Origin of the sequence: Rugamonas brunnea (genome assembly GCF_014042345.1) — a bacterium.
In the GTDB taxonomy this organism is placed as follows: domain Bacteria; phylum Pseudomonadota; class Gammaproteobacteria; order Burkholderiales; family Burkholderiaceae_D; genus Rugamonas; species Rugamonas brunnea.
Genome location: NZ_JACEZT010000012.1, coordinates 1 through 113049, shown reverse-complemented (window position 1 = coordinate 113049; position 113049 = coordinate 1). Strand labels below are relative to the sequence as shown.

The window sequence follows — 113049 nt, the reverse complement described above, 5'->3', positions numbered from 1 at the left end:
TGGCTGTAAGGAGTGCCATAATCCATGCAAACGCACGCGTCTCCAGGAGGTTCCATGCATAACGCAGAACACTTCGTACCGGCCCGCTATTTCGCCCAGCTCATCGACTACCTGGAGGCGCATGGCACACCCTGCCGCGACGCGCTCAGCGCGGCCCAGATCCGCTCCCTCAACGACCTGCAGGCCAAGCTCACGCGCGGCCAGATCGACACCCTCCTGACGGAGGTGGCGCGCCTGACGGGGCGGGGCGACCTCGGTTTCGAACTGGGGCGCCAGATCAAGCTCAATTCGCACGACGTGGTGGGTTATGGCCTGATCAGCAGCGCCACCATCGACCAGGCGCTGCACTTCGCGGCGCGCTACTACCGCCTGATCATGCCGCTGTTCACGCTGCGCTACCAGCGCCGCGAGCACGTGGCCGAAGTGCTGTTCCAGCCCGTGACGGCGCTGGCGCGCGGCACCGTCAACTTCTACCTGGAGATGCTTGCCGTGTCGGCCCACGTGCAGCTGATGGCGCTATGCCAGGGCCGCATCGGCCCCTACGACATCCACCTCGCCATGGCCGAACCGGAGCACGTGCAGCGCTACCGCGGCCTGCAGCCGGCCCGGCTCCACTTCCACGAGGAAGGCGTGCCCACCGTGCGCATCCTCATGCCCACCGATATCCTGGACCAGCCCCTGCCCATGCACGACCAGCGCGCGTTCCGCCAGGCCGAGGCGCGCTGCAAGCAGATGATCCAGGAGTGCCGCACGCCGGGCGAATACCGGGGCTGGATCGAAATGATGCTGCGCGAAGCCCACGACTGCCAGCCCACGCTGGACGACATGGCGCGCCAGCTCAACGTGTCGGCCCGCACCCTGGACCGCTACCTGGAACAGGAAGGGGCCAGCTACCGCGAGCTGGCCACCCGCACCCGCAACGAGCGGGCCAAGCGCCTGCTCGATTGCGGCAAGTACGCCGTGTCCGAGATCGCCTACCAGCTCGGTTATTCGGACGTGGCCAATTTCAGCCGCAGCTTCAAGCGCCTGAACGGCGTGCCGCCCAGCGCCTACCGCCGCTGCGCCACGACCACGGGCGCGGCGCAGGCGCTGGGCGGCTGACGCGCCGGCCCGCATCGCCAGCATCCGCCCGCAATCGCGCAATCGCCAGTAACACCCCAACCGCCATGCCTTTGGAGCTTTACATGAGAATTCCGCCGTCCCCGCTTCCCACCCGCACCTCGCTGTCGCTGGGCCTGATGGCCCTGGGCGGCCTGCTGCCGGCGCACGCCCAGCAAGCGGCCGCGCCCGCGCACACCGGGGCCGGCGCCAGCGCGCCGCGCCCGGCCACGGCGCGGCCGGCCCAGCCGCCCAACATCGTCGTCATCATGCTCGACGATGCCGGCTTCGCCCAGGCCGACACGGTGGGCGGCGAGATCCACACGCCCACCCTGAGCCGCATCGCCCGCACCGGCATCGAATACAACGCCTTCCACACCACGGCCATCAGCTCGGCCACCCGCGCCGCCCTGCTCACGGGCCGCAACCACCACCACGTGGGCAGCGGCACCATCACCGAGGCGGCCACCGACAGCGACGGCTACACCGGCATCATCCCGGCCACCACGGCCACCATCCCGCAAGTGCTGCGCGCGCACCACTACGCCAGCGCCGCCTTCGGCAAATGGCACAACACGCCGGCCCACGAGGCGGGCGCACAGGGTCCGTTCAAGCACTGGCCGACCGGCTATGGCTTCGACCACTTCTACGGCTTCCTGGCCGGCGAATCGGACCAGTACAGCCCCAACCTGGTGAACGACACCACGCTGGTCGAGTCGCCGCACGATCCCAAGTACCACTTCACGGAGGACATCGCGCGCAAGGCGGTCGAGTGGATCGACCAGCAGCACGCCAGCCACCCGGACCAGCCCTTCTTCCTGTACTGGACGCCGGGCGCCGTGCACGCACCGCACCAGGTGTTCCAGCAATGGAGCGACAAGTACAAGGGTAAGTTCGACAGCGGCTGGGACGCCTACCGGGCTCGCGCGTTCGAACGCCAGAAGGCGATCGGCTGGATCCCGGCCAACACGGTCAACACCCCGCGCCCGGCCGAGATGCCGGCCTGGGACAGCCTGAGCGCGGAGGAGCAGAAATTCCAGGCGCGCCTGATGGAAGTGTACGCGGGCTACCTGGAGCACACGGACACGCAGGCCGGCAAGATCGTCGATGAACTGGAGCGCCTGGGCCTGCGCGAGAACACCCTGATCTTCTACATCTTCTCCGACAACGGCGCCTCGTCCGAAGGCATGCAGGGCTCGATCGCCTCGCTCACGGGCCTGAACGGCATCATCACCACGCCGCAGCAGCAGATGCAGGCCCTGAACGACAACTACGGCGGCCTGGCCGCGCTGGGCGGGCCGAAGATCGAAGGCCACTACCACGCCGCCTGGGCCTGGGCCGGCGAAAGCCCGTTCGTCGGCACCAAGCTGGTGGCCGGCTACCTGGGCGGCACGCGCACCCCGATGGCCGTCTCGTGGCCGGCCCGCATCAAGCCCGACACGGCGCTGCGCAGCCAATTCCTGCACGTGGACGACATCGCGCCCACCATCTACGACGTGGCCGGCATCACGCCGCCGGCCGAACTCAATGGCCAGAAGCAAGAGGCGCTGGACGGTATCAGCCTGGCCGACACCTTCGACAACGCCAAGGCGCCCGAGCACAAGCGCCAACAGTATTTCGAGGTGATGGGCAGCCGCGGCGAATATTCCGCCGGCTGGATGGCCTCCGCCATGGGCCCGCGCAAGCCGTGGGTGGCCGACCAGAGTTTCCTCGTGTCGCTGGCCGGCAAGCTGTCGATCATCACCAACACCAGCTGGCTGGGCGACCACTTCGGCTGGCTCAAATGGAAGCCTGAGGATGACCAGTGGGGCCTGTTCAACCTGAACGAGGATTACAGCGAAGCGCACGACCTGGCAGCCCAGTACCCGGAGAAGCTGGCGGAACTCAAGCGCAAGTTCGACGAGGACGCCAGGGCCAACAAGGTGTATCCGATCGGCGCCAGCTTCGACATGATCGTGCGGCCCCGCAAATACGACAACACGGCCCAGTGGCACCTGAACCAGGCCTCGACCCGGATTCCGGAATTCGCCGCGCCCAACATCAAGTCCCACAACAACCGCGTGACGGTGGACGTGGACTTGCCGGAGAACGCCAACGGCGTGCTGTACGCGCTCGGCGGCGCCGGCGGCGGCCTGTCGCTGTACATGAAGGAGGGGGTGCTGACCTATGAATACAACAGCTTCAACCTGGCCCGCACCAAGCTGCGCACACCGGGCAAGCTGGCGGCCGGCCATACCGTGATCACGGTCGACACGAAGATGACGTCGTGGCGCCGCGGCGGCCCGGCCGACCTGACGCTGTCGGTCAATGGCGAAAAGGTGGCCACGGGCACGGCGCCCTACACGGCGGCCCTCGCCTTCAGCGCCGCGGAGACGCTGGACGTGGGCACCGACCGGGGCTCGCCCGTCTCGCTCGACTACTTCGAGCAGGCGCCGTTCACCTTCAAAGGCACAATCAACGACGTGCACATCGAATATCGGCCATGAACCGGTAATATAGCGGGCCGGCGATCCCGGCCCGCCGAGGAAGTTGCTTCCTAGTGGGGGATCATCCCTGCCAGCACATAGGCTTGCAGCGTGGTGATCACCCCCACCACCGTCGCGAACAACAGGCTATGCTTGAGCGTGAAGCGGAACAGTTCCGACTCCTTGCCCACCAGGCCCGTCGCCGCGCACGCCACCGCGATCGACTGCGGCGAAATCATCTTGCCCGTCACACCACCGGTCGTATTGGCCGACACCAGCAGCGTATCCGACACGCCGATCTGGTGCGCCGTCGTGTTCTGCAGGGAGCAGAACAGGGCGTTGGACGACGTGTCCGAACCGGTCAGGAACACACCCAGCCAGCCCAGGAACGGCGAGAAGAACGGGAACGCGGCGCCCGTGCCGGCCAGCACCAGGGCCAGCGTGGACGACATGCCCGAGTAGTTGGCCACGAAGGCGAACGCCAGCACCAGGCCGATCGACAGGATGGGGCGGCGCAGTTCCAGCACCGTCTGGCCGAAGGCGGCGACGGCGTCGCGCGGCTTCATGCGCAGCAGCACGGCCGAGATGATGGCCGTCAGCAGGATGGCCGTGCCCACGGCCGACAACAGGTCCAGCTTGAACAGCGCTTCATACGCCTTGGGCGCCGTCACGATAGGCGTGGTCTTGATCACCAGCTGGTCCAGGAATGGCACGTGGACCTTGATGATGGTGGACGCCAGCGCGCCCTTGGGGCCGAACATGGCCTTGAACTGCGGCAGGCTCCACACGGTCACGATGGCCGTCAGGATCAGGAACGGGGCCCAGGCACGCACGGTCTGGCCCATGGTGTATGGCGAGGCGGTACGGCTGGTCTGTTTGACGCCGCCCGTGGCCACGCCACCAAAGCCGGTCATCGCGGCGGCGCCGCCGCCCACGCGCACGGTGGCCTTGGCGCTGGCTGGCTGCCATACTTTCAGGAACACGGTCAGCGAAATCAGGCACACCAGGGCCGAGGTGATATCGGGCAGTTCAGGGCCGATGAAGTTGGAGGTGAAGTACTGGGTGAAGGCGAAGCTGCCGCCCGTGACCAGCGCGGCCGGCCACACTTCGCGGATGCCGCGCACGCCGTCCATCATGAACACCAGCCAGAATGGCACCAGCAGCGACAGCAGCGGCAGCTGGCGGCCGGCCATGGCGCCGATCAGCATCGGGTCGATGCCCGTCACCTGGCCGGCCACGATGATGGGGATACCCATGGCGCCGAAGGCCACCGGCGCCGTGTTGGCGATCAGGCACATGCCGGCCGCGTACAGCGGGTTGAAGCCCAGGCCCACCAGCAGCGCGGCCGTGATGGCCACCGGCGCGCCGAAGCCGGCCGCCCCTTCCAGGAAGGCGCCGAAGGCGAAGCCGATCAGCAGCATCTGCAGGCGCTGGTCGTCCGTGATGGACAGCACCGAGGCGCGGATGATGTCGAGCTGGCCCGTCTTGTCGACGATCTTGTAAAGGAACACGGCCGTGATGATGATCCACGCCACCGGCCACAGGCCGTAGGCGAAGCCGAAGCCGGCGGCGGCCAGTGCCTGCTGCACCGGCATACCGTAGGCGAAAATGGCGACGGCCAGCGCCAGCAACAGCGTGACGGCGGCCGCGATATGGCCCTTGATGCGCAGAACAGCCAGCGCGACAAAGAAGAAAATGATGGGGACCGCGGCGACCAGGGCCGACAGGCCCAAGCTGCCTAGCGGCGTGTAGATCTGATTCCAGGCTTGCATGGTGACTCCTCCAAGGTGGTACTCGTTAAAATCTTTTTATGGGTGCTGCGCTGGTGGCCGGCCGTTTCATGCCTTTGCATGCCGGCCCTTGCTGCCCTGCCCTGCTCTGTTCTGCCCTACTCCGGCTGGCCCTTCGCCTTCAACAAATCGGCCAGGCTGCGCGGGGCCGGCTTGAGCGGGGCGCGGTGCTGGGTCCAGCCCATCTGCTGCGCCGGCGTGAACGCCCGCAAGCGCGTGGCGGCCCAGCGGAAGGCGCGGTAGGCCGTGGGGCTGGCGTAAGCGCCGCTCCAGAAGCGCCACACCATCTTGTCGGTGCGGCTGTACTGGGCGCCCTGGCCGCGCAGCGGGTTGTCCACCTGCTGTGCCGGATCGCGGTTCGCTTCCGTGCGCAGCCGGATCAGCAGCTGCGGAATGGGGATGCGCACCGGGCACACTTCGCCGCAGGCGCCGCACAGGCTGGACGCCGTGGCCAGGTCGGCCGTCGCCTCCAGGCCCAGCAGGTGGGGCGAGATGATCTTGCCGATCGGGCCCGGATAGGTGGTGCCGTAGGCGTGGCCGCCCACGCGCGCATACACGGGGCAGTGGTTCATGCAGGCGCCGCAGCGGATGCATTGCAGGGTGGCGCGCAGTTGTTCGTCCGCGTAAGCCTGGGTGCGGCCGTTGTCGAGCAGGACCAGGTGCACGGCGCGCGGGCCGTCCATTTCGCCGGGCCGGCGCGGGCCGGAAATCAAGTTGAAGTAGGTGGTGATGGCCTGGCCCGTGGCCGAGCGCGTGAGCAGGCTGGCCAGCGGCACGATGTGCTCCAGCTTGGCCACCACTTTTTCCATGCCCATGATGGCGATGTGCACGTCCGGCACCGTGGTGCTCAGGCGGCCGTTGCCCTCGTTCTCCACCAGCCACAGGGTGCCCGTGTCGGCCGCCGCGAAGTTCACGCCGGACAGGCCGATGTCGGCCTCCACGAAGGCCTGGCGCATGGCGCGCCGGCCGGTCTGGATCAACTGGTCCACGTCCTCGGTGTACGGCGTGCCGGGGATGTGCTGCTCGAACAGGGTGGCGATATCGGCCTTGGTCTTGTGCACGGCCGGCATGACGATGTGGGACGGCTTCTCGCCGGCCAGCTGGACGATGTATTCGCCCATGTCCGACTCCAGGCAGTTCACGCCCCGCTCTTCGAGGTAGTGATTGAGCTCGATCTCCTCGCTCGCCATCGACTTGCCCTTGATGACGCGCTTTGCCTGGTGCGACTGGGCGATGCGGTGGATGATGGCGTTGGCCTCGTCGGCCGTGGCGGCCCAGTGCACCTGCACGCCGGCCGCCGTCAATTTATCCTCCAGCTGCACCAGCAGGTCAGGCAGCCTGGCCAGCGCGTGCTGGCGGATCGCCTCGCCCAGGTCGCGCAGGTGCTCCAGCTCGTCGCCGTCGGGGAACTGGACGCTGCGCTTGGTCTGCAGGAAGTCCATGGCGCCGCGGAAGCTCTTGCGCAGCTTGGGGTCGTCCAGCGCGGCGCGCGCGCGGGCGCGGAAGTCGGCCGACGGCATGAATTGCAGTGGGGCGGTGGTGCTCATGGCTTTTTACTCCTGCGCGGGGCGGTCGGTGACGATGATGACCCACATCCAGCGCGGACCGTGGGCGCCGTAGGCCAGCGTCTGCTGGATGTCGGAAGTCTTGGACGGGCCGGAGGCCAGCACCACGTTGGTGGGCATGCCGTCGCCCCAGCGCTCGGCCTGGGCTGCCGCCTGCAGGTCCACGTGCAGCGTGTCCGCATACACCAGCGCCACGTGCAGCGGCGGCACCAGCGACACGGTGCGCGGCGTGCCGGCGTCCGGCGCCAGCACCAGCGTGCCGGTGGCGGCGATGCCGGAGCGGGCCACGGTGAAACCGGCGTCCACGCTGTCGAACAACTCGGCCTTCCACGCTTCCAGCGGGCGCGCGAACGGCAGCGCCTCCACGGCGGCCGGCAAGGATCGCTTCAAGGCCGCGCCTTCGGCGGCGGCCGGGTCCAGCAGCAACCGCCGCACGCCCTGGGTGGCCAGGCGGCTGGCCAGTTGGGCCGGCCATTCGGCGCTGGTGGCGCACCACACGTCGGCGTGGGACGCCGTCATCGCGGCCTGCATGGCGGCCACGCGTTCGGCCTGGGTTTGTCCGGCGCGGCGCTGTTCATAATGGGCGCGGATGCGTTGATCGAGTTCGTCGGCGTGCAGCTGCGCGGTGGCGGGAGCGGCCGCCCGCAGGCGGCCCAGCATCAGTTCGCGGGCGTTCATGGTGCTCATGGGGGACTCCTCAGGATTGTTTCTGCGTCGGTTCCGACGTCGCCGCCTGGTCGCCGCCGGTGCGGCGCCACAGGAAGCTGGCCAGGTGTTCGACCGGCAGCGGCGCGTCCATATGGCGGGCGGCGTGGCCGATGTTGAGCAGGCAGCCGCAGTCGGCCGACACCAGCCGGTCGCAGCCGGTGGCGCAGGCGGCTGCCACCTTGTCGCGCACCATGGCGCCGGAAATGTCGGGATGCTTGAGCGAGAAGGTGCCGCCGAAACCGCAGCACTCCGACTCGTGTTCATGTTCGGCGCGGGTCACGCCGGGCAGCGCGTCCACCATGGCCACGCCGTGGGCGCGGGTGCCCATCTCGCGGCGCGCGCCGCAGGAGGTATGGAGCACCACGCGCTCCGGCGCCTGGCCTGCCGGGGCCTGGTCCGGAATGGACAGCTTCAGCACCAGCAGCAGGAATTCGGTCAGTTCGTAGACGCGGTTGGACAGGTCCAGCGCCTTGGCGTGGGCCACCGGGTCGTCCTCGAACAGGGCCGGCCAGTGGTGGCGCATCATGCCGGCGCAGGAACCGGACGGCACGATCACGGGCCAGGGCTGGGCGAACAGGTCGAGCTGGGCCAGCGCCACGGCGCGCGCCTGTTCCGGGTTGCCGCTGCTGTAGGCGGGCTGGCCGCAGCAGCTCTGGCCACGGGGGAAGTGGACGGTCAAACCTTCGCGTTCAAGGAGGCGCACCGCATCGAGCCCGGCTTCGGGCATGAACAGGTCGATCACGCAGGTGCCGAACAGGTACACCTGCTCCGGTTTGGCGGGGTAGTCGCGGTCCTTCATGATGTCTCCTCGTTGGCGGCGCGGTTTGCGGTTTGGTTTTATAGCGCCCATAATCCCAGCGACGGCGGGGTCGCACAAATTGGTTGGGCCAGTGCCTGTTTTACGTGCAGAGGAGGCAAACATGCGGGAAAAGCAAACCGGCGGACGGGTGGAAACGGTGCTGCGCAAGCTGGAACAGGCGCTGCTCGACGGCAGCCTGCCGGCCAACGCGCGCCTGCCGGCCGAGCGCGTGCTGGCAGAGCGCTACGACGTGTCGCGCAACACGATACGGGAAGCCATCCAGCGCCTGAGCGCGCGGGGGCTGGTGCGCAGCCGGCCCGGGGCCGGGGTCTATGTGACGGACCAGCTGCGCACGGGCATGTCGTCCTCGCCGTGGGGTCAGCTGGTGGCCGACCATCCGGCCGTGCGCGACGACATCCTGGAATTTCGCCGGGTGCTGGAGGGCGCCACCGCCTATTTCGCCGCCCTGCGGGCCGACCCGGAGGAGCGGGCCCGCATCGCCGAGCTGATGGCGCAGCTGGAGCAGGCCCGCGCCGTGGACGACAAGGTGGCCGAGGCGGCCGTGGACGCGCAACTGCACGAGCAGATCGCGCTGGCCTCGCACAACTCCATGTTCCTGCATTTGCACACCAGCATCATCAGCATGCTGCGCGAGCACATCACGCTCAACGGCACGGGCCTGCGCGAGATCAGCCCGGCCACCTCGGACCAGCTGCTGCAACAGCACCGCAGCGTGTGCCTGGCCATCTGCGCCAGCCAGCCGGAGGAAGCCCGCACGGCCATGCAGACCCATATCGACTTTGTGCGCGTGCACGTGGCGCAGGGGGCGATCTGAGGGGCGAAATTGGTCGGACCAGCGGCCCGCGAGGCGGCTGGGGCGGCGGCCGCTGACGCGCCGTTACAACAAAATTTTTTACGCCGGATTTGATGCGGCGTGGGTCCGGCTCAGGCCCGCAGCATGTGCCGGTACTGGCTGGGGGTGACGCCCACCGTGGCCTTGAACTGGCGCGTAAAGGCGCTGTGGTCGCCGTAGCCGCAGGCCTGGGCGATGTCGGCCACGCTGTCCGGACCGGCCAGCAGGCGCGAGGCGGCGTCGAGCCGGGTCTTGATGATCATCTGGCGCGGCGTCAGGTGGAAGATGCGTAAAAAATAACGTTCGATCTGGGCCACCGACATGTGGGCCGTGCGCGCCAGCGCCGGCAGGTGCAGCGGCTGGTCGTAATGCTCGTGGATCAGGCGCACGGCCTCGGCCACCTTGCCGTAGGCGGGATTCTTCTGGTCGGCCATGGCCAAGTCGCGTGACACCCCCGTCAGGCCGACGATGGCGCCGTCTGCGTCACGCAGCGCCGTCTTGCGGGTCAGGCACCAGCCGGGATCGCGCGTGGGGTACAGGTGCAGCTCCAGCTGGTCCTCGATCTGGCCGCCGCCGGCCAGCACCGCCAAGTCCTGGGCCAGGTAGGTCTGGCCGAACGGATGGGCGAACACCTCGGCCGGGGTGCGTCCGATCAGCGCCGCCTTGTGCTTCACGCCGCAGCGCTGGACCAGCGTCTGGTTGACCACCACGTAGCGGCCCGCCGCGTCCTTGACGAAGAACACCACGTCCGGCAGCGCATCGAACAGCGGTTCGGCGAAGAACACGTCGGCGATGCGCGCGCCCAGCGCTGCCCGCATGCCATCGTCCGCGCCGTGCGCGACTACTCCCGCCTGCGCTCCCTGTACTCCGTTCATCCACCGCCTCCCGCGCCGCTGCCCATATCGCTTCCTGCACTGCTTCCCCCGCCGCTCCCCATGCGGCCCAGCCCCGATTGTCGCACAGGCGCACGCCCGGCGCCGGCCGGATAATTGTGCAGATTTCGTCATCTCCGATGCGCAGCTTGTGCAAGACAGGCGCGCGCCCCGGGCATAAGATTCTGTCCATGAAAACCATCTCCATCATCGATTCCCACACGGGCGGCGAACCGACCCGGCTGGTGACGGCCGGCGGCCCCGAACTGGGCGGCGGCCCGCTCAGCGAGCGGCTCGCCATCCTGCGCCGCGAGCACGACAACTTCCGTTCCGCCGTCGTCTGCGAACCGCGCGGCTCGGACGTGCTGGTGGGCGCGCTGCTGTGCGCGCCGCACGCCCCCGATTGTGCGGCGGGCGTCATCTTCTTCAACAATGTCGGCTACCTCGGCATGTGCGGCCACGGCACCATCGGGCTGGTGGCATCGCTGGCCTACATGGGCCGCATCGGCGCCGGCCGCCACCGCATCGACACGCCCGTCGGCGTGGTGGAGGCGCAGTTGCATGAAGACGGCAGCGTCACCGTCGACAACGTGCCGGCCTACCGCAGCCGCCACGCCGTGACGGTCGAAGTGCCCGGTCACGGCCCCGTGACGGGCGACGTGGCCTGGGGCGGCAACTGGTTCTTCCTGGTGGCCGACCACGGCCAGTCACTGCGCGTGGACAACGTGGACCAGTTGACGGCCTACACCGTGGCCGTGCGCGCCGCGCTGGCGCAAGCCGGCGTGACGGGCGACGACGGCGCCGAGATCGACCACATCGAACTGTTCGCGCCATCGCGCGCCGGCGCCGACAGCCAGAACTTTGTGCTCTGCCCCGGCAAGGCCTACGACCGCTCGCCCTGCGGCACCGGCACCAGCGCCAAGCTGGCCTGCCTGGCGGCCGATGGCAAGCTGGCCGAAGGCGCGCTGTGGCGCCAGGAGAGCATCGTCGGCAGCGTGTTCGAAGGCAGCTATCGCCGCTCGGCGGATGGCCGCGTGCTGCCCAGCATCCGGGGCCAGGCCTGGGTCAACGCCCAGTCCACCCTGATCCTCGATCCCAGCGATCCGCTGGTGTGGGGCATCCGCTGATGTCCACCCCGTCCTGCGCAACGGCCATCGTGATCGGCGCCGGCATCGTCGGCGCGGCCTGCGCCGACGCGCTGGCCGCCCGTGGCCTGCGCGTGACGGTGATCGAGCAGGACGCCATCGGCAGCGGCGCCACCGCCGCCGGCATGGGCCACCTGGTGGTCATGGACGACAACGAGGCCGAACTGGCGCTCACGGCATGGTCGCTGGCGCTGTGGAAGGAACTGGCCGCCGGCCAGCCGCAACGCCACGAATACAGCAACTGCGGCACCATCTGGATCGCGGCCGACGAGGAGGAACTGGCCGCCGCGCGCGCCAAGGCGCACACGCTGGCCAGCCATGGCGTGGCCTGCGACCTGCTGGACCCGGCCGCCCTCTACGCCCGCGAACCCGAACTGCGCCCCGGCCTGGCCGGCGGCCTGCTGGTGGCCGGCGATGGCCTGGTCTATCCGCCCAAGAGCGCCCGCATCCTGCTCGACCGCGCCCGCGCCAATGGCGCAACGCTGGTGGCCGGCGCCGTGGTGCGCATCGAGGACAACGGCGTGCTGCTGGCCGATGGCAGCCGCCACCAGGCCGACATCGTGGTGCTGGCGGCCGGATCGCGCTCCACCACGCTGCTGCCGGAACTGCCGGTGCAGCCCAAGAAAGGCCATGTGGCCGTGACCGACCGCTACCCCGGCTTCATCCGCCACCAGCTGGTGGAACTCGGCTATATCAAGAGCGCCCACGCCGCCAGCGGCGAATCGGTGGCGTTCAACCTGCAACCCCGTCCAACAGGACAAATCCTGATCGGCTCCTCGCGCCAGTTCGACACCATCGACCTGGCCGTGGAACCACGCATGATGCGGCGTATGCTGCGCCATGCCGCCAGCTTTACCCCCGGGCTGGCCCAACTGAATCTGCTGCGCTGCTGGACCGGCCTGCGCGCCGCCAGCAGCGACGGCTTACCCCTGATCGGGCCTGACGAAGCGCGGCGCGGCCTGTGGCTGGCCACCGGCCACGAAGGGCTGGGCATCACCACCTCGCTGGCCACGGCGCAACTGCTGGCCGACCAGATCACCGGCGCGCGCAGCGCCATTCCCTGCCAACCCTACCTGCCCAGCCGCTTCAAGCGGCCCGCCCGCGCCCATGCATGACGCCAGCTCCCGCCCCCACAATGGCGCCAGCACCGACAATGGCGCCAGCGCCAGTGCCAGCGGCGGCGCCATCACGCTCACCATCGACGGCCAGCCCGTCAGCGTGGCGCCCGGCACCAGCGTGGCGGCTGCGGTGGCCATGGCCGGCAGCATGGTCACGCGCCGCTCCGTCAGCGGCATGGCGCGCGCGCCCCTGTGCGGCATGGGCATCTGCCAGGAATGCCGGGTGACGATAGACGGCCGTCCGCACCAGCTGTCATGCCAGACCCCGTGCGCGCCCGGCATGCAGGTGCGCACCGCGCGCGACGGAGTGCAACCATGAAGCGCGCCTTCGACGTGTTGGTGATCGGCGCCGGCCCGGCCGGCCTGGCGGCGGCGCACGCGGCAGCGGCCCACGGCATCAGCGTGGGCGTGGTGGACGATAACCCGCAGGCGGGCGGACAGATCTGGCGCGGCGGCCCCGCGCAGCAGGCGGACGCACGCGCGCGCGACCTGTGGCATACGCTGGCCAACGCCCCCAATGTCACCTTGCTGCACCAGTGCCGCGTGGTCTGTCCGCTGGACGGCAAGCTGCTGCTGGCGCAAACGCCCGCCGGCGCCATCGAACTACGCTACGAAAAACTGGTCATCGCCACCGGCGCGCGCGAACTGCTGCTGCCCTTCCCCGGCTGGACCCTGCCGGGCGTGACGGGTGCGGGCGGCTTGCAGGCGCTGGCCAAGGGCGGCTATCCGGTGGCCGGCAAGCGCGTAATCGTGGCCGGCTCCGGCCCGCTGCTGCTGGCTTCCGCCGCCACGCTGCAACAACAAGGCGCGCAGATTGCCGCCATCATCGAACAAGCGGCGTGGCCACGCCTGGCCCGGTTCGCGCTGGGCCTGCTGGCCACGCCGTCCAAGGTCACACAGGCGCTGCAACTGGCTTGCCGGTTGCGCGATGTGCCCTATCTGCGCGACAGCTACGTGCTGTCCGCGCACGGCGGCGACACGCTGCAATCGGTCCGGTTGCAGCGCGGCGGCCGCACCGAACAATGGGACTGCGACTTGCTGGCCTGCGGCTACGGACTGCTGCCCAACGTGGAACTGGCGCTGGCCCTGGGCTGCGCCGTGGATGGCCAGGGCATGGAACCGCCCACCGTGCAAGTGGACCCGTGGCAGCGCACCAGCGTGCCGGATGTGCTGTGCGCCGGCGAAGGCACGGGCGTGGGCGGCGTGGACCTGGCGCTGGCCGAAGGCCGCATCGCCGGCCTGGCCGCCGCCGGCCACACGCGCGAGGCGCCGGCGCTGTTCGCCGAACGGGCCCGCTGGCGCAAATTCGCCGCGCGCCTGGCGCGCGCCTTCGCGCCACGTCCCGAGCTGGCCCGGCTGGCCGACGACGACACCGTCGTGTGCCGCTGCGAAGACGTGCGGCACGGCGAATTGAGACCACACACCAGCTGGCGCAGCGCCAAGCTGCATACGCGCTGCGGCATGGGCCCGTGCCAGGGCCGCGTGTGCGGCGGCGCCACGGGCCTGCTGTATGGCTGGCGGCCGGACGCGGTACGCGTGCCCTTGTCGCCGGCCCGGATCAGCAGCTTCATCGAAGAATAAAGGGACACGTCGTCCGTTTTTAACCAAGGAGATCAGCATGGCCGCAGCAAAATGGGAAGGGGTATTCCCCGCCGTCACCACCAAGTTCAAACCGAACGAGGACCTGGACCACGCCGCAATGGAGCGCCACTTCGCGTTCCAGATCGACAGCGGCGTGAACGCCCTGCTTACCTGCGGCTCGCTGGGCGAGGCCAGCACGCTGTCGTTCGAGGAAAAGCTGGACGTAACCCGCACCGCGCTGCGGGTGGCCGACGGTCGCGTACCGGTACTGGTCAACGTGAGCGAAACGCGCACGCTGACGGCCTGCCGCTTCGCAGAACAGGCGCATGCGCTGGGCGTGCAGGGACTGATGGTGATGCCGTCCGTGCTGTACGCGGCCGACGCGCGCGAGGCGCGCGACAACCTGCGCACCATCTCCCAGGCGGCCCAGCTACCCATCATGGTCTACAACAATCCCGTGTCGTACAAGGTGGACCTGACGCCGGACGACTTCAAGGAACTGGCCGACTGCGAATGGATCGTGGCGATCAAGGAATCGACCGACAACGTGCGCCGCATCACCGACCTGCGCAACGCCGTCGGCCACCGCTACCAGTTGTTCATGGGTGTGGACGACCTGTCGTTCGAGGGCCTGGCGGTGGGTGCGGACGGCCTGCTGGCCGGCCTGGTGGTGGCGTTCCCGAAAGAGACGGTGGCCCTGTACAAGCTGATGAAGGCCAAGCGCTGGGATGAGGCGCTGACCCTGTACCAGTGGTTCATGCCGCTGATGCACCTGGACGTGTCGAACAAGCTGGTGCAGAACCTCAAGCTGGTGGAGACGCTGGCCGGCGTGGGCAACGAGAACGTGCGCCGCCCGCGCCAGCCGCTGCAAGGGGCCGAACGCGAGCGCGTGACGGCCATCGTGCAACGCGCGCTGGCCAACCGGCCCGACGTCAGCGCCCTGTTCTGACCGGATGGGCCGGCGCCGTTACCGTTCTCAGGCCTTGGTGCTGACGACGTTGCCGGAACTGGCCGCCCCCTGCAAATTCTGCGACAGCGACTGCAGGAATTGCGACAGCGTTGCGCCGGAGCCGGAGCCGGACTGGCCGTTGGCGGCGAGCAGGTTGTCGAAACTGGTCTGCAGGTCGCTCAGCGCCTGCGAGCCGCCACTGCCGGACGTGCCCGGGGTGGACGAGGAGGACGTGGAGGACGACAGCTGCTGCGCGAGGCTTTGCAGGCCGGCCGCCAGCCGGCCGCCACCGCCGCCGTGGTGGTGATGTTCCCCGCCTTGCCCGGTGCCCGGTGCGTTGCCCGTGCCGGCCGATTGCGCGTGCAAAGCCGCGAACAGGCTTTGGGCGAATGCCGACTCGGCCTGCTTGATGTCGCTGCTGGAGCCGGCGGTCCCGGCGGCGCTGGTGGTTCCCGTCGCATCCGTGGCGCTCGTGCCGCTGGTGGACGAAGTGCCGCCCAGTTGCGACAGCGCCTGCGCGATCGCGTTGGCGATGCGGCCGCCGCCCACGCCGCCGCCCACACCACGGCTCCTGCCGGTGCTGCCGTCGTTATCGCCGTCGCTGTCCTGGCCACGCGGCGCCACGGCGCCGGTGCTGGAAAATTGGGTGTAGCTGGCCGCCACACTGCCGCTTACGCTATCGATTGCCATGCCGTTCTCCTCGCAAAATGGGTGGTGTAGTGTGATTAACGGCGCAGTTTCCCATTTCCGTTGGGTGGCAACGGACTGATTTGTAACGCACTGTGTTGCATGTAACGCACGCGGCGGCGCCGGCCGTCCGGCATGGCCGCCGTTACGTTCGCTTACAACTTCATGGCGGCGGCGCCTCGATGCGGGCCAGCGCGTCCGCGATCGGCGCGGCCGCCAGCGGCCGCACCAGCCGCTCCACCTCCTGGCCGTCGCGCAGGAAGATCAGGGTGGGCCACAGCTTGACCCGGAACGAGCGGCCCAGCGGCCGGCCCGGTCCATCCTCGACCTTGATATGCGTCACCGCGCCATGGCCGGCAAACGCTTCCGCCAGTGGCGGCTGTGCCGCCATGCAGTGACCGCACCAGTTGGCGCCAAATTCAAGCAATACCGCCCCTGGCAGCGCGTCGATTTCGGCCCGCGTGGGCGCATCCGTCCGATACAGTGTTTCCATTCTTCCCCCTCGCTCCGCCCCTGCATAGCCATCGCCGCAGGGTGGACACTGTTGCATAGAAAAAATATATGGTGTTTTTTTGCAATTTTCAGTGTTATTCTGAAACTGCTTGTGCTTTAATAGTAAACAGAAAAGCACATTTGCGTTTCACATTTGCAGCGGGCCATGCAAGCCATGCGGAGCTGGCCCCGCAATCAGGAGTTAACATGAAGATCCACCTGCCCATCCTGCTCGCCACGTTGCTGACTGGCGCTGGCGGCGCCGCACAGGCGGCCGCCGTGCCGGTGGTGACGATCGCCCCCCCACAATGCCACGTGGCTGCCCTGACGACCGTGCCATGCCGCGTCAGCAGCCTGTCGCCGGCGGCCAGCCATCCCGGCGACGCGCCCGATGCCGCGTTCCAGCAGCCCGGCGACGACCTGCAGGCGCTGGACGACTACGCCCCCACGCCCGCCTCGGTGCACACCCCGGCCACCGACGCCGCCCCCGTCCCCGAGCCCGCGCAGTTCCTGATGCTGCTGGCCGGCGTGATCCTGCTCGGACTGAGTTCGACCCGCCAGGAAAAGTACGACAAATTCTCTGACTGAGAACCCAGCCAGCACATCGCATCCCGCCTCGCGCGGGATTTTTTTTGGGCGGGCGAAGCCGCCGGTTGCTAGAGGCCGCAGACGGAGTGGATGTTGGTCAGCGAGACGCCATGCCAGATGGCCCGGCCCATGCAGCTGAGCTTCTGGACGCCGTCTTCCGTGGCGGCCGTGGCGAAGATGGCCAGCGCCAGCACGACGCCAACGAGGATCAGGATGCCTTTGATCAGGTCTTTGTTCATGGAGCGGGCCAGGCCAGGTGGTTGAGGGAGGCCATTCTAGCGTGTGCCCGCAGGCGCGCGCAATGGCCGCCGCCACCGTCCGGTCAAGCGTGCAACTGGCCGTCCGGATGGGCCGGCGCGGCCGGATGGGCCTCGTCCACCGGCGTGACCATCGGGATGCGCAGCACGAAGCTGGCGCCGTGGCCCAGCGTGCTGCTGACCGTGATGTTGCCGCCGAACTGCTTGGCGATCAGGTTGAACACGATGTTCAGGCCCAGCCCCGTGCCGCCCTGCCCGCGCCGCGTGGTGACGAAGGGGTCGAACACCTTGTCGATCATGTCCGGCGCGATGCCCTTGCCGTTGTCGACCACCTGCATCTCGATCCATTCCCCGTCCTGCACCACGTTGATGGCGATGGTGCCTTCGGCATCCGGCTCGAAGGCATGCTCCACACAGTTGAGCGTGAGGTTGGTGATGACCTGGGCCAGCGCGCCCGGATAACTGTCGAGCACAATGTCGGGCGGACAGGCGATGGTGACGTGGATGTGGGTCTTCTTGAGCTTGGGCTGCAGGCTGGCCACCACTTCCGTGATGTAGTCGCGCAGCTCGAAGCGGCGCCGCGCCTCGCTCACCTGGTCCACCGCGATCTGCTTGAAGCTGTGGATCAGGTGCGCGGCGCGGTAGGCGTTGTTCATGATCAGGCGCGTGCTCTCGCCGGCCGTCTCCACGTAGCGCATGATGTCGGACTTCTTGATGTTGCCGCCCTCGATGGCCTGGTGCACCTTCTCGGTGGCCTCCAGCAGCACCGAGGCGCTGGTGAGCGCGATGCCGACCGGCGTGTTGATCTCGTGCGCGACGCCGGCCACCAGGCCGCCCAGCGACGCCAGCCGCTCGGCCTGCAGCAGCGATTCCTGGGTGCGCCGCAGGTCGTCGAGCGCCCGTGCCGTTTCCTGCGCCGACTTGCGGGCCTCGTCCTCGGCCTCGCGGATGCGGGCGATAATGGATTTCACGCGGCGCTGGATGGCGTTGAAGCCACGGATCACTTCACCCAGTTCGTCGTGGCGGTTGTCGGCCAGTTCCTCCACCTCGTCGCTGCCGCGCGTGGCCAGGTCGAACAGACCGTCGCGCAGCTGCTTGAGCGGTTCGAACACGATGCGCAGCGACAGCGCCAGCGCCGCCACCAGGATCAGGTCCAGCAGCAGCACTTCCGTCACCTTGCGCCGCACTTCGGCCGCCAGCGTGGCGTCGATCTGGGCCCGGCTGAAGTTGACCACCACCCGCCCCACGATGACGGGCTTGAGCGAAGCGCCGGCCGCGCCCGAATCGCGGTAGGCCAGGTCGGCCACCACGGGTGCGCCGCCAACGGGCGCGTCGTTTTCGATCGAAACCACACCGCCGCCGTCGTTGCGCAGCTTGCCCGAGAACAGGCCGACCGAGGTGTCGTAGACGCGGATCGCCACCAGTTCCGGCGGCAGCATCTCAGCCGCCACGATGTTGTCGACCTTGGCCTTGTCCAGGTCCCACAGCGCCGATGGCAGGCTGGTCTGCAAGCGCGTCAGCACGCCCTGACGCAGGCGCTGGTTGCTCACTTCCAGTTCATGACCAAGGCTGTATTGGGCATAGGTGCCGGAAATCGCCAGCACCAGCGTGACGATGACCACGAACAGCGCCGTCAGCCGACCTTGGATACCAAACATCTACACACCTCCCCGGAACACCGGGCTCCGCGCGGAACGGAACCGGAAACTGGATTTGACGGCAACGCCCCAATGTACGGTATGACATGCGTCTTGGCAAGAACTGCCCGGCGCCGGTCCCGTCCAGCCCCCCGTTTGGTTCCGTTTTTGCCTCGTTTTGCACCGTTTTACCCCGGTTTTCGCGTTGCCGGCGCGCTCCTGGCGCCCGCGGCGGGCCCGGCGGGCCGGCGGGGCCGCGTCACACCGCGCGCCACGACGATGGTAAGATCAGGACTACAGAATGCCGGAGGCGCCATGACTGCCACTTACCACCACATCCCGCTGGCCCAGGCCGAACCCGGCATGGTGCTGTCGGACGAACTGCTCGATGTGCAGGGCCATGTGCTGCTGCCGCAGGGGACCGTGCTGACCGAAGCCATGCTCGACCTGATGCCGCGCCACGGCATCGCCGTGCTGCCCATCGCCACGCCGCCGGTCTCGCCGGACGAACTGGCCGCCACCCGCCAGCATTACCAGCAACGCATAGCCCACCTGTTCCGCAAGCACGATCCGGACAATGACCGCGACTGGGCCACCGGCCTGCTGCGTCATTACGTGACGGACTTCCGGTTGGGTATGGAGGACACCCCTGAATGAGCACGCCCCTGACCTACGACGACATCGTCAAGAACCTGGACGACCTGCCCTCGCTGCCGGCCGTCGTGATGGAACTGCTCAACAGCATAGACCAGGAGGAAGTCGACATCTCGGTGCTGGCCAAGAAGGTGTCGCACGACTCGGCGCTCACGGCCAAGACGCTGCGGCTGGCCAATTCCTCGCTGTATGGCCTGCAGGTCAAGGTGACGACCATCCAGCAGGCCATCACCTTCCTCGGTTTCCAGACCACGCGCAACCTGATCACGGCGGCGGCCGTCACCGGCTGCTTCGCCGAGGGCCGCTGCGAAGGCTTCGACCACAAGCGCTTCTGGCGCCATTCGATTGCCACGGCCGCCTGCGCCAAGGTGCTGGCGCGCCAGATGCGCTTCAACCAGGATTACGCGTTCACGGCCGGCCTGCTGCACGACATCGGCCGGCTGGTGCTGGTGGCCTGCTTCCCGCAGCAGTACGCGCAGGCGATCGCCCACCGCGACGCCCACGACTGCTCAATGCTGGAGGCGGAACGGGCGGTGCTGGGCATCGACCACGTGGACGCCGGCATGGCGCTGGCCGAGCACTGGAATTTTTCCGACACCATGCGGCTGGCCATCGGTGGCCACCACGACCCGGAAACGCCGGGCGCCGGCTTCCTGGCCGCCATCATCCATGTGGCCGACGCCATGGTGCATGCGCTGGACCTGGCGCAGATGCCGGACGGCCTGGTGCCGCCGGTGTCGACCGTGGCCTGGACGGCGCTGGCCCTGAATGAGGAAACGTGCTTGCAGCTGTTCCGCGAGACGGAGCTGCAGTTCGGCGAAATCGCGATGGTGCTGCTGTCCTGACCCGCGCAGGCCCGGTCCGCCGGGTGGCGGCGTGCGCGCGTTGGACGCCATGAGGCGATAAGGCGCAGAGCCGGCAAGGCGCTGAGCCTGTGAGGCGATGGGCGTCGCCGTGCCGGGTCGGCGCGGCCAGCCCGCCTCAGGCCCGCCGGCGCCGGTCAGGCGCGGCAGACCGGTGCGGCGCCATCAGTGGCGCGCATAACCGCTGGCTTCGGGGCGGTCGGCGCGGTCCTCTGGCTTGGGGCGGCCCTGGGCATCGGACAAACGGTACTTGGTGCGGCGGTCGCCCATCAAGTCGCGCAGGTCGCGGATGCTCATGCCCGTCACTTCATGCATGCGGATCAGCAGCGAGGCGCCCACCGGCAAGCGGTGGTGGCGGATCTTGCTGATGACGGGCGGCGCCACTTCCAGCAGGCGCGACAATGCGGCATCGTTCTTCAGCTGCATTTTGCCCAGCAGGATGTCGAGCAAATGGTTGGGGTTGTAGCTTTCCTGGGAAGCGAGAGCGTGGTGTGCCATGATGTTCCTCGTCTGTGGTGATGATGAAATGGTGCTGCTACGAACTTAAGGCACGCTTAGCGCACCGCCAGTTCCAAAGGCCTCAGACTGCTTGCCTTTCATGCAATATCTTATGCCTAAATCCCAATGTTTCAGCCGCCCTGGGGCTGCGAAGATTGTTTGACCTCAACCATCGGCGGGAAAACTTAGCAACATGGCCATTTCATCACACAAAGCAAAATTGCGGCGCACGCAAGTCGGACGCAGGGCCAGGCCCGCCCGCGCCGATTTACGGTAAACTACGGCCTGAAGGCCCCGCGCCGCCCGGCCCGGTCCGCAACCGCGCAACACGACCACAGCACCCCATTGAAAACCAAGACCCCCGTCCAGCCGTACTACTTCATCCCCGAGCCGCTCGATAACACCCGGCTGGCCCACCTGTGCGGCCCGCTCGACGAGAACCTGCGCCAGATCTCGGCCGCGCTGGACGTCACCATCTTCCGCCGCGGCGAGAAGTTCATCGTCAGCGGCAGCAACGCCGAACGGGCGGTGCAGATCCTGGAACAGTTCTACGCCGTGGCCAACAAGGTGGTGCCGATCGAGGAAGTGCAACTGGCGCTGGTAGAGCAACGGGCCGGCTTGGCCGGCGTGGTGGAGGAACACCCGGAAGCACCGTTCGTGGAACCGGACATCGCCAGCCCCGTGCTCAAGACCCGCCGCAGCGACCTGCGCGGGCGCACGCCGCACCAGATCCGCTACCTGCGCAACGTGCTTGAACACGACATCAGCTTCGGCATCGGCCCGGCCGGCACCGGCAAGACCTACCTGGCCGTGGCCTGCGCGGTGGACGCGCTCGAACGCGACGCCGTCAAGCGCATCATCCTGACCCGTCCGGCCGTGGAAGCGGGCGAGCGGCTGGGCTTCCTGCCGGGCGACCTGGCGCAGAAGGTCGATCCCTACCTGCGCCCGCTGTACGACGCGCTGTACGACCTGCTGGGTTTTGACCGCACGCAAAAGATGTTCGAGAAACAGGTGATCGAGATCGCCCCGCTGGCCTACATGCGCGGCCGCACCCTCAACCACGCGTTCGTGATCCTGGACGAGGCCCAGAACACGACGGTGGAACAGATGAAGATGTTCCTGACCCGCATCGGCTTCGGCAGCAAGGCCGTGGTCACGGGCGACGTGACCCAGGTCGACCTGCACAAGACCATGAAGAGCGGTCTGGTGGACGCCGTCCAGGTGCTCAAGGACGTGCGCGGCATCGCCTTCACCCAGTTCACCAGCGAGGACGTGGTGCGCCATCCACTGGTGGCGCGCATCGTCGACGCCTACGAGACGGCCCACGCGCACCACGCCGAAATCGCCCCTTTACTCAAAGCCACCGCCATTAAAAATGTCCGAAAAAAATAAACTGAGCCTGTCGGTGCAATATCCCGATCCCCGTCTGCAAGAAAGCATCACCCGTCCCAAAGTGCGGCGCTGGGTCCAGGCCGCGCTGCTGGCGCCGGCCGAACTGACCATCCGCTTCGTCGATGCCGAGGAAGGCCGCGCCCTGAACCGCGACTACCGGGGCAAGGATTACGCCACCAACGTGCTGACCTTCGCCTACAACGAGGGCGAGGAGGAATTGCCGGATGACGCGCCGACCCAGGCCGACATCATCCTGTGCACGGACGTGCTGGAGCGCGAGGCGGCCGAACAGAAGAAGACGGTGGAGCAGCACACGGCCCACCTGATCGTGCACGGCGTGCTGCACGCCCAGGGTTACGACCACCTGGACGACGAGGAAGCGGCCGAGATGGAAGGCCTGGAAACGGAGATCCTGGCCAAGCTGGGCGTGGCCGATCCCTACGCCGAATAAGCCGGCGCGGGCCGTGCCAAAATGGCAAAATCGGCCCCGCCAGTCCGTTTGGTGTATCCTATATCCCTTCGAAACAACGGCTCACGCCTCCTATGCAAGAGCACTCTAGTGGCGTCAAGTCTGACGCCAAGCCCCACCGGTCACTGTTTGAACGCCTGACCGCCCTCATCTCCCCCGAGCCCGAGAACCGCGCGGAACTGCTCGACGTCCTGCACGACGCCCACGAACGCAACCTGATCGACGCCGACGCCCTGTCGATGATCGAAGGCGTGTTCCAGGTGTCGGACCTGTCGGCGCGCGACATCATGATCCCCCGTTCCCAGATGGACGTGATCGACATCTCCAAACCCATCGAGGAATGGATGCCGGCCGTGCTGCAGACGGCCCACTCGCGCTTCCCCGCCATCGAGGGCGAGCGCGACAAGGTGATCGGCATCCTGCTGGCCAAGGACCTGCTGCGCTACTACGCCGAGGAATCGTTCGACGTGCGCGACATGCTGCGCCCGGCCATCTTCATCCCCGAATCGAAGCGCCTCAATGTGCTGCTGCGCGATTTCCGCGCCAACCACAACCACATGGCCATCGTGGTGGACGAATACAGCGGCGTGGCCGGTCTGATCACCATCGAGGACGTGCTGGAGCAGATCGTCGGCGACATCGAGGACGAATACGATTTCGACGAGGAAGAGGACAACATCCTGTCCATCAAGGAAGGCCAGTTCGGCCCCCGCTGGCGCATCAAGGCGCTGACGGAAATCACCCAGTTCAACGAGGAACTCGACACCGCCCTGCCCGACGACGACGTCGACACCATCGGCGGCCTGGTGGCCAAGCACCTGGCCCGCATGCCGCACAAGGGCGACGTGTTCGACCTGGACGGCCTGCGCTTCGAAGTGCTGCGCGCCGACGCCCGCCAGGTGCACGTGCTGCTGGTGGAAAAACTGCCGGCCACGCCGGAGCAAGACGCGTAACATGCGTTTTCGCCGCACCGATCCCAACGCCCCGCCCAAACCCCAGCGCAGCACCCGCGGCCGGATGACCATCACGGCCGCCGCCGGCGCGGCCGCCGTGTTCGCGTTCGCCCCGTTCGGCTGGTGGCCGCTCGAATTTGTCAGCCTCGCCATCCTGTTCTACCAGGTGCTGCGCAGCTCCAGCGTCAAGGGCGGCGCCCTGATCGGCTGGGCCTACGGCTTCGGCTGGACCGCGGCCGGGGTCTGGTGGATCTACGTTTCCCTGCACACCTACGGCGACATGCCGGCGCCGCTGGCCGCCGCCGCCGTGGCGCTGCTGGCCTGGGGCATGGGCGCCTACGTGGCACTGGCCATGGCCGGCGCCTCATGGCTGCGCCAGCGCTGGGCGCTGCCGCTGCCCGCCTCCAACCTGCTGCTGCTGCCCACCATGTGGTCGCTGTGCGAATGGGTGCGCGGCTGGCTGTTCACGGGCTTCCCGTGGCTGTCGGCCGGCTACGCCCACAACCACGGCCCGCTGGCCGGCTACGCGCCCGTGGTCGGCGTGTACGGCCTGGGCTGGCTGGCCGCCATGTGCGCGGGCGCCCTGTTGCTGCTGATGCACCGCAGCCGCTGGCGCGCGCTGGCCCTGGTGGCGGCCGTGCTGGCCGGCGGCGGCGCGCTCGCGCAACTGCACTGGACCTACGCGGAAGGCAAACCGATCTCCGTGCGCCTGATCCAGGGCAACGTGCCGCAGGACGAGAAATTCAACGGCGCCCACGTGCTGGCCGCGCTCAAACAATACCGCGACGCCATCATGGCCGCCCCGGCGGACCTGATCGCCACGCCGGAAACGGCGGTCGTGATGCTGCCGCAGCAGCTGCCGCCCGACTACCTGCCCGCCATCAGCCTGTTCCTGCAACGCACCGGCAGCAGCCTGGCGCTGGGCATCCCCATGGCCGACAGCCAGACCGCCTACTTCAACAGCGTGCTGGGCATGACGCCCGTGCCCAACGCCGCCTACTACCGCTACGACAAGCACCACCTGGTGCCGTACGGCGAATTCATCCCGCTCGGCTTCCGCTGGTTCGTCGACCTGATGAACATCCCGCTCGGCGACCAGACCCGCGGCCCGGCCATCCAGCCGGCGTTCGCCGTCAAGGACCAGCGCGTGCTGCCCAACATCTGCTACGAGGACTTGTTCGGCGAGGAGATCGCGGCCCAGCTCAACCATCCGGCCGGCGGCCAGAAGCCGGCCACGGTGCTGCTCAACGCGTCCAACCTGGCCTGGTTCGGCGACACCATCGCCATCCCCCAGCACTTGCAGATCTCGCAAATGCGGGCGCTGGAGACGGGCCGCCCCATGCTGCGCGCCACCAACACGGGCGCCACGGCCGTCATCGACGGACGCGGCGACGTGGTGGCGCGGCTGGCCGCCAACACGAACGGCACGCTGGCCGCCACCGTGCAGGGCATGGCCGGCAGCACGCCCTATATCCTGTGGGGCAACAAGCTGGTGCTGGCGCTGTGGACGCTGGCCCTGGCGGGCGCCTGGCTGTGGGGGCGGCACGTGACAAATTCGGCAAAAAATCAGTCTAAAGTAAGCCAACAAGCGCCCTAATCTCTACAGCTGCCCCCAAAACCCGCTAAAATTAGCCGCTTTAGCGAAACTGCAACCGTTGCGCCCCGCTGCGCGCCACCGACCAAACACGATGCTCACATTTCAACAAATTATCCTGACCTTGCAAACCTACTGGGACAAGCAAGGCTGCGCCCTGCTCCAGCCCTACGACATGGAAGTGGGTGCCGGCACCTTCCACACCGGGACGTTCCTGCGCGCGATCGGCCCCGAGCCTTGGCGCGCGGCCTATGTGCAGCCATCGCGCCGTCCCAAGGATGGCCGCTACGGCGAGAACCCGAACCGCCTGCAGCACTACTACCAGTACCAGGTGGTGCTCAAGCCTGCGCCGGAAAACATCCTGGACCTGTACCTCGGTTCGCTCGAAGCGCTGGGCCTGGACCTGAAGCAGAACGACGTGCGTTTCGTCGAGGATGACTGGGAAAGCCCGACCCTGGGCGCCTGGGGCCTGGGCTGGGAAGTGTGGCTGAACGGCATGGAAGTGACCCAGTTCACCTACTTCCAGCAAGTGGGCGGCCTCGATTGCAAGCCCGTGCTGGGCGAGATCACCTACGGCATCGAACGCCTGGCCATGTATCTGCAGGGCGTGGAAAACGTCTACGACCTGGTCTGGACCGAGTGGGAAGAGAACGGCGTGACCAAGAAGCTCACCTACGGCGACGTGTTCCACCAGAACGAGGTCGAACAATCGACCTACAACTTCGAGCACGCCAACACGGAGCTGCTGTTCGCCCAGTTCGCCAACCACGAATCGGAAGCCAAGCGCCTGATCGAACTGCAACTGACGCTGCCGGCCTACGAGCAGATCATGAAAGCGTCGCACAGCTTCAACATGCTGGACGCGCGCGGCGCCATTTCCGTGACCGAGCGCGCCGCCTACATCGGCCGCGTGCGCACGCTGTCGCGCCTGGTGGCGCAAGCGTATTACGACTCGCGTGAGCGCCTGGGCTTCCCCATGCTGCCCGCCTCCGCCACCGCCGCCTGAGCCGAAAAAGAATAGAAACGATATGAACCAGACTCTCTTAATCGAACTGCTGACCGAAGAACTGCCGCCCAAGGCGCTGGCCAAGCTGGGCGCCGCCTTCGCCGCCGGCATCGTCAACGGCCTCAAATCGCGCGACTTCCTGGAAGCCGACAGCGTCGCCACCACCTACGCCACGCCGCGCCGGCTGGCCGTCTCCATCACCGGCGTGCGCGCCACCTCGCCCGATAAATCGATCCGCGAAAAAGTGCTGCCCGTGAGCGTGGCGCTGGACGCCAACGGCAACGGCACGCCGCCGCTGGCCAAGAAACTGGCCGCGCTGGGCTTCCCCGACCTGACCGTGGACCAGCTGGAGCGGGCCCAGGACGGCAAGGCGGAAAGCTTCTTCTACACCTACACGGCCACCGGCAGCGCGCTGCAGGCCGGCCTGCAGGCCGCGCTGGAGGAATCGGCCGCCAAGCTGCCGATTCCCAAGCTGATGAGCTACCAGCGCCCGGACGGCGCCACCGTCAACTTCGTGCGCCCGGCCCACAGCCTGATCGCGCTGCACGGCGCCACCGTACTGCCACTGACCCTGCTGGGCCTGACGGCCTCCAACACCACCGAAGGCCACCGCTTCCTGATGACGGGCGCCAGCCGCACCTTCACCGTGGCCAACGCCGACAGCTACGCCGCCACCCTGGCCGAACAGGGCAAGGTAATCGCCGGCTTCGACGCGCGCAAGGAACAGATCCGCGCCGCCCTGCTGGCAAAAGCCGGCGCCGACCAGGTGCTGATGCCCGAGGCGCTGCTCGATGAAGTGACGGCGCTGGTCGAATGGCCGGTGGTCTACGAGTGCCACTTCGAGGAACAGTTCCTGGCCGTGCCGCAGGAATGCCTGATCCTGACCATGCAGACCAACCAGAAATACTTCGCGCTGACGGACGCGCAAGGCAAGCTGCGTTCGCGCTTCCTGATCGTCTCCAACATCGCCACCGCCACGCCGGACGCCATCGTCGGCGGCAACGAGCGCGTGGTGCGCCCGCGCCTGTCGGACGCCAAGTTCTTCTTCGAGCAGGACAAGAAGAAGACCCTCGGTTCGCGCCTGCCGCTGCTGAAGAACGTCGTCTACCACAACAAGCTGGGCACCCAGGCCGAGCGCAGCGAGCGCGTCACCGCGCTGGCCGCCGCCATCGCCCGCGCGCTGGGCACGGACGTGTCGCTGGCCACCCGCGGCGCCCTGCTGTCCAAGGCCGACCTGCTGACCGACATGGTGGGCGAGTTCCCTGAGCTGCAAGGCATCATGGGCACCTACTACGCGCGCCACGACGGCGAGCACGAGGAAGTGGCGCTGGCCGCCTCCGAGCACTACCAGCCGCGCTTCGCCGGCGACGCCCTGCCCACCACCGCCACCGGCACCGCCGTGGCGCTGGCCGACAAGCTCGAAACCCTGGTCGGCATCTGGGCCATCGGCCTGCAGCCGACCGGCGACAAGGACCCGTTCGCGCTGCGCCGCCACGCCCTGGGCGTGCTGCGCATGCTGGTGGAAAAACGCCTGCCGCTGGCCATCAGCGCCGTGCTGGCCGACGCCGCCGCCAAATTCGCGGCCATCCCCGGCTTCAAGAACCCGGCCGCCGAAGTCACGGCCTTCATGCTCGACCGCCTGCGCGGCATGCTGCGCGAGCGCGGCTTCTCGCCCAACGAGATCGAAGCCGTGGTGGCCCAGAATCCGGACCGCCTGGACGACATCGTGCAGCGCCTGGAAGCCGTGCAAGCCTTCGCCGCCCTGCCGGAAAGCGCCTCGCTGGCCGCCGCCAACAAGCGCATCACCAACATCCTGAAGAAGAATGAGGAAGCGCTGGCGCAAAGCGGCAACGCGGGCGTCAACCCCGCCCTGCTGCAGGACACGGCCGAGAAGAACCTGGCCGCCGCCGTCACCCGCGTGCAGCCGGAAGTGGACGCGGCGTTCGCGCGCGGCGACTTCGCCGGCACGCTCAAGACGCTGGCCCAGCTGCGCGACGACGTGGACGCCTTCTTCAACGACGTGATGGTGATGGCCGACGATGTAGCCCTGCGCAACAACCGCCTGGCCCTGCTGTCGTCGCTGCACGGCATGATGAACCGCGTGGCCGACATTTCCAAGCTGGCGGCCTAAATGGGAAGTCCGGCACTCAAACTGATCATCCTCGACCGCGACGGCGTGATCAACCATGACTCGCCGGACTTCATCAAGTCACCGGCCGAGTGGCACGCCATCCCCGGTTCGCTGGAAGCGATCGCCCGCCTGAACCAGGCCGGCTACCGGGTGGTGGTGGCGTCGAACCAGTCGGGCATCGCGCGCGAGTACTTCGACATGACGGTGCTCAACGCCATCCACCAGAAGATGCACATGCTGGCGCAGCAGGTGGGCGCCACCATCGACGCCGTGTTCTTCTGCCCGCACGCGGCGGCCGACAGCTGCGACTGCCGCAAGCCCAAGCCCGGCATGTTCGACGAAATCGCCAAGCGCTACCAGGTGAGCCTGAAGGGCGTGCCCACCGTGGGCGATTCGCTGCGCGACCTGCAGGCCGGCTACGAACGTGGCTGCGTGCCGTTCCTGGTCCTGACCGGCAAGGGCGAGAAGACCCACAGCACCGGCGGCCTGCCGCCCGGTACCATGGTGTTCCCCGATCTGGCGACCACCGTCAGCCACCTGCTCAAGACGGCATCGGCCAGTGCGCCGCAAGCCGCCAATCCATAATCACATCAAGAAATCGAGTCCTGGAGACCGCATTGCGTAATACCGTTTTGTTCCTGCGTTCCTTGCTGTTCATGATCATCATGATCATTTCGACCGTCGTCTGGGCCTGCGTCTGCTTCCTGGTCGCGCCCCTGCCTTACAACAAGCGCTTCTGGGTCACCGCGCGCTGGAACGTCTTCATGATCTGGTGCGCCAAGGTGATCTGCGGCATCCGCTATCAGGTCAAGGGCGCCGAGAACTATCCCGACGCGCCGGCCGTGGTGCTGTCGAAGCACCAGTCGGCATGGGAGACCATCTTCCTGCTGCCGAACATGCCGCGCCCGCTGGTGTTCGTGTTCAAGAAGGAGATCCTGTACATTCCCTTCTTCGGCTGGGCCATGGCGCTGCTGCGCATGATCCCCATCGACCGCAACAAAGGCAAGAACGCGTTCAAGGATGTGGTCCGGCATGGCAAACGTCGCCTGAAGGACGGCCAATGGATTATCATGTTCCCCGAAGGGACCCGCATCCCGGTCGGCCAGGCAGGCAAGTACAAGAGCGGCGGCACCCGCCTGGCCATCGCGACCGGCGCCGTGGTGGTGCCGATCGCGCACAACTCCGGTGAATGCTGGCCCAAGAACTCGTTTATCAAACGTCCGGGCCTGATCACGGTATCGATCGGCAAGCCGATCTCGCCGGAAGGCCAGACGCCGGACAGCATGATGCAACAGGTGGAAAATTGGATAGAATCAGAAATGCGCGTCATTTCGCCCCACGCCTACAGCGCTGGCTAGACGACCTGGCCACCGCCGTCAAACCGGCGCCGCAGGACGCGGCGTCGGACGCGGCGCGCCGGCAGTTGGACCTGTTCGGGTCGGAGGCCGCCGCACCGGCCACCACGCCGGCCGCCACGCCCCACTCGGCCAACCTGCTGCGCACGCCGGAGACGGCCAGCCCGCCCGTGCGTCCCGGCGCACCGCCCTGGACGCCACCTGTCACCATCACCCCCGCCGCACCTCCCACCGCCACACCCGTCCGGCCGTCCGCGCCGCCTCCACCCGAACTGCCTCCCAAGCGCCAGCTGCTGGTCGGGCAGTTCGTGCTCGAATACACGCTGCGCCGCTCGACCCGCCGCTCGATCGGCTTCATGATCGACGACGACGGGCTGCGCGTGACGGCGCCCAAGCGCGTCAGCATCACCGAGATCGACAACGCCATCCGCACCAAGCAGCACTGGATACTGAGCAAGCTGCACGAGCGGCGCGAACGGCGCGCGGCGCGGCTGGAAAAGCCGCCCATCGAGTGGGTGGACGGCGCCCAGCTGCCCTACCTCGGTGGCGACATCACACTGCGCCTGCTGGTGGGGGGACGCAACCGCAGCACCTACAACCCGGCCACGCGCGAACTGTCGATGGTGCTGATCCCCGGCGCCACGGAACTGCTGCTCAAGGAACGCGTGAAGGCCTGGATGCAGCAGGAAGCCAAGCTACTGTTCGAGCAGCGGCTGGACCTGTATGCGGGCCGGCTGGGCGTGCGCTACCACTCGTTCGCGCTGTCCTCGGCCGGCACGCGCTGGGGCTCGTGCACGGTGGAGCGCAAGATACGGCTGAACTGGAAGCTGATCCATTTCTCGCTGCCGCTGATCGACTACGTGGTGGCGCACGAACTGTCGCACCTGCTGGAAATGAACCACAGCGCGCAGTTCTGGAACACGGTGGGGCTGATCTACCCGGAATACGAGGAAGCACGCAACTTGCTGCGCAAGCGGGCGCAGGAATTGCCGGTGTTGTTCGGATAGGCGAACGGCGAACGACAGGGGCGGACTCTGGAACCTGCCCCTGCTGCGCACAGCGTGGGCGCTGCCGGCTTACTGCAATGCCGGCAACAACGCCAGCGTGCGGGCCGTGGCGCCGCGATGCTGGTTGGCGAAAGTCAACGCGTGGGCGCCCATGGTGTCGCGGGCGGCGTGGTCGGCCAGCAGGCGGGCCGCCTGCGCCATGAGATCCGCCGCATCGGCCACGCGCAGGGCGCCGCCGGCGGCCAGCGCGTCTTCCGTCACCAGCGCGAAATTGAAGGTGTGGGGACCGATCAGCACGGGCTTGCCCAGCGCGGCCGGTTCGATCAGGTTCTGGCCGCCCAGCGGCAGCAGGCTGCCGCCCACGAACGCGCAGTCGCAGGCCGCGTAGTAGGCGAACATCTCACCCATCGAATCACCCAGCAACACGTCCACCTGGGCCTGCAGCGCAGCGCCGCCATCCAGTTGCAGACGGCTGCGGCGTTGTACTTGCAGGCCGCGCTCGGCGACCAGCTTTTCCACTTCATCGAAACGCTGCGGATGGCGCGGCACCAGCAGCAGCAGCAAGTCGGCCGGCAGCGCGGCGCGCGCCTGCCGGAACGCGTCGAGAATCAGCACTTCCTCGCCCTCGCGCGTGCTGGCGCACAGCAGCACGGGACGCGCGCCGATGTGGGCACGCAGGGCGGCGCCCGTATCCAGCGCCGCCTGCGGCACCACCACGTCGAACTTGATGCTGCCGGTGACGGCCACGTTGGCCACGCCCAGCGCGCGCACGCGCTCCGCGTCGGCCTCGGTCTGCGCCGCCACCAGCGAAATGCCGCGCGCCGCGTCCACCAGCAGGCTGCCGAAGCGCGACGCCTTGCGCAGCGAGCGTTCCGACAGGCGGGCATTGGCCAGCACCACCGGCACCTGCGCGCGCACGCACTGGCCGATCAGGTTGGGCCACACCTCCGTCTCCATCAGGATGCAGACGCGGGGCTCGAAATGGCGGATGAAACGGCGCACCATGGCGGCCGTATCGTAGGGCAGATAGGATTGCACCAAGCGCGCGCCATGTTTGGCGAACAGCGCCTTGCCGGTGGCGCGGCCGGTCGGCGTCATGTGGGTCAGCACGATGCGGCTAGCCGGATACTGTGCCAGCAGCGCGTCGACCAGCGGTTCGGCGGCGCGGGTTTCGCCGACCGAGACGGCATGCACCCAGATCGACAACGGCGCCTTGCCCTGCCGGGCGCCGTAGAAGCCCAGCCGCTCGCCCCAGTGCTGGCGGTAGCCCGGTTCCTTGCGCCCGCGCAGCCACAGGCGCAGCAGCACCAGCGGCAGCGCCAGCGTCCACATCACGGCATAGAAAATACGCATGGTCAGCCCAGCAGCGTGCGGGCGGCGGCCAGTACTTCAGCCACGGAGGGCGGCGCGCCACGGTCGCCCAGGTTGATGATCTTGGGCGACCAGTTGCCCTCGGTCTTCCAGCGCGGCGAGTCGGCGTAGATTTCCACCGTCGGCACCGTGAAGGCGGCGGCGATGTGGGTCAGGCCCGTATCGACGCCGATGGCCAGCGCCGCGTGACGCGCCAGCAGCGTGGCGTCGGCCATCGGCAGCTTGGGCAGCACGCGCGCGTTGGGCAGGCCGGCGGCCAGGTGTTCCGCCTCCGCCTTTTCCTTGTCCGAGCCCCACGGCAGCAGGATGGGCATGGGCGCCAGCTGGCGGCCCAGTTCTATCCAGTTCTGCGGCGCCCATTTCTTGGCGTCGCGCGCCGTGCCATGGAAGTAGACGGCGTAGGGCGTGGCCGGCATCCAGTCCGGCTTGGGTTCGTCGGGCGACACGGCCGGCAGGCCGAAATCGGCCGGCGTATCGACCGGGTAGCCGAGCGCCGCGCCGGCCACGATGCGGCCACGGGCCACGGCATGGGTGCGCGGGTCGGTCGGTATGCTGTCGGTGTGGAACCAGCGCGAGATGCCTTCATAGCCCGAGCCTTCGCTGCCATTGGCCAGGCCCACCTTGTGGCCGCCTTTGACGATGCGGGCCGCGCCCATGATGATGCCGGTCTTGAGCAAGCCTTGGGTATCGAACACGTAGTCGTACTGCTGCTGGCGCAGGGTGCGGAAGAAGGCGCGGATCTCGGCCCGCGTCTCGGGCTTGCCCAGGCTCTTGCGCCAGCGCCGCAGCGCGAACGGGATGATGGTGCGCACGCGGGCGTTGAGCCGCACCAGGCTCACATAGCCCTCCTCCACCACCCAGTCGATATTGGCGTCCGGGTAGTGGCGCGCGATGTCGGCCACCATCGGCAGGTTGTGCAGCACGTCGCCCAGCGACGAAACGCGCACCAGCAGGATGTTCAGCGGCCGCTTGCCGCCCGCTTGCGCGCCCACCACGTCAGAACGGCAGGACCGCGTCCGGCTTGGCGGCCAGGATCACGCGCTTGAACTGGCCCTGGATGCGCACCAGCGCGTCCGGGGTCTCCGCTTCGAAGCGCATCACGATCACCGGCGTGGTGTTGGACGAGCGGGCCAGGCCGAAGCCGTCCGCGTATTCCACCCGCAGGCCGTCAATGGTGATGATCTGCTCGTGGCCGGGGAATTCGGCGTCGCTGCGCAGCTTGTCCATCAGCGCCACGTTCTCGCCTTCCTTCAGCTCCAGGTGCAGTTCCGGCGTGCTGTCGGACTGCGGCAGGGAATTGAGCAGGGCCGATGGATCGGATTCGCGGGTCAGGATTTCCAGCATGCGCGCGCCGGCGTACAGGCCGTCGTCGAAACCGTACCAGCGGTCCTTGAAGAAGATGTGGCCGCTCATTTCGCCGCCCAGCGGGGCGCCCGTCTCGCGCAGCTTGGCTTTCACCAGCGAGTGGCCGGTCTTGTACATCAGCGGCTGGCCGCCGCTCTTGGCGATATACGGCGCCAGGTGGCGCGTGCACTTGACGTCGAACAGGATCTGCTGACCCGGATGGCGGGTCAGCACGTCGGCCGCGAACAGCATCATCTGGCGGTCCGGGTAGATGATCTGGCCATCCTTGGTGACGATGCCCAGGCGGTCGCCGTCGCCGTCGAAGGCCAGGCCGATCTCGGCGTCCGTCTCCTGCAGGCAGCGGATCAGGTCCTGCAGGTTCTCCGGGTGGGCCGGATCGGGATGGTGGTTGGGGAAGTTGCCGTCCACGTCGCAGAACAACTCGATCACTTCGCAGCCCATGCCGCGATACAGGTCGCCCGCGAACGCGCCGGCCACGCCGTTGCCGCAGTCGACGGCGATCTTGATCGGGCGCGCCAGCTTGACGTCGCCGATGATGCGCTCCAGGTAGGCGGCGCGGATGTCGTGGGTGCGGTAGCTGCCCGGCGTGGCGGCGCTGGAACCGTCATGGTCGACGATGCGCTGGTACAGCGAGGTGATGGCCTCGCCGTGGATGGCCTCACCGGCCAGCACCATCTTGAAGCCGTTGTAGTCGGGCGGATTGTGGCTGCCGGTGACCATGATGCCCGAACGCGCGTCCAGCGCATGGGTGCCGAAATAGACCATGGGGGTGGCCACCACGCCCAGGTCGATCACGTCCACACCCGCCGCCTGCAGGCCCTGCGCCAGCGCGGCCGCCAGTTCCGGGCCGGACAGCCGGCCGTCGCGGCCGATCACCACGGCGCGCTCGCCCTTGGCCAGCGCGGCCTGGCCGAACGCCTGGCCGATCTGGCGGGCCACGCCCGCGTCCAGGGTTTTACCGATGATGCCGCGGATATCGTATGCTTTGAAAATCGTTTTTGACAGGGAAACCATAGTGTGTATGAGCGTGGTTAGTGGGGGCAGCAAGGCCGACATGATACCGCAGCCGGGGCCGGGACTAGTGCTTCTTATGCCGTATCATCCAGCGCGGCGCCTTGAAGCGCACGATGCGGACATAAATCCAGATATAGCTGGTGATGAACAGCAGGCAGAAAATCATCAATAGCCAGGTATGGCGCCAGAAGATGGTGGCCGGCACCACGGCCATCAGCGAAAACAGCCACAGGTAGGGCGAGGTCAGCGAATTGCGGCGCATCAGGGCGCGCGCTTCCTTGCGGCCCACGGCCCATTGCACGATGCGGCGGAAGATCAGGCTGTGCAAATGGATGCCATCGGGCATGGTCGGCGACTTGCCGCGCACGAACAGGCGGCGATAGGCGGAAAACAGGGTTTCGAACGCGGGATAAATCAGCAGCAAGGCCGCGTACCAGGTCGACACCTGGGGATTGCGCATCACCAGCAGCAAGGCCAGCTCCCCCAGCATGAAGCCGATGAAATAGGCGCCGCCGTCACCGAGGAAGATCAGCCCGACCGGATAATTCCACACCAAAAAACCCGCCGTGGCGCCGGCCACCATCAGGGCCGCCACCAGCACGAACATGTCATTGACCTGCAGTGCCACGTAACCGAGAGAGAGCAGCATACAGATCGTGACCACGCTGGCCAGGCCGTTGAAGCCGTCGATGATGTTGACGGCGTTGGCGATGCCGGCCACGGCCAGTATCGTCAGCGGCAGGGTCAGCCACATGTAGGGCAAGGGCCAGGCCGAAAAATAAGCCCAGTCGATGCGGTCGATGCGCGCGTCGAGCAGGAAATAGCCCATCAGCGCGGCCGCCATGGTCAGCACCAGGCGGCGCGCCGCGCTCACCTTGCCCGTGTAATCCTCCGCGATGCCGCCGGCGAAGGCCACGGCCGAGCAGCCGAGCAGCGCCAGCAGCCAGTTGCCCATGATGGGCACGCGCCAGATGGAAATGCAGGAACTGAGCGCCACGGCCACGAAAATGGGCAAGCCGCCGATGCGGGCCACCGTGTGCACGTGGACTTTCTGCACACCGTCGAAATCGGCATCGAGGGCCGGCCCGTGCAAGCGGGCTTCTTTAATGACCAGCAGAGTCAACAGCGTGGACGCGATGAAACTCAGTAAAAAGGAAAACATTTATTTTTTTTGTCTGGACGAAAATAGCGGGCGGCGCTTGATGGTCGCGATCGGATACAGCGGGGCCACGCGCCCCCGGTCCGTCTCTTATCAGCTCGCCAATAGACGATTGTACCGGATTAGCTGAAGCGCCCGGCATTCTAGCAAGCGACGGCCGCCCAGGGGCCGACGCTTACATCTGGCTACACCGTCATTGTTGCAGGCACAGCCGCAACGCTTCCTGCCATTGCGGCAGGCGGCAATGCGCCATCAGGCGTGCGGACGAGAGCACGGAATGGGCCGGGCGCCGGGCCGGCACCGGATACTCGGCGCTGGAAATGGGCAGCACGGAGCACGCTATGCCGGCCGTCTCCAGGATGGCGCGCGTGAAGTCGTACCAGGTGGTCTGGCCCTGGCTGCTCAGGTGGTAGACGCCGCCGTGCTGCTGCCACCACGCGCTGTCGGGCGCGCCGGCCTGGGCCAGCATGAGCGCCGTCGTGTCGGCGATGGTGCGGCTCCACGTGGGCGCGCCGTGCTGGTCGTTCACCACCCGCAGCTCGTCGCGCTCGCGCCCCAGGCGCAGCATGGTCAGCAGGAAATTCTTGCCGCGCATGCCATACACCCAGCTGGTGCGGAAAATCAGGTGCGGGATGCCGGCCGCCGCGATAGCTTGCTCGCCGGCCAGCTTGCTGGCGCCGTACACATTGAGCGGGCCGGTGGCGTCGCCCTCCACGCGCGGCGCCGGATCGCTACCGTCGAACACGTAATCGGTCGAATAATGGACCATGGCCGCGCCCAGCAACTTCGCTTCCTCGGCCATCAGGCCCGGCGCTTCGGCGTTGACGCGGTAGGCCAGTTCGGGCTCGCTCTCGGCCTTGTCCACGGCCGTGTAGGCGGCCGGGTTGACGATCAGGGTGGGGCGCACGGCGCGGATCACGCTGCGCACCTGGTCCAGGTCGGCCAGGTCCATGCGGCTGCGGTCGACGGCCACCACCTCGCCTATGCCCTGCAGGCTGCGTTCCAGTTCGTAGCCGACCTGGCCCGTGCTTCCCGTCAGCAGGATCTTCATGGGTAGACTTCCGCGTCGGCCAGCAGCTTGCCGGCCTGGTCCTTGCCTGACAGCAGCGGCGCGCCGTCCAGCGGCCACGTGATGCCGATCGCCGGGTCGTTCCACAGGATGGACCGTTCGTACTCGGGCGCCCAGTAGTCGGTGGTCTTGTACAGGAATTCGGCGGACTCGCTGGTGACGACGAAGCCGTGCGCGAAACCGGCCGGTATCCACAACTGGCGCTTGTTCTCGGCCGACAGTTCCAGCCCGTACCACTGGCCGAAGGTGGGCGAGCTCTTGCGCAAGTCCACGGCCACGTCGAACACGGCGCCGGCCGTAACGCGCACCAGCTTGCCCTGGGCTTGCTGGATCTGGTAGTGCAGGCCGCGCAGCACATTGCGGGCCGAACGCGAATGGTTATCCTGCACGAACGGGGCCGTCACGCCCGTCAGTTCAGCGAAGCGGCGGGCGTTAAAGCTTTCAAAGAAAAAACCGCGGTCGTCGCCGAACACGCGCGGCTCCAGCACCAGCAAGCCGTCCAGCGGGGTAGTCACAACATTCATCGCGGAATCACCTTGTCTTCAAGAATTTGCAGCAGATACTGGCCGTACTGGTTCTTCTTCAGCGGCTCGGCCAGGCGGCGCAGCTGGGCCGCGTCGATATAGCCCTTGCGGTAGGCGATCTCCTCCGGGCACGCCACTTTCAAGCCCTGGCGGCGCTCGATGGTGGCGATGAATTGCGAGGCGTCGAGCAGCGATTCATGGGTGCCGGTGTCGAGCCAGGCCATGCCGCGCCCCATCACTTCCACGTTGAGCTGGCCCGCTTCCAGGTAGGCCCGGTTCACGTCCGTGATCTCCAGCTCGCCGCGCGCGGACGGCTTGATCTTCGCCGCGATGTCGCACACCTGGCGGTCGTAGAAATACAAGCCGGTGACGGCGTAGTTGGACTTGGGCTGCAGCGGCTTTTCCTCGATGCTGACGGCGCGCCGTTCCCCATCGAACTCGACCACGCCATAGCGTTCGGGATCGGTCACGTGGTAGGCGAACACGGTGGCGCCGTCGCCGCGGCTGGCCGCGTGGCGCAGCAGCGCGTCCAGGTCGTTGCCGTAGTAAATGTTGTCACCCAGGATAAGGGCCGACGGCGAATCACCGACGAACTCCTTGCCGATGATGAAGGCCTGCGCCAGCCCGTCCGGCGACGGCTGCACCGCGTATTGCAGGCGGATGCCCCACTGGCTGCCGTCGCCCAGCAAGTCCTTGAAGCGCGGCGTGTCCTGCGGCGTGGAGATGATGAGAATGTCGCGCATGCCGGCCAGCATCAGCGTGGTCAGCGGATGGTAGATCATCGGCTTGTCGTAGATCGGCAGCAGCTGCTTCGATACGCTCATCGTCACCGGGTAGAGCCGGGTGCCGGACCCGCCAGCCAGGATGATGCCCTTGCGGTCGTGGATGGGATCGCTCATTGGACGCTCTCACGGTTGAAGTAATTGGTTTCCACCCAGCTCGCGTAGCTGCCCGACTGCACGTCGGCCACCCAGTCCTGGTGGTCGAGATACCATTGCACGGTCTTGGCGATGCCGCTCTGGAAGGTCTCGGCCGGTTTCCAGCCCAGCTCGCGCTCCAGCTTGCGCGCATCGATGGCGTAGCGGCGGTCGTGGCCGGGGCGATCCTTGACGTAGGTGATCTGGGCCCGGTAGCTGGCGCCGTCCGCGCGCGGCTTGAGGCGGTCGAGCATGTCGCACAACGTGTGCACCACGTCCAGGTTGGTCATCTCGTTCCAGCCGCCCACGTTGTAGGTCTCGCCCAGGCGGCCGGCATCGAGCACGCGGCGGATGGCGGCGCAGTGGTCGCTCACATACAACCAGTCGCGCACTTGCAGGCCGTCGCCGTAGATGGGCAGCGGCTTGCCGGCCTGGGCATTGGCGATGATCAGCGGGATCAGCTTTTCCGGGAAGTGGTAGGGACCGTAATTGTTGGAGCAGTTGGTGGTCAGCGTCGGCAAGCCGTAGGTGTGGTGGTAGGAGCGCACCAGGTGGTCGGACGCGGCCTTGGAGGCGGAATACGGGCTGTTGGGCGCGTAGGCCGTGGTCTCGCTGAACGGCGCATCGTCCGGGCCCAGCGTGCCATACACTTCGTCGGTCGACACGTGCAGGAAGCGGAACGCCGCCTTCTCCTCGCCTTCCAGGCCGCTCCAGTAGGCGCGCGCCGCTTCGAGCAGGCTGAAGGTGCCGTTGATGTTGGTCTGGATGAAGGCGCCGGGGCCGTGGATGGAGCGGTCCACGTGCGACTCGGCCGCGAAGTGCACGATGGCGCGCGGCCGGTACTGTTGCAACAAGGCCTCCACCTGGGCCTGGTCGCAAATGTCGCCGCGCACGAACACATGGCGGCTGTCTTGCTTGAGCGAGGCCAGGTTGTTGAGGTTGCCCGCGTAGGTCAGCTTGTCATAATTGAGGACGGGCTCATCCGATTGCGCCAGCCAGTCCAGTACGAAATTTGAGCCGATGAAGCCGGCACCGCCTGTCACAAATATCATCGGGTTGTTATCCTGTGCTGAGCACCACATTAGTCATGAGCATGATTTTATGTGAAACTCGTGGGTCACCGGGCAAAAATTACTGGCCCGCCGCTAGATCACAGGATAGTTGAACCCGCCCTACAACGATAAACGAAACACCACCATGAAAACCTATGTCATCGGCGATTTGCAAGGCTGCCACGAGCAGACCGTCGCCCTGCTGGCGCGCATCGCCAGCCGCGAGGCGGACGCGGCCGAATCACCGTCCATCCTGTTCGCAGGCGACCTCGTCAATCGCGGCCCCGACTCGCTGGCCACGCTGCGCCACGTGAAAGCCCTGTGCGAGGCCAGCGACGGCCGCGTCAACAGCGTGCTGGGCAACCATGACCTGCACCTGCTGGCCGTGGCCCACGGCATCCGTCCCGAGCACGACAGCGACACCTTGCATCCCATCCTGGCGGCGCCCGACCGCGACGAATTATTGCACTGGCTGCGCCGGCGGCCGCTGATGCTGCGCGCCGAAGGCCACCTTCTGGTGCACGCGGGCCTGCTGCCGCAGTGGAGCGCGCAACAGGCGCTGGACCTGGCCGACGAAGTGGCCACCATGCTGCGCGGCCCCGACCTGCCCGCCTTTCTGGCGCAAATGTACGGCAACCAGCCTGACCGCTGGGACGACCAGTTGAGCGGCGCCGACCGCCTGCGCTGCGTGATCAACGCCATGACGCGGCTGCGCTTCTGCACGGCCGACGGGGTGATGGATTTCAAGCTCAAGGAAAGCGGCACAGCCGATCCGGCCTCGGGCCTGATGCCGTGGTTCGAGGTGCCGGGCCGGCGCAGCGCCGACCACACGGTCGTGTTCGGCCACTGGTCGGCGCTGGGCCTGCTGCGGCGGCCCCACCTGATCGGTCTCGACAGCGGCTGCGTGTGGGGCGGCCAGCTCACAGCCGTCTGCCTGGACGACCATACGGTGCTGCAGGAAGATTGCCCGTGCTACCAGCAGCACGGCGGCAAGAAGTAAAGGAACAGGCCGGCCGGGCGGCGGCCGCTCAGGCGCGGGCGGCCTTGCTTGGCTGGTCCGCCTCCGGCGCGGCCGGCGCATCGGCGGCCAGCGTCACCCCCAGCGCCTTGGCCACGGCCTGCTGGGCCGCCTCGGCCAGCTCGCGCCGGTGCGCGCCCCCGCTGGCCAGCGCCGGCAGCGCGTGCACGCGCGCATGCACGCGCGTGCCCTTGAGGATGACGATCATGCTTTCCACAAAACTCATCTCACCCACGAAATCGACGGAAGGATGGGTGCCGCCCTCCCCGTCCACATAGGACAGCGCGAACGGTTGCACTTCCACCCTGGCGTCGATGGCCGCCTCGAACAGGTTGGCGTGGAACGGCAGCAGCGTGCCCTGGGCCGCCGTGGTCCCCTCGGGGAAGAAGGCGACGCGCTCACCGGCCTGCAGGTTGTGCACCAGGCCCTTGAAGATGTGGCGCAGGTCGCGCCGGTTGCCGCGCGCGATGAACACGGTGCCGGCCTGGTGCGCCAGCCAGCCGGCCAGCGGCCACGAGCGGATCTCGGCCTTGGCCACGAAGCGGCACGGATAGAGCGCGTTGATGACGAAGATATCGAGCCAGGACACATGGTTGGCCACCACCATCGCATGGGCCAGCACGGGCGCGCCGTCGGCCGCCAGCTCCACCGTCACATTGCACATGGCCAGCAGCTGGCGCGACCAGCGCCGGATATGGCCGTTACGGGCCGCGCCGCCTATCCACGGAAAGACCAACGCGCACGTCGCCATGCCGGTCAGCAGATGAAGCACCACCCGCACCAGGCGGAACGCAAGCAGAATGTTCAAATATCACCGCATCAAGAAAAAAGGACAACGAACCGGGGTCAGGTCATGCCTTCAAGCATGGTGCCCGATGGCATGACCTGACCCCGGTTTTGTTCGGTCAGCGTGCCGGCGCGCGCTGGTAGGCGACGTGGCCGGCCACGATGGTGGTCTGCACCTGGCCGGCCAGCTCGTAGCCGAGGAAGGGCGTGTGCTTGCCCTGGCTGGCCAGCGCGTTGGCGTTCACGGTCCAGCGCGCCGTCGGGTCGAACAGGCACAGGTCGGCCGTGCTGCCCACACCCAGGGTGCCGCTGTCCAGGCCGGCCACGCGGGCCGCGTCGGCCGTCACCTTGGCCACGGCCCGCACCAGCGGACGCACGCCGCCGTCGGGCTGGCCGGCCGCGTAATCGTCGGCCCACTTGAGGGCCAGCGACAGCAGCAGTTCCAGGCCGGTGGCGCCGGGCGAGGCTTCGCCGAACGGCAGCAGCTTCTCGTCGTCGTCGACCGGGGTGTGGTCCGAGCACAGGGCGTCGATGGTGCCGTCGAGCAGGGCGGCGCGGATCGCGTCGCGGTCGCGCTGGCTGCGGAACGGCGGCGTGACGCGCGCGTTCGGATCGAAGAAGCCGATGTCGGCGTCCGTCAGGTGGGCGTGGTGGGCGCCCACGTCGCAGGTGACGGGCAAGCCTTCGCGCTTGGCGGCGCGGATCAGTTCCAGGCCGGCGGCCGAGGAGATGCGGCACAGGTGGACCTTGGCGCCGGTGGCGCGCACCAGTTCGAAGATCGTGTGCAGGGCGATGGTTTCGGCCATCACGGGCACACCCGACAGGCCCAGGCGCGACGCCAGCGGGCCGCTGGCGGCGATGCCGCCGCGGCCGATGTGGGCGTCCTGCGGCCGCAGCCACACGGTGTAGCCGAAGGTCTTGGCGTACTGCAGCGCGCGCAGCAGCACGGTGGTGTCCTCGATCGGTTCCTCGGCCTGCGCGAAGCCGATGCAACCGGCTTCGGTCAGCTCGGCCATCTCGGTCAGCGCGGCGCCCTTCAGGCCCACCGTCAGCGCGCCCAGCGGGTGCACGTGGGCCTGGTTCAGGGTCTTGGCGCGGTGCTTGAGCATCTCCACCAGGCCCGGCTCGTCGAGCACGGGGTCGGTGTCGGGCGGGCACACCAGGCTGGTGACGCCGCCCTGCATGGCCGCCTGCAGTTCCGATTCCAGCGTGGCCTTGTATTCGTAGCCGGGCTCGCGCAGGCGGGCCGACAGGTCCACCAGGCCGGGCGCCACGACCAGGCCGGTGGCGTCGATGGTGCGCTCGGCGGCGAAGCCTTCCGGCGCTTTGCCCACCGCCACCACCTTGCCGGCGGCGATGTACAGGTCGTTGATGGCGTCGATGCCGTTGGCCGGGTCGATCAGGTGGCCGTTCTTGATATGTAATTTCATGCTTGGGTTCCTGCCAAAATGCTCATCACTGCCATCCGTACCGCGATCCCGAACGTCACCTGCGGCAGGATCACCGCCTGCGGGCCGTCGGCCACGGCCGAGTCGATTTCCACCCCGCGGTTCATCGGGCCGGGGTGCATCACGATGGCGTCCGGCTTGGCCAGCGCCAGCCGCTCCGGCGTCAGGCCGTAGCTCTTGAAGTATTCCTGGGCCGACGGCAGCAGCGCGCCACTCATGCGCTCGTTCTGCAGGCGCAGCATGATGATCACATCCACGCCCTTCAAGCCCTCTTCCATGTTGGTGAAAGTGCGCACGCCCATCTGCTCCAGGCCGCCCGGCAGCAGCGTGTGCGGGCCGATGGCGCGCACTTCCGGCACGCCCAGCGTGGTCAGCGCGTGGATGTCGGAACGGGCCACGCGGCTGTGCAGGATGTCGCCCACGATGGCCACCGTCAGGTTGGTGAAGTCCTTCTTGTAGTGGCGGATGGTGTACATGTCCAGCAGGCCCTGGGTCGGGTGCGCGTGGCGGCCGTCGCCGGCGTTCACCACGTGCACGTGCGGCTGGCGCGTGTCGATCAGGTGCTTGGCGATCAGGTAGGGCGCGCCCGACTGCGCGTGGCGCACCACGAACATGTCGGCGTGCATGGCCGACAGGTTGTCGATGGTGTCGAGCAAGGACTCGCCCTTGCTGGCCGAGGAAGCCTGGATGTTCAGGTTGATCACGTCGGCCGACAGGCGCTTGGACGCGATCTCGAACGTGGTGCGGGTGCGCGTGGAGTTTTCAAAGAACAGGTTGAAAACGGATTTGCCGCGCATCAGCGGCACCTTCTTGACGTCGCGGTCGGAGATGCCGACGAAGGAGGAGGCGGTGTCCAGGATGTGGTTGATGATGGACTTGGGCAAGCCCTCGATCGTCAACAGGTGCTGGAGTTCGCCGTGTTTATTCAGTTGCGGATTAAGCATGGTCGTCATCTATGGTTAGCGTAAATTGTCCTTCGGCGGCGCGCTGCAGCACCAGCGCCTGCTGCGCTTCCAGCGTGACGGTGGTGGCCACGAAATCGGCCGCCACCGGCAGCTGGCGCCCGCCGCGGTCGGCCAGCGCGGCCAGCATGACGCGCGCCGGACGGCCGTAGTCGAACAGTTCATTGATGGCCGCGCGCGTGGTGCGGCCCGTGTACAGCACATCGTCCACCAGCAGGATGGTGGCGCCATCCACGTCGAACGGGATCTGGGTCGATTTGACGCCCACGTGCAAGCCCTTCTTGGCGTAGTCGTCGCGGTAGAACGAGACGTCCACGAAGCCGAGGCGGGCCGACAGGCCCAGGTCGGCGGCCAGCCGTTCGGCCAGCCAGGCGCCGCCCGAGTAGATGCCGACGATGGCCGGATCGGTGGCGCCGGCCAGGCCGGTTTTCACTTGCTGCAGCAGCCTGGCGTACAGCGCTTCCGCATCGAGCTGCGGGGAGTTGGAGGTAGGTGGCATGGTGGTCAAAGTGCGTCGAAATATTGTTGCAGGATGATGGCGGCGGCGCGGTCGTCGATCACCTCGCCCCGTTTGGCGCCGATCACGGCCGACGAATAACGTTCATCGACCAGCTCCACGGGCAGGTTGAAGCGCCCGTGCAACTGGTTGGCGAAGCGGCGGCAGCGGGCCGTCATCTCGTGTGCCGTGCCGTCCGGATGGCTGGGCAGGCCCACCACCAGACGCGCCGGCGTCCATTCCGCGATCAGGGCGCCGATGGCGGCGAAGCGGGCGTCGTTATCAAGCGCGCTGATCACTTTTAAAGGCTGGGCCTGGCAAATCATGGTGTTGCCCATGGCCACGCCGATACGTTTGATGCCGAAATCGAAAGCGAGTATCGTGACCGCGCTCACAGCACCGGCCCCGCCATGGCGACGGTGGAACGGCGCGCGTCACGCATGGCCGGCCTCGGAGGTGAGCATCAGCGGGTCGATGCCGAGCAGGCGCATGGCCGCCGTGTAGCGTTCCTCGATGGGCAGGTCGAACAGGATGTGGGCGTCCGCGCCCACGGTCAGCCAGCCGTTGCGGCTGATCTCCTCCTCCAGCTGGCCGGGGCTCCAGCCCGCGTAGCCGATCGACACCAGCATGCGCTGCGGGCCGGTGCCGGCCGCCACCGCCTCCAGCACGTCGATCGAGGTGGTGAACGCCACCTCGTCCGTCACCGTCAGCGACGACGAATAGCGCGCGCCGGGCGTGTGCAGCACGAAGCCGCGGTCGTCCTGCACCGGGCCGCCGAACATGATCGGTTCATCGATGTGGGCGCCGGGGCTGTCTTCGAGCTTGAGGTCGATGCGGTCGAACAACACCTGCATCGTCATGTCGGTGGGCTTGTTGATGACCACGCCCAGCACGCCGTTCTCGTTGTGCTCGCACACGTAGACGACGGTGCCGCCGAACACGGGGTCTTCCATGGACGGCATTGCAATAAGGAAATGATTCGCCAGGTTCAGTGCGGCGCTGGCGCCGGCCTGGGCCAGCGGATCGGTCGATGCTTGTGTCATGCCGGGCAAAGCCAGAGTCTTGCCAATTTTGCTTTTCATACGCGGTGCTCTCTCTGCTGGGCTGCTTGCTGATCATTCAACGCGGTGTTTTGCTGGTATTTTTGCTGTAAGATTCGCACGGATAGCGCATTTGCCTGCTAAGTGTCAGATAGCGATAGTTTACACTGAATTGCCGCCGCGGCCATGCCCGGCCGCTTTCCCCGCATGGCGATCGCATGCAGTCCCTTGATTTCAAAGGGCTAGTCCGCTCTTACGCCGGGCCGGCGCCGCCCGACAGGTCGGTCGGATTCAGTTTTTCCACCATCCGCACCAGCGCCGGCAGCGAAGCCGCCGCCATTTTCTGCATGATATGGTGGCGATGGACCTTGATGGTCTGCTCGGAGATCCCCAACTCGGCCGCGATCTGTTTGTTGAGCATGCCTCTGACCGTCAGGACGATCACCTCGCGCTCGCGTTCCGTGAGGGTATCATAACGGCGCCGGATTGCCGTCAGTTCCGCGCGCCGGTGCAGCGCCGTCGCATCGCGCGCATGCGCGTGCGCGATGGCGTCGAGCAAATCCTGGTCGCGGAACGGCTTCGGCAGGAATTCGATGGCCCCGGCCTTCATGGCACCCACACTCATGGCGATGTCGCCGTGGCCGGTGATGAAAATGATGGGGATGGCATCGCCGGCCTTGCTCAGCTCGCGCTGCAAGTCGAGCCCGCTCAGGCCGGGCATGCGCACATCGAGCACCAGGCAGGCCGGCGCGTCGTGACGTGCGTGATGGAGGAATTCCTGGGCCGACGCGAACACCTCGACGCGCAGGCCGACTGAACGGATCAGGCTGCACAGCGCGCCGCGCACGGACAGGTCGTCGTCGACGACGTAGACGATGGGTGCCTGGTCGGTCATGGCCGTTCCTCCCTGGCCACCGGCAAGGTGAACCAGAACGTCACGCCGGGGCCGTCATTGGGCACGCACCACAAGCGGCCGCCATGCGCCTCGACGATCGAGCGGCTGATGCTCAGCCCCATGCCCATGCCGGTCGGCTTGGTGGTGTGGAAGGCGTCAAAAATCGTGCTCACGTGCAACGCGTCGAGCCCGGGGCCGACATCGCGCACGGCCACGGCGATCGCGTCCGGACTGTAACGCTGGGCCCGGACGGCGACGGTGCGCGGCCGCCCCGTCACCTGCGTCAGCGCTTCGACCGCGTTCATCAGCAGGTTCAGTATCACCTGCTGCAACTGGACGCGGTCGACCGCCACCGCCGGCAGATCCGGCGCTACCTCGGTCGTCAAGGCGATGTCGAGACTGCCGGCCTCGCCCTGGATCAGGCCGACGACGTCGGCGATGACGTCGCCGATGTGCGCCTCGGCGCGCACCGGCTCGCAGCGCCGGATGAAGCCACGGATGCGCGCGATCACGCCGCTGGCCCGGTTGGCGTCGCGGATCACATGCTGGAGCGCGTCGTTCGCCTCCTTGACGTTCGGCGGCTGCGCGGCCAGCCAGCGCAAGGACGCGTGGCCATTGGTGACGATGGCGGCCAGCGGCTGGTTGACCTCATGCGCGATGGAGGCGGCCAGCTCGCCCATGGTGGTGACGCGCGCGACCCGCGCCAGCTCCACCTGGGTCTGCGCCAGCGTTTCCTCGGCACGCTTGCGCTCGGTGATGTCCTCGACGATGCCGACCAGCATGGGCGCCATGGCGTCGCTGCCCGGGACCGGCGACACGCTGGCGCTCGCCCACAAGGTCTTGCCGTCCTTGCGCCGGTAGCATTTTTGCAAGTGGTATTCGCGCACGGCGCCGGACACCAGTTGCCCGATATGGGAACGGGTGGTGTCGCGGTCGCTCTCGCCCGTGATCTCCATCAGCGAGATGCCGCGGATCTCGTCGGCCGCGTAGCCGAGCATGCGCTGGTAGGCTGGATTGGCTTCGATGATGATGCCGTCCATGTCGGTCAGCACGATGCCGACCGCCGAGTTCTCATACACGGCGCGCCAGCGGCTTTCCGACTTGCGCAAGGCCTCGTGGCTCGCCTGCAGCTCCTGGCGGCCGGCGATGAATTGCGCGGTCAATTGCGCGAGGTCCGCGTTCTGGCTGGCCAGTTCCTTTTGCAACGCCTCCCGCGCGCGCTTCATGGTCACCAGATTGCGCACGCGGATGCGCAGCTCGGGCGCGGAAAACGGCTTGGTGACATAGTCCTGCACAAGTTCGGACAGCAGCTTGAGCCTGAGCTCCTCGTTCGCCATGGCCGACAGGACCAGCACCGGCACGTTGGCCAAGGTCGGCTGCAGGCGCATCGCGTCCACCAGCAGGTCGCCACCGAGCTTGGGCATCATCAAATCCATGACGACCAGGTCCGGCGGCTCGGCCAACGCCCGCGCCAGCGCCTCCGCGCCATCGGCCACCGGCACCACGCGATAGAGGCCACCCAGCACTTCGGCGATAAAGCGCCGCATTTCCGGGTTGTCCTCGGCGACCAGGACCAGCGGCCTGTCCAACGGCGCGCCGCGCTCCTCGACCTCGGGTTCGATGCCCTGCAATTCCTTGACCGCGTTTTCGATGCCGACATCGTCGTGCACGGCCGGCGCGCCGATGCGGCGCACATAAGCGCCTTCGGGCGCCGACAGCGGCATCTCGACCTGGAACAGCGCGCCGCCGCCCGGCGCCTGCGAGACGGCGATGGTCCCGCCGTGCAATTCGACAAACTCCTTTGCAATCGCCAGGCCCAGCCCCGTGCCGCCAAAGTCGCGCGTCGTGCCGCCCTGCCCCTGGCGGAAACGTTCGAAAATCTTGGCCCGCATGTCCGCCGTCACACCGGGGCCGCTGTCCTGGATGCTGAGCAGCAGCCGCCCCGTGCCGGCCAGCGCCAGCGAACACCGGATCCGGCCCCCGTCGGGCGTGAACTTGAAGGCGTTGGACAGCAGATTGAGCACGACACGGTCGAATTTCTCCGCATCGGCATCGGCCAGCAGGGCATCAGGCGTGCTGACCACAAAGGACAGCGCGCGCTGCGGGGCCAGCGCATCGAAGTGGGCGGCCACCTGGCGCACGGCCTGCGCGAGGTCGACCCGCGCGTAGCGCAGCGCCGCCTTGCCGGCGTCGAATTTCGCCAGGTCCAGCAGATCGTTGACATGCTTGGTCAGCGTCGAGGCGTTGCGCTGGATGACCCCAAGGTCGCGCTTCTGCAGCGCGGTGAGGTTGTCCGCCGAGGCGAGGATGGCGGCCAGCGGGCCGAGGATCAGCGTCAGCGGCGTGCGCAGCTCATGGCTGACGTTGGCGAAGAAATCGATCCGCTCCTGGTTCAGTTGACGGATCTGTTCGAGCAAGCGCTGCAGCTCCTCGTTCTTGCGCGCGATCTCCGCCTCGGCGCGCTTCTTTTCGGTGATGTTGCGCCCTTCCGGCAGCAGGAACACCACCTTGCCGTGCCTGTCCCTGATGGGACGCAGCGAATAATCGACGATGATGGTTTTCTCGCCTGCCGCCTGGCCGTAGATTTCGACGTCGCAGCGCACGAATTCTCCGGCGGCGGCACGCCGGATCATGTCGCGCTGCATCGCCTGCGATTCCATGGAGGTGGCCCACCAGTGCGCCGTCCAGAACGGCTTGCCCAGGATGTCCTCGAGCCGCACGCCCGCCCCCTCCAATGCCGCGCGGTTGATCTCCAGCGTGATACCGTTGACATCGAGCAAGCCGACAAACTGGTACATCTCGTCGAGCACCACGCGCGCCAGCTTCTCGCGGTGTTGCAAGAAATCATCATCCGCATGCATCGTCACCTCGCCCACCGCGATCGTCGGTGTGTCTTTGAACAATTGGTCGTTGGCTATCGGCATGCGCATGCTCCTGCGGGAATCCACGTCTGGGCGCCGTCATCGGAGCGGCGACAGGGCACCATCCCGGGATGGCGCCCTGCCTATCATACGACTTTCCCGGGAGACATTCCGTGCCGCGTGGTTCACTCAGAAGCGGCGGGTATAGGCGACGGTGACATTGTTTTGCGCATGGGTGGTCACGATGGGAACGGCGGTGGTGGGCAGCCCCGCCGTGCTCGTCGATTGCTCGCATGCGTGCGAATACGCGACATGCACGGCGTCCTGCGGCGTGAAGTCGTAGGACGCGCCGGCCGACACGTGCTTGCGCGGCGTGGCCGGGATGACGGCGAACAGCAACGCCGGCTGCAACGCCGCGGACGCCACGCGCGCGCCAGCGCGCAGCGTCCAGTCGCCGCTGCGCCAAGCCGCGCCCAGCGCCAGCACGGTCTGGTCGCGGTAATCCTGCGGCAGCAGGATGTTCAAGGTGCCGCCGCCGTCGGCGACAAAGCCGACATCGAAGTTGCGCATGACGTCTTTCCAGAACACGCGCGACAGGTCAGCCGTCACCATCAAGCCGTCGTCGATGCGCTGGCTCACGCCCACGGTCAACGACGCCGGCATCTGGAAATCGCGGATCGTGAGCTTGCCCGTCAACGGCACCTTGCCGGCCACGCGGTCCAGCGCCGTCAAGGTGGCGTTGCCGTCCAGATCGGATAGCTTGCTCTTGAAGGCATAGGAGCCGCCCAGCGTGGTGGCCGCCGACAGCTTGTAGACCATGCCGAGTTTGGCGCCGACGCCCCAGGCATCGATGCCGCTGGCGATGGGCTGGTTCTTGGTCAGGCTGAAATGCGCGGCATCCAGCGCCGGCAAGCTGCCGAGCACCGGCAACAGGCTACCGTTGACGCGGCCGCCGCCGATGAGGGCGCCGACCTGGTCGGCGCCGAGCAGCAGGTTGAGGTTCAGGCCCGCCCACATGGCATCGACGCTGCCGCCGACGCTGAGCTTGTCGTCGACGTCATAGCTGGCGGCGAAGGGAATGTTCAGCACCAGCAGCCGGCTGGAATTTTCCAGCTGCGAATTGGCGCCCGAGGTCGTCTTCGACAGGAAACTGGCATTGCCGTACTCCGTGCCCAGCCCGCCCTGGGCGAACGCGCCCACGCCCAGCGTCCACGCGCCCGCGCGGCGCGTGTAGGCCAGCTCCGGTGCGGCGTACGGCCCCCGGTTGCTGCCGTGCGTGTCAGACGAGGCCGTCTCCCCGGTGGCGCCGTTGCGCACCGTGATATCGGTCGTGACGACATCGAGGCCGAGATGCAACTGCGCACCCGGCGCCATCAGCGACAAGGTGGCCGGGTTGCTCATCATGCCGGCCGCGCCCACGTCGTAGGCGCTCGCCGTGCCGCCCATGGCGCGCGACACCGGGCCGAAACCTTCGATCCGGAATACGTCGGTGGCGCCGGCGCCGGTGCCGATTGCCGCCAGCGCGCACGCCGCGGCGATTTGCTTCAACTGAATGTGTCCCATCGTTCTCTTTCTTCTGGAGTTGGCTACTATGTTCTTTTAGAAAAAACGGTCGAAATGGATCTGTTCGAACGGCACGCGGTGATCGACCATCAGCATCGATTGCAGCGCCTGCGTCATCGGCGGCGGTCCGGCGAAATAGAATTCGCAGTCCGCCATGCGCTCCGCCAGCACCTGCTTGACGCGTTCGTGCACGAAGCCCGTTGCGCCGGTCCACGGCGTGGCCGCGCCGGCCGGTTGCGACACCACTGGATGGAAGTGGATGCCAGTGCCAAAACCGGGCAAGTCGCGCAGGAACGCCTCGCCGCACACGTCCTGCGGTGTGCGCGCGCCGTAGAAGAAATGCAGCTGCCGCTGCTGTTCACCCAACATGCCCGCCTGCACCGCGCCGCGCGCGATCGACACCATCGGCGCCAGACCCGATCCACCGGCCACGCAGACGATGTCGCGCGCCGACTGCGTGCGCAAGCCGGCCAGCCCGTACGGACCGTCGATGACCACGGCGTCACCGGGCCGGAGGTGGTTGAACAACTGGTCGGTGCCCTTGCCGCCGGCCACGCGGCGGATCTGGAAATGCCACTCGCCTTCCGGATTGGCGGTGTTGGACATGGAGTAGGCGCGCGCCGACCCCACGCCCGGCAGGTACAACAGGGCGTACTGCCCGGCCTGGAATTCGGCCGGCCCCGGCGCCGCGAAACGGAACTCGGTGATGTCGTGCGTGAGCGCGCGCGACCCGATCAGGCTGGCGCTGCGCCGTTCAGGCCGGATCTGCGGCCGGCACTCGGGCGAGGAGCGTACCTTGAGCTGCAGCGGCCCTGTGGCACGGCACTGGCACGCCAGCAGCAATTTTTTGCGGCGGTCGCGCTCGCTCAAGCCGGGCGCCTCCGGCCACAGCTGCTCGACCTCGCCGTCGAGCAGTTCGAACTTGCAGCTGCCGCAACCGCCAGAGCTGCACTCGTAGGGAAAGCCGACGCCGGCCCGCAGCGCGGCCTGGAGCACGGTGTCCCCGTCGTCCTGCTGGAAAGGCGCGTCCTCTCCGATCCGTATTTGATGCTGTGTCATATCTGCTTCCTTGCGAACGGGGCGAGCGACCTCCCGGACGCGCGCGGCGCCCGGCAGATCGTGCCGCCAACGGCGGCGTTGTTACAGACCGAGCGAGCGGCGGAAATCGCGCGTCGCCTGCTTGACGGCGGCGGCGGCATCGGGCACGTCGGGCAGCATGGCGCAATAGGCCTCGATCGCCCGGTCGGCCAGCGTCTCCCACTTGGCGATCCAGCCGCGCATGACCTCCTCGTTGCCCGGCTGTTCCAGCGCCATCCTGGCCAGCGCGCCGGCAAAGCGGCGGTGGCGCGCGACGTCAATCGCTTGCGCATCGGTCAGCAGGCCCAGCAGCATGTCGCCGTTGTGGCGCGCCGATTCGCCGAGCTTGCGCAGCACCGCTTCCTCGATGGCCGGCTTGGCCACCAGGTCGAGCGCGACGAAGGCCTCGGCCCAATCCCAGGTCACCAGCACCTTTTCCATCAGTTCGCGGAAGCCCTGCCAGGCGGGATCGGTCTCCCAGTAGGTACGCTCGTCGCGGCCGAGGCCCTTGTCGCCGAAGGTCATCGACAGTTCCTTGGTGCGGTAGGCGGTATGGCTGAGCCAGCGGAAGGCATCGGCCATCTGGAAGTAGTGGCAGCTGGTGATGGTGCTGGCGGGCGCGACCTGGCCGACGTAGGCCGACGCCATCTGCACCGTGTGGAACAGGTAGCGTGCCGGCGCGTACAAACGGGCCAGCGTGCCGGCCCAGCCCGGCGCCAGGGTCTGGTCGTGCTCGCGCGCGTTGAACTGGTCGAGCAGGCCGGTGACGTAGTTCTCCTGGCCGTCCTGCATCATGGTGTAGGTGCGGTACACCACTTCATCGGGATCGCGGAAGGCGTTCCAGTCCGGATGCTTGAGCGGGCTGCCCAGATTGTTCTTCTTGTACCAGCGGTTCATGAACATCTCGGGGTCGAGTTCCCAGGGGGCGTTCGCGTCGCGGTCGTTGAAGTGCAGGTTGACCGAGACGATCTCGTATTCGCTCGGCTTGCGGCGGCGCGCCGCCAGGTGGCTCCAGGTCTTCAACGGCTTGAGCACTTGGGCTTGTTCTTGTGACATGATTTGTCTCCTTGATTTGATGGGTTGCGCGGACGCCGCGTCAGAGCTGCTTGACCAGGTAGAAGCGGATCAGGTCCGGCTGCGTTTCGACACGGCCGGCGAACGAGCTCAGGCCGATTTCCAGGTCGGGCATCTTGAACGGACGGCCCAGCGCGCGCTCCAGCGTTTCGCGCCGCAGCACCATTTCGTTGTCGGTTTCGATGCGCACGTAGGCGCGCTTGTCGTCGATGCGGATTTCCTTGCCGGGGTTGTCTTCCCGCGCGGCCTCGGCCACTGCGTCGGCCAGCTCGCCGGCCCGCATGACGGGGCCAACCCAGTTGTTCAGGTGGGCTTTCGAAATTTCGTTGCTGCTCATGTCTGTCTCCTTGCTTGTTATAGGTTTGGGCTGCGTAAGAAGACTCAGCTGTGGGCGAACAAGGGTTCGATACCCTCGGTTTTCACGAAAATATCGTTGCCTTCGATCTTCACCGGGTACTGCGCCAGCGCGCAGTCCGACGGGTTGACACCCTTGCCGGAGCAGGCGTCGAACTGCCACAGATGGGCCCGGCAAATGACCGTCTTGCCGTCGAATTTCCCTTCCACCAGCGGGATGTCCTGGTGCGGGCAGATGCCCTGGAAGGCACGGATCTCGCCGCCCTCCGGCGAGACGATGAGCACTTCCTGGCCGTCGACGTCGAACGACGCCATCTCTCCCTCCCACAAGTCATCGAGGGTGCAGACTTTCTTGAATGTCATAACGCTAATTCCTTTTGCTGAATCGCCCCGGCCTGCGCCGGCGGGCGGTGATACGGTTACCGCTGTTCGGGTTCCCAGATGATCTCGATGCATTCGGTCGGCTTGAAGCCGGCCTCGGCGACCTTCATCGCGCGCGGCAGGAATTCCGCCGCGCCCTGCTTGCGCACGCGCAGGATGTGGCCGGGCCGGGCCTTCACGCGCCGGCCGACCGAGTGGTAGGCGGCGGCGGCGCTCACTTCGTCCATGGTGTTGTCGGTGTCGACCGGCAGCAGCTGCAAGACGAAGTCGCCTTCGAAATTGGATGTCAGGGGAAATAAAGCCATGGTGTCCTCGCTCTGTGTTCTGATTGCGCCGGCGGCATGGGCGGCCGCCGGCAAATTGGGTGCGGCTTAGCCGGCCTTCTTGCGCAATTGCTTGTAGATTTCCACCCATTGATAGCCATGCGCATCGTCGCCGCACTCGCCCGGCGCCAGACTCATGTAGGCCAGCGCGCCGTTCAGGTCCATCGGCTGTATCTGGCCGGCCAGGAAGCGGTCAACCAGGCTCATGTGGCCGGCATAGCGCTCCGGCTCCTGCTCGAAGCACCAGCGGTCGACTTCGGAACTGAAGTGGTACAGGCGGCCCTTGTATTCGAGCGGATAGTCGCGGACGTCCCAGGCCTTGCCCGGCGTGTAGTTGATCGGCAGGTTGCTCATGTTGCAGATCATCGGCAGCGTCTCGGGATAGGTCTTGGCCATGTCGCCATCGACGAGGTTGTCGATGATCACGTCCCAGCACTGGCCCCAGCTGTCGTTCCAGCCCGGATACTTCTGCTCCAGCCAGTCGCGCTCGGCCGGCGTGACGCCGGCCGCCGGGTTCCACCACACGGTCGGGCGCCAGTACCACACGCCCAGGTGCATGCCGTGGTGCTGGGTGTCGAGGTCGGCCAGGAATTTGTCCCAGTACCATGGCTTTTCGAGGCCGAGGTCGGTGATCGCGCGCTCGAACTGCGACACGATCCACTCCTGCATGAATTCCTTGAACGATTGCTTGCGGTGTTCGAGCGGCGTGTAGTAATCCATCATCGGGCCGGTCAGCACCGAGAACAGTTTCCACGCGCGCCAGAACGACACGTCCACGCGCTTTTGCGCCTCGGCCTTCTTGCCGTTCTCGATCAGGATCTGCAGCAGCGGGCCGCCGATCTGCGCGTGGCGCGACTCGTCGGTCTGGATGCTCGAAATCAGGCTGGCGAAGGTGTGGTCACCGGCTTCGGCGGCATCGGCGGCCAGGCCGAGGAATTGCATGTTGGTGAAGCCAGTTTCGAAGGCGAAGGTCAGCATGATGCCGACGCTGATCGCGTCGCGCGTCATCATGATGTCGTCGAAGAAATGGCGCGAAGCGATCATGCCCCACTCGTTGGTGTCGTAGGCCTTGAACGCCCAGTCGAACTGGCGGTCCTTGCACACGTGCTCGTGCGGGAAGTAGAGCTGGATCTGGCCGTGGCGGATCTCGTCCATGCAGCCGAGCGTGGCCATGTTGCGCATACCCGGCGCCTTGGAGAAGCGCATCATGCGCGCCTCGGCGGTGGCCGCCGCGTACTCGCCGCGCGCGATGGCGCCGTAGTGCGCCTTCATCACGGAGAGCCAGCCCGGATCGGACTTTTCGAAAATCTCGCTGCGCTCGAGCGCAGCCTTGACCGAATACGCGCCGGCGTCCTTCTCGCGCTGGACTTTCACGTACTCCGAATAGGTTTGCTTGTACGGCTCGTCGTAGCTTTCCCATTTCTCGATCGGGATGCCGAAATCTCCGCTCAACTCCGGCGGGAACAGCTCCTCCTCCGTGACGTAGGTGGGCGACCAGTTGGTTGTCCTGGCAAGGTCGTACCAGTCCATCCGATTCAATACAGCCATCTTCTGTCTCCTTGTTATAGCGGGCCGGCGGCCCGGTCCGCATCCGTCGCTCACGTTGCGTTCGCGTACGAATGTTGATGGAGAAAGGGTAGATGACACGTGCCGGGACGGTCTATTGGACTTTGGTTTAGCGCGGTACACCGGCGGGCAAACGGGGGGACGACAGCGATTGTTACACCGGCCTCGCGGCGCGAAGGGTGGCGCTATAATTCCACCGCCTCCTTGCCACCTACATGCCGATGCCGACGACTCCCGCCCTGGTCTGGTTCCGCCGCGATCTCCGCAGCTTTGACCACGCCGCCCTGCACCACGCACTGCACGCGCATGGCGCCGTACATTGTGTTTTTGTCTACGACTCCACCATCCTCGACGCCCTGCCGCGCAGTGACCGCCGCGTCGATTTCATCCACGCCAGCGTGGCCGAGCTGGCGGCCGGGCTGGAACAACTGGGCGGCCACCTGACGGCGCTGCGTGGCGACCCGGCCGTGGTGATTCCGCAACTGGCGGCAGAACTGGGCGCCGCCGACGTCTATTGCAACCACGATTACGAGCCGCAGGCCATCGCCCGCGACGCCACCGTGGCCGCCACGCTGGCGCGCGCCGGACGCCGCCTGCACAGCTTCAAGGACCAGGTGATCTTCGAACGCGACGAAGTGCTGTCGCAGGCCGGCACCCCGTTCTCCGTCTACACGCCGTACAAGAACGCCTGGCTCAAGCGGCTGCGCGAGGAACCGGGCGCACTGGCGCCCTACCCGGTGGAGGCACTGGCGGCGCGGCTGGCGCCGGGCGCCTCCCGTTTGCCGTCGCTGGCCGAGCTCGGTTTCACGCCCAGCAACCTGGCCACGCTGGCCATCCCCACCGGCATGAGCGGGGCGGCGCGGCTGTTCGACGACTTCCTGCCACGGCTAGCCAACTACGGCGCGGCGCGCGATTTCCCGGCCATCAAGGGGCCGTCGTATTTGTCGCTGCACCTGCGCTTTGGCACGCTGTCGATCCGCCACCTGGTGCGCACGGTGTGCGAGCTGATGGCGCGCGGCGCCGGTGGCGAAGGCGCCGCCGTGTGGCTGGCGGAACTGATCTGGCGCGAGTTCTACGCCATGATCCTGTACCAGCATCCGCATGTGACGACGCGGTCGTTCAAGCCGGCCTATGACGCCATCGTGTGGGAAACGGGAGCGGAGGCCGATGCCGCCTTCGAGGCCTGGTGCGCGGGACGCACCGGCTATCCGCTGGTGGACGCGGCCATGGCGCAGCTGAACCAGACCGGCTACATGCACAACCGCCTGCGCATGGTGACGGCCTGCTTCCTGATCAAGGACCTGGGCATAGACTGGCGCCGCGGCGAAGCCTACTTCGCGCTGCACCTGAACGACTTCGACCTGGCGTCCAACAACGGCGGCTGGCAGTGGGCTTCCTCGTCCGGCTGCGATGCGCAGCCCTACTTCCGCATCTTCAATCCGGTCACGCAATCGGAGAAATTCGATCCGGCCGGGCGCTTCATCCGGCGCTACCTGCCGCAGCTCGATGCGCTCACCGACAAGGAGATCCACGCCCCGTGGCTGCTGCCGCCCATGCTGCTGGCGCAGAAAGGCATCACGCTCGGGCGCGACTACCCGGCGCCGCTGGTGCGCCACGACGCGGCGCGCGAACGCACGCTGGCGCGCTATGCCGTCGTGAAAACACCGGCCTGAAACAAAAAGGGCAGACTCCCCGTCCTGGCGCGAGGGTCTGCCCCTGGATCGAATGCCGCGTCAGCCTTGCAACAGGCCGGCGATGGCGTCCAGCAGCACCGGCTCCTGGAACGGTTTGCCGAAGTAAGCGTTCACGCCCAGTTGCAAGGCGTAGTTGCGATGCTTGTCTGCGCTGCGCGAGGTGATCATGATGATGGGGACAGCGCGGGTGCGCTCGTCGCCGCGCACGTTGCGGGTGAGGTCGAAGCCGTCCATGCGCGGCATCTCGATATCGACCAGCATCAGGTCCGGCACCTGGCCTTGCAGTTGTTCCAGCGCGTCCACGCCATCCTTGGCCAGCATGACGTGGTAGCCTTCACGCTCCAGCAAGCGCTGGGTCACGCGGCGCACCGTCATCGAATCGTCCACCACCATGATGACTTTTCCCGGCGCCGGTCCCACGGCGGCGCCGGCGGCCGGCGTGGCGTGGCGCGCGCGCGCCTCCGGCTGGTGCGCCAGATGCTGCGCCAGCGCCACCGGGTTGAGGATCAACACGATCTCACCGGAACCGAGCACCGTGGCGCCCGCAATGCCGGCCATGCGCGACAACTGCGGCCCGATGTTCTTGATCACCACCTCGCGGTTGCCCAGCACTTCATCGACCTGCACGGCCAGCCGTTCGTTGCCGTTCTTGAGCAGCATCACGGGACTGGAGCGCAGCACGGCCGGACGGCCCGCCGCTTCGCCCAGTAATTCGGGCAGATAGTGCAGCGCGGCCTGCTGGCCCAGCATCGTCACATGGCCATGGCGATACGCTTCGGCCAGCGGTCCTTCCTTCATCTGCAAGACCTGCTCGACCAGGATGGACGGCATGGCGTAGGTCCGCCCGCCCGCGCCCAGCAGCACCACCTGGGTCACGGCCAGCGTCAATGGCAGGCGAATCGTGAAGCGGGCGCCTTTGCCACGCTCGCTCACCGTGTCGACCCGGCCACCCAGCGCCTGGGCTTCGGAACGCACGATGTCCATGCCCACGCCGCGCCCTGCCAGTTCGGTCAGCGCATCGGCCGTGGAGAAGCCCGGCTCGAAGATCAGTTCCATGGCCTGGGCGTCGCTCACCTCCTCGTCCGCACCCAGCAGGCCGTTGCTGCGGGCCTTGGCGCGGATGCGCGCCAAATCCAGCCCGGCGCCGTCGTCGGAGAAGGCGATCACGACTTCATTGCCTTCCTGCGTCACCTGCACCAGCAGTTCGCCGGTCTCGTTCTTGCCCGCCTCCGCGCGGACGGTGCGCGGCTCGATGCCGTGCGCGATGGCGTTGCGCAGCAAATGTTCGAACGGCGCGGCCATGCGCTCCAGCACGCTGCGGTCGATCTCCACCGTGCCGCCCCGGATGTCGAGGTTGACGCGCTTGTCCACTTCCTTGGCGCTCTGGCGCGCCACCCGGAACAGGCGCTCGGAAATGCTGGCAAACGGCACCATGCGCACCCGCATCAGGTCGCGCTGCAGGTCGCGCGTCTGGCGTGCCTGCTGGCTCAGATCGTCGCCGGCGTTGTCCACGCTGCGGGTCAGGGTATCGTGGAACGAGGCCACGTCGTTGACGCTTTCGGCCATCATGCGCGTCAGTTCCTGCAGCCGCGTGAAGCGGTCAAATTCCAGCGGATCGAATTCGCGCTCGCTGGAGATCGACATGCGCGAGGCGATCTGCGATTCGGCCTGCATCTCCACCTCGCGCAACTGGCGCCGCAGGCGGGTGAGGTTCTCCGAAAACTCGAACAGCGAGGAACGCAGCGTGGCCACCTCGTTCTCCAGCTTGGAGCGCGAGATCGACACTTCGCCCGCCTGGTTGACCAGCCGGTCCAGGATGTCGGCGCGCACCCGCACCAGCGGCGACTTGGCGGCCTGCGCTTCCTCGTCGGCGCCAGCGGCAGGTGCGGCAGGTGCGGTAGTTGCGGCGGGCAAGGCGGGCGCCTGCGATGAGGCAGCACCCGTTGCGGATGTCGGCGCCGCCGGCGCCGTGGCCGTCTCGTTCACTGCGCTAGGTTGGGCCGGGGCCGGCGCAGCCGCCACGGCCGCTGCTTCCTGCCACGCGGCCGGATTTTGCAACTGCTCGAACAGCAGCAGCGCGTGGTCGTAGTGCGCCAGCAGTTCCTCGAACGCATGGGGTGAGGCCGAACCGGCATGCACCATGTTTTCGATGTGGGTTTCGATCTCGTGCGCGTGCTGGCCCAGGCGCATGGCGCCGGCCATACGCGCGCTGCCTTTCACCGTGTGCAGTACGCGCAGCAGGTTCTTGGCGTGGCTGGTATCGGCCGGCGCATGCTGCCAGGCGCGCAGCGACTGACCCACTTGCGGCAGCAAATCGGCGCCCTCCTCCAGGAACACGGGCAGCAGATCGGGGTCCAGCTCGTCGTGGAACACGGCCGGCGCGGCGGCCAGCAGTTCCGGCTCGGCCGGCGCCAGCGCGATCACGTCCGCCTCCGACTCCGGCTCAGGTTCGTGTTCAGGCTGCGCCGCTTCGGCCCGCTGCGCTCCCTGCTCTGCTTCCTGCTCTGCTTCCTGCTCTGCTTCGTGTACTGCTTCCTGGGCGGCTTCGTGCGCTGCTTCATGCGCCGGCGCATCCGGTGGTGCGGACGACAGCAATTCCGCTTGCGCTTCGGCCTGTGCCTCCATCGCCAATTCAGCCGCTTCCGCCTCGGCAGCGACAGCAGCCAGCGCTTCGGGCGCCAGCGCCAGTTCGTCCTCGCGCGGCATGGCCGACGCGGTGGGCGATGGTTCCGGCTCCGGCTCGCCCAGTTGGGGCGGCGCCATCTGCGTCAGCGGCGGTTCGGCAAACGTGTCGTCGAAGGCGGCGTTGAACATGTCGTCGATGTCGTCGGCTTGCGCCTCATACTTCTTGCGCTTGGGCGGGGACGCCTCGGCCACTTCGGGTATGGTGCCGCTCAGGCCATCGTAGGCGTCGCGGAACAACTGGTCCAGCGGCGGTTCCTGCGCGGGCTTCGTCCCTGGTGCCTGCCCGGCTTCCGGCTCCGCTGCTTGTCCCGCTTCGTGCGTCGGCTCGGCCGTATGGCCTGGACCACCGGCCCTGGCCGGCGCCGTGACGGCGATGTTATCCAGCGTTTCGGCCAGCAGCGTGTCCAACCGGGCCTCGATGGCGTCACTGGCGGCAGGCGGCGTGGCGGCCAGCACTTCGCGCAAATCATGCAGCGCCGCGATCAGTTCCGGCTGTGCGGGCGGCATGTCGCCTTGCGCGAAGCTTTGCAGCATCTGGCGGATGCGTTCGATCGTGAAGTCCAGCAGGTCGTGCTGCACCTGATCCAGGTGGGCAGCCGGCGGTTGCAGCGATTGCAGCGTCATTTCCAGCGCATGGGCCAGCTCGCGCAGGACGGTGAAGCCCACCGTGCCCGAGGTGCCCGTCAGCGTGTGCGCCGCGTGCAGCGCGTCCGGCGAGACGGGGCGGCGCGGCTCGTGGCGCCACTCGCCGAAGTCGCGCGCCAGCAAGCGCACCAACTCGTCCGTCTCGGCCAGGTAGATGTTGTACAGCGGCAGCGGGATATCGAGCCCGCCGATATGCTTGATGTTGTCGTCCGGCGGCACCAGCGGCGCGGCGATGGTGGGGAATTCGATTACATTGCCGGAGACGGACGGACGGCGTGGCGCGGCAGCGGCCTCGCTGGCCCGCTTCGCTTCCTCCTCCGCTGCGGCCGCCGTCGCAGCCGCCGCCTCATGGGCTTCCGCCTCGGCCAAGGCTGCGGCTTTGATGGCCGCTTCGGCCGCCGCGTCAGCCGCTTGCGCTGCCGCGGCTTCCGCAGCTTCTGCCGCTTTTGCCGCTTCCGCCGCCTCTGCTTCTGCTTCTGCTGCCCCTGCTGCTTCTGTTCCTTCTGCCGGCTTTGCCGTTTCAGCCGCATGGGCCCCACGCACCGCATCTGCATGCGCTGCTTCGTCATGCGCTGCCTCGTCATGCGCTGGCGACGGGGTGCTGGTAGTCACGGGGGCCATCGCAGCCGTATCGTCGGCCAGATCCGCCGCCTCGATCTCCTCTGCCAGACCGGCAGCTTCCGCGACGGACGCAAATTCCAGCGCCTCCATCGAGTCGTCCGCGCGCGCGACAGGGGCCTGCACTGGCTCCGGTTCCGGCTCGGACTCGCCGCCCTCGCGCAAGCGGTCGGCCGCAGCGATCAAAGCTTCGCCACCACCGGCTGGCATGGCGCCGCCGGCCAACTGGTCGACCCACGCACCCAGTTCGCGCGCGGCACGCTCCAGCAGGGCAAACAAGGATTCGCTGGCCGGGCGCAACTCCGCCAGCCAGACATTCATCACCTTCTCGATGCTGTGCGCCGCGTCGGCGAAGCGATTCAGCCCCACCATGCGGCCACTGCCCTTGAGCGTGTGGAAGCAGCGCCGCAGCATGGTCAGGTTGTCCAGCGTGCCCGCGTCGGCGCGCGGCAGCGCCAGCGTGGTGCCCACGAACTGCAGCACTTCCTGCGCTTCGGCGATGAAAATCTCCAGCAGTTCCGCTTCCACCGCAGCCTCGCTCGGCGGCGGCGCCTCGGCCACCGGCAACGGCGGTGGAGCCGGGGGTGGCATCTCCTCGTCAAGCACGGGAATCGATTCGGCCGCCGCCATCTTGCGGAACGGGACGGCGCGGAAGGCGCCATGCTCGGCGTCGAATGTGAAACGTTCGCGCGCGCCGGCCGGATTCTGGGCCAGCATGTCGACGAAGAAGCCCAGCGCGCCCACGTTCTGCGCGATGTCGTCCAGCGCCTTCGGTTCCTGGGCCGGATCGCCCGTGCCCTCGGCCAGCGCGGCGATCGCGTGCTGCACGTGGCCGGCCGCCTCCATCGCATCGTCCTGGTCGAGGATGGACAGGGCGCCGTGCAACTGGTGCATCACCCCCACCAGTTCCTTGAGCGTGGCACGCTTCGATGGGTCGACGTAGTAATCGTCGAGCACCTTTTCCACCTGGCGCAGGCCGGTCTTCATTTCCATCGCCAGCGCCACCACGGTGTCGTCCTGCTGCATCTGGCGCGCCAGGCCGTCCTGCCACTGGGCCGGCGCGGGCGGTACCTGGCCCGCCACCAGCGCCTGCAGGCGCGCCGCGATGGTGTCGGCGTGGGCCGCGAAGTCACCCGTCAGGTGGCGGATCTGTTGCAAGCCGTGTTCAGCGAACAGCAGCGCCGTGGTCATCTCCAGCGCCAGTTCTTCGCTGCGCCCGGCCGTGACGGCCTTGGCGGCCACGTCGGCCAACTGGCGCAGCAGCACCCCGAGCGCGGGCAGGTTCAGGGCCTGGCACTCGCCGGCCGCCTGCGTCAGCGCGCGCGCGAACGCGGCGTCCAGCGCCGGATCGAGTTCCGCGCTGGCCAGCCGGTCCCAGCACCCCTTGGCTTGCGCCATGGCGGTCTTGGCCCGCTCCAGCGCGGCCGCGTCGATCTGGCCGTAGCGCGGCGTTTCGTAATCGGGCGGCACCAGGCCGTCGAGCATGAAGATGCGGCGCAGGCGAAGCGCCAGCGGCGGCGCGGTCGCCGCGTCCTGCGCGGCGATGAAGAACAGCGCGTCGCGCAGCATCGCTTCCGGCTGCGCCGCCTCGCCCTGGCTCAGGCGCCGGATCTGCTGGTTGATCAGGCCGAACAACTGCTTGACCGGCACGCCGCCGGCCAGCAGGCCATCGGCTACCAGCTCCGCGAAACTTTGCATGGCCAGCCAGAACGCGCGCGCCCGCGCATCGTGCTGGGCATCGGCCACCAGCGCCACCGTGTCGCGCAGGGCGGCCGCGTGCTCGCGCTGGGCCGCCGGGTCGGCGCTTTTCATGTAGGCCAGCAGCGCCTTCTCGTAGCGCTGGCGCCAGGCCGGATAGTCGGCCGGCGGCACGCTGGCCGCCAGCGGCATGGCCGGCTGGTGCGACAGATCGGGGAAGAACAAATCGGCCGGATGGATGCGCTCGGCGCCCACCATGCGCAGCAGGTCGCGGTAGTACGGATACAGCCGCAGCGGCTGCGACGGCGCCCCTTCCAGCAACTCCTCCAAGTATTCCACCAGCGCCTGGTACAGCCGCGCCACCGCCTCCACGTGGTCGGCGCTGCATTTGAGGCTGCCGTCCTTGAAGCGCTCCAGCACCACCTCGGCCAGCGCCGTCAGGCGCGCCACACCGTCCACGTCCACCATCTGCAGCGCGCCGTGCGCCTGGTGCAGGTGGGATTTGGCGTGCTGCAGCTGGATCGCCTGGTCTTCCGCCTCGCGTCCGCCGGCCTCGAACAGGGCGGTGCGGGAACGGGCCAGCGCCTCGCGGATTTCCACCATGACCCAGGACAGGGGGCCGGTATCCAGTTGCGCGGTCGCCGGGTGCGGAAAATCAGTCATGCTCATATTGCATAGGCCTTTCTGGGGTGCGCGCTGGCGTCAGTGGGAGATGCGGAAGCGCGACACCGAATTTTTCAGTTCCTGCGCCAGCACCGACAGCTTGTGAATCGATTGCGCCGTCTGCTGGGTGCCGTCCTGGGTCTGTTCCGTCACGGCCAGGATGTGCTGGATGTTCTGCGCCACGCCGGCGGCCGACGTGGCCTGCTGGCCGGTGGCCTGGGAAATCTCGGAAATCAGTTCAGCCAGCCGGTTCGACACCTGCGAGATGTCGTTCAGCGCGGCGCCGGCCGCGTCGGACAGGCGCGCGCCCTCCACCACGCCCTGGGTCGACTTCTCCATTGCCGCCACGGCGTCGTGGGTGTCGGTCTGAATGGTGCGCACCAGCGCGCCGATCTGCTTGGCCGCTTCGGCCGAGCGTTCGGCCAGCCGCTGCACCTCCTCGGCCACCACTGAGAAGCCGCGCCCGGCCTCGCCGGCCGACGCGGCCTGGATGGCCGCGTTCAGCGCCAGCACGTTGGTCTGCTCCGTGATGTCCGAGATCAGCTCCGTGATCTCGCCGATCTCCTGCGACGATTCGCCCAGCCGCTTGATGCGCTTGGACGTTTCCTGGATCTGCTCGCGGATCTCGTGCATCCCCTTGATGGCGTTTTCCACGGCCGTCGAACCCTGGCGGGCCGCCGCCACCGACTGGCGCGCCACGTCGGCCGATTCGCTGGCCGAACGGGACACGTCGGTGATCTCGTGCGCCATCTTCACGACGGTGGCGCTGGCGTCCTGGATCTCGCGCGACTGCTGCTGCGATGCCAGCAGCAGGTCGCTGGAAATGGTCTGGGCGTGGGTGGAAGCGCGCGTGACCTGTTCGGCGGTGGTGGTGACGCGCCCCACCAGCCCGCGCAGCTCCTCCACCGTGTAGTTGACGGAGTCCGCGATGGCGCCCGTGATGTCTTCCGACACGGTGGCCTGCACCGTCAGGTCGCCGTCCGCCACTTCCTGCAGCTCGTTCATCAGGCGCAAAATGGCGGCCTGGTTCTGGTCGTTCATGGCCTTGGCCTCTTCCTCCTTGCGCTGCGCCTGCTGGCGCATGGCTTCCGCCTCCTGGCGCCGGCGGTCGGCGCCACGGGTGCGGTTATAGGAATCCTGCAGCAGCACGCGGCCGATGGCGGCCGCCGCCACCAGCGTGAACACGCCGCCGGCCACCATCAACCAGAACGTCAGGTCCAGCGCGTCCTGGTCGCCACGGTAGGCTTGCTGCAGCACGATCAGGCGCTGGCGCAGGCCTTCGTTGTCGTTGAAAATCAGCTGTTCGGCGCTCTTGGCGGCCGTGAACTTGTCGAGCCGGTCCAGGATGGAGCTGACCAGCTTCTGGAACTGATTGAACTGGGTTTGCAGGGCGGTCAGCTGGTCGCGCAATTCCGGTTCGCGCGCGGCCGGCAGGCCCAGCGCGGCGCTGCCGTTCAGGAAGCTATCCAGCGTGTTGCGGAACACGGTGCTGTCGCGCCCCAGCTGGAACGCCGTCTCCGAGCTGATGCCGCCGGCCGTCATGAACTCACTGACGCCACGGCTCATGCGCTGGCTCAGCATGGTCAGCTTGCCGATGGCGGCCAGCTCCCTGGCACTGCCGCCGTGCTGCACCTTGAAGCTGGAAATCTCCTCGGCCTTGGCCAGCAGTTCCGGCGCCATGGCGTTGATGGTGTGCAGGGTCTGGTCCACGCCGTTCAGGTCAGCCTTCATCTGCAGGATGGTGGCGGCCGCCTTGTCCGACGCGGCCCACTGCTTGCGCGCGGCCGCCACCAGCGGCGCCAGGCCGGAACGGGTGGCGCCGATGTCGCGCCCCTGGTAGTTGCCGCCGTCCAGCATCAGCGTGAAATCGCGATTGAGCTCGTTGCGGCTCTGGTCCAGCTGGCGGAACGCCTCGGCGCTGCCCTGCACGGCATTGGGCGCGGCTTTGCCGATACGCTGCGAGTGCATCAGCGCGTCGCTGGCCACCTGGGTGCGGGTGGAGCGGCTGGCGCTGTTGATGGTGTTGAGTGTCACGAACAGCACACTGACGGCCAGGCTGACGGCCAGCGTGGTGGTCAGGATGCTGAGCTGGCGCTGCGGCGGCAAATGGCCGATCAAGGGCAGCTTGAAGGTGCGGACGGCGTCGGCCGGCGCCGCAGCGGCGCCAGTACCGGTCGCAGCGCCCGCGCCGCGGCGACGCAGCGCGTCGCGCAGGCGCAGCGGCGCGCCCGCGTCGGGCTCCGGCGCGGGGCTGCCGCCCACGCCAAGGAACTGCGAATCGCCGGCGTCGGCAAATTCCGAGTTGGGCGCCTGGTCCTTGCCTGCGGTGGCCTTGTTGCGCGCGAAGATACCCATGTTGAATCCCATACCGCCGTCTCCTGATGACCGAAGTGTGCTGCCTGTGGTGATGGTGCTGCCCGCTGCCGCTACCGCTACAACCCGACTTGCAGGAAGCGCGGGTCGCGCACCAGCTGGGCCAGGTCGATGCGGGTCCAGCCTTGTCCCTCGCCGTCCTGGAATTGCTGGCCGCACCAGGGTGGTGCGCCGTCCGGCGGCGCGGCCGGCGTCATGTCGTCCAGCTTGCGCAAGCCCAGCACACGCTCCACCAGCAGCGCGCAGTTGAAGCCCAGCGCCGGCGCGAAGGTGACCATGCGGCTGTCGCCGCCGGCGGCCACGGCGCCCTGGCCACGGAAGCAGGCCAGGTCGATGATGCCCGTCAGGCCGCCACGGATGCTGGCCAGGCCCAGGTACCAGGGCTGGGCCAGCGGCACCGGGGTGACCGGCTGCAGCGGCGCGATCTCGCTGACCTGGGTCAGGTCCAGCAGGCAGCGCTGGCCGCCCAGCAGCACGCCCAGTTCGCGCCCGCCGGCGGCCACGCCGCTCTTGGCCGCCTGCATGCGTTCGAGCAGCTGCACCTGGTACTGGCGCAGCCGGCTGCGCCGCTCGGCGCCGCCTTCAAGGCTTTCCTGTTCCTGGCCCGGGCGCGCCATGTCAGCCCAGCGCCGCGATCTGGGCCAGCAGTTCGGCCGCGTCCACCGGCTTGACCAGGTAGGCCTTGGCGCCCTGGCGCATGCCCCAGATGCGGTCGGTCTCCTGGTTCTTGCTGGAGCAGATGATGACCGGCACGTCCTTCAGCTCGGGATCGCGCGCGATCGCGCGCGTGACCTGGAAGCCGTTCGCGCCCGGCATCACCACATCCATCAGGATCAGTTGCGGCTTGTCGGCCTTGATCCGGGCCAGCGCGTCCTCGCCGTTGTCGGCGGTGGAGACGGAAAAGCCGTTCTTGACCAGGATGTCGGTCAGGTAGTAACGCTCGGTGGGCGAGTCGTCGACGATCAAAATGCGTTGTATGGCCATGCTTCCCCCTGCTGCTTGCTAGGTGTTCGATGGGACAGCCGGCGCGCCGCCGGTGTGCTCGCGCACGGCGCTCAGCAGGCTGTCCTTGGTAAATGGTTTGGTCAGATAGGCGGCCGAGCCGACCATGGCGCCGCGCGCGCGGTCGAACAGGCCGTCCTTGGACGACAGCATGAGCACCGGCGTGGTGTGGAATTTGGCGCTCTTCTTGATCAGCGCGCAGGTCTGGTAGCCGTCCAGGCGCGGCATCAGGATGTCGCAGAAAATCAGGGCCGGGTGGTGGTCGTTGATCTTGGCCAGCGCGTCAAAGCCATCCTCGGCCAGCACCACCTGGTAGCCGGCCTGGGTCAGGAAGATCTCGGCGGAGCGGCGTATCGTGCTGCTGTCGTCGATCACCATGATAGTCAATGCGGTAGCTTGCGGCGTCGTCATAGTCGGTTCGCTGAAAAGTTGCTACACGATAACACAGAGCGGCGCGCTGTGGCACACTGCCGGCGCGCCACGGCGCCACCGCCGGCCAATTAGAGTAAGCAGTCTACAACGCCACCATCTCGAAATCGTCCTTGCGGGCGCCGCATTCGGGGCAAGTCCAGTTCATCGGCACGTCGGCCCAGCGGGTGCCGGGCGCGATGCCTTCTTCCGGCAATCCGGCCGCTTCATCATAAACCCAACCGCAAATGAGGCACATCCAGGTCTGGAACTCCTGCGTTGTTTCATTGCTACTCACGTTCTCTCATCCTTCAATCTAGTAAAATGTTGAATCAGGTATCTTAATCCACCCGTCGTGCAAAACCAAACTTCTCCCCTGATATTGAGCTTCGGCGCCTGCGACCCGGTGGGCGCCATGGGCGTCCAGGCCGACCTGGCCACTTTTTCCGCGCTGTCCTGCACCGGCCTGCCCGTCACCACCGCGTTGCTGATCGGCGACAGCGCCCGCATCGAAGACGTGCAGGAAGTGGACCCGGACTGGGTCTGCGACCAAGCCCGCGTGCTGCTCGAAGACATGACGATGGCCGCCTTCAAGGTGGGCGCGCTGACCAACGTCGAGCAGGTGGCGGCCATCGCCGAGATCCTGTCGGACTACCCGGACGCGCCGCTGATCCTCGACCCGTTCAGCGCCCGCCTGCCGGCCCAGGGCGACGACGCCCAGGACGAGCTGCTGACCGTGCTGCGCCAACTGCTGGTGCCGCAGGCCTCGCTGCTGATGCTGTCGCAGGTGGAGCTGGGCCGGCTGGCCGAGACCTGGCGCGACGGCGAGGACGGCACACTGGCCGCCGACATCGACTACCTGCTGGCCCTGGGCTGCGAGTACGTGCTGGTGACGGGCACCGCCGCCACCGAAGGCCAGGCCGACGGCCACTACGCCAACACCCTGTACGGCGCCGACGGGCGCGTCAGCCACGACAGCTGGCAGCACCTGGCCGGCCCCTTCATCGGCGCCGGCAGCACGCTGTCGGCCGCCATCGCGGCCCACATGGCGCGCGGCGCGGACGCGGCGCAGGCCGTGCAACTGGCGCAGCGCTACACGCAGGCGGCGCTGGCGCACGCCCAGCGCTACGGCATGGGCAAGCTGATACCGAACCGATTCTTCGGCCTGAGCGCGGCCCCTTCCGCGCCCGGCCCCAACCTCACCCTGGACTGATAGAGCCATGACCATCTCGAACAACGACAAGCTGTTTGCCCGCGCCCAGAAAACCACGCCCGGCGGCGTCAACTCGCCGGTGCGCGCATTCCGCTCGGTGGGCGGCACGCCGCGCTTCATCACGCGCGCCGAAGGCCCCTACTTCTGGGACGCCGACGACAAGCGCTACATCGACTACATCGGCTCCTGGGGCCCGGCCATCGTCGGCCACGCCCACCCGGAGGTGGTGCAGGCCGTGCAACAGGCGGCTGCGCGCGGCCTGTCGTTCGGCGCGCCGACCGAAGCGGAAATCGACATGGCCGAGGAAATCTGCAAGCTGGTGCCCTCGATCGAACAGGTGCGGCTGGTATCGTCCGGCACCGAAGCGACCATGAGCGCGCTGCGCCTGGCGCGCGGCGCCACGGGCCGCGACAAGATCGTCAAATTCGAAGGCTGCTACCACGGCCACGCCGACTCGCTGCTGGTGAAGGCCGGCAGCGGCCTGCTCACCTTCGGCAACCCCACCTCGGCCGGTGTGCCGGAGGACTTCGTCAAGCACACGCTGGTGCTCGACTATAACAACGTCGAACAACTGGAGAACGCGTTCGCGGAAATGGGCGACCAGATCGCGTGCGTGATCGTCGAGCCGGTGGCCGGCAACATGAACCTGATCCAGGCCAGCCCCGCCTTCCTGCAAGCCATGCGCGCGCTGTGCACCAAGCATGGCGCGATCCTGATCTTCGACGAAGTGATGTGCGGCTTCCGCGTGGCCCTGGGCGGCGCCCAGCACGTGTACGGCATCAAGCCCGACCTGACGGCGCTGGGCAAGGTGATCGGCGGCGGCCTGCCGGTGGCGGCCTTCGGCGGCAGCGCGGCACTGATGAGCAAGATGGCCCCGCTGGGCGCCGTCTACCAGGCCGGCACGCTGTCGGGCAACCCGGTGGCCGTGGCGGCCGGCATGACCACGCTCAAGCTGATCCAGCAGCCGGGCTTCTACGAGCAGTTGAGCGCGGCCGCCAAGCGCCTGGCCGACGGCCTGACGGCAGCGGCGCGCGAGGCCGGCGTCACCTTCTGCGCCGACGCCATCGGCGGCATGTTCGGCCTGTACTTCAGCGCCACGCCGCCGCGCAACTACGCCGAAATGATGGCGGGCGACCGCGAGCGCTTCAACGTGTTCTTCCACGCCATGCTGGACGAAGGCGTGTACTTCGCGCCGGCCGCGTTCGAAGCGGGCTTCGTATCGGCCCAGCACAGCGACGCCGTGATCGACGAGACCATCGCCGCCGCGCGCCGCGTGTTCGCCAAGCTGGCCGCCTGAGGCCGGAGCCCCGGCAAAAACCGGGGTCAGGTCATACCATCACGCAACATGCAGGCATGTTGCGTGATGGTATGACCTGACCCCGGTTTTGTGTTTAATCGGCCGCCGGCGCCTCGTCCTTCGGCAACTGGATCACGCCGGTGTTGAAGTTGTACTCGAACAGGTCGCCGTAACGGCCCCACTCGATGGCCACGCGCAGCGCGCGCTCGGCCTCGTCTTCGCTCAGGGTGAAGCGCAGCAGCTTGAGGAACAGGTCTTCCGGCAAGTCGCCCGACTTGTCCTGCGACAGGCCGTGGCAGATGTAGGCCACCAGCGGCACGTGCTCCAGCAACTGCTTGCCGAAGATCTCCTGGCGCGCCGTGTTGTCGGCCGCCACGTAGGCGCTGCCCAGTTGTGTGAGCAGGATGTCGCCGCTGGTCAGGTAGGCGAAGCCCAACAGGATCAGGGCGTTCAGCACTTGCAGCAGCTCGTCGTCGGTCAGCTCCGTTTCTTCCGCCAGCTGTGGCAGGTCGGCGCGGCCCGAGAACGGTTCCTCGGCCAGCAGTTCCAGGATCGCCTCCATGTGCGAGATGTCGGCCTGCGGCAGGCGGTCGCCCAGCGCCAGCTTGACTTCCTTCTCGCTGATCAGGCCCGGACGGGCGGCGCCGGCCGTCATCAGTTCATACACCTTGTCGATCAGGGCCCGCACTTCCGGCCCGGCCGCCTTGCGCGGCTGCGGCAGCGAAATCGGCAGCTCGGCCCGCACCCGGCCCGGATCGCTGGCGAAGATCAGCACCCGGTCGGCCATCATTACGGCTTCCTCGATGTTGTGCGATACCACCAGGATGGCCTTGGTCGGGATGCGGCCCGACTGCCACAGTTCCAGGATTTCCTCGCGCAGCCGCTCGCCCGTCAGCACGTCGAGCGCGGAAAACGCTTCGTCCATCAGCAGCACTTCCGGCTCCATCACCAGCGCGCGCGCGATGCCCACACGCTGGCGCATGCCGCCCGACAGCTCGCGCGGCAGCGCGCCCTCGAAGCCGGACAGGCCGATCAGGTCGATCACCTTCTCGGCCCGGCGCGCGCGCTCGTCGGCCGCCATGCCCTGCGCCTCCAGGCCCAGTTCCACGTTCTTTTGCACCGTCAGCCACGGGAACAGCGCGAACGACTGGAACACCATGCGGATGCCGCGCGCCGTGCCGTACAGCGGCATGCCGCGGTACAGCACCTGGCCCGCGTCGGCCTGGATCAGACCGGCCATGATGCGCAGCATGGTGGACTTGCCGGAGCCGGACTGGCCGAGCAGCGCCACGATCTCGCCTTCGTTGAGGGTAAAGTCCACGCCTTCGAGCACGGCGCGGGCGGAGCCGTCGGCGGCGCGGAAATGCTTGCCGACCGCTTTCAGTTCGACGATGGGGGTGCTCATAGTGTCAGTCTTTCAAATCGGTGAATTCGGGGCTGGTTCAAGGCTAGAAGTGCAGCCGGCTCTCGGCCATCGTGTACAGGCGGCGCCACACGAAGTGGTTGAAGCCCATCACGAAGATGCACATCACACCGATGCCCAGCGCGATGCGCGGGAAATCGCCCTTGGCCGTCATCTCGGCGATGTAGCTGCCCAGGCCATGGGCCTTGACGGTGGTGTCGCCCCAGCTCACATATTCGGCCACGATGGAGGCGTTCCACGAACCGCCGCTGGCCGTGATAGCACCCGTGACGAAACTGGGGAAGATGGCCGGCAGCAGGTAGCGCCGCCATTTGAGCCAGCCCGTCAGGCCGAAGTTGTGGGCCGCGTGGCGCAGTTCGGTCGGCACGGTGGAGGCGCCGGCGATCACGTTAAACAGCAGATACCACTGGGTGCCGAGGATCATCAGCGGCGACAGCCAGATGTCGGGATTCAGATGGAAGCGCACGATGGCCACCACGGCCACCGGGAACACCAGGTTGGCCGGGAACGCGGCCATGAACTGGGCCACGGCCTGGGTGCGCGAGGCCCAGCGCGGGTGCATGCCGATCCACACGCCGACCGGCACCCACACCAGCGCCGCCAGCGCCAGCAACAGCAGCACGCGCGACAGCGTGTACAGGCCCAGCACCAGCACCCGCCCCACTTCGCTCCAGCCCACTTCGGCGCGGATGAAGTGACCGAGTTCCCACAGGGCGTAGAACACGACGGCCGCGATCACGGCGTCCCACACGCGCTGCGGCAGCAGCGAGGCCTGCTGCGGCCGGGCGCGGATCGAGGTGCCGTCGTGCTGCAGGCGGAACATGGCGATCGAGCGGGCCAGCAGGCCGCCGCACCATTCCACCAGTTGCTGCGTGCGCTCGGTGCGGCGCAGCCAGGTGAGCAGCCACGATTCCTGCGCCGTATCGCTGCCCGTCTCCTCGAAGCGGAATTTGTCGGCCCACGCCAGCAAGGGGCGGAAGAACAGCTGGTCGTACAACAGCACGCCCACCAGCATGGCCGTGATGGCCCAGCCGATGGCGCCCAGGTCGCGCTGCTCGATGGCCAGCGCGATGTAGGAGCCGATGCCGGGCAGCTTGATGTTCTGGTTCGACACCGAGATCGCCTCCGACGCCACCACGAAGAACCAGCCGCCGGACATTGACATCATCATGTTCCACAGCAGGCCGGGCATGGCGAACGGCAGCTCCAGCCGCCAGAAGCGCTGCCAGCCCGACAGCTGGAACACGCTGGCCGCCTCCGACAATTCGGACGGCACGGTGCGGAAGCCCTGGTAGGCGGAGAACGCCATGTTCCACGCCTGCGAGGTGAAGATGGCGAAGATGGCCGCGCACTCCACCCCCAGCAGGTTACCGGGGAACAGGGCGATGAAGGCCGTCACCGTAATCGACAGGAAGCCCAGGATGGGGATCGACTGCAGGATGTCGAGCAGCGGCACCAGCACCTTCTCGGCCAGCCGGTACTTGGTGGTGAGGGCGGCGAACACGCAGCTGAACACCATCGACGCGCCCAGTGCGATGAACATGCGCAGCGTGGTGCGCAGCAGGTAGTACGGCAGGTAGTACGGTTCCAGCGACAGCGGCAGCGTCTCGCCCACGGCGTAGGGGCGCACCATCTGCTGGCTGCCGTAGGCCAGCAGCACGAACACGGCCAGCACGATGGGCAGCATGGCCAGGTCCCACCGGTTGCCGCCCGCTTCGACCACCTGGCGGGGGAAAAACTGCCGTTTTTTTGTCATTGCTGGTTCTTTCTCTGGCGACGGCGCGCGTTGTAACAGGGGCGGAAAAATCCCGCTAGTTTAACGGATGATAGTGACGGGAAAGTGACGCCCGGCGCCATTCTAAAGGATAGGCAGGGGCAGCTAAACAGCTCGCCAGACAATGAAATTTTATTTCAAATTTCGATTATTTTTGAAATTTTATTCAATGTGTGAGAGTTAGTGAATTTGCAAACATGCTATTCGTTTCATAATTCTGTTTATTCATCGCATCACACAGCATCATGAAACTGATCGCCGAAAAACGCTCGAAGAACGACCTGTACGACGTGTTGCGCTTCGTGCGCAACAACGGCAGCTGCACCGACACGCTGATGCCGCGCCAAGGCATCCTGCCGCATGACCTGCTGCATTACGTGGTGGAGTCGGCGCTGCCGCTGCGCCACGGTTTTCTGAGCCTGGTGGCGCGCGGCGCCGACGTGGCATTCGTGATGGAGGCGGTCCACGACCCGGCCAACAGCGCCGTCGAGCTGGAAGCGGTGCAGGTGGAAGCCATCGTGGAGGGCCTGCAGGCCCAGTTGTGGCAGGGCGAATTCGACGAGGACGCGTTCCTGGAAGGGGCCGCACTGGCCTGCCACGCGCGCGGCAAGCCACCGTTCGACTTCTCGCCGTTCGACGTGCGCTGCTGCCTGTACGAGCGCGCGCTGGCGCTGCACCGGCAATGGAGCGCGGCGCCCTACTACAGCACGCTGTCGCTGGAGTTTGCGCCGGGCGCCGTCTGCGCGCTGAGCGGCGCCGTCACTTGAGCCAGCCGCGCCGGCGGAAGTACCAGAACGGCGCGATGGCGCTGGTGACCATCAGCAGCAGCGCGAACGGATAGCCGAGCGACCACTCCAGCTCCGGGAACCAGCCGCGGAAGTTCATGCCGTAGATGGACGCGATCAGCGTCGGCGGCAGGAAGGCCACGCTGGCCACCGAGAAGATCTTGATGATCTTGTTCTGGTTGATGTTGATGAAGCCGACCGTGGCGTCCATCAGGAAGTTGATCTTATCGAACAGGAAGGACGTGTGGCCGTCCAGCGATTCGATATCGCGCAGGATCTGGCGCGCCTCCTCGAACTGGTCGGTATTGAGCAGGCGGCCCCGCATCAGGAAGCTGACGGCGCGCCGGGTATCCATCATGTTGCGGCGGATGCGGCCATTCAAGTCTTCCTCCAGCGCGATCGCATTCAGGGCGGCGGCCGCGTCCTGGTCGGTGAACTGCTTTTGCAGCACGCGCGCGCTCACTTCCTCCAGGTGCAGGTAGATGCCTTCGAGCGCGTCGGCCGAGTATTCGGCGTCGGTCGCGTACAGGTCCAGCAGCACGTCCATGTAGTCGGCGATGGAGCCGGGCCGCGAGCGGGCGCGCATGCGCACCAGGCGGAACACGGGCAGGTCGTCCGTGTGCACGGAGAACAGCATCTTGCGGGCCAGGATGAAGGCCACCGTCACCACGCGCGACGGGCCGTCGTCCTCCTCCAGCAGGAAATCGGTGCGCAGGTGCAGGTCGCCGTTCTCGGCCTCGTAGTAGCGGGCCGAGGCCTCGATGTCCTTGACCTCGTCCTCGCCCGGCAGGGTCACCCCGTAGATGGCCTTGACCCAGGCCCGCTCGTCCTCGTTCGGATCGGTCAGGTCGACCCAGACCGGCGCCACGTTCTCCAGATCGGCGCGGGTATCGATGGGAACCTGGTTGAGCCGGCCGTTTTGCAGAACGAAGACATTAATCATGGGCACTCTCGGACGACGAAGGAGGGACGCGGCGCGGCGCGCCAAAACAGCGCAAGTGTACCTGCTCGCCCCGCCGCCGGCCACCCCGGCACGACCTTTTTTTGCGCCGTCCCTGCGGTCAGCGCGTGGCCTTGTCGATCATCTTGTCCTGCATGGTGGGGGCGCCGTCGGCGGCCGGTTCCGGCTTGGGCACCTTGGGCGATTCGATGCCGCGCGTTTCATGCACCTTGACGATGGTGCTGGTGGGGTTGCGGTCGGTGCAGTCCACGTCCGACAGCACGGTCTTGCCGTCGATGACGCACTTGCGCAGCACCCCGGCCGGACGTTCGGGCTGGGCCGGCTGGGCCGCCGCAGCCGCCGCGTTGGCCACCCCGCCCGGCACGCCGCCTTGCAGCGGCGCCGCCGGATGGCCGGTCAGCTTGCCCAGCGCTTCGGCGAACAGATTGCGCTCGCTGCGCATCGACATCATGGCGGCCATGGCGATGGCGGCCAGCGTGGCCATCACGATGGCGACCTGGATCAGGCCGAGGCCGCGCTGGTACGGGTGACGGGACATGACGACTCCTTCGCTCTCAGGTTGGCACATCAAGGCAGTTCGGCCGCGCCCATGCGGCGCAGGATCACGCCGGTGCGGCGCGCCAGGTAGCCGGAATCACGGTGCTTGTCGAAAAAGCGCGGGTTGGGCAGCATCACGGCCAGCTTGGCCGCCTGCGCCGCACCGAGGTTGGCCGCGCTCACGCCGTAGTAGTGGCGCGCTGCCGCTTCCGCACCGAAGATGCCAGTGCCGAATTCGACCACGTTCAGGTAGATCTCGAAGATGCGTTCCTTGTCCATCACCGCCTCCAGCATGTAGGTGATGACCAGCTCCTGCCCCTTGCGCAGATAGCTGCGCGAGCCGGACAGGAACAGGTTCTTGGCCAGCTGCTGGGTGATGGTGGAGCCGCCGCGCACTACCTTGTGCTTCTGGCTGTTCTTCTCATAGGCCTTTTGCAGCGCATCCCAGTCCACGCCGTCGTGCTCGGAGAAGTTGGCGTCTTCCGAGGCGATGATGGCGCGCTTGAGGTTGTTCGAGATCCGCTCATACGGCACCCACAACTGCTGGATGTTGGCGTTCGGGTTCTTCTCGCGCAGCGCGGCCTGCTGCTCGCGCATGAAACTGGTCATGCCGGGGTTATGGTCGACCCACCAGCAGATGTGGAGGAAGAAGTAGAGCTGGACCAGCAACAGCAACGCCAGCGGCGCGATCACCAGCCACTTGATCCAGCGCCGGCGCCCCCCCTCATTCTTGCGTGCGCCGCTCACAGCGCGGCCCGCAGCCGGTGCAGCACTTCCCCCGTGGCCGGATGCACACCGCGCCACACGGCGAACGCCTCTGCGGCCTGCTCCACCAGCATTCCCAGTCCATCGCGCGCCAGCGCGCCGTGCCCGCTCGCATACTGCATGAACACGGTGGGCTGGGCGCCGTACATCATGTCCAGCGCCAGTGTGCCGGGGGCGAACACGCCGTCCGGCAGCGGCGGCAGGTCGCCCTGCAGGCTGGCCGAGGTGGCGTTGATGACGATATCGAACGGGCCTTCCACCTGCCCGAAGCCGCAGCCGCTGACCACACCGGCGCCGCCGAGCGCGGCGAACTGGCGCGCCAGTTCCTCGGCCGTGGCCACGGTGCGGTTGGCGATCACCAGTTGCGCCGGCCGGTGCTCGAGGAGGGGCAGCACCACGCCGCGCGCGGCGCCGCCGGCGCCCAGCAGCAGCACGCGCTTGCCCGTGATGGCCACGCCGGCGTTGTTGACGATGTCGGCCACCAGCCCGGCGCCGTCCGTGTTGTCGCCGATGATGCCCTGCTCCGTGAAGTGCAGCGTGTTGACGGCGCCCGCCGCCTGCGCGCGCACGGTCAGCGCCTGCGCCAGCTTGTGGGCTTCGAGCTTGAACGGCACGGTCACGTTGGCGCCCTTGCCGCCTTCGGCGATGAAGGCCTGCACGGCGGCCGCGAAGCCGTCCAGTGGCGCCAGGCGCGCCTCGTAAGTCAGTTGCTGCCCGGTCTGGGCCGCGAACGCGGCGTGGATGGCGGGCGATTTGCTATGGCCGATGGGATTGCCGAATACGCAGTAGCGGTCCATCACTGGGCACCGCCGCTCAGGTTTGCTTCCATTTTTTCTTCGCGGGTGAATTTGAATCGGGTGATGATGACCCACAGGTCATCCTTGTCGTTCGACAGCATCTTGGGCGGGAAGCGCCCGAACGGTTGCGCGCGCCGCACGATCTCCAGCGCCTTGGCGTCCAGCGCCGGGTTGCCGGAGCTGCGCTCGACGCGGGCGCCGCCATCCTTGGTGTAGATGTAACCGTCCTGGAACACGGGGATGTAGACCACCAGTTCGCCATACAGCTTGCGGCCGTTCTGCTGCGGGAAGTTGAGCGTGCCCACTTCCTCGATGCGGCGCTGCATGGTCTTGTAATACTCGGCGTAACCCACTTCGCGCGTGCTGGGCGTGATGAAGGTTTTCTTGGGCCGCTTGTTCTGGTCCTCGATGGTTTCGCTGATCTCAGCCGCCATGCGGGCGATGGCCTTGCTGGAATCGAGCAGGTCGGAGCCGGTGGGCAGCGGGTCGGGCTTGCTCTTTTCCGTCACGGGCGGCGCCGTGAACGGGGTGGGCTTGCTCACCTGGCTCAGCAGGTTGCGCTGCTGTTCTTCCAGTTCCGCGATGCGCCGCCGCGTGGCCTTGACGCTGTCGCCCATCTCCATCTTGCGCATGTCGGGCAGCGGCGACTTGGCGCGGCCCGTGTCCACGTTGCCGCCACCATCGAGGTTGGCCTGGGCCAGCGCCTCGGCCTTGAGCGGCGCGCGCGCATGCTTGGCGTTGACGAGGATGACCTCCAGGCCGGGGTCGGTGGGTTCCACCTTGAAGGCCTTGGGGGCGACGAAATGGACGGCGAGCAAGACCCCGTGCGCCAGCAGGGAGACGCCGAACGCCATCATCAGGAAACGGTTTTCTTGGAGAGACTTCACGCTGTGCCAGACCGCAGGGGATTACAAAGTGGGCTGATTTTAACCCGAACCGGCGGGGCGGCGGCCACGCCGCCGCCCCGGCCGCATCTTCGGCCGATTACTTGGCCAATTATTCAGCCAGCGGCGCTTCGGCCGTCGACTCGCCCGTCACGATCACGGGCGCGTCGCTGGCGGGCGCCGGCTCGGCCTGCTCCTCGGCCGCCGCTTCCACGGCGGAGACGTCGTCCTCGTCCTCGTAATCGAGTTCAGCGTCGGTGGCCACCGCGCCGGCGGCCGGGATCTCCAGCAGCCGCGCTTCGATCGACAGGTCGACCTCGTCCCAGCGCAGGATGTCGAGCTTGACCTGCGCCCCGCGCGCTACCTGCGGCATGCCGGGCAGGCGGATGATGAGCGGAATGTCGACCAGGCGCAGCACTTCATCCTTGAGCACCACCGCCTCCACCTGGCGCGCATCCTCCTGGCCCAGCCAGCGCAGGCACCAGTAGCGTTCCATGTTGGACTGGAAGTCGGCATAGGCCGCGTAGGCCGCGTCGAAGGCCGAGACGATGGCGAACAGGTTGGCGTCCTTGGGCTTGAACGGGGCCACCAGCGGCGCCGTCACGCCATGCTCGGCGCAGGCCAGGATCTGCCACTGGTTGACCAGGTCGGTGTAGCGGCGCAGCGGCGAGGTGCTCCACGCATACTGGTCCACGCCCAGGCCCTGGTGGGGCGCGGCGTGGGTGACCATGCGCACCTGCATCTTGGCAGCCCAGCCGCCCGTGCCGCCGCCCTGGCTGCGGTAGATGCCGGGCACGCCGTGCTCGTGCATCATTTTGCCCCAGCTGCTGTTGGCGAAGATCATCAGCTCGGCCACGATCTTGTCCAGCGGCGCGCCGCGCTTGCGGCGGGTGACGGTGACCACGTCGTCTTCCACGTAGAAGTTGAAATCGACGCGGTTGTTCTGTTCCGGCTTCAGGCCGAACGCTTCGCGCTTGGCCATGCGGCCCTGCTCCAGGTGCTGGGCCCATTGCCACAGCAGCGCCAGCTCTTCCTTGTGCGCATACTCGCCCACGCCGCTGGCCAGGGTTTCCTCGTTGACGAGATCGTCCAGGTCGTTGTGGCGCAGGTTGTTGGCGATCGGCACCAGCTCGGCGCGCGTGACGGTGGACACCACGCTCCAGTTGGCCGGGTTCAGCGTGGCGTACAGCGACAGGGCCGGGCAGGTCTTGCCCTCGGCCAGCGTGAACGCTTCCACGATGCTGTCGGGCAGCATGGTGATCTTGTCGCCGGGCATGTAGACGGTGGACATGCGGGCGCGCGCCATCTTGTCGACCGCGTCGTCGGGCTTGATGCCCAGGCCGGGCGCGGCGATGTGGATGCCGACCCGCACCGTGCCATCGTCGAGCCGCACGACGGAGAACGCATCGTCGATCTCGGTGGTGGTGACGTCGTCGATCGAGAACGCGCGCACCTCGGCCACCGGCAAATTGGTGGGCGCCACCGGCAGCGGCACCTCGGGGAAGCCGGCGCCGCGCGGGAAGTTCTCGAACAGGAACTTGGACATGTGCAGCTGCTTGGGCGAGGCCACGCCGCCCACGGCCAGCATCAGGCGCTGGGCGTTGGTGTGCAGCTCGTCGCAGGCCGCTTCCAGCGCCTTGTACTCGATGGAATTCTTATCGGGCTTAAACAGCAGTTGCTGCACGATGGCTTGCATGGACGCGGGCAGCTGGTTCGCCTTCAATTCCGCCACATACTGGGCCTGGATGATGGCTTGCTGTTTCTTCTTCTCGATGCCGGCCTGGGCCGCGCGCAGCGATTGCTCGGGCGCGGCCTTGTAGCGGCCCCGGCCCTTCTTGTAGAAATAGATGGGTGCGCCGTGCAGGCTCAGGATCAGGCCGGCCGCCTCGAACGGCAGCGGGGTGTGGCCGAAGTATTCCGCGCCCAGCTCCGCGAAACCGAACTCGTCCTCGCCCGCCACTTCCCACAGGAATTCCAGGTCGATGTCGGCCGCCACGGCCTTGGCCTGCTCGTACAGCTCGGCCGGCGTGGGTTTTTCATATTGCAGCAGCACATCCTTGACCTTGACCTTGGTGCGCTTGCCGCTGGCCAGTTCCACCTGGTAGGCCTCGCCCGCTTGCGACAGCACGGTGCCGACCTTGAAATCGCCGGATTCTTCGAAAAATAAATTCATTGCTCGTTTCTATTCGTTATCGTTGTGATCGTATTCGTATTCGTCTGGAGCACCAGCTCCAGCACGGCCGGCAGGAACACTTCCGTCACCAGCAGCGTGCCCTGGCGGCGCCGGTACAGGCAGCGCCGCGCATATAAAATGGGTGGCCGATCCAAGCCGAGCGCGGCGCTGGCGCGCTGCATCAGCGGATGGCCTGCGCGCAGGCGCGCATAGTGCAGTGCGCCGCGCCGCACCAGCGGGTCGCCGAACAGGGTCGAGCCCAGCGAACGCTCGCCCAGCGCGCTGAACAGGGGCCAGTCCGCCGCCGTGGCCGACATCGGCACCACCGTGTGGCCGAACACCACCGGCCTATTATCACACCGCAGCAGCACTTCACGTTCCCACACACGCCCCGGACGGTGCAGGCCGATGGCCGCCGTCTCGTCCGCCAGGCAGCGCGCCGGGCGCTGGTGCAAGCACTGCACGCGGAACGCCTGGCTGTGGTCCTTGAGCTTGGCCGTGAGCGAACCGCCGCCCGTGAGCCAGTGCCGCAAGTCGAACGGGGCGTTGAGCGCGTTGACGTGGCCGTACCAGTGCGCCTGCCGCAGCGTGGGCGCCCTCACCGGCCCGCCCCGACGCCGCAAAACGCCAGCACCGGCGCCACATAATCGGCGAAGCCGGAAATGGCGTGGTCGCTGCCGGCGATCACATGCTGGGCCGCGCCCGCGTAGTGGGCCACCATGTCGCGGTAGTCCAGCACTTCGTCGCCCGTGGCCGCCAGCAGGAAATAACGCTCCGGCCGCGTGATGCGCGGCACCGCCAGCGCTTGCAGTTCGGCGATGTATTCACGCTTGAATTCGAACGGCTCATCCGAATGGTATTGCGTGCCCACACCCACGTAAGGCTCCAGGTCCAGCATGGGGACCACGGCCGGGTTCAGCACGGCCGCGCGGCAGCCCAGCCGTTCGGCCAGCCAGGTGGCGTAATAACCGCCCAGCGAGGAACCGATCAGGGCCAGTTCATCGGCCGGCACGCCGTCCACCAGTTCCAGCGCCAATGCCATGGCCGCCTTGGGCGAGGCCGGCAACTGCGGGCACAGGTAATCGGCGCCCAGGCCCAGCGCCTGCATGCGCTCGCCCACCAGGCGCGCCTTCATGGAGCGGGGCGAGGAACGGAATCCGTGCAGGTAGAGGATCATCGGGCCAGCGCCTGCAGGATCTTCTGGTGCACGCCGCCGAAGCCGCCGTTGCTCATCACCACGATGTGGTCGCCGGGACGGGCGGCGGCGGCGATGGCCGCCACCAGCGCGTCCAGGTCCTCGTAGGCGCTGGCCCGCTGGCCCAGCGGCGCCAGCGCGTCGCCCAGGCTCCAGCCCAGCGCCTGCTGGCTGCCGTAGCCGAACACGAGGTCGGCGTCGCCCAGGCTGCCCGGCAGCGCGTCCTTCATGGCGCCCAGTTTCATGGTGTTGGAACGCGGCTCCAGCACGGCCAGGATGCGGCTGGCCTGCCCCAGCTTCTGGCGCAAGCCGCCCACGGTGGTGGCGATGGCGGTCGGGTGGTGGGCGAAATCGTCGTAGACGGTGACCTCGTTGACGACGCCGCGCACTTCCATGCGCCGCTTGACGCTCTGGAAGCTGGCCAGCGATTGCGCGGCCTGGGCCACGGGCACGCCCACGTGGCGCGCGGCGGCGATGGCGGCCAGCGCGTTGGCGCGGTTGTGCTTGCCCGTGAGCTGCCAGCGCACGGTGCCCGACGGTTCGCCGTTGAAGATCACGTCGAAGCTGCCATCGTCATGCTCGCGCAGGGTCCAGTTGACGCCGTCGCTGAGGCCGAACGTTTCGCGCTCGCTCCAGCAGCCGCGCTGCAACACGCGCTGCAACGACGCTTCGTCGCCATTGACGACGAGCCGGCCGATGCCGGGCACGGTGCGCACCAAATGGTGGAACTGGGTCTCGATGGCGGCCAGATCGGGGAAGATGTCGGCGTGATCGTATTCGAGGTTGTTCAGGATGGCCGTCTTGGCGTGGTAATGGACGAACTTGCTGCGCTTGTCGAAGAAGGCCGTGTCGTATTCGTCGGCCTCGATCACGAAGAAGTCCGAGTCCACGCCGGGACCGGACAGGCGGGCCGAGATGCCGAAATTGACGGGCACGCCGCCGATCAGGAAGCCGGGCGCGTAGCCGGCGTCCTCCAGGATCCAGGCCAGCATGGCCGAGGTGGTGGTCTTGCCGTGCGTGCCGGCCACGGCCAGCACCCACTTGTTGCGTAATATATGTTCGCCTATCCACTGCGGGCCCGACACATAGGGCAGGCTGCGGTTGAGGATTTCCTCGATCAGCGGGTTGCCGCGCGTAACCACGTTACCGACCACATACAAATCAGGCTTGAGCTGCACCTGCTCGGCGCCGTAACCCTGGATCAGTTCGATGCCCTGGGCTTCCAGCTGGGTGCTCATGGGCGGGTAGACATTGGCGTCGCAGCCGGTGACGCGGTGACCGGCCTGCTTGGCCAGCACGGCCAGGCCACCCATGAAGGTGCCGCAGATGCCGAGGATATGAATATGCATGTGAATTGGTATGAATACGACGGTGGGACGATGGTCAGGATGGTCAGAGATGGGATTTTACCTGACGCCGGGGGTTTTTCCCCTTTTGACTATTCAAGGTATCATTTGCCCCATGATGCCCAAGCCAAACGACGAAGCCCGGCAGTTGCGCGCGGAAATAGCCGCCGCCGCCGCCCGGCTCATAGCCCAGGACGGGGCCGAGTACGACAACGCCAAACGCAAGGCCGCGCGCCAGGTGCTGGGCGAGGCGCACGGCAATATTAATATGTTGCCCGCCAATCTATTACCGTCCGACACGGAAATCGAACTGGAAGTGCGCTTGTACCAGGCCCTGTTCCATGCCGACACACAGCCCGCCCATTTGTTCCGCCTGCGCACGGCGGCGCTGCAAGTGATGGAGCTGCTGGAGAAGTTCAGCCCCTACCTGACCGGTTCCGTGCTCAACGGCACGGCCGGCCCCCACGACGACATCCACCTGCAGTTGTTCGCCGACAGCGCCAAGGAAGTGGAAATCTTCCTGCTGAACCAGAACCTGACCCTCGACTTCTCGGAAGCGCCCCACTTCAAGGGGCCCCGTTTCGATCCGGTGGAAGTGGTCAGCTTCCTGTGGCAGCAGGAAGGCGTGCATGCGGCCCTGTATGACCTCGACGATTTGCGCGGCGCCCAGAAACTGCGCGCCGATGGCAAGCTCATGCGGGCGGACCTGGCCGCCGTGCGCACCCTCTTAATCAGCAGCACCCACCCCGACGACAAGCTTTCCCTTCCGACATGAAAAAAAATCATCTGATCGCCTATTCCGTCATTGCCCTGATGTTCGGCGCCATGGGCGCCTGGGTCGGCACCCACCAGAAGGAACCGGCCCCGCCCGTGACCGCCACGGCCGCGCCCGGCTTCACCGGTCCCGTCGACGCACTATATAAACAGTCGCTGCCGGATGTGGCCGGCGCCAGCCAGGCACTGGCCCAGTACAAAGGCCAGGCCTTGCTGGTCAATTTCTGGGCTCCGTGGTGCGCGCCGTGCGTGCAGGAGATGCCGGAGCTGTCGGCGCTGGCCGCCGGAGATGCCGGCAAGAAGCTGAAAGTTATCGGCATAGGCATTGATTCGCCCTCAAATATCGCCGAATTTGCCAACAAATTCAAAATCGCCTATCCGCTCTACGTGGCCGGCATGGGCGGCACCGAGCTGTCGCGCCAGTTCGGCAACACCGGGGGCGGCCTGCCATACACGGTATTGATCGGGGCGGATGGACAAGTGAAGAAAACCTATTTAGGCCGTTTGAAGTTCGATCAATTGCGCGCCGACCTGGCTGCCTTGTAATCAATTCCATCAGTTTTTTTCTCTTGCCATCGCCCTCCGTTGGCGGCAAAATGCGGAACTTTCGCGGAAAATGGTCCTGAATCCATGGCACAACACCTCCTGTTACTCAACGGCCCCAACCTGAATTTGCTGGGGACGCGCGAGCCCGAGGTCTACGGCGCAAGCACCCTGGCCGACGTCGAGCAGGCAGCCCAGGCCCAGGTCGCGGCCGCCGGCGCGACGCTGTCTTGTTTTCAGAGCAACCACGAAGGCGCGTTGATCGACCGCATCCATGCCGCCAGGACGGAAGGCGTGGACGCCATCGTCATCAACCCGGGTGGACTGACCCACACCAGCGTGGCCCTGCGCGATGCGCTGGCCGGTGTGGCCATTCCTTTCGTTGAAGTGCATATATCGAATATTTACCAGCGCGAAGCGTTTCGCCACCATTCTTTCCTTAGCGCAATAGCGATCGGTACGATCTGCGGCCTGGGCATCGAGGGATATCGCTTTGCCATCGACTTCGCCCTTAAAAGGCGTTAATCTACGCGATCTGCGCGCAATTTTAGCGCGGCGTGGCCCATGAGGCGGCGCTGCACCCACTCAAATACAAGATAATTCCTGGGGGTTACACATGGATTTACGCAAGCTCAAGACCTTGATCGACCTGGTCGCCGAATCGGACATCGCTGAACTGGAAGTCACCGAAGGCGAAAGCAAAGTGCGCATCGTCAAGTCGTCGGCCATGGCTCAAAACCAGGTCGTGATGATGCAGCCGCAAGGCCTGCCGCAACAATTCCAGTCTGCTCCCGCCCCTGTGGCCGCCGCCGCGCCGGCCGCCGCCGCCACCGCCGTCGTGGCCGCCGAGCCGACCGGCCACGTGGTCAAGTCGCCCATGGTGGGCACCTTCTACCGTTCCTCCGCACCGGGCAACCCGGCCTTCGTCGAAGTGGGCGCCACCGTCAAGGAAGGCGATACCCTGTGCATCATCGAAGCGATGAAGCTGCTCAACGAAATCGACGCCGACAAGGCCGGCACCATCACCCAGATCCTGGTCGAGAACGGCCAGCCGGTCGAATTCGGCCAGCCATTGTTTGTGATAGGCTAAGTCGCCCGCCTGCCCCCGCCCACGGCGGGGCGCGCCCGACTTTCCCCCCGCACTCCCCTCTACAGCAGCCGCCGGCCCGCCGGCGCTCACAGACCTACGCGAACCTATCATGTTTGAAAAAATCCTCATCGCCAACCGTGGCGAAATCGCCCTCCGGATCCAGCGCGCCTGCCGCGAAATGGGCATCAAGACGGTGGTCGTCCACTCGGAAGCGGATAAAGACGCCAAATACGTGAAGCTGGCCGACGAATCGGTGTGTATCGGTCCCGCTCCGTCGTCGTTGAGCTACCTCAACATGCCAGCCATCATCAGCGCGGCCGAGGTGACGGACGCGGAAGCGATCCACCCCGGCTACGGCTTCCTGTCGGAAAACGCCGACTTCGCCGAGCGCGTGGAGAAATCGGGCTTCGTGTTCATCGGCCCCCGCTCCGATTCGATCCGCCTGATGGGCGACAAGGTCTCGGCCAAGCAAGCCATGATCAAGGCCGGCGTGCCCTGCGTGCCCGGTTCGGACGGCGCGCTGCCCGACGATCCCAAGGCCATCGTGCAGATCGCGCGCAAGGTCGGCTATCCGGTCATCATCAAGGCGGCCGGCGGTGGCGGCGGACGCGGCATGCGCGTGGTGCACACGGAAGCGGCCCTGATCAACGCCGTGGCCATGACCAAGACGGAAGCGGGCACGGCCTTCGGCAACCCCGAAGTCTACATGGAGAAATACCTGGAGAATCCACGCCACGTGGAAATCCAGATCCTGGCCGACGAGCACAAGAACGCCGTCTGGCTGGGCGAGCGCGACTGCTCGATGCAGCGCCGCCACCAGAAAGTGATCGAGGAAGCGCCGGCGCCCGGCATTCCCCGCAAACTGATCGAAAAGATCGGCGACCGCTGCGCCGAAGCATGCCGCAAGATCGGCTACCGCGGCGCGGGCACCTTCGAATTCCTGTATGAGAACGGCGAGTTCTACTTCATCGAGATGAACACCCGCGTGCAGGTCGAACACCCGGTCACGGAAATGATCACCGGCATCGACATCGTGCAGGAACAGATCCGCATCGCCGCCGGCGAGAAGCTGCGCTTCCGCCAGCGCGACGTGATGCTGGCCGGCCACGCCATCGAGTGCCGCATCAACGCCGAAGACCCGTTCAAGTTCACCCCGTCGCCCGGCCGCATCCAGGCCTGGCACACCCCGGGCGGTCCCGGCATCCGGGTCGACTCGCACTCGTATGCGGGTTATTATGTGCCACCGCACTATGATTCGATGATCGGCAAGCTGATCGCCTACGGCGCCACCCGCGAGCAGGCTATCCGCCGCATGCAGATCGCGCTGTCGGAAATGGTGGTCGAAGGTATCCAGACCAACATCCCGCTGCACCGCGAACTGATGATCGACGCCCGCTTCATCGAAGGCGGCACCAATATTCACTACCTGGAACAAAAGCTGGCCGACATGCCCGAGCTGCACAAACTGAGCCTGGGCAACAAGAACGACAGCAAAGGATCGTAATGAGCTGGACTGAAATCGTCATCGAAATCGCGCGCGACCACGCCGAAGCCCTGTCGGACGCCCTGATGGAAGTGGGCGCCCTGTCCGTTTCCGTCGAGGACGCGGACGAAGGCACGGACGCCGAGCGCCCCCTGTTCGGCGAGCCGGGCATGGAGCCCAAGGAAGCGGCATGGGAACACAGCCGCGTGGTGGCGCTGACGGAGCAGGACGCCGACCAGGCCGCCATCGTGGCGGCCGCCGCCGAGCAGATCAAGCTGGCCGCCGTGCCCAGGTTCACGCTGCGCAAGGTGGAGGAGCAGGACTGGGTGCGCTTGACCCAGTCGCAGTTCGCGCCCATCCACATCGGCAAGAACATCTGGGTCGTGCCGAGCTGGCACGAAGCCCCCGATCCCGACGCCCTGATCCTGGAACTGGACCCGGGCCTGGCCTTCGGCACCGGCAGCCATCCGACCACCCGCTTGTGCATGGAGTGGCTGGAAGCCCATCCGGCGCCGGGCAAGACCGTGCTCGACTACGGCTGCGGTTCCGGCATCCTGGCCATGGTGGCCAAGAAGCTGGGCGCCGCGCAGGTGGCCGGCGTGGACATCGACCCGCAGGCGATCGAATCGGCGCGCGACAACGGCGTGCGCAACCAGTGCGACGTCGAGTACTTCCTGCCCGACACGTTCGCCCAGTCGGCCTATGCCAACCAGCGTTTCGACGTGGTGGTGGCCAACATCCTGTCCAGCCCGCTCAAGCTGATGGCGCCCATGTTGTCGGGCCGCGTGGCCGACGGTGGTGCGCTGATCCTGTCGGGCGTGCTGGCACGCCAGGCCGAGGAAGTGGCGGCCGCCTATGCCCCGTTCATCAAGCTCGGCGTGTGGGCCGAGCAGGATGGCTGGGTCGCCCTGCATGGCCGTCTCGGCAGCGACACGGTGCCGCCGGCGCGCGACGCCTGATCCACCGCAGCGATGGCGCTCGCCACTAAATGCCCCCACTGCAACACGATATTTCGGGTCGCCCATGACCAGCTGAAATTACGTGGGGGCATAGTGCGCTGTGGCGCCTGCAATGAAGTCTTCGACGGCAACGCGGCCCTGCTGGAGCCGCCCGTCCCGCCCGCACCTGCACCCGCACCTGGACCTATTCCTGCTGCACCCGCATCAGTCCCTGCGACGGCAACACCGGCGCCCGCCGCTACCCCCGTATCCCTCCCTGCCGCTGCCGAAGTTGCCACTGCGGCGACTCCCGCGCCTGCTCCGACGCCTTCGCCCGTTCCATTGCCACCGGCCGTCCCGTTCGACGCTGCAATGGCTGCGCTCGACACGCACGCCGCAACGGCCTTGCGGCCGGCGCCCGGGGACAGCGGCGCACCGCTGGAACTCGATACGCTGGAACTCGATACGCTGGAACTCGACAGACTGGAACTCGATACTGCGGAAACGGCCGATGCCGGCGACGCCGGCGCCCCCGACGACCATGCCGGCGATGGCTATGCCTTTGCCCATGAGGATGCCAGCGCGAAGATCAGCGCAGAGCCCTTGCCAGCGCCATCGATCCTGACCGCGCCGGCCATCCAAGCCGACACCGGCTACGTGCCGCCCGCGACAGCCTACGCGCCATCCGGGGCGCCATTCGCCCTGCCCCCGTCCGCCGCCGCCTACGCCGGCGGCATCGACGCCACGCCCACGCTGCCGCCGACGCCGGCGCCAGCCGAAGACAAGCTGGAACTGGACCTGAACGTCGATCTGGAGCCGGCCACCGAAGTGCTGGACTGGGATGCGCCGGCCAATGCCGCGAGCGTCGATGCCATCCCCGCATCCGCACCGGAACCTGAATCCACAGCCGCACCCGAGGCCGAACACGACCTCGCGCCGCCAGCCGCCGAACCAGAACACTTTTCCCCGTTCACACTGGATGAAGCATTCCAGCTCGAACCGGAGGACATGGCCGACGCCGGGTCGGCGCTGGAAATCGACACGGCGGGCGAACCAGCACCCAACGCGCTGGCCGACGGCCGCCGCGAACCGACATGGGGCGAACCCGCCACGCCACCCGCCGCCGCCGAGCCGGCAGCGTCGCCGGCCGCCCTGTCCGAAGCCGACGACGAAGACGAAGTGCTGGTCGACCTGTCGCCCGCCGCGCGCGCGCACACGACTGCGCCGCTGCCGGTCAAGGCCAGCCGCGACGACGACGAACCAACACTGACCGCCCGGCAGCCCGACGCTGGCATGAACGCCGACACGAACGCCGATACTGTCGCTGAACAGGAAGAACCGGGCTTCGTCAAACGCCACCACCGCCGCCAGCGCCTGGGCAAGTTGGCCACCATCGCCATGAGCGCCGGTTCGGTGCTGCTGGTCGGTACGCTGGTGGGCCAGGCCGCCACCACCTTCCGCAACCCGCTGGCGGCCAGCGTGCCGCAACTGAAACCGGCGCTGCAATCGCTGTGCGCGGCGCTGGGCTGCAAGGTGGAACTGCCGGCGCAGATCGACTATGTGACCATCGAACAGGGCGAGCTGCAGACGCTGAGCGAGTCCACGTTCTCGTTCACTACCCTGCTGCGCAACCAAAGCACGACGGCGCAAGCGTGGCCCGACATTGAACTGCGGCTCGACGACGCCAACGACAAGGCCGTGCTGCGCCGCGTGTTCACGCCGCGCGACTACCTGGGGCCGGACGCGGACCCGGGCAAAGGCTTCGCGCCGCACTCCGAACAATCCGTCAAACTGTACTTTGAGCTCAAGCAGCTCAAGGCCTCCGGCTATCACATCGCCGTTTTCTATCCGTAAAGACCTATTCAATGAACCAGACCACCCTGATCTGCGGCTCGCTCGCCATCGACACCATCATGCAATTTGGCGGCCGCTTCGGCGACACGCTGCTGGCCGACCAGCTGCACAAGGTGAACGTATCGTTCCTCGTGCCCACCATGCGCACGGAATTTGGCGGCTGCTCCGGCAACATCGCCTACACCCTCAAGATGCTGGGCGGCGATCCGCGCATCGTCGGCGTGATGGGCCAGGACAGCGGCCCCTACCTGGAGCGCCTGCGCCAGTTCGGCATCGCCACCGACAACATCCTGATCAAGCAGGACGCGTACACGGCCCAGTGCTTCGTGACGGCGGACGCCGACAACAACCAGATCAACGCCTTCCACCCGGGCGCCATGTCGTTCGCGCACGAGAACCCGGTGGCCAAGGCCGGCCCGGCACGCGTCGCCATCATCTCGCCGGACGGCCACGAGGGCATGCTCAAGCACGCTGCCGACCTGGCCGCGCTGGGCATCCCCTTCATGTTCGACCCCGGCCAGCAGCTGCCCATGTTCAGCGGCGAACAGCTGATCGACTTCATCGACAAGGCCACCTATGTGTCGTGCAACGACTACGAGATCGAACTGCTGATGGACCGCACCGGCCTGACCTTGCCCGACATGGCTAGCCGCCTGGAAGCGCTGATCGTCACGCGCGGCGACAAGGGTTCGGAGATCTACACCAAGGGCCAGCGCATCGAGATCCCGGCTGTGCAAGCCGAGGCCGTGCTCGACCCGACCGGCTGCGGCGACGCCTACCGCGCCGGCCTGCTGTTCGGCATCACGCGCGACTGGAGCTGGGAGACCACGGGCCGCCTGGCCAGCCTGCTGGGCGCCATCAAGATCGCGCGCAAGGGCGCCCAGAACCACCTGATGACGGCCGCCGAGATCGCGGACCGCTTCGAAGCGGCATTCGGCTACCGCTACTAAACCAGCTGACCCCGGTTTTCGTTTATGGGAGCAGCAGCGCCGCCACGCCATCGGGCGTGAGCTTGGCTGCGCTGATTTCCAGCAGCTTGCGCTTGTTGGTCTGGCCGTGCGTGAGCGCGATGGCGCTGCGCGGCACGGACAGGGTATCGGACAGGAAGCGGATCAGCGCTTCGTTGGCCTTGCCCTCGATGGGCTGGGCATGCAGCTTGATCTTGAGCGCGTCTTCGAGCACGCCCACCACTTCCGTCTTCTTGGCGTTGGCCTGTATCTGCACCGCCAGCCGCACGCCGCCCGGCAGCGGGGAACACCAGGTGCGGCTCATCGGGCCGCGAACAGCATGCCCAGCACCAGTTGCGCGATCTGCAGCAGGATGATGGCCACCAGCAGCGACAGGTCCAGGTTACCCACCAGCGGCACCACGCGGCGGATCGGGCGCAGCAGCGGGTCGTTCAGCGCGCGCACGAACGGCGCCAGCGGCGCGTGGGGGTTGACCCAGCTGAAGATGGCTTCCACCACCAGCAGCGCCATGAAGCCGTACAAAATCCATTCGAGGAAGCGCTGGCAGGCGGCCAGCAGCACGGCCGGCGCGCTCCAGCCGGCCAGGAACAGCACCGAGGTGGCCAGCAGCACGATCAGGTAGGCGCCGATCAGGCTGGCCCAGTCGTAGCCGCCCACGCCGGGCACGATGCGGCGCAGCGGGCGCACCAGCCAGTCGGACAGTTGAAAGGTGAATTGCGCTACGGACGATGGTGGACGAACACGTATCGCCTGCATCCAGAAACGTAACAGCAAGGCGCCGCCCAACAGCGTGGCGGCGGCATCGACGATCAACTTGATAATACTAAGCACGGGTTCCCTCCAAAAAAAAACCGCTGTGTGATTGTCTCACACAGCGGTCGCTTGCCTTAACAGGCATCCACGCTTTTTCTTAGGAAGGGCGGGTGCTGGTCGGGAAAGGCCAGGCGGCGGCTGGTGCCACGACAGTCTTGACTGCCGGTGCGGCCGGCGCAGCTGGCGCGGCCGGCGCGGCGGCTGGCTTGGCGGCAGCTTTCGGCGCGGCAGGCTTCTTCGGTGCAGCTTTCTTGACCGCTGGCTTGGCGGCGGCTGGCGCGGCGGCGGCTGGTGCTGCTGCCGGTGCGGCGGCTGCCGGTGCGGCGGCCGGTGCTGCTGCCGGTGCGGCTGCTGCGGCTACTGGCTTGGCTGCTGGCTTGGCGGCGGCTTTTTTCGCTGCAGGCTTGGCGGCTGGTTTAGCCGCAGCCTTAACCGGCTTTTTTGCTGCTGGCTTAGCCGCAGCCTTTGCAGCCGGTTTGGCTGCCGCTTTTACCGCTGGTTTTTTGGCGACAGCTTTTTTGGCTGCGGGCTTGGCTGCGGCTTTCGCCGCTGGCTTGGCGGCGGCTTTGGCTGCTGGTTTGGCGGCGGCTTTTTTCGCTGCTGGCTTGGCAGCGGCTTTCTTCGCTGCCGGCTTGGCGGCGGCTTTGGCTGCTGGCTTGGCGGCGGCTTTCGCGGCTGGCTTGGCGGCGGCTTTCTTCGCTGCTGGCTTGGCAGCGGCTTTTTTCGCTGCTGGCTTGGCGGCGGTCTTGGCTGCTGGCTTGGCTGCTGCTTTGGCTTTCACCGCTGGCTTGGCGGCGGCTTTCTTCGCTGCTGGCTTGGCGGCCACTTTGGCCTTGGCTGCTGGCTTGGCCGCTGCCTTGGCTTTCACTGCTGGCTTGGCTGCGGCCTTCGCTGCTGGCTTGGCTGCTGCTTTTGCTGCTGGCTTGGCTGCCGCTTTTTTCACGGCTGGCTTGGCTGCTGCTTTTGCTGCCGGCTTGGCGGCGGCTTTCTTCGCGACTGGCTTGGCTGCTGCGGCTTTGGCTGCTGGCTTGGCAGCGGCTTTCTTCACGGCTGGCTTGGCGGCAGCTTTTGCTGCTGGCTTGGCGGCGGCTTTCGCTGCTGGTTTAGCGGCGGCTTTGGCCACTGGTTTGGCGGCGGCTTTTTTCACTGCAGGTTTAGCGGCGGCTTTGGCTGCCGGCTTGGCAGCGGCTTTGGCTGCTGCTGCCGGCTTCTTCGCCGCAGGAGCAGCCTTGGCGGCGGCTGGTTTCTTTACTTCGGATTTCTTAGCGGCTGTTGCCATTTTTGTTCTCCTTCATCTGGGATGGGAAAAATTCACGCACAAGATTAAAACCCGTCCGGCCCCGGATGGGGACAGGCGAATTATTCATCGGCGCAAACGACGGTTTGCGCTAATGAATTCGGCACCAGCTGAACTGCTGCAACTCCTCACGATTGCAGCGCTTCAGCCATCGACTCAGCACACCGTCCCTTTCACGGCCGGCGCCTGCGTCCAAATCTTGTTGCGACATCTGCGGTGTGTCGGGCGTATGCTCAGCACCGTTAACCTCCGTCGCAGCCACAACACGGTTTTATTTTTCAAAGAAAAAACCGCCCAACCTGAACTCAATCAGGCAAGGCGGTCGAAAAAAAACGGTGTGGTCTTGTGCATATTCGTGCGAATCTGAATCCCATTTTTTCGATCTGCGGCGGCATCGTTGCGGCACTGCGCGGCTTCTTCTTCCACGCTTTCGCTAGCACGCCTTTTCAATCTCGTAAAGTACACGAAAACCTTGTCGGTGCGCAACAGGCGCGCAAGGATTTCGCCAGCTTTTTTACAGGATAGGCGCCGCAACTCGCACGCGCTTGCCAATTCGCAGTCGCATCGCATCGCGCCGGCGCGCACGCGGCGCGCTTTTGCGGCCGCGAAGTTCCACGCGCGGGCGCGTCGCACAACATGCCGGCTTCAAACTAACCCTTATTCCAATTGGGTGTCTGCGTTTCCGACTGCGCCGGTGTTCCATCACGGCGCGCGCTGTGGCGCTTCAACTGCGCGCGGAGCGACTGCTCCACACTGTTTTTAAATTCGTCGCGATTATGAGACACAGTGCGACGCTTGGCAAGAACAATGCGGCAGCAGTGCGCGCGCGCGCACCTGACGGCGATCGCGCGACCGGCTTCGCGCACATCGGAACGACACCAACGCGACGCCGGCGCATGCGATCGCGCGCCCACTTTCGCGCCATCGAAAAAGTCGCGCGCATGAAAAAAGGCCGGACGAAAAATCGTCCGGCCTTCTCGTTCACCGTCGCCGCGCGTGGCGACGCGGGTCGGGAATCAATCCCAGTTCAGCGCGCCGCCGGTCTGGTATTCGGTGACGCGGGTCTCGAAGAAGTTGCGCTCCTTCTTCAGGTCGATCATCTCGCTCATCCATGGGAACGGATTCTCTTCCTGGTCGAACAGCTGCTCCAGGCCGATCTGCTGCGCGCGGCGGTTGGCGATGAAGCGCAGGTAGCCCTTGAACATGGGCGCGTTCAGACCCAGCACGCCGCGTGGCATGGTGTCTTCGGCGTAGGCGTATTCCAGCTCGACGGCTTTCAGGAACAGGTTCTTGATCTCCTCCTTGAAAGCCGGGGTCCACAGCAGCGGGTTTTCCATCTTGATGGTGTTGATCAGGTCGATGCCGAAGTTGCAGTGCATGGACTCGTCGCGCAGGATGTACTGGTACTGCTCGGCGGCGCCCATCATCTTGTTCTGGCGGCCCAGCGCCAGGATCTGGGTGAAGCCGACGTAGAAGAACAGGCCTTCCATCAGGCAGGCGAACACGATCAGCGACTTGAGCAGGGTCTGGTCGCTTTCCACGGTGCCGGTGGTGAAGGTGGGGTCAGTCAGGTTGTTGATGAACGGGATCAGGAATTCATCCTTGTCGCGGATCGACTTGATCTCGTTGTAGGCGTTGAAGATCTCGCCCTCGTCCAGGCCCAGCGACTCGACGATGTACTGGTAAGCGTGGGTATGGATGGCTTCCTCGAACGCCTGGCGCAGCAGGTACTGGCGGCACTCGGGGGCCGTGATGTGGCGGTAGGTGCCCAGCACGATGTTGTTGGCGGCCAGCGAGTCGGCCGTCACGAAGAAGCCCAGGTTGCGCTTGACCAGGCGGCGCTCGTCTTCCGTCAGGCCGTTGGGGTTCTTCCACAGCTCGATGTCGCGCTGCATGTTCACTTCCTGCGGCATCCAGTGGTTGGCGCAGCCGGCCAGGTACTTGTCCCAGGCCCATTTGTATTTGAACGGAACCAGCTGGTTGACGTCCGTTTTGCCGTTGATGATGCGTTTATCGTCGGCGTTCACGCGCAGCGCCACTTGCTCGGCGCTCGCCTCGCCGTTCAGCACGGCTTGGTTGACTGCTTGCGGTACCGCCGGAGCGGTGTCTTCGTCCCAGGACAGCGACATGGTGTTTTTCCTTCTGAATTCGGTCTAAACAGAACCGCCCGGCGGGCCGGGACGGTTCACTCTTATAGTATGGCCCTTATTGGCAGGCTTCGCATTCCTCGAAGCCGTCGTCGCCAGGACGCAGGTAGCAGGCAGCGCCTTCGGCCACCGGCGCGGCCGGAGCCGCCGCTGGCGCCGCTGCCGCCATGGCGCTGGCCGACATGCCGCCGTCCACGGCCACCGCGTTCAGCGCGCCGGTCTTGGAGGTCGACTTCTCCATGTGGGTGGCGGCGATGGTGCGCAGGTAGTAGGTGGTCTTCAGGCCGCGCAGCCAGGCCAGCTTGTAGGTCTCGTCCAGCTTCTTGCCCGAGGCGCCGGCCATGTAGATGTTCAGCGACTGGGCCTGGTCGATCCACTTCTGGCGGCGCGATGCCGCTTCCACCAGCCAGCTTGGCGACACTTCGAACGCGGTTGCATAAATGTCACGCAGATCCTGCGGGATGCGGTCGATCTTGGTCAGCGAGCCGTCGAAGTACTTCAGGTCGGCGATCATCACCTCGTCCCACAGGTCGCGCGCCTTCAGGTCGCGCACCAGGTAGGAATTGATCTCGGTGAACTCGCCCGACAGGTTGGACTTCACGTACAGGTTCTGGAACGTCGGTTCGATGCAGGCCGACACGCCGATGATGTTGGAAATGGTGGCCGTCGGGGCGATCGCCACGCAGTTCGAGTTACGCATGCCGAACTGCTTGATGCGGGCGCGCACCGGCGCCCAGTCCATCGAGGACGAGCCGTCCACCTCCAGGTAGCCGCCGCGCTCTTCGGCCAGCAGCTTGACGGAGTCCTGCGGCAGGATGCCACGGTCCCACAGCGAGCCCTTGTACGAGGCGTAGTGGCCGCGTTCCTCGGCCAGCTCGGTCGAGGCCAGGTAGGCGTAGTAGCAGACAGCTTCCATCGAGGTATCGGCGAACTGCACCGCTTCCATCGACGAGTAAGGCACGCGCATCATGTGCAGGCAGTCCTGGAAGCCCATCACGCCCAGGCCGACCGGACGGTGGCGCATGTTGGCGTTGCGGGCCTTGTCGACGGCGTAGTAGTTGATGTCGATCACGTTGTCGAGCATGCGCATGGCGGTGCGGATGGTCTTCTGCAGCTTGATGTGGTCAAGCTTGCCCTCTTTCATGTGGGCCGGCATGTTGACCGAACCGAGGTTGCAGACGGCGATTTCGTCCGGACCCGTGTTCAGGGTGATCTCCGTGCACAGGTTGGAGCTGTGCACCACGCCCACGTGCGACTGCGGCGAACGGATGTTGCATGGGTCCTTGAAGGTGATCCATGGGTGGCCGGTCTCGAACAGCATGGACAGCATCTTGCGCCACAGGTCCAGCGCCGCCACTTTCTTGCAGACGCGGATTTCGCCGGCGGCCGCCTTGGCTTCGTAGCCCAGGTAGGCTTGCTCGAAGGCCTTGCCCACCTTGTCGTGCAGGTCGGGGCAGTCGGACGGCGAGAACAGGGTCCAGTCGCCCTTCTCCATCACGCGCTTCATGAACAGGTCGGGAATCCAGTTGGCCGTGTTCATGTCATGGGTGCGGCGGCGGTCGTCGCCGGTGTTCTTGCGCAGATCGAGGAATTCCTCGATGTCCATGTGCCAGGTCTCCAGGTAGGCGCACACGGCGCCCTTGCGCTTGCCGCCCTGGTTCACGGCCACGGCCGTGTCGTTGACCACTTTCAGGAACGGCACCACGCCCTGCGATTTGCCGTTGGTGCCCTTGATGTGGGCGCCCAGCGCGCGCACCGGGGTCCAGTCGTTGCCCAGGCCGCCGGCGAACTTGGCCAGCAGCGCGTTTTCCTTGATGGCGTCGTAGATGCCTTCCAGGTCGTCCGACACGGTGGTCAGGTAGCACGACGACAGTTGCGAGCGCAGCGTGCCCGAGTTGAACAGGGTCGGCGTGGAGCTCATGAAGTCGAAGGTCGACAGCAGGTGGTAGAACTCGATGGCGCGCGCTTCGCGGTCCTTCTCGTTCAGGGCCAGGCCCATCGCCACGCGCATGTAGAACGCCTGCGGCATTTCGATGCGCACGTCGCGCACGTGCAGGAAGTAGCGGTCATACAGGGTTTGCAGGCCGATGTAGCCGAACTGCAGGTCGCGGTCGGCCACCAGGGCCTTGGCCAGGCGGGCCAGGTCGAACTCGGCCAGTTTCGGGTCCAGCAGCTCGGCGGCGATGCCCTTGGCCACGTACTCGGGGAAGTACTTGACGTAGGCGGCGGCGGCGCCGGCCTGCGCCACTTCCTGGCCGAACACTTCCTTGCGGATCGTGTGCAGCAGGATGCGGGCCGTCACCTGCGAGTAGGCCGGGTCCTTTTCCATCAGCGCGCGGGCGGCCAGGATGGCGGACTTGTGCAGCTCCTCGACGGGCACGCCGTCATAGAGGTTCTTGACGGTTTCGGCCAGGATGGCGTCGGCGTCCACGTGTTTTTCCAGGCCGATGCAGGCCGCGTTGATCAGGCCGGCCACCTGGTCCATGTCCAGCGGGCGGCGCACGCCGGCTTCCGTCACGTGGATCTGCGGGGCGGCGACCTTGGAGGCACCGGCGGCCTCCTTCTGCAGGCGGCGCTCTTCCATGTGCTTGGCGCGGTACAGCACGTAGGCGCGGGCCACGTCATGTTCGCCCGAACGCATCAACGACAATTCCACCTGGTCCTGCACATCCTCGATGTGGAAGGTGCCGCCCGACGGCTGGCGGCGCACCAGCGCGGCCACCACGGCGGCCGTCAGCTGTTCCACCAGGTCGCGGATGCGGGCCGAGGCGGCGCCCTGGCCGCCGTTGACCGCCAGGAAGGCCTTGGTCATGGCGATGGCGATCTTGGACGGCTCGAACGCCACCACGGCGCCGTTGCGGCGAATGATGCGGTAGTCGCCCAACGCCGCCGCTGCCGTGGCCTGGCCGCCAGCGATACCCGCAGTCGCTGCTGGTACCAGCGCTGGTTGGATGGAAGTGTCTTGAGTAGATTGCATTTAAGCTCCCCGATAACAGCGTGCAGTCATGGCTGCGCGGCGTGTGTTTGTATAAAAAAAGGCCAAAATGAAGCGGCCAGCCTGGTGTTCCGGCTGGTGTTACAGCGACACAAAGGGTGAATAAGGGTTCCTGATGCTGGTGGACCGAGGCCGATACCGCTTGGAACCTGGAACTTGAGATACCACTACATTTAGTGAATCAGCTTATTCGATACACTGATTGTAGTGGTCAGCATGGGGCACGGCAAGTGGAAATTTTTTATTTCAGATCAATTTTTCGGTTGACTTTCTGGAACGCCTACAGGGAAGCGCAGTTGCCGGTAAGCAGGTACTAACCCCACCTGCCCGGCTGCCTTTTCCTTCAGCAGACGGCCCCAGATTTCAATATATTTCTGCCAACTAAACAACGGTCCGGGGTCGGTCTTGCGGCCCGGCGCGATGTGCTGGTGGCCTTGCACATCGGTCAAGGGATAGCGTTGCTGCAGGGCCAGCGTCAGCGCCGCCAGCGCCTCGTACTGGGCCGGCGCGAACGGCAGCGTGTCCGTGCCCTCCAGCTCGATCCCGATCGAAAAATCGTTGCAGGCCGGCCGTCCCTGGAACACCGACTGGCCCGCGTGCCAGGCGCGCGCGTCGCCGGACACGTACTGGATCACGCGGCCGTCGCGCCGCACCAGGAAGTGGCTCGACACGCGCAAGCCGCGCAAGTCCGCAAACGCGGGATCGGCATTATAGTCCAAGCGGCCGGTAAACAAGTCGGACACGTGGGGCGTGCCAAACTGGCCGGCCGGCAGGCTGATATTGTGGACCACCAGCAGCGTGACGGCCGTGCCGTCCGGACGGGCGTCGGCGTGGGGCGAGTCGTAGCGCTGGGCGCCGCGGCACCAGCCGTCCGGGTCCAGCACAAAATGCGGCGCGGTCACGCCTCCGGCTCCTGGATATTGAGCTTTTGCATCTGGTAGCGCAGCTGCCGGAAGCTGATGCCCAGCAGTTGGGCCGCCTGGGTGCGGTTGTACTGGGTCTGGGCCAGCGCCCGCTGGATGATGTCGCGCTCGATCTGGTTCAGGTATTCGGGCAGGTTGGCCGGCAGCGCATCGAGGTGGGGCAAGGCCATGGTGGCGCCGCCCGACGCCATCGCCACCGCCGCCGCGCCCAGCGCGGCACCCGCCGCCGGCATGGGAGACGAAGCGGCAGCAGATGCAGGCGGCATGGCCGCCGCACCATCCGGCGTGGAGCGGGCGACGCTGCCATCGAGTCCGAACGCGGCCGCCTCGGTGGCCGCCAGTTGCTGGGCAAAGCCGGGCGTGGGCGACGGCAGCGGCACCACCGCCTCCACCATCTTCGCGCCCTTCAGGGCCAGGTCGCCGACCTCGATCACGCCGTCGTCGGCAAAGGCCAGCGCCCGCTCCAGGATGTTTTCCAGCTCGCGCACATTGCCGGGGAAGCTGTAGCCGCGCAGCGCCTCCAGTACGCCCGGCCCCAGCACCACCTTGTGTTCAAAGGTGCCCAGCCGTTCGAGGATGGCGTCCGTCAGCGGCTCCAGGTCGTCGAGCCGTTCGCGCAGCGGCGGCAGGCACAGCTCGATCACGTTCAGCCGGTAGAACAAGTCCTGGCGGAAGCTGCCCTGCTCCACGCACTGGGCCAGGTTTTTGTGGGTGGCGCTGATGATGCGCACGTCGACCGGTTCCTCGGTGGTGGCGCCGATCTTGCGCACGCGCCGCTCCTGGATCGCGCGCAGCAGCTTGACCTGCATGGCCAGCGGCAGGTCGGCCACCTCGTCGAGCATCAGCGTGCCGCCGTTGGCGGCCTGGAAGAAGCCGTCGCGCTCGTCGGCCGCGCCGGTGAACGCGCCCTTGCGGTAGCCGAAGAACTCGGCCTCCATCAGCGCCTCGGGAATGGCGCCGCAGTTGACGGCCACGAACGGTTTGCCGGCGCGCGAACTCTGGGCGTGGATCTCGCGCGCGGCCAGTTCCTTGCCGCTGCCCGATTCGCCCGTGATGGCGATCGGCGCCATCGAACGGGCCAGCCGGGCGATCTGGGCCCGCAAGGCCTGGATCACGGCCGAGGTGCCCTTGAGCCGGCTGGCCGGCTGGCCGGCGCTGGCCGCCTGGCCGGGCGCCGGCACGTTGAGCCGCAGGGCCGACTGCACCATGATGCGCAGCTGGTCCAGCGCCACCGGCTTGGAGACGTAATCGAAGGCGCCGGCCTTGAGCGCCACCACGGCGTTGTCGGCACTGCCAAAGGCCGTGACGACGGCGATCGGCGTATTCTTATAGGCGGCGCACACTTCGCGCACCAGTTCCAGCCCCAGCCCGTCGGGCAGGCGCATGTCGGTCAGCACAAGCGCGTATTCCGTGCGCGCGAGGCAGGCGCGCGCCTCGGCCAGGGTGGCGGCGCTGTCCACGTCCAGCCCCATCTTGAGCAGGGTGATTTCCAGCAGTTCGCGCAGATCGGCTTCATCGTCGACGACCAGCACACGGGGGACACTCATGCAACTGCCTTTCTGTTATGACGGACTGGCCTGGCCGACCGCAGGAACGGCGGGCGCGGCCGCCGGCCGGGCGAAGGTGATCACAAACCGCCCGCTGGAACGGGGCATGCCGTCCGGACCGGGCGCCGGCTCGAAGCGGTATTCATAGTCGAGCATGGCTTCGTTATTCAAACACAATTCACGCGCCAGATACAGCCCCAGCCCCGTGCCCTTGCTGGAGGTGGTGTAGAACGGCTCGAATAAATGGGCCCGCACTTCGGCCGAGATGCCAGGGCCGTCGTCCTGCACATGCAGTTCCAGGCGGCGCGCGCGGCCCGTCACCAGCGTCAGGCGGATGCTGGCCGGCGCCCCGCTGGCGTAGCGCACGGCGTTGTTGAGCAGGTTGAGCACCACTTCGCGCAGGTGCAGGCTGTCGAAGCGCACCAGCGTGCCGGGCGTGGCCGTCAGCGCCAGCACATCGGCGGGCAGGCCGTGAGTTTCGTCGAATTCCGTCTTCAGTTCGGCCAGGAACTGGTCCAGCGCCAGCGGTTCGCCGTGCGGCTGCACCTTGCGCGACAACTGCAGGATGTCCTCCACCATGCGGTTGACCCGGCTCACGTTGTCGCCCACGATCTTGAGCAGGCGCAGGTGCACGGTGCTGTCGAGGTCCTCAGCCAGCAGGGCCGTGGCGTGGCCGATGGCCGACAGCGGGTTGCGCACCTCGTGCGCGATGCTGGCCGTGAGCCGGCCCATGGAGGCCAGCTTCAGTTGCTGGGCCTGGTTCTCGATGCCGGTCACGTCCTGCAGGAAGATCACGCTGCGCTCCGTGCCCAGGCCGTCCGTGTCCACGGCCGCGAAGCGGGCCTGCAAGTGGGCGGCCAGGTCGGGGCGGCCGCTGCCGGCCGCCGGCAGCCCGTCCAGCGCCGGCTCGGCGCCGGGCTTGATGGTGACATAGGCCGTACCCTGGGCGGGATCGGCCAGCCAGTCCTCGTAGGCTTGCGCCAGCGGCCGCAGGGCCGCCACCTCGCCCAGGCGGAAACGCAGGTCCGGGCCGGCCAGCCCCAGCATCTGCTGGGCAGCCGGGTTGCCGGCGAACACCTGGCCTTGCGGGTCGACCACCAGGATGCCGTCGCCGACGTTGGCCATCACCAGGCGGTTCACGGCTTGCTGCACGCCAATCTCGATGCCGCGCTCGATGGCCAGTTCCTCCTGTCCGATCAGGCGGGCGGCCATGCGGTTGACCACCCACACGGTGGCGAAGAAGGCGGCGCCGTACAGGCCGGCCTGCAGCACCACCATGTCGCCTTCCATCAGCAGCATGCGCCAGCCGCTTTCGCCGAGCAGGAACAGCGTGACCAGCGCCGTGCAGAACAGCGCCAGCACCAGCGGCGCCAGGATGGCCGTGCCGGCCAGCGGGAACAGGTAGAGGATGGCCAGCCCGCTGCGCACGCCGCCGGCGGCGATGTAGAGCAGCGAGATGATGGCCAGGTCGCAGGCGATCTGCGACATCAGTTGCAGCAGGAAGCGGCGCCGGACATACAACGTCATCAGCGCGAACGCCAGCGCCACCAGCAGATAGCCGAGGCACACTTCGCCGTAGAAGAACTGGCCGGCCGCGCGCAGGCCGCGGCTGTCCACGCTCAGGTAGGCCAGCAGCACCAGCGCGATCACCACGCGCGTGCCATTCAGCGTCTGCAACGAACGCCAGAAGGTGGCGCGGGTCGCGCGCGTGTCAGCCGCCAGCGCTGGCAGGGAGGCGGTCACTACTCAGGCGGCCGGCAGGCTGGCGTGGGCCGCGCAGCAATAATCGCGGCCGCCAGCCTGCACCGTTTCCGAGGCGGGGTAATAGATGCCGCAATGGGCGCAGCACAACATGGTTTCCACTTCCGCGTTGGTGCGGCCACGGGCGGCCGGCCGGGCGGCGGGACGCCCGGGCTGGCGCGGTTCAGGCGGGCGCTGGCCGCCCTGCAGCTCGCGCAGCTTGCTGCGGATGGCGAACAGCACCAGGAACGCCAGCGCCAGCCAGAACAAAAGACGACTCATCAAACAAATCCCCGATGTAAAACGACTTCAAATACGAAACGGCTGCCGACGTAGGCCAGCAACAAGGTGGCGAATCCGGCCAGCGTGAAGGTCAGCGCCGTCTTGCCGCGCCAGCCACGGAAGCGGCGGCCCGCCAGCAGCGCGGCGAACAGCAGCCAGGACATGAGCGTGAACACGGACTTGTGGTCCCACTTCAGGGCCTGGCCAAACAGTTGTTCAGAAAACACGATGCCCGACAACACGGTCAGGCTCAGCAGGATAAAACCGAAGCCTATCATGCGGAACAGCAGTTTTTCCATCGTCAGCAGGGCCGGCAACTGGTCCAGCGCGCTGGCCAGGAAGCCGCCACCAGCCGCGGTGCGCGTGTGCAGCCGCGATTCCTGCAGCGCCATCAGCACGGCGTGGAAGGCGGCGATGGTGAGCGTGCTGTAGGCCAGCGTGGCGATGGCGATGTGCCAGCCGAACATGACGGACTTGCCTTCGAGGGCGACCAGGTTGCCGGGAAAGAGCGCCTCCAGCGCAACGGCCACGGCCGCGCTGGGCATGACCATGCGCCGCAGGCCGTCCAGGCTGTAATTGCGGTTCTCCAGCCAGTAGGCCGCCACCGACACCCACAGCGCGGCCGACAGCATGGCGGCGAAACCGATGCGCAGCGAACCGGGCGCCGTCACTTCGAACCACAGGGTCACGCCATGGAGCAGCCAGGCGACGGCCGTGAGGGTGGCGATCAACGGCCCCTGCCGCGACGGCAGCAAGGCGCACACGAGGTACAGCACGGCGGCTGAGATGAGGAAGTAAGTCTGCATAGCGGTCAGTTTACACCATGGCGGGCTGAAACCGGCCCGAGGGAAGTCTCAAGATATGGGGGGCGTATGCCGGTTACGGAAGGGGCGCTCCGCCCGCCGGCGGCATGGGCCCCGCCGGAAGCCGGCGTTCAGTCGATGGCCGCCACGCGGATTTCATCGTTGTGGTGGCGCTGCTGTTCCTCCATCACCAGCTGGCCCAGTTCGCGCTTGAGGGCGTTGAACTCGGGCGCGGCCGGGTCGCGCAGGCGCGGCAGGTCCACCAGCAGGTCGCGCTTGACGGTGCCGGGCCGGTAGGTCATGACGATGATGCGGTCGGCCAGGTAGATCGCTTCCTCGATGCTGTGGGTGACGAACAGGATGGTCTTCTTCAGCTCGGACCAGATGCGCAGCAACTCGTCCTGCAGGTTGCGCCGGGTCAGCGCGTCCAATGCGCCGAACGGCTCGTCCATCAGCATGATGGGCGAATCGAGCGCCAGCACGCGCGCGATGGCCACCCGCTGGCGCATGCCGCCCGACAAATCCTTGGGATAGCGGTGGCGGAATTCACCGAGCGACAGCATGGCCAGCAGCCGGTCCACCGTGGCCGCGATGTCCGCCTTGGGCTGGCCCTTGATCTCCAGCCCGAAGGCGATGTTGTCGGCCACCGTCATCCACGGGAACAGCGCGTATTCCTGGAACACCATGCCGCGCGCCGGCCCCGGCCCCGTGACGGGCTGGCCGTCGGCCGTGATGCTGCCGGCGCTGGGCAGGGCGAAGCCGGCCACGGCGTTGAGCAGGGTCGACTTGCCGCAGCCGGACGGCCCCAGCAGGCAGACGAACTGGCCGCGCGGGATCTCCAGGTTGATGTCGCGCAGCGCCACCACTTCCCGGCCCGCGCCGGGAAAGACCTTGTCGACGTGGCTGACCACGATGTGGGGGGCGTCGCCGCTACTACGCATGTCGCTCATATATATTAGAGGCTCAGTTATCGAGGCCGCGGTGCCAGCGCAGCAGGTGGTTGTTCAGCCGGTTCATCAGCACGTCGATGCCGAGACCGATCAGGCCGATGCTGATCATGCCGGCGATGATCTTATCGGACCAGAAGTATTCGCGCGCCTCCAGGATGCGGAAACCGAGGCCATTGTTGACGGCGATCATTTCCGACACGATCACGACGATGAACGCCGTGCCGATCCCGATCCGCACCCCCGACAAGATATAAGGCACGGCGGCCGGCAGCATCACGCGCACGAACATGGTGGTGCCCGAGGCGCCCAGGTTGCGGGCCGCGCGGATATAAATCCCGTCCACCTGGCGCACCCCGGCGATGGTGTTCATCAGCACCGGGAAGAAGGCGCCCAGCGCGATCAGGAACACGGCCGGCGGATTACCGAGCCCGAACCACAGGATGGACAGCGGAATATAGGCGATCGGCGGGATGGGCCGCAGCAGCTGCACCAGCGGATTGAGCCAGGCATGCACGCGCGGACTGGCGCCCATGGCCAGCCCCAGCGGCAGGGCCAGCCCCGCGCCCACGACGAAGCCGACGATGACGCGGTACAAGCTGCCCATGGCGTCGCCGATCAGCTCGCCCGAGAAGGCCCAGCGCAGCCAGCTGCCGGCGGCCGGGTCGTAGGGCTGCAACGGCAGCAGGTACTCGAACCACTTGTGCACCACCGCCCACGGCGACGGCAGCACCTGCGGGTTGACCCAGCCCAGCGAGGCCGCGGCCTGCCACACTGCGATCACCAGGGCCGGCACCACCAGCCCCACACCCGCCTCACGCCACTGCGACTTTGCCATGGCCATCCCCTCTTATTTGACGTTCAGGCTTTTCTTGGCCGCGTCCAGCAAGTCGGTCTTGACCCAGTCGCGCGCCACGGGCGCCTTGGCCAGCCGGCCCACGCCGGTCTTGACCATGATGTCGGCGGTGGTCTGGATGTGCTCGGGCGTGATGTCGTACGAGTACGGCGAATTGCCGATCGCGTCGTCGAAGTCCTGCTTGCTCAACTGGCCCTTGAAGACCACGTCACGCACGTATTTCTCGGCCACGGCCTGGTTATCGATGAAGGTCTTGGTGGCCTCCACGAAGCAGCGCATGAACTTCTCGGCCAGCGGCCGCTTCTCCTTGTAGAACTTCTCCGTCATCACCATGGTGCGCACCGGCGCACCGATCGGCGTGTCGTAGGGCTTGAGCAGCTCGCTGCCATAGCCCTTGTTGATGGCCTGCGACGATTGCGGCTCGGACTGCATCATGGCATCGATGTTCTTGCTCAGCAGCGCCTGGTTCAGGTCGGCGTAGGCCAGGTAAACCAGTTGCACGTCCTTGCCCGGCTGGTCCGAGGCCGTCATGCCCACCTGCTGCAGCTCGGCCAGCAACAGCACTTCCTGGATGCCACCGCGCGTTACGCCCACCTTCTTGCCCTTCAGGTCCTTGAGCGATTTCATGTGCAGGTCGGCCCGGCCCACCAGCCGCGCGCCGCCCTTGGCGAAGCCGGCCACCACATAAATGGGCGCGCCGCTGGCGCGGCCCGAGATGGCCGCCTCGGACGCGGTGGTGCCCACGTCCAGTTCACCGGCGATGATGGCCTGCATCACGTCCAGCCCCTTGGCGAACACGTGCTCATCGACCTTGATGCCGCACTTGGGGGCGATCTCCTTGATATAGGAGACGGCGCCGTAATGGGCGAACTTCAGATTACCGAGCCGCACCACGTCCTGCGCCTGGGCCTGGGCCGTCCACAGCATGGCGGCCAGCGCCACGGTCTTGATCATCGCCTGCTTCTTCATTGCCTCTCCCTCATTGCTAAAAGTTGCACAGATCATAGCAAGTGGCGTCCCGCTTGCCTACTGGAACGGTACAGTCGCGCGCGCCACCCGATGGCCCGACGCTGCCACGATGCGGTAAAATGGCGGCCATCGTCCGGTCCCGGCCGGCCACCCTTCAGACAGATTCCAGGTTCATCATGCTAGATAATCTCACCCAGCGTCTCGCCAAGGTCGTCAAGACCATGCGCGGCGAGGCCCGTTTGACCGAGGCCAACACCGCAGAAATGCTGCGCGAAGTGCGGCTGGCCCTGCTCGAAGCCGACGTGGCCCTGCCGGCCGTGCGCGAGTTCATCGCCCGCGTCAAGGAAAAAGCCATGGGCGAGGAAGTGCTGTCCTCGCTCTCGCCCGGCCAGGCCCTGGTGGGCGTGGTGCAGCGCGAACTGGCCGCCATTATGGGCGCCGACCTCGGTGAACAGGCCGCCCAGCTCAGCTTCGCCCAGCAGCCGCCCGCCATCATCCTGATGGCCGGCCTGCAGGGTGTCGGTAAGACCACCACCGTCGGCAAGCTGGCCAAATACCTCAAGGAACAAAAGAAGAAGAAAGTGCTGACCGTGTCGGCCGACGTCTACCGTCCGGCCGCGATCGCCCAGCTGCAATCGGTGAGCGGCCAGGTGGGCGCCGACTTCTTCCCGTCCACGGCGGCCGACAAGCCGGTCGACATCGCGCTGGCCGCGCTGGACTGGGCCAAGAAACACTACCACGACGTGCTGATCATCGACACCGCCGGCCGCCTCGGTATCGACGAGGAGATGATGCGCGAGATCGCCGCCATCCACGGCGCCGTCAAACCGATCGAAACCCTGTTCGTGGTCGATGCCATGCTGGGCCAGGACGCCATCAACACGGCCAAGGCCTTCAACGACGCGCTGCCGCTGACCGGTATCGTGCTCACCAAACTCGATGGCGACTCGCGCGGCGGCGCGGCGCTGTCGGTGCGCCACATCACGGGCAAGCCGATCAAGTTCGCCGGCGTGTCCGAGAAACTGGACGGCCTGGAAGCGTTCGACCCGCAGCGCATGGCCAACCGCATCCTGGGCATGGGCGACATCCTGGCCCTGGTCGAGGAAGCGCGCAAGGGCGTGGACGCCAAGGCGGCGGCCGACCTGGCGCAGAAGATCAAGGTCGGCGGCAAGTTCGACATGAACGACTTCAAGGCCCAGCTGGGCCAGATGAAGAAGATGGGCGGCATGGCCAGCCTGGTCGACAAGCTGCCGGCCCAGTTCCAGCAGGCGGCCGGCAACGCCAACATGGACCAGGCCGACAAGCAGGTGCGGCGCATGGTCGGCATCATCGACTCGATGACGCCGCAGGAGCGGGCCAAGCCGGAGCTGATCAAGGCCACCCGCAAGCGCCGCATCGCGGCCGGCGCCGGCGTGCAGGTGCAGGAAGTGAACCGCATGCTGACCCAGTTCGAACAGATGCAGACCATGATGAAAAAGCTGTCGGGCGGCGGCATGATGAAGATGATGCGCTCGATGAAGGGCATGATGCCGGGCCTGCGTTAAGCGTTTTCCGCCCCCGTCGGCGCCCCATCCGGCACCGCCTGCGCGCCCCGCGCCAGGCGGTGTTTTTACGTGTAAAAACGGGGGGTTTTGCCCCTGAACGGTGCGCAGCCGGCCCGCCGCCCTGATTTAAGTGGTGTTTCCGGGAAAAAACGCGAAAAACACTTGCATCCCCGGTAAATCCCCACCAATATTAGCCGTGCGATCAATTGCGCAATTTTCCATGTGTTCGTTAAGGAGGCTAGAAGATGGCAACAGCCAAAAAAACCCCAGCAGCAGCACCAGTCAAGAAAGCGGCGGCCGCCAAGCCCGCCGCCGTGAAAAAAGCAGCACCCGCAGCCAAGAAAGCGGCCGCTCCCGCCGCTCCGCGCAAACCGAACGCCGCTTTCATGAAGGCCATGACGCCTTCGGCCGTGCTGGCTGCCGTGGTCGGCGCCGCCCCGTTGCCGCGTACCGAAGTGACCAAGAAAGTGTGGGACTACATCAAGAAGCTGAACCTGCAAGACCCGGCCAACCGCCGCATGATCAATGCCGACGACAAGCTGAAGGCAGTATTCGGCGGCAAAGCCCAGGTGTCCATGTTCGAGATGACCAAACTGATCTCCGACCACCTGAAGTAAGCCCACTGGCGACGCCAGCCCCCTGGTCCCACCCCGGCGCGGCGCGACCGGGGTTTTTTTTTGAACGCCGCTGACGCAACACCGCCTCGCATCTTCCCCGCAACACCTACCATGGCTATCCAGTACCACGCCGTCACCCGCGAACGGCACAGCGCACTGCGCTGGCAACATCCGACCCACCACGCCTTCGCCGCCCACCTGCCCGTCGTCGCGCTGGCGGCCCACGAAATGGCCGCAGCCGCCCGCGCCATGCCGCTGGCCTTCATCGCCCGCAACGGCGGCTACCTGCCCGTCGCCGTGCTGGGCCTGCAGAATGAACGCAATGCCTACGTCGCCCCGGACGGGCGCTGGACGGCGCGCTACCTGCCGGAAGCACTGCGGCTGCATCCGTTCCACCTGCTCGACAACAGCGCGGCCGAACGCGTCCTGTGCGTGGATGAAAGCAGCGGCCTGGTAACGGACAGCCCGGACGGCCAGCCTTTCTTCGACGCGCAAGGCGCGCCGGCGGCGCCGCTGGCGGCGCTGTTGGCATCATTGCGCCAGCATGAACACGGACGGCGCCAGGCCGAAACGGCATGTGCGGCCTTGCAGCGCCTGCGGCTGCTGCGGCCATGGCCGATCAGCGTCGACACGCCGCACGGCGTGCAGCACACGGCCGGCCTGTTCCAGATCGACGAAGCGGCGCTGCAGCAACTGCCGGGCGCCGGGCTGGCCGCGCTGCACGATGGCGGCGCGCTGGCGATGGCCTACGCCCAGCTGCACTCGACCCACAACCTGGCCGAGCTGCAAGCGCTGGCCGCCACGCCGGCACCCGTGCCGCGCCCGCAGCCGGTGCAGCATGCCCAGTCCGCGCTGGCAGCGCTGCCACCATTGCCTGCCGACGCGCCCGCCGTGCTACTGGTGTCGTTCAACTGGAGCACGCTGTGCGAGATGCCCCACCTGGTGCGGCAGGCCGGCTGCCGGGTCCACGTGCTGTGCCCCTCCCACAACGCCGCCATCCAGAACAGTTTCCACGACCACTGGTTCGATTCCGGGCCGACCCAGGACAGCCTGCTGGCCGCGCTGGCGCGGCTGGTGACCGGCGGACGCTACCGCCAGGTCATCATCGGCGACGACCCCATCATGTGGGAAATCCACCGCCGGCCCCTGCCCGGCCTGCGCCACATCCTGCCCATCCGCAAGGATCAAGCCCTGTCCATCCTGAGCAAAACGGGCCTGGCCCGCCATTGCCGCGAACACGGCGTCCAGGCGCCCCGCTTCCACGTGCTGGCGCAGGCGGCCGATGCCGCCGCCGCGTTGCAGGCGCTGGGCTTGCCGCTGGTGCTCAAACAGGAATACTCAAGCGGCGGCGCGGGCGTGTGGGTGGTGCGCGAGGAAGCCCAACTGCAGCAGCTGGTCGCCGCCCATGATTTCAGCGAACCCCTGCTGGCGCAGCAATTCATCGCCGGCACGCTGGTCGGGGTGGAAGCCCTGTTCCGCGAGGGCGAACTGCTCGAATATGTGAATGCGGTCGACGTCGATCCGACGCTCGGGCCCAGCACCAAGCGCCGCTACCTGGCGCGCGATCCGGCCCTCGGTGCGCTGCTGGCGCGGCTGGGCCGCAGCGCCGGCTTGCACGGTTTCGCCAACATCTCACTGATGCGGGAAGACGGCAGCGGCGACTATTACCTGTTTGAAGCCGACCCGCGCCCCAACAAGTGGGTGGCCTACGGCAAATGGTTTGGCAGCGACTTCACGGCCGCCTTCCGCCGTTTCATCGGCAACGACGCGGCGGCCGGCGTGCCGGACGCGGCGGCCAGCATGCCGGTCGAGCACCATGAAGTCGAGTATTTCCCCAACCACGCGGCCAAGCTGCTCAACGAGGGCCGGCTGGCCGACGCCATCGTGCACCTGGTCGACTTCGCCAACAACTGGCGCTACACGGTGTACGACCCGGTGCTGCTGGAATCGAAAATGCGCACGCTGCTGCGAGGCATCAAGTTCCATCCGGCACCGTCAGAGCGGTGATTTGAACTTCCAGTTCTGCCATGCCGACAGCACGGCATTCGGGTATTCGGGGCGGCCGCGGCTGCCGTTGTAGCGGCCCAGCGCCAGGTAAAGGTTGCCCGCTTCCATGTCCAGGTACATGCGCAGGATGGCGCAGCCGTAGCGCAGGTTGGTCTGCATGTTGAACAGAGCGCTGCGGTTGCGGTCGCCGATCACGTTGGTCCAGAACGGCATCACCTGCATGTAGCCGCGCGCGCCCACCATGGACACGGCGTACTTGCGGTAGGCCGATTCCACCTGGATCAGGCCCAGCACGAGGCCGGGGTCGAGGCCGGCCCGGTGCGCCTCGTACCACGCCGTTTCCAAAAATTCCGTGCGCACCTGCTGGTCCGGCAGGCGACGCTGCAAGCGGGCCGACATCTGCGCCAGCCAGACCTGGTAGCGCTGCTGGTCGGCCGGATTGCGGAAACTGGGCTTGGGCGGGCTACTGTCGAGGATGGCGTTCGACAGCGCCAGCCGCACGGAGTCGGCCAGCGCCTCCTCCTTCTGGCTGCCGGCGTGGGCGTTGGGGCCGTGCAGCGCGCCCGTGGCCAGCGCCAGCGCCATCGCCCAGCGCTGGGGCCGGGCCCACCAGCGGCGCCGGTCGGCGCCGTGGACTGGACGGGGGCAGGTCAGGGTGTCCACGGTCAGGCCGCGAGCTTGCCCTTGATGAAGGGGATGATCTCGGCCAGCGGCACGGCGGTCGCTTCCGTATCGCGGCGGCCCTGGTATTCCAGGTTGCCTTCCTTCAGGCCGCGCTCGCCGATCACGACGCGGTGCGGCACGCCGATCAGTTCCCAGTCGGCGAACATGGCGCCCGGACGCAGGCCGCGGTCGTCGACGATCACGTCGATGCCGGCCGCCTGGGCTTGCGCGTACAACTGCTCCGTTTCCGCCTTGACCAGCTCGCTGCGGTCCATGCCCATCGGGCACAGCACCAGCTCGAACGGCGCCAGCGAAGTCGGCCAGATGATGCCCTTGTCGTCGAAGTTCTGCTCGATGGCCGCGCCCAGGATGCGGGTGATGCCGATGCCGTAGCAGCCCATCTGCAGCGGCGCCGGCTTGCCGTTCTCGTCGAGGAAGGTAGCCTTCATGCTTTCCGAGTAGGCCGTGCCCAGCTGGAACACGTGGCCCACTTCGATGCCGCGCTCGATGGCCAGCACGCCCTTGCCGTCCGGCGAGGCGTCGCCTTCGACCACGTTGCGCAGGTCGGCCACCAGATGCGGTTCCAGCACGTCGCGGCCCCAGTTGGCGCCCGTGTAGTGGAAACCGGCGTCGTTGGCGCCGCACACGAAATCGGCCATGTTGGCCACCGTGCGGTCGGCCACCACGGTGACGGGCGCCTTGGTGCCGATCGGGCCCAGGTAGCCGGGCACGCAGCCGTACACTTCCAGGATTTCCGCTTCGGTCGAGAAGCGGTGCGCGGCCAGGCCGGGCACCTTGCCGACCTTGACTTCGTTCAGCTCATGGTCGCCGCGCAGCAGCAGCATGAAGTATTGCTGGGTGACCTTACCGTCCTGCTCGTGGTCCACCGTCAGCGCGATGGTCTTGACGGTGCGGCTCAACGGCAGGCCCAGCAGCTCGGCCACCTGTTCGCACTTGGTGGCGTTGGGGGTGGCCGCCTTGACCAGCGCCTCGGCGGCGGCCGGACGCGCGGCCGCCAGCGGCAGCGCCTCGGCCGCCTCCATGTTGGCCGCGTAGTCGGAGGTCGGGCAGTACACGAGCGCGTCCTCGCCGGTGCTGGCGATCACGTGGAACTCGTGCGAGCCGGTGCCGCCGATGGCGCCGTTATCGGCCGCCACGGCGCGGAACTTCAGGCCGAAGCGGTTGAAGATGCGGGTGTAGGCGTCATACATGACCTTGTACGAGGCCTGCATGCCGGCCAGGTCGCGGTCGAACGAGTAGGCATCCTTCATGGTGAACTCGCGGCCGCGCATCAGGCCGAAGCGGGGACGGCGCTCGTCGCGGAACTTGGTCTGGATGTGGTAAAAATTCAACGGCAGTTGGCGGTAGGATTTAATTTCCGAACGAACAACATCAGTGATCACTTCCTCGGACGTGGGCTGGATCGCGAAGTCGCGGCCATGGCGGTCTTTGACGCGCATCAGTTCCGGGCCCATCTTGTCCCAGCGGCCCGTTTCCTGCCACAGCTCGGCCGGCTGCACGAGCGGCATCAGCAGTTCGATGGCGGAGGCGGCGTTCATCTCTTCGCGCACGATGGCTTCGACTTTGCGGATCACCCGCAGGCCCATCGGCATGTAGGTGTAGATACCCGAGCCCAGGCGTTTGATCATGCCGGCCCGCATCATCAACTGGTGGCTGACGATTTCGGCATCGGCTGGTGCTTCTTTAAGCGTGGAAATAAAAAATCGGGAGGCGCGCATAACGGTGAATTCTTTTTAAAAAGAGAGGGTTATAATCAACCTAATTTTAAAGGATTAGCTGGCTGATGCGTCCATACTTTATACAAATGCGTTCAATTGATGGCGTTGCGGCCGTTTTCGTACCCCGAAAACCGTGCCGGCACGCCAATTTGTGGGCAAAAATGTAAGCCGGACGCTTAGTCGCAGAAAGTTTGAGGTGCAACATGCTCGATCGTGAAGGGTTTCGGCCCAACGTCGGCATCATCCTGCTCAACGCCCATAACGAGGTGTGGTGGGGCAAGCGGGTGCGCGAGCACTCATGGCAGTTTCCGCAGGGCGGTATTAAGTACGGTGAAACGCCGGAACAGGCGATGTACCGGGAGTTGGAAGAGGAGATCGGGTTAAGGCAGGAGCACGTCAAGATCGTCGGCCGCACGCGCGACTGGCTGCGCTACGAAGTGCCTGACCACTTCATCAAGCGGGAAATCCGCGGCCACTACCGGGGGCAAAAGCAGATCTGGTTCCTGTTGCGCATGTGCGCGCGCGACAACGACGTCAATCTGCGCCTGACCGACCATCCCGAATTCGACGCCTGGCGCTGGCATGACTACTGGGTGCCGCTGGACGTGGTGATCGAATTCAAGCGCGAAGTGTACCAGCGCGCGCTGCAGGAATTGTCGCGTTTCCTGACCTGGCCCGCGCATGGCAACGGCCAGCACCGCCACACGTCGCGCTATCTGCGCCAGCCGCACGCGCCCCGCGCCGTGGCGACGCCGGCGCCGTGCACGGAAGGGACGCCGGTCCCGGCATCCCAGCCGGGCGCGCAGCCGGAAGCGCGCCAGCAGCACGGCGGCGGCCCGGCTTCGCGCGGACAGCCGCGTCCACCGCGGCAAGCCTCTGCGCCGACTGCGCCAGCGGCCATCGCCCCGGCAGCGCCGGCAGCCATGGCCCCGGCCGTGCAGGAGGAAGCGGTGGACGTGATCAAGGCGGGCGGCTGACGCGCTGAGCCGCACACAGTATTAATACGTGCCGTATTGATACAAACAGCTTGGACAGGATGGACGGGCGGGACGGCCGGATGGCGGTCCCGCCCGTTTTGCTTCGCGGCCGCGCCATGCCCCGCTGCTGCCCGCGCCGGCCGGACGTACGCAATCGGCGCAGCGGGTACAATGGCGGCTGGCTGTTCCATCCCCGATACCACCCATGTTCAATCCCTCCTCCGACGACGTGCGCCGCTTCTTCTGCGAGACGTTCCGCAAGCAGCGCGCCAACGACATCCTCAGCCCCATCGAAGCGATGGCGGCCGACTGGATACGCCACCACCCCGAATACCACGACATCCTGAGCGACGTGGAGGCGGCGCTGGCGCGTGACTTCAGCGTCGACAGCGGCCAGACCAACCCCTTCCTGCACCTGTCCATGCACCTGTCGATCGACGAGCAGATCTCGATCGACCAGCCGCCCGGCATCCGCGAGGCGGCCACCGCCCTCACCCTGCGGCTCGATTCGGCGCACGAAGCGCACCACCAAATCATGGAATGCCTGGGCGAAATGATCTGGACGGCCCAACGCTCCGGCCTGCCGCTGGACGGCGACGCCTACGTCGAAAGCGTGCGCCGCCGCCTCAAATAAAATCTATGGTCACCCTCTTTTTTGCAAGCTGATTTTTTGTATGCTGTAAGAAGGCTCGCTTAAATCTATCCGGCGTCTAATTGGAGATGTACTCCGCGCCACGATGAGAGTCGCGCCTGTCG

104 protein-coding genes and 1 pseudogene (1 of these 105 only partly in view) are annotated in these 113049 nt (G+C 66.8%); 41 read left to right on the top strand and 64 right to left on the bottom strand.

From position 1 onward, the window contains the following. The 3 genes from H3H37_RS18035 to H3H37_RS18025 form a co-directional block, all read left to right on the top strand. A protein-coding gene (locus tag H3H37_RS18035; RefSeq protein WP_182165026.1) for an SDR family NAD(P)-dependent oxidoreductase crosses the window boundary here: on the top strand, positions 1-9 show its 3' end. The gene continues 828 nt to the left of window position 1, outside the view; only the last 9 of its 837 coding nucleotides appear in the window; its start codon lies off the left edge, out of view; it ends in the stop codon at positions 7-9. Between the two features lie 45 nt (positions 10-54). Continuing rightward, complete coding sequence (locus H3H37_RS18030) at positions 55-1101, top strand: helix-turn-helix domain-containing protein (RefSeq protein WP_182165024.1); 1047 nt, start codon at positions 55-57, stop codon at positions 1099-1101. A gap of 83 nt (positions 1102-1184) precedes the next feature. Next, on the top strand, positions 1185-3584 hold the full coding sequence (locus H3H37_RS18025; RefSeq protein WP_182165022.1) for a sulfatase family protein: 2400 nt from the start codon (positions 1185-1187) through the stop codon (positions 3582-3584). A 50-nt stretch (positions 3585-3634) separates the two neighbouring features. On the opposite strand, the gene H3H37_RS18020 is transcribed toward H3H37_RS18025, so the two are convergent. The 4 genes from H3H37_RS18020 to H3H37_RS18005 form a co-directional block, all read right to left on the bottom strand. After that, positions 3635-5335, bottom strand: coding sequence for a lactate permease LctP family transporter (locus tag H3H37_RS18020; protein WP_182165020.1), 1701 nt, complete (start codon positions 5333-5335; stop codon positions 3635-3637). A gap of 116 nt (positions 5336-5451) precedes the next feature. Next, entirely contained in the window at positions 5452-6900 is a 1449-nt protein-coding gene (locus H3H37_RS18015) for a LutB/LldF family L-lactate oxidation iron-sulfur protein (protein ID WP_182165018.1), read from the bottom strand. A gap of 6 nt (positions 6901-6906) precedes the next feature. Beyond that, positions 6907-7605: a LutC/YkgG family protein gene (locus H3H37_RS18010; protein ID WP_182165016.1), complete on the bottom strand. Its 699-nt coding sequence runs from the start codon at positions 7603-7605 to the stop codon at positions 6907-6909. 10 nt (positions 7606-7615) lie between these two features. Next, on the bottom strand, positions 7616-8425 hold the full coding sequence (locus H3H37_RS18005; RefSeq protein WP_182165014.1) for a (Fe-S)-binding protein: 810 nt from the start codon (positions 8423-8425) through the stop codon (positions 7616-7618). 121 nt (positions 8426-8546) lie between these two features. Between H3H37_RS18005 and H3H37_RS18000 the strand changes: the two genes are divergently transcribed. Then, the gene (locus H3H37_RS18000; RefSeq protein ID WP_182165012.1) at positions 8547-9260 is read left to right on the top strand and encodes a FadR/GntR family transcriptional regulator; all 714 of its coding nucleotides are present in this window, start codon (positions 8547-8549) and stop codon (positions 9258-9260) included. Positions 9261-9370: 110 nt separating this feature from the next. Here H3H37_RS18000 and H3H37_RS17995 read toward each other — a convergent pair whose 3' ends face one another. After that, the gene (locus H3H37_RS17995; protein WP_182165010.1) at positions 9371-10153 is read right to left on the bottom strand and encodes an AraC family transcriptional regulator; all 783 of its coding nucleotides are present in this window, start codon (positions 10151-10153) and stop codon (positions 9371-9373) included. Positions 10154-10341: 188 nt separating this feature from the next. On the opposite strand from H3H37_RS17995, the gene H3H37_RS17990 reads away from it, so the two are divergent. From H3H37_RS17990 to H3H37_RS17970, 5 genes are read left to right on the top strand one after another with little or no spacing between them, the layout of a single operon-like run. Continuing rightward, positions 10342-11277, top strand: coding sequence for a 4-hydroxyproline epimerase (locus H3H37_RS17990; protein ID WP_182165008.1), 936 nt, complete (start codon positions 10342-10344; stop codon positions 11275-11277). After that, entirely contained in the window at positions 11277-12410 is a 1134-nt protein-coding gene (locus H3H37_RS17985; protein WP_182165006.1) for an NAD(P)/FAD-dependent oxidoreductase, read from the top strand. The genes H3H37_RS17990 and H3H37_RS17985 overlap by 1 nt, the downstream gene beginning before the upstream one ends. Then, on the top strand, positions 12403-12732 hold the full coding sequence (locus tag H3H37_RS17980; protein ID WP_182165004.1) for a (2Fe-2S)-binding protein: 330 nt from the start codon (positions 12403-12405) through the stop codon (positions 12730-12732). The genes H3H37_RS17985 and H3H37_RS17980 overlap by 8 nt, the downstream gene beginning before the upstream one ends. After that, positions 12729-13994, top strand: coding sequence for an NAD(P)/FAD-dependent oxidoreductase (locus tag H3H37_RS17975; RefSeq protein ID WP_182165002.1), 1266 nt, complete (start codon positions 12729-12731; stop codon positions 13992-13994). The genes H3H37_RS17980 and H3H37_RS17975 overlap by 4 nt, the downstream gene beginning before the upstream one ends. A gap of 37 nt (positions 13995-14031) precedes the next feature. Next, positions 14032-14943, top strand: coding sequence for a dihydrodipicolinate synthase family protein (locus H3H37_RS17970; protein WP_182165000.1), 912 nt, complete (start codon positions 14032-14034; stop codon positions 14941-14943). 27 nt (positions 14944-14970) lie between these two features. Here the strand turns inward: H3H37_RS17970 and H3H37_RS17965 are convergent, their stop codons facing one another. Together H3H37_RS17965 and H3H37_RS17960 are read right to left on the bottom strand one after the other, a co-directional pair. Then, the gene (locus tag H3H37_RS17965) at positions 14971-15633 is read right to left on the bottom strand and encodes a hypothetical protein (protein ID WP_182164998.1); all 663 of its coding nucleotides are present in this window, start codon (positions 15631-15633) and stop codon (positions 14971-14973) included. A 160-nt stretch (positions 15634-15793) separates the two neighbouring features. Next, complete coding sequence (locus H3H37_RS17960; protein WP_182164996.1) at positions 15794-16123, bottom strand: thioredoxin family protein; 330 nt, start codon at positions 16121-16123, stop codon at positions 15794-15796. A 206-nt stretch (positions 16124-16329) separates the two neighbouring features. On the opposite strand from H3H37_RS17960, the gene H3H37_RS17955 reads away from it, so the two are divergent. After that, positions 16330-16710: a hypothetical protein gene (locus tag H3H37_RS17955; protein WP_182164994.1), complete on the top strand. Its 381-nt coding sequence runs from the start codon at positions 16330-16332 to the stop codon at positions 16708-16710. A 68-nt stretch (positions 16711-16778) separates the two neighbouring features. Here H3H37_RS17955 and H3H37_RS17950 read toward each other — a convergent pair whose 3' ends face one another. Together H3H37_RS17950 and H3H37_RS17945 are read right to left on the bottom strand one after the other, a co-directional pair. Further along, positions 16779-16949, bottom strand: a complete 171-nt coding sequence (locus tag H3H37_RS17950) for a hypothetical protein (protein ID WP_182164992.1) — start codon at positions 16947-16949, stop codon at positions 16779-16781. A gap of 83 nt (positions 16950-17032) precedes the next feature. After that, entirely contained in the window at positions 17033-18625 is a 1593-nt protein-coding gene (locus tag H3H37_RS17945; protein ID WP_182164990.1) for a sensor histidine kinase, read from the bottom strand. Between the two features lie 294 nt (positions 18626-18919). Here H3H37_RS17945 and H3H37_RS17940 point away from each other — a divergent pair, with 294 nt between their 5' ends. Then, positions 18920-19261 (top strand): hypothetical protein, encoded by a 342-nt coding sequence (locus tag H3H37_RS17940; protein WP_182164988.1) that lies wholly within the window; start codon positions 18920-18922, stop codon positions 19259-19261. Then, entirely contained in the window at positions 19258-20103 is an 846-nt protein-coding gene (locus tag H3H37_RS17935; RefSeq protein WP_182164986.1) for an HDOD domain-containing protein, read from the top strand. The genes H3H37_RS17940 and H3H37_RS17935 overlap by 4 nt, the downstream gene beginning before the upstream one ends. A gap of 183 nt (positions 20104-20286) precedes the next feature. Here H3H37_RS17935 and H3H37_RS17930 read toward each other — a convergent pair whose 3' ends face one another. Continuing rightward, complete coding sequence (locus tag H3H37_RS17930) at positions 20287-20619, bottom strand: hypothetical protein (RefSeq protein ID WP_182164984.1); 333 nt, start codon at positions 20617-20619, stop codon at positions 20287-20289. 345 nt (positions 20620-20964) lie between these two features. Here H3H37_RS17930 and H3H37_RS17925 point away from each other — a divergent pair, with 345 nt between their 5' ends. The 9 genes from H3H37_RS17925 (at position 20965) to H3H37_RS17885 (ending at position 30526) form a co-directional block, all read left to right on the top strand. Continuing rightward, positions 20965-22011, top strand: a complete 1047-nt coding sequence (locus tag H3H37_RS17925; protein WP_182164982.1) for a PhoH family protein — start codon at positions 20965-20967, stop codon at positions 22009-22011. Further along, a complete protein-coding gene (gene ybeY / locus H3H37_RS17920) occupies positions 21995-22462 on the top strand; it encodes an rRNA maturation RNase YbeY (protein WP_182164980.1) in 468 nt (155 codons plus the stop codon). The genes H3H37_RS17925 and ybeY overlap by 17 nt, the downstream gene beginning before the upstream one ends. Before the next feature lie 92 nt (positions 22463-22554). Further along, complete coding sequence (locus H3H37_RS17915; RefSeq protein ID WP_182164978.1) at positions 22555-23433, top strand: CorC family transporter; 879 nt, start codon at positions 22555-22557, stop codon at positions 23431-23433. A gap of 1 nt (position 23434) precedes the next feature. Next, a complete protein-coding gene (gene lnt / locus H3H37_RS17910) occupies positions 23435-25030 on the top strand; it encodes an apolipoprotein N-acyltransferase (protein ID WP_182164976.1) in 1596 nt (531 codons plus the stop codon). A gap of 91 nt (positions 25031-25121) precedes the next feature. Next, positions 25122-26033 (top strand): glycine--tRNA ligase subunit alpha, encoded by a 912-nt coding sequence (gene glyQ / locus H3H37_RS17905; protein WP_182164974.1) that lies wholly within the window; start codon positions 25122-25124, stop codon positions 26031-26033. A 22-nt stretch (positions 26034-26055) separates the two neighbouring features. Then, positions 26056-28164 (top strand): glycine--tRNA ligase subunit beta, encoded by a 2109-nt coding sequence (gene glyS, locus H3H37_RS17900; protein ID WP_182164972.1) that lies wholly within the window; start codon positions 26056-26058, stop codon positions 28162-28164. Further along, the gene (gene gmhB / locus H3H37_RS17895) at positions 28165-28749 is read left to right on the top strand and encodes a D-glycero-beta-D-manno-heptose 1,7-bisphosphate 7-phosphatase (protein WP_182164970.1); all 585 of its coding nucleotides are present in this window, start codon (positions 28165-28167) and stop codon (positions 28747-28749) included. A 32-nt stretch (positions 28750-28781) separates the two neighbouring features. Continuing rightward, complete coding sequence (locus tag H3H37_RS17890) at positions 28782-29522, top strand: lysophospholipid acyltransferase family protein (protein ID WP_182164968.1); 741 nt, start codon at positions 28782-28784, stop codon at positions 29520-29522. Continuing rightward, the gene (locus H3H37_RS17885) at positions 29477-30526 is read left to right on the top strand and encodes a M48 family metallopeptidase (protein ID WP_446033167.1); all 1050 of its coding nucleotides are present in this window, start codon (positions 29477-29479) and stop codon (positions 30524-30526) included. Before H3H37_RS17890 ends, H3H37_RS17885 begins: the two co-directional genes overlap by 46 nt. A 69-nt stretch (positions 30527-30595) precedes the next feature. On the opposite strand, the gene waaA is transcribed toward H3H37_RS17885, so the two are convergent. The 8 genes from waaA to rfbB form a co-directional block, all read right to left on the bottom strand. Further along, positions 30596-31879, bottom strand: a complete 1284-nt coding sequence (gene waaA, locus H3H37_RS17880) for a lipid IV(A) 3-deoxy-D-manno-octulosonic acid transferase (RefSeq protein ID WP_182164966.1) — start codon at positions 31877-31879, stop codon at positions 30596-30598. 2 nt (positions 31880-31881) lie between these two features. Continuing rightward, a complete protein-coding gene (gene waaC, locus H3H37_RS17875; protein WP_182165131.1) occupies positions 31882-32889 on the bottom strand; it encodes a lipopolysaccharide heptosyltransferase I in 1008 nt (335 codons plus the stop codon). A 4-nt stretch (positions 32890-32893) separates the two neighbouring features. After that, positions 32894-34276 (bottom strand): phosphomannomutase/phosphoglucomutase, encoded by a 1383-nt coding sequence (locus H3H37_RS17870; protein ID WP_182164964.1) that lies wholly within the window; start codon positions 34274-34276, stop codon positions 32894-32896. A 64-nt stretch (positions 34277-34340) separates the two neighbouring features. Next, positions 34341-35438 (bottom strand): glycosyltransferase family 4 protein, encoded by a 1098-nt coding sequence (locus H3H37_RS17865; RefSeq protein ID WP_182164962.1) that lies wholly within the window; start codon positions 35436-35438, stop codon positions 34341-34343. A 190-nt stretch (positions 35439-35628) separates the two neighbouring features. Continuing rightward, the gene (rfbD, locus tag H3H37_RS17860; RefSeq protein WP_182164960.1) at positions 35629-36486 is read right to left on the bottom strand and encodes a dTDP-4-dehydrorhamnose reductase; all 858 of its coding nucleotides are present in this window, start codon (positions 36484-36486) and stop codon (positions 35629-35631) included. Then, on the bottom strand, positions 36483-37028 hold the full coding sequence (gene rfbC, locus H3H37_RS17855; RefSeq protein ID WP_182164958.1) for a dTDP-4-dehydrorhamnose 3,5-epimerase: 546 nt from the start codon (positions 37026-37028) through the stop codon (positions 36483-36485). Before rfbC ends, rfbD begins: the two co-directional genes overlap by 4 nt. Next, a complete protein-coding gene (gene rfbA, locus H3H37_RS17850; RefSeq protein ID WP_182164956.1) occupies positions 37025-37927 on the bottom strand; it encodes a glucose-1-phosphate thymidylyltransferase RfbA in 903 nt (300 codons plus the stop codon). The genes rfbC and rfbA overlap by 4 nt, the downstream gene beginning before the upstream one ends. Then, positions 37924-38997 carry a dTDP-glucose 4,6-dehydratase gene (gene rfbB, locus H3H37_RS17845; RefSeq protein ID WP_182164954.1) on the bottom strand — a complete coding sequence of 358 codons (1074 nt, stop codon included), beginning with the start codon at positions 38995-38997 and terminating at the stop codon, positions 37924-37926. The genes rfbA and rfbB overlap by 4 nt, the downstream gene beginning before the upstream one ends. Positions 38998-39142: 145 nt before the next feature. On the opposite strand from rfbB, the gene H3H37_RS17840 reads away from it, so the two are divergent. Next, positions 39143-39997: a symmetrical bis(5'-nucleosyl)-tetraphosphatase gene (locus H3H37_RS17840; protein ID WP_182164952.1), complete on the top strand. Its 855-nt coding sequence runs from the start codon at positions 39143-39145 to the stop codon at positions 39995-39997. 28 nt (positions 39998-40025) lie between these two features. On the opposite strand, the gene H3H37_RS17835 is transcribed toward H3H37_RS17840, so the two are convergent. From H3H37_RS17835 to H3H37_RS17765, 15 genes are all read right to left on the bottom strand, one after another. Beyond that, positions 40026-40814 (bottom strand): lysophospholipid acyltransferase family protein, encoded by a 789-nt coding sequence (locus tag H3H37_RS17835; protein WP_375540015.1) that lies wholly within the window; start codon positions 40812-40814, stop codon positions 40026-40028. A gap of 106 nt (positions 40815-40920) precedes the next feature. Next, a complete protein-coding gene (locus H3H37_RS17830; RefSeq protein WP_182164950.1) occupies positions 40921-42231 on the bottom strand; it encodes a dihydroorotase in 1311 nt (436 codons plus the stop codon). Beyond that, positions 42228-43193 carry an aspartate carbamoyltransferase catalytic subunit gene (locus H3H37_RS17825; protein ID WP_182165127.1) on the bottom strand — a complete coding sequence of 322 codons (966 nt, stop codon included), beginning with the start codon at positions 43191-43193 and terminating at the stop codon, positions 42228-42230. The genes H3H37_RS17830 and H3H37_RS17825 overlap by 4 nt, the downstream gene beginning before the upstream one ends. Then, on the bottom strand, positions 43186-43710 hold the full coding sequence (pyrR, locus tag H3H37_RS17820) for a bifunctional pyr operon transcriptional regulator/uracil phosphoribosyltransferase PyrR (RefSeq protein WP_182164948.1): 525 nt from the start codon (positions 43708-43710) through the stop codon (positions 43186-43188). Before pyrR ends, H3H37_RS17825 begins: the two co-directional genes overlap by 8 nt. A gap of 5 nt (positions 43711-43715) precedes the next feature. After that, on the bottom strand, positions 43716-44102 hold the full coding sequence (gene ruvX, locus H3H37_RS17815; RefSeq protein WP_182164946.1) for a Holliday junction resolvase RuvX: 387 nt from the start codon (positions 44100-44102) through the stop codon (positions 43716-43718). 39 nt (positions 44103-44141) lie between these two features. Further along, on the bottom strand, positions 44142-44750 hold the full coding sequence (locus H3H37_RS17810; protein WP_229218904.1) for a YqgE/AlgH family protein: 609 nt from the start codon (positions 44748-44750) through the stop codon (positions 44142-44144). Positions 44751-45000: 250 nt separating this feature from the next. Next, positions 45001-45642 (bottom strand): response regulator transcription factor, encoded by a 642-nt coding sequence (locus H3H37_RS17805; RefSeq protein ID WP_182164942.1) that lies wholly within the window; start codon positions 45640-45642, stop codon positions 45001-45003. Next, positions 45639-48566 (bottom strand): ATP-binding protein, encoded by a 2928-nt coding sequence (locus tag H3H37_RS17800; protein WP_182164940.1) that lies wholly within the window; start codon positions 48564-48566, stop codon positions 45639-45641. Before H3H37_RS17800 ends, H3H37_RS17805 begins: the two co-directional genes overlap by 4 nt. 126 nt (positions 48567-48692) lie before the next feature. Then, the gene (locus tag H3H37_RS17795; protein WP_229218900.1) at positions 48693-50051 is read right to left on the bottom strand and encodes an OmpP1/FadL family transporter; all 1359 of its coding nucleotides are present in this window, start codon (positions 50049-50051) and stop codon (positions 48693-48695) included. 51 nt (positions 50052-50102) lie between these two features. Then, positions 50103-51125, bottom strand: a complete 1023-nt coding sequence (locus tag H3H37_RS17790) for a 2Fe-2S iron-sulfur cluster-binding protein (protein ID WP_182164936.1) — start codon at positions 51123-51125, stop codon at positions 50103-50105. A gap of 81 nt (positions 51126-51206) precedes the next feature. Further along, a complete protein-coding gene (locus H3H37_RS17785) occupies positions 51207-52199 on the bottom strand; it encodes an aromatic/alkene monooxygenase hydroxylase subunit beta (RefSeq protein ID WP_182164934.1) in 993 nt (330 codons plus the stop codon). A gap of 40 nt (positions 52200-52239) precedes the next feature. Next, positions 52240-52554, bottom strand: a complete 315-nt coding sequence (locus H3H37_RS17780; RefSeq protein WP_182164932.1) for an MmoB/DmpM family protein — start codon at positions 52552-52554, stop codon at positions 52240-52242. A gap of 44 nt (positions 52555-52598) precedes the next feature. Continuing rightward, positions 52599-52934, bottom strand: coding sequence for a monooxygenase system ferredoxin subunit (locus H3H37_RS17775; protein ID WP_182164930.1), 336 nt, complete (start codon positions 52932-52934; stop codon positions 52599-52601). A 56-nt stretch (positions 52935-52990) separates the two neighbouring features. After that, the gene (locus tag H3H37_RS17770) at positions 52991-53257 is read right to left on the bottom strand and encodes a toluene-4-monooxygenase system B family protein (RefSeq protein ID WP_182164928.1); all 267 of its coding nucleotides are present in this window, start codon (positions 53255-53257) and stop codon (positions 52991-52993) included. Between the two features lie 66 nt (positions 53258-53323). After that, a complete protein-coding gene (locus H3H37_RS17765) occupies positions 53324-54823 on the bottom strand; it encodes an aromatic/alkene/methane monooxygenase hydroxylase/oxygenase subunit alpha (protein WP_182164926.1) in 1500 nt (499 codons plus the stop codon). Between the two features lie 239 nt (positions 54824-55062). On the opposite strand from H3H37_RS17765, the gene H3H37_RS17760 reads away from it, so the two are divergent. Further along, entirely contained in the window at positions 55063-56514 is a 1452-nt protein-coding gene (locus tag H3H37_RS17760) for a cryptochrome/photolyase family protein (protein WP_375540014.1), read from the top strand. 60 nt (positions 56515-56574) lie between these two features. Here H3H37_RS17760 and H3H37_RS17755 read toward each other — a convergent pair whose 3' ends face one another. From H3H37_RS17755 to H3H37_RS17730, 6 genes are all read right to left on the bottom strand, one after another. Then, entirely contained in the window at positions 56575-62850 is a 6276-nt protein-coding gene (locus tag H3H37_RS17755) for an Hpt domain-containing protein (RefSeq protein WP_375540013.1), read from the bottom strand. 33 nt (positions 62851-62883) lie between these two features. Next, on the bottom strand, positions 62884-65211 hold the full coding sequence (locus H3H37_RS17750) for a methyl-accepting chemotaxis protein (RefSeq protein WP_182164922.1): 2328 nt from the start codon (positions 65209-65211) through the stop codon (positions 62884-62886). A 65-nt stretch (positions 65212-65276) separates the two neighbouring features. Next, positions 65277-65834: a chemotaxis protein CheW gene (locus tag H3H37_RS17745; RefSeq protein ID WP_182164921.1), complete on the bottom strand. Its 558-nt coding sequence runs from the start codon at positions 65832-65834 to the stop codon at positions 65277-65279. Position 65835: 1 nt separating this feature from the next. Further along, positions 65836-66201, bottom strand: coding sequence for a response regulator transcription factor (locus H3H37_RS17740; RefSeq protein ID WP_182164919.1), 366 nt, complete (start codon positions 66199-66201; stop codon positions 65836-65838). 18 nt (positions 66202-66219) lie between these two features. Next, positions 66220-66630 (bottom strand): response regulator, encoded by a 411-nt coding sequence (locus H3H37_RS17735; protein WP_182164917.1) that lies wholly within the window; start codon positions 66628-66630, stop codon positions 66220-66222. 103 nt (positions 66631-66733) lie between these two features. Next, complete coding sequence (locus H3H37_RS17730; RefSeq protein WP_182165123.1) at positions 66734-66886, bottom strand: rubredoxin; 153 nt, start codon at positions 66884-66886, stop codon at positions 66734-66736. 96 nt (positions 66887-66982) lie between these two features. On the opposite strand from H3H37_RS17730, the gene thiD reads away from it, so the two are divergent. Both thiD and hemL read left to right on the top strand, forming a co-directional pair. Beyond that, positions 66983-67840 carry a bifunctional hydroxymethylpyrimidine kinase/phosphomethylpyrimidine kinase gene (thiD, locus tag H3H37_RS17725; protein ID WP_182164915.1) on the top strand — a complete coding sequence of 286 codons (858 nt, stop codon included), beginning with the start codon at positions 66983-66985 and terminating at the stop codon, positions 67838-67840. Between the two features lie 7 nt (positions 67841-67847). Then, on the top strand, positions 67848-69137 hold the full coding sequence (gene hemL / locus H3H37_RS17720; RefSeq protein ID WP_182164913.1) for a glutamate-1-semialdehyde 2,1-aminomutase: 1290 nt from the start codon (positions 67848-67850) through the stop codon (positions 69135-69137). A 94-nt stretch (positions 69138-69231) separates the two neighbouring features. Here the strand turns inward: hemL and H3H37_RS17715 are convergent, their stop codons facing one another. Both H3H37_RS17715 and H3H37_RS17710 read right to left on the bottom strand, forming a co-directional pair. Next, positions 69232-70542, bottom strand: a complete 1311-nt coding sequence (locus H3H37_RS17715; protein ID WP_182164911.1) for an ABC transporter ATP-binding protein — start codon at positions 70540-70542, stop codon at positions 69232-69234. A 43-nt stretch (positions 70543-70585) separates the two neighbouring features. After that, a complete protein-coding gene (locus H3H37_RS17710) occupies positions 70586-72316 on the bottom strand; it encodes an ABC transporter permease (protein ID WP_182164909.1) in 1731 nt (576 codons plus the stop codon). Between the two features lie 263 nt (positions 72317-72579). Between H3H37_RS17710 and H3H37_RS17705 the strand changes: the two genes are divergently transcribed. Continuing rightward, positions 72580-73101, top strand: a complete 522-nt coding sequence (locus tag H3H37_RS17705; RefSeq protein ID WP_182164907.1) for a hypothetical protein — start codon at positions 72580-72582, stop codon at positions 73099-73101. Here the strand turns inward: H3H37_RS17705 and corA are convergent. From corA to mpl, 9 genes are all read right to left on the bottom strand, one after another. After that, complete coding sequence (gene corA, locus H3H37_RS17700; RefSeq protein ID WP_182164905.1) at positions 73094-74062, bottom strand: magnesium/cobalt transporter CorA; 969 nt, start codon at positions 74060-74062, stop codon at positions 73094-73096. The two genes, H3H37_RS17705 and corA, sit on opposite strands and share 8 nt — an antisense overlap. 118 nt (positions 74063-74180) lie before the next feature. Continuing rightward, positions 74181-74618, bottom strand: a complete 438-nt coding sequence (locus tag H3H37_RS17695; RefSeq protein ID WP_229218898.1) for a DUF4124 domain-containing protein — start codon at positions 74616-74618, stop codon at positions 74181-74183. A 29-nt stretch (positions 74619-74647) separates the two neighbouring features. Further along, a complete protein-coding gene (mtgA, locus tag H3H37_RS17690; protein ID WP_182164903.1) occupies positions 74648-75364 on the bottom strand; it encodes a monofunctional biosynthetic peptidoglycan transglycosylase in 717 nt (238 codons plus the stop codon). Then, positions 75361-76179, bottom strand: a complete 819-nt coding sequence (aroE, locus tag H3H37_RS17685) for a shikimate dehydrogenase (protein ID WP_182164901.1) — start codon at positions 76177-76179, stop codon at positions 75361-75363. The genes mtgA and aroE overlap by 4 nt, the downstream gene beginning before the upstream one ends. Next, the gene (locus tag H3H37_RS17680) at positions 76179-77036 is read right to left on the bottom strand and encodes a TonB family protein (RefSeq protein WP_182165119.1); all 858 of its coding nucleotides are present in this window, start codon (positions 77034-77036) and stop codon (positions 76179-76181) included. Before H3H37_RS17680 ends, aroE begins: the two co-directional genes overlap by 1 nt. Before the next feature lie 139 nt (positions 77037-77175). After that, positions 77176-79236, bottom strand: coding sequence for a ribonuclease catalytic domain-containing protein (locus H3H37_RS17675; protein ID WP_182164899.1), 2061 nt, complete (start codon positions 79234-79236; stop codon positions 77176-77178). Then, positions 79233-79838, bottom strand: a complete 606-nt coding sequence (locus H3H37_RS17670) for a chorismate--pyruvate lyase family protein (RefSeq protein ID WP_182164897.1) — start codon at positions 79836-79838, stop codon at positions 79233-79235. Before H3H37_RS17670 ends, H3H37_RS17675 begins: the two co-directional genes overlap by 4 nt. Continuing rightward, on the bottom strand, positions 79835-80413 hold the full coding sequence (locus tag H3H37_RS17665) for a YqiA/YcfP family alpha/beta fold hydrolase (RefSeq protein ID WP_182164895.1): 579 nt from the start codon (positions 80411-80413) through the stop codon (positions 79835-79837). Before H3H37_RS17665 ends, H3H37_RS17670 begins: the two co-directional genes overlap by 4 nt. Next, positions 80410-81780 (bottom strand): UDP-N-acetylmuramate:L-alanyl-gamma-D-glutamyl-meso-diaminopimelate ligase, encoded by a 1371-nt coding sequence (gene mpl, locus H3H37_RS17660; protein WP_182164893.1) that lies wholly within the window; start codon positions 81778-81780, stop codon positions 80410-80412. The genes H3H37_RS17665 and mpl overlap by 4 nt, the downstream gene beginning before the upstream one ends. 112 nt (positions 81781-81892) lie before the next feature. Between mpl and H3H37_RS17655 the strand changes: the two genes are divergently transcribed. The 9 genes and pseudogenes from H3H37_RS17655 to H3H37_RS17620 all read left to right on the top strand — a co-directional run bounded on the left by H3H37_RS17655 (position 81893) and on the right by H3H37_RS17620 (position 89409). Further along, complete coding sequence (locus H3H37_RS17655) at positions 81893-82552, top strand: hypothetical protein (protein WP_182164891.1); 660 nt, start codon at positions 81893-81895, stop codon at positions 82550-82552. Then, positions 82549-83097: a TlpA family protein disulfide reductase gene (locus H3H37_RS17650; protein ID WP_182164889.1), complete on the top strand. Its 549-nt coding sequence runs from the start codon at positions 82549-82551 to the stop codon at positions 83095-83097. The genes H3H37_RS17655 and H3H37_RS17650 overlap by 4 nt, the downstream gene beginning before the upstream one ends. Before the next feature lie 84 nt (positions 83098-83181). Then, complete coding sequence (gene aroQ, locus H3H37_RS17645) at positions 83182-83619, top strand: type II 3-dehydroquinate dehydratase (protein WP_182164887.1); 438 nt, start codon at positions 83182-83184, stop codon at positions 83617-83619. Positions 83620-83710: 91 nt separating this feature from the next. After that, the gene (gene accB, locus H3H37_RS17640; protein ID WP_182164885.1) at positions 83711-84184 is read left to right on the top strand and encodes an acetyl-CoA carboxylase biotin carboxyl carrier protein; all 474 of its coding nucleotides are present in this window, start codon (positions 83711-83713) and stop codon (positions 84182-84184) included. Positions 84185-84293: 109 nt separating this feature from the next. Then, positions 84294-85688, top strand: coding sequence for an acetyl-CoA carboxylase biotin carboxylase subunit (gene accC, locus H3H37_RS17635; RefSeq protein WP_182164883.1), 1395 nt, complete (start codon positions 84294-84296; stop codon positions 85686-85688). Then, positions 85688-86626 carry a 50S ribosomal protein L11 methyltransferase gene (gene prmA, locus H3H37_RS17630; RefSeq protein WP_182164881.1) on the top strand — a complete coding sequence of 313 codons (939 nt, stop codon included), beginning with the start codon at positions 85688-85690 and terminating at the stop codon, positions 86624-86626. Before accC ends, prmA begins: the two co-directional genes overlap by 1 nt. Before the next feature lie 12 nt (positions 86627-86638). Next, positions 86639-86707: pseudogene (locus H3H37_RS26245) on the top strand (MJ0042-type zinc finger domain-containing protein); the annotation flags it as partial. Between the two features lie 270 nt (positions 86708-86977). Continuing rightward, positions 86978-88459, top strand: a complete 1482-nt coding sequence (locus H3H37_RS17625) for a DUF3426 domain-containing protein (RefSeq protein WP_229218902.1) — start codon at positions 86978-86980, stop codon at positions 88457-88459. A gap of 11 nt (positions 88460-88470) precedes the next feature. Then, complete coding sequence (locus tag H3H37_RS17620) at positions 88471-89409, top strand: carbohydrate kinase family protein (RefSeq protein ID WP_182164877.1); 939 nt, start codon at positions 88471-88473, stop codon at positions 89407-89409. A gap of 22 nt (positions 89410-89431) precedes the next feature. Here H3H37_RS17620 and H3H37_RS17615 read toward each other — a convergent pair whose 3' ends face one another. Together H3H37_RS17615 and H3H37_RS17610 are read right to left on the bottom strand one after the other, a co-directional pair. Then, the gene (locus H3H37_RS17615; RefSeq protein WP_182164875.1) at positions 89432-89731 is read right to left on the bottom strand and encodes a DUF167 domain-containing protein; all 300 of its coding nucleotides are present in this window, start codon (positions 89729-89731) and stop codon (positions 89432-89434) included. Further along, on the bottom strand, positions 89728-90258 hold the full coding sequence (locus tag H3H37_RS17610) for a YggT family protein (RefSeq protein ID WP_311197538.1): 531 nt from the start codon (positions 90256-90258) through the stop codon (positions 89728-89730). Before H3H37_RS17610 ends, H3H37_RS17615 begins: the two co-directional genes overlap by 4 nt. A 347-nt stretch (positions 90259-90605) precedes the next feature. Between H3H37_RS17610 and H3H37_RS17605 the strand changes: the two genes are divergently transcribed. Then, the gene (locus H3H37_RS17605) at positions 90606-91904 is read left to right on the top strand and encodes a hypothetical protein (RefSeq protein ID WP_182164873.1); all 1299 of its coding nucleotides are present in this window, start codon (positions 90606-90608) and stop codon (positions 91902-91904) included. 649 nt (positions 91905-92553) lie between these two features. Here H3H37_RS17605 and H3H37_RS17600 read toward each other — a convergent pair. The 10 genes from H3H37_RS17600 to H3H37_RS17555 form a co-directional block, all read right to left on the bottom strand. Then, positions 92554-93666, bottom strand: coding sequence for a ribonucleotide-diphosphate reductase subunit beta (locus tag H3H37_RS17600; protein ID WP_182164871.1), 1113 nt, complete (start codon positions 93664-93666; stop codon positions 92554-92556). A gap of 76 nt (positions 93667-93742) precedes the next feature. Beyond that, entirely contained in the window at positions 93743-96661 is a 2919-nt protein-coding gene (locus H3H37_RS17595) for a ribonucleoside-diphosphate reductase subunit alpha (RefSeq protein WP_182164869.1), read from the bottom strand. 269 nt (positions 96662-96930) lie between these two features. Continuing rightward, positions 96931-97581 (bottom strand): 1,6-anhydro-N-acetylmuramyl-L-alanine amidase AmpD, encoded by a 651-nt coding sequence (gene ampD, locus H3H37_RS17590; protein ID WP_182164867.1) that lies wholly within the window; start codon positions 97579-97581, stop codon positions 96931-96933. Further along, entirely contained in the window at positions 97578-99149 is a 1572-nt protein-coding gene (locus tag H3H37_RS17585; RefSeq protein WP_182164865.1) for a sigma-54-dependent transcriptional regulator, read from the bottom strand. The genes ampD and H3H37_RS17585 overlap by 4 nt, the downstream gene beginning before the upstream one ends. A gap of 15 nt (positions 99150-99164) precedes the next feature. Next, positions 99165-100892, bottom strand: a complete 1728-nt coding sequence (locus tag H3H37_RS17580) for a sensor histidine kinase (protein WP_182164863.1) — start codon at positions 100890-100892, stop codon at positions 99165-99167. A gap of 3 nt (positions 100893-100895) precedes the next feature. After that, on the bottom strand, positions 100896-101171 hold the full coding sequence (locus H3H37_RS17575) for a PP0621 family protein (protein ID WP_182164861.1): 276 nt from the start codon (positions 101169-101171) through the stop codon (positions 100896-100898). After that, positions 101171-101977 carry a cytochrome C assembly family protein gene (locus tag H3H37_RS17570; RefSeq protein ID WP_182164859.1) on the bottom strand — a complete coding sequence of 269 codons (807 nt, stop codon included), beginning with the start codon at positions 101975-101977 and terminating at the stop codon, positions 101171-101173. The genes H3H37_RS17575 and H3H37_RS17570 overlap by 1 nt, the downstream gene beginning before the upstream one ends. Positions 101978-102105: 128 nt before the next feature. Then, positions 102106-102915 carry an ABC transporter ATP-binding protein gene (locus tag H3H37_RS17565; RefSeq protein WP_182164857.1) on the bottom strand — a complete coding sequence of 270 codons (810 nt, stop codon included), beginning with the start codon at positions 102913-102915 and terminating at the stop codon, positions 102106-102108. Positions 102916-102937: 22 nt separating this feature from the next. After that, positions 102938-103759, bottom strand: a complete 822-nt coding sequence (locus H3H37_RS17560) for an ABC transporter permease (RefSeq protein ID WP_182164855.1) — start codon at positions 103757-103759, stop codon at positions 102938-102940. 12 nt (positions 103760-103771) lie between these two features. After that, on the bottom strand, positions 103772-104746 hold the full coding sequence (locus H3H37_RS17555; protein ID WP_182164853.1) for an ABC transporter substrate-binding protein: 975 nt from the start codon (positions 104744-104746) through the stop codon (positions 103772-103774). A 176-nt stretch (positions 104747-104922) separates the two neighbouring features. On the opposite strand from H3H37_RS17555, the gene ffh reads away from it, so the two are divergent. The 3 genes from ffh (at position 104923) to H3H37_RS17540 (ending at position 108914) form a co-directional block, all read left to right on the top strand. After that, a complete protein-coding gene (gene ffh / locus H3H37_RS17550; protein ID WP_182164851.1) occupies positions 104923-106290 on the top strand; it encodes a signal recognition particle protein in 1368 nt (455 codons plus the stop codon). 245 nt (positions 106291-106535) lie between these two features. Then, positions 106536-106907 (top strand): SWIB/MDM2 domain-containing protein, encoded by a 372-nt coding sequence (locus H3H37_RS17545; RefSeq protein WP_182164849.1) that lies wholly within the window; start codon positions 106536-106538, stop codon positions 106905-106907. Between the two features lie 111 nt (positions 106908-107018). Beyond that, positions 107019-108914: a SapC family protein gene (locus H3H37_RS17540; protein WP_182164847.1), complete on the top strand. Its 1896-nt coding sequence runs from the start codon at positions 107019-107021 to the stop codon at positions 108912-108914. Here H3H37_RS17540 and H3H37_RS17535 read toward each other — a convergent pair. Beyond that, on the bottom strand, positions 108903-109499 hold the full coding sequence (locus H3H37_RS17535) for a lytic transglycosylase domain-containing protein (protein ID WP_182165115.1): 597 nt from the start codon (positions 109497-109499) through the stop codon (positions 108903-108905). The genes H3H37_RS17540 and H3H37_RS17535 overlap by 12 nt on opposite strands. A gap of 80 nt (positions 109500-109579) precedes the next feature. Next, on the bottom strand, positions 109580-111316 hold the full coding sequence (locus H3H37_RS17530; RefSeq protein WP_182164845.1) for a proline--tRNA ligase: 1737 nt from the start codon (positions 111314-111316) through the stop codon (positions 109580-109582). A gap of 203 nt (positions 111317-111519) precedes the next feature. Between H3H37_RS17530 and H3H37_RS17525 the strand changes: the two genes are divergently transcribed. After that, positions 111520-112293: an RNA pyrophosphohydrolase gene (locus H3H37_RS17525; protein WP_182164843.1), complete on the top strand. Its 774-nt coding sequence runs from the start codon at positions 111520-111522 to the stop codon at positions 112291-112293. A 205-nt stretch (positions 112294-112498) separates the two neighbouring features. Further along, complete coding sequence (locus H3H37_RS17520; protein ID WP_182164841.1) at positions 112499-112927, top strand: DUF1841 family protein; 429 nt, start codon at positions 112499-112501, stop codon at positions 112925-112927. Positions 112928-113049 lie beyond the last annotated feature (122 nt).

What these genes read in the sequence shown, in the direction of transcription:
- H3H37_RS18030 (WP_182165024.1), top strand. Translation starts at nt 55, where the DNA reads ATGCATAACGCAGAACACTTCGTACCGGCCCGCTATTTCGCCCAGCTC.
- H3H37_RS18025 (WP_182165022.1), top strand. Translation starts at nt 1,185, where the DNA reads ATGAGAATTCCGCCGTCCCCGCTTCCCACCCGCACCTCGCTGTCGCTG.
- H3H37_RS18020 (WP_182165020.1), bottom strand. Translation starts at nt 5,335, where the DNA reads ATGCAAGCCTGGAATCAGATCTACACGCCGCTAGGCAGCTTGGGCCTG.
- H3H37_RS18015 (WP_182165018.1), bottom strand. Translation starts at nt 6,900, where the DNA reads ATGAGCACCACCGCCCCACTGCAATTCATGCCGTCGGCCGACTTCCGC.
- H3H37_RS18010 (WP_182165016.1), bottom strand. Translation starts at nt 7,605, where the DNA reads ATGAGCACCATGAACGCCCGCGAACTGATGCTGGGCCGCCTGCGGGCG.
- H3H37_RS18005 (WP_182165014.1), bottom strand. Translation starts at nt 8,425, where the DNA reads ATGAAGGACCGCGACTACCCCGCCAAACCGGAGCAGGTGTACCTGTTC.
- H3H37_RS18000 (WP_182165012.1), top strand. Translation starts at nt 8,547, where the DNA reads ATGCGGGAAAAGCAAACCGGCGGACGGGTGGAAACGGTGCTGCGCAAG.
- H3H37_RS17995 (WP_182165010.1), bottom strand. Translation starts at nt 10,153, where the DNA reads ATGAACGGAGTACAGGGAGCGCAGGCGGGAGTAGTCGCGCACGGCGCG.
- H3H37_RS17990 (WP_182165008.1), top strand. Translation starts at nt 10,342, where the DNA reads ATGAAAACCATCTCCATCATCGATTCCCACACGGGCGGCGAACCGACC.
- H3H37_RS17985 (WP_182165006.1), top strand. Translation starts at nt 11,277, where the DNA reads ATGTCCACCCCGTCCTGCGCAACGGCCATCGTGATCGGCGCCGGCATC.
- H3H37_RS17980 (WP_182165004.1), top strand. Translation starts at nt 12,403, where the DNA reads ATGCATGACGCCAGCTCCCGCCCCCACAATGGCGCCAGCACCGACAAT.
- H3H37_RS17975 (WP_182165002.1), top strand. Translation starts at nt 12,729, where the DNA reads ATGAAGCGCGCCTTCGACGTGTTGGTGATCGGCGCCGGCCCGGCCGGC.
- H3H37_RS17970 (WP_182165000.1), top strand. Translation starts at nt 14,032, where the DNA reads ATGGCCGCAGCAAAATGGGAAGGGGTATTCCCCGCCGTCACCACCAAG.
- H3H37_RS17965 (WP_182164998.1), bottom strand. Translation starts at nt 15,633, where the DNA reads ATGGCAATCGATAGCGTAAGCGGCAGTGTGGCGGCCAGCTACACCCAA.
- H3H37_RS17960 (WP_182164996.1), bottom strand. Translation starts at nt 16,123, where the DNA reads ATGGAAACACTGTATCGGACGGATGCGCCCACGCGGGCCGAAATCGAC.
- H3H37_RS17955 (WP_182164994.1), top strand. Translation starts at nt 16,330, where the DNA reads ATGAAGATCCACCTGCCCATCCTGCTCGCCACGTTGCTGACTGGCGCT.
- H3H37_RS17950 (WP_182164992.1), bottom strand. Translation starts at nt 16,949, where the DNA reads ATGAACAAAGACCTGATCAAAGGCATCCTGATCCTCGTTGGCGTCGTG.
- H3H37_RS17945 (WP_182164990.1), bottom strand. Translation starts at nt 18,625, where the DNA reads ATGTTTGGTATCCAAGGTCGGCTGACGGCGCTGTTCGTGGTCATCGTC.
- H3H37_RS17940 (WP_182164988.1), top strand. Translation starts at nt 18,920, where the DNA reads ATGACTGCCACTTACCACCACATCCCGCTGGCCCAGGCCGAACCCGGC.
- H3H37_RS17935 (WP_182164986.1), top strand. Translation starts at nt 19,258, where the DNA reads ATGAGCACGCCCCTGACCTACGACGACATCGTCAAGAACCTGGACGAC.
- H3H37_RS17930 (WP_182164984.1), bottom strand. Translation starts at nt 20,619, where the DNA reads ATGGCACACCACGCTCTCGCTTCCCAGGAAAGCTACAACCCCAACCAT.
- ybeY (WP_182164980.1), top strand. Translation starts at nt 21,995, where the DNA reads ATGTCCGAAAAAAATAAACTGAGCCTGTCGGTGCAATATCCCGATCCC.
- H3H37_RS17915 (WP_182164978.1), top strand. Translation starts at nt 22,555, where the DNA reads ATGCAAGAGCACTCTAGTGGCGTCAAGTCTGACGCCAAGCCCCACCGG.
- lnt (WP_182164976.1), top strand. Translation starts at nt 23,435, where the DNA reads ATGCGTTTTCGCCGCACCGATCCCAACGCCCCGCCCAAACCCCAGCGC.
- glyQ (WP_182164974.1), top strand. Translation starts at nt 25,122, where the DNA reads ATGCTCACATTTCAACAAATTATCCTGACCTTGCAAACCTACTGGGAC.
- glyS (WP_182164972.1), top strand. Translation starts at nt 26,056, where the DNA reads ATGAACCAGACTCTCTTAATCGAACTGCTGACCGAAGAACTGCCGCCC.
- gmhB (WP_182164970.1), top strand. Translation starts at nt 28,165, where the DNA reads ATGGGAAGTCCGGCACTCAAACTGATCATCCTCGACCGCGACGGCGTG.
- waaA (WP_182164966.1), bottom strand. Translation starts at nt 31,879, where the DNA reads ATGCGTATTTTCTATGCCGTGATGTGGACGCTGGCGCTGCCGCTGGTG.
- H3H37_RS17870 (WP_182164964.1), bottom strand. Translation starts at nt 34,276, where the DNA reads ATGGTTTCCCTGTCAAAAACGATTTTCAAAGCATACGATATCCGCGGC.
- H3H37_RS17865 (WP_182164962.1), bottom strand. Translation starts at nt 35,438, where the DNA reads ATGTTTTCCTTTTTACTGAGTTTCATCGCGTCCACGCTGTTGACTCTG.
- rfbD (WP_182164960.1), bottom strand. Translation starts at nt 36,486, where the DNA reads ATGAAGATCCTGCTGACGGGAAGCACGGGCCAGGTCGGCTACGAACTG.
- rfbC (WP_182164958.1), bottom strand. Translation starts at nt 37,028, where the DNA reads ATGAATGTTGTGACTACCCCGCTGGACGGCTTGCTGGTGCTGGAGCCG.
- rfbA (WP_182164956.1), bottom strand. Translation starts at nt 37,927, where the DNA reads ATGAGCGATCCCATCCACGACCGCAAGGGCATCATCCTGGCTGGCGGG.
- rfbB (WP_182164954.1), bottom strand. Translation starts at nt 38,997, where the DNA reads ATGATATTTGTGACAGGCGGTGCCGGCTTCATCGGCTCAAATTTCGTA.
- H3H37_RS17840 (WP_182164952.1), top strand. Translation starts at nt 39,143, where the DNA reads ATGAAAACCTATGTCATCGGCGATTTGCAAGGCTGCCACGAGCAGACC.
- H3H37_RS17830 (WP_182164950.1), bottom strand. Translation starts at nt 42,231, where the DNA reads ATGAAATTACATATCAAGAACGGCCACCTGATCGACCCGGCCAACGGC.
- H3H37_RS17825 (WP_182165127.1), bottom strand. Translation starts at nt 43,193, where the DNA reads ATGCTTAATCCGCAACTGAATAAACACGGCGAACTCCAGCACCTGTTG.
- pyrR (WP_182164948.1), bottom strand. Translation starts at nt 43,710, where the DNA reads ATGCCACCTACCTCCAACTCCCCGCAGCTCGATGCGGAAGCGCTGTAC.
- H3H37_RS17810 (WP_229218904.1), bottom strand. Translation starts at nt 44,750, where the DNA reads ATGACACAAGCATCGACCGATCCGCTGGCCCAGGCCGGCGCCAGCGCC.
- H3H37_RS17805 (WP_182164942.1), bottom strand. Translation starts at nt 45,642, where the DNA reads ATGACCGACCAGGCACCCATCGTCTACGTCGTCGACGACGACCTGTCC.
- H3H37_RS17800 (WP_182164940.1), bottom strand. Translation starts at nt 48,566, where the DNA reads ATGCCGATAGCCAACGACCAATTGTTCAAAGACACACCGACGATCGCG.
- H3H37_RS17790 (WP_182164936.1), bottom strand. Translation starts at nt 51,125, where the DNA reads ATGACACAGCATCAAATACGGATCGGAGAGGACGCGCCTTTCCAGCAG.
- H3H37_RS17785 (WP_182164934.1), bottom strand. Translation starts at nt 52,199, where the DNA reads ATGTCACAAGAACAAGCCCAAGTGCTCAAGCCGTTGAAGACCTGGAGC.
- H3H37_RS17780 (WP_182164932.1), bottom strand. Translation starts at nt 52,554, where the DNA reads ATGAGCAGCAACGAAATTTCGAAAGCCCACCTGAACAACTGGGTTGGC.
- H3H37_RS17775 (WP_182164930.1), bottom strand. Translation starts at nt 52,934, where the DNA reads ATGACATTCAAGAAAGTCTGCACCCTCGATGACTTGTGGGAGGGAGAG.
- H3H37_RS17770 (WP_182164928.1), bottom strand. Translation starts at nt 53,257, where the DNA reads ATGGCTTTATTTCCCCTGACATCCAATTTCGAAGGCGACTTCGTCTTG.
- H3H37_RS17765 (WP_182164926.1), bottom strand. Translation starts at nt 54,823, where the DNA reads ATGGCTGTATTGAATCGGATGGACTGGTACGACCTTGCCAGGACAACC.
- H3H37_RS17760 (WP_375540014.1), top strand. Translation starts at nt 55,063, where the DNA reads ATGCCGACGACTCCCGCCCTGGTCTGGTTCCGCCGCGATCTCCGCAGC.
- H3H37_RS17755 (WP_375540013.1), bottom strand. Translation starts at nt 62,850, where the DNA reads ATGAGCATGACTGATTTTCCGCACCCGGCGACCGCGCAACTGGATACC.
- H3H37_RS17750 (WP_182164922.1), bottom strand. Translation starts at nt 65,211, where the DNA reads ATGGGATTCAACATGGGTATCTTCGCGCGCAACAAGGCCACCGCAGGC.
- H3H37_RS17745 (WP_182164921.1), bottom strand. Translation starts at nt 65,834, where the DNA reads ATGGCGCGCCCGGGCCAGGAACAGGAAAGCCTTGAAGGCGGCGCCGAG.
- H3H37_RS17740 (WP_182164919.1), bottom strand. Translation starts at nt 66,201, where the DNA reads ATGGCCATACAACGCATTTTGATCGTCGACGACTCGCCCACCGAGCGT.
- H3H37_RS17735 (WP_182164917.1), bottom strand. Translation starts at nt 66,630, where the DNA reads ATGACGACGCCGCAAGCTACCGCATTGACTATCATGGTGATCGACGAC.
- H3H37_RS17730 (WP_182165123.1), bottom strand. Translation starts at nt 66,886, where the DNA reads ATGTGCCTCATTTGCGGTTGGGTTTATGATGAAGCGGCCGGATTGCCG.
- hemL (WP_182164913.1), top strand. Translation starts at nt 67,848, where the DNA reads ATGACCATCTCGAACAACGACAAGCTGTTTGCCCGCGCCCAGAAAACC.
- H3H37_RS17715 (WP_182164911.1), bottom strand. Translation starts at nt 70,542, where the DNA reads ATGAGCACCCCCATCGTCGAACTGAAAGCGGTCGGCAAGCATTTCCGC.
- H3H37_RS17710 (WP_182164909.1), bottom strand. Translation starts at nt 72,316, where the DNA reads ATGACAAAAAAACGGCAGTTTTTCCCCCGCCAGGTGGTCGAAGCGGGC.
- H3H37_RS17705 (WP_182164907.1), top strand. Translation starts at nt 72,580, where the DNA reads ATGAAACTGATCGCCGAAAAACGCTCGAAGAACGACCTGTACGACGTG.
- corA (WP_182164905.1), bottom strand. Translation starts at nt 74,062, where the DNA reads ATGATTAATGTCTTCGTTCTGCAAAACGGCCGGCTCAACCAGGTTCCC.
- H3H37_RS17695 (WP_229218898.1), bottom strand. Translation starts at nt 74,618, where the DNA reads ATGTCCCGTCACCCGTACCAGCGCGGCCTCGGCCTGATCCAGGTCGCC.
- aroE (WP_182164901.1), bottom strand. Translation starts at nt 76,179, where the DNA reads ATGGACCGCTACTGCGTATTCGGCAATCCCATCGGCCATAGCAAATCG.
- H3H37_RS17680 (WP_182165119.1), bottom strand. Translation starts at nt 77,036, where the DNA reads ATGATGGCGTTCGGCGTCTCCCTGCTGGCGCACGGGGTCTTGCTCGCC.
- H3H37_RS17675 (WP_182164899.1), bottom strand. Translation starts at nt 79,236, where the DNA reads ATGAATTTATTTTTCGAAGAATCCGGCGATTTCAAGGTCGGCACCGTG.
- H3H37_RS17665 (WP_182164895.1), bottom strand. Translation starts at nt 80,413, where the DNA reads ATGATCCTCTACCTGCACGGATTCCGTTCCTCGCCCCGCTCCATGAAG.
- mpl (WP_182164893.1), bottom strand. Translation starts at nt 81,780, where the DNA reads ATGCATATTCATATCCTCGGCATCTGCGGCACCTTCATGGGTGGCCTG.
- H3H37_RS17655 (WP_182164891.1), top strand. Translation starts at nt 81,893, where the DNA reads ATGATGCCCAAGCCAAACGACGAAGCCCGGCAGTTGCGCGCGGAAATA.
- H3H37_RS17650 (WP_182164889.1), top strand. Translation starts at nt 82,549, where the DNA reads ATGAAAAAAAATCATCTGATCGCCTATTCCGTCATTGCCCTGATGTTC.
- aroQ (WP_182164887.1), top strand. Translation starts at nt 83,182, where the DNA reads ATGGCACAACACCTCCTGTTACTCAACGGCCCCAACCTGAATTTGCTG.
- accB (WP_182164885.1), top strand. Translation starts at nt 83,711, where the DNA reads ATGGATTTACGCAAGCTCAAGACCTTGATCGACCTGGTCGCCGAATCG.
- accC (WP_182164883.1), top strand. Translation starts at nt 84,294, where the DNA reads ATGTTTGAAAAAATCCTCATCGCCAACCGTGGCGAAATCGCCCTCCGG.
- prmA (WP_182164881.1), top strand. Translation starts at nt 85,688, where the DNA reads ATGAGCTGGACTGAAATCGTCATCGAAATCGCGCGCGACCACGCCGAA.
- H3H37_RS17625 (WP_229218902.1), top strand. Translation starts at nt 86,978, where the DNA reads ATGGCTGCGCTCGACACGCACGCCGCAACGGCCTTGCGGCCGGCGCCC.
- H3H37_RS17620 (WP_182164877.1), top strand. Translation starts at nt 88,471, where the DNA reads ATGAACCAGACCACCCTGATCTGCGGCTCGCTCGCCATCGACACCATC.
- H3H37_RS17615 (WP_182164875.1), bottom strand. Translation starts at nt 89,731, where the DNA reads ATGAGCCGCACCTGGTGTTCCCCGCTGCCGGGCGGCGTGCGGCTGGCG.
- H3H37_RS17600 (WP_182164871.1), bottom strand. Translation starts at nt 93,666, where the DNA reads ATGTCGCTGTCCTGGGACGAAGACACCGCTCCGGCGGTACCGCAAGCA.
- H3H37_RS17595 (WP_182164869.1), bottom strand. Translation starts at nt 96,661, where the DNA reads ATGCAATCTACTCAAGACACTTCCATCCAACCAGCGCTGGTACCAGCA.
- H3H37_RS17585 (WP_182164865.1), bottom strand. Translation starts at nt 99,149, where the DNA reads ATGAGTGTCCCCCGTGTGCTGGTCGTCGACGATGAAGCCGATCTGCGC.
- H3H37_RS17575 (WP_182164861.1), bottom strand. Translation starts at nt 101,171, where the DNA reads ATGAGTCGTCTTTTGTTCTGGCTGGCGCTGGCGTTCCTGGTGCTGTTC.
- H3H37_RS17570 (WP_182164859.1), bottom strand. Translation starts at nt 101,977, where the DNA reads ATGCAGACTTACTTCCTCATCTCAGCCGCCGTGCTGTACCTCGTGTGC.
- H3H37_RS17565 (WP_182164857.1), bottom strand. Translation starts at nt 102,915, where the DNA reads ATGCGTAGTAGCGGCGACGCCCCCCACATCGTGGTCAGCCACGTCGAC.
- H3H37_RS17560 (WP_182164855.1), bottom strand. Translation starts at nt 103,759, where the DNA reads ATGGCAAAGTCGCAGTGGCGTGAGGCGGGTGTGGGGCTGGTGGTGCCG.
- H3H37_RS17555 (WP_182164853.1), bottom strand. Translation starts at nt 104,746, where the DNA reads ATGAAGAAGCAGGCGATGATCAAGACCGTGGCGCTGGCCGCCATGCTG.
- ffh (WP_182164851.1), top strand. Translation starts at nt 104,923, where the DNA reads ATGCTAGATAATCTCACCCAGCGTCTCGCCAAGGTCGTCAAGACCATG.
- H3H37_RS17545 (WP_182164849.1), top strand. Translation starts at nt 106,536, where the DNA reads ATGGCAACAGCCAAAAAAACCCCAGCAGCAGCACCAGTCAAGAAAGCG.
- H3H37_RS17540 (WP_182164847.1), top strand. Translation starts at nt 107,019, where the DNA reads ATGGCTATCCAGTACCACGCCGTCACCCGCGAACGGCACAGCGCACTG.
- H3H37_RS17535 (WP_182165115.1), bottom strand. Translation starts at nt 109,499, where the DNA reads ATGGCGCTGGCGCTGGCCACGGGCGCGCTGCACGGCCCCAACGCCCAC.
- H3H37_RS17530 (WP_182164845.1), bottom strand. Translation starts at nt 111,316, where the DNA reads ATGCGCGCCTCCCGATTTTTTATTTCCACGCTTAAAGAAGCACCAGCC.
- H3H37_RS17525 (WP_182164843.1), top strand. Translation starts at nt 111,520, where the DNA reads ATGCTCGATCGTGAAGGGTTTCGGCCCAACGTCGGCATCATCCTGCTC.
- H3H37_RS17520 (WP_182164841.1), top strand. Translation starts at nt 112,499, where the DNA reads ATGTTCAATCCCTCCTCCGACGACGTGCGCCGCTTCTTCTGCGAGACG.